Genomic DNA, 110,635 nt, shown 5'->3' on the forward strand with positions numbered 1-110,635 from the left:
GGTTTCTTCGTCGACTTCAAAAACGATCAGACGCAGCGTGACCTTGAGCGGGGCAGCGAAAGTGATATCGCGCGCACGGCACTCATCAATGTCATACTTTGGCTGCTCGAATTCGTAACGAACGAATTCAAGGCTTGCCGTATTGGCAAAATCGGTGATCGGGAAGACCGAACGAAAGACCGACTGAAGGCCTTCGTCTGGACGACCAGCCTTAGGCTCATCAACGAGAAGAAACTGATCATAAGAAGCCTTTTGGACTTCGATCAGGTTTGGCATCTCCGTGACTTCGCGGATCGAGCCGAAGGACTTGCGTACCTTACGGCGGCCGTTGAACGTGGTAGCCATGAACGCTCCTGTTTATGTTTTGGGGCACCAATCCGGATCGCAAAATTCCGGTAGGCGCCCTCGCTTGTCTCGGAGGCAGATATCCAAAGACCCGACTATCAGCCGTCGGCGCTCGGGATATATGCCTTGGTAGTCAAAAAATTTTGGGCCGCAGACATCTCAAAATCCACTTTCGACCCGAAAAGTAGATCAATTGCTCGTTACAAACGCCAATCCCCCGCTCGTGGAGAAATCCACGGCGAGGTCTTCAAAGGCTTAAAACGCGCCTGAGACATCCAAATTCGTCATATATTTCCGCAAATTAGCGCTGAAACCCATCCAATCGGCTCAGCGAATCGTCCCTATTAGAAACGACAAAGGCGAGATGGCACATATAGCGCCACCCCGCCAAATACAAGGGGTAAACTCAGATTACTTGAGTTCGACCTTTGCGCCAGCTTCTTCAAGCTTCTTCTTGATGTCTTCAGCTTCAGCCTTCGACACGCCTTCCTTGAGGGCCTTTGGAGCGCCTTCAACGAGTGCCTTAGCTTCGCCGAGACCGAGACCGGTGATCGCGCGAACTTCCTTGATCACGTTGATCTTGTTGTCGCCGAACGATGCCAGGATGACGTCGAATTCGGTCTTTTCTTCAGCAGCAGCAGCTGGAGCGCCGCCAGCGGCAGCAACAGCAACTGGAGCAGCAGCAGAAACGCCCCACTTTTCTTCGAGAAGCTTGGAAAGCTCGGAAGCTTCCAGAACGGTCAAAGCGGAAAGTTCGTCTACGATTTTGGCGAGATCAGCCATTTGAGAATCTCTCTTTATTAGGTGTTAGTTCAAACCAGTCCCATAAGGGACAATGGGGTTACGCTGCTTCGTTGCTCTTTTCCGCATGAGCGGCCAACACGCGCGCGATACCACCAGCCGGCGCCACGATAACCGACGCGATACGGGTTGCTGGCTGCTTGAGCATACCAGCGAGCGTTGCGCGCAGTTCGTTGAGCGAAGGCATAGTCGCCAGCGCCTTGACGTTATTCGCGTCAAGAGCGGTCGGGCCCATCACGCCACCAAGAACGACAAACTTTGCGTTCTTGTCAGCGAACTTCTGCGCCAGCTTTGGCGCAACCATGGGATCTTCCGCATAAGCGATGACGATCGGACCTGTGAACAGGGCCGAAATGTCCGCGTGATCGGTTTCTTTAAGAGCAAGCTTGGCAAGACGGTTCTTCGCGACCTTCACGTAGCCACCTGCAGTCTTCACCTCACGGCGAAGCGACTCCAGATTAGCTACGGTCAGACCGGTGTTCTGCGCGAGTACGATCGACCCAGCGCCCGAAAGGGCTGACTGAAGCGATGCGACAAGCTCACGCTTTTCCGTTCTGTCCACGGCTAGTCTCCACATAAAGCTCAGCAGATAAATGCTGAGCCATTGCCAATTGCTGCCCTCCCCCAAAAGGGAGGAGCAACGGTTAAACGCCTGTCAACCGCGCTGCCCGGCAGGGCAACTGGCCTGGTTCGAACACACCCTGCCCTTTCGGACCGAATATTGTTCTCACCCCATCTATGCTGGCATCTTTCGATATTAAGCGGACCCAAATTGGTCAGCACCGGCAGTCTCGGACAGGACTTAACGTCCCCAGGAGGGACGATACTGGGCGGCGTACCGCCCAGAATTCTTATTACTTGATGGCCGAAGCTGGCTCAACATGGACGCCAGGGCCCATGGTCGAGGAAACTGCAACCTTCTTGACGTAGGTGCCCTTAGCGCCAGCTGGCTTGGACTTCACAACTGCGTCGGTGAAAGCCTTGATGTTCTGGAGAAGTGCTTCTTCCGAGAACGAGACCTTACCAATACCTGCGTGGATGATACCGGCCTTTTCGACGCGGTACTCAACAGCACCGCCCTTGGCAGCGCCGACAGCACCCTTAACGTCCATGGTCACGGTGCCAACCTTAGGGTTTGGCATCAAGTTGCGTGGGCCGAGGATCTTACCAAGACGACCAACGAGTGGCATCATGTCTGGGGTAGCGATACAACGGTCGAAGTCGAGCTTACCGCCCTGGATAATTTCCAGGAGGTCTTCTGCGCCAACGATGTCTGCACCAGCAGCCTTAGCTTCGTCAGCCTTAGCGCCACGTGCGAAAACAGCAACGCGAACAGTCTTACCGGTGCCGTTTGGCAGGGTAACAACGCCACGAACCATCTGGTCAGCGTGACGTGGGTCAACACCGAGGTTCATTGCGATTTCGACGGTTTCGTCAAACTTAGCCGAAGCCTTGGACTTAACCAGAGTGATGGCTTCTTCGAGACCATACAGCTTGGTACGGTCGATACCTTCACGGCCAGCAGCGACCTTCTTAGCGATCTTTGCCATAGTGATTAGCCCTCGACCTGAATGCCCATGGAACGGGCAGAGCCAGCAATCATCGAAACAGCAGCTTCGATGTTGTCAGCGTTAAGATCCTTCATCTTCTTCTCAGCAATTTCACGAAGCTGAGCTTCAGTGATCTTGCCAGCCGATTCCTTGCCTGGAAGCTTGGAGCCGGCCTTGAGGCCAACGGCCTTCTTGATGAAGTAGGTTACTGGCGGCTGCTTCATCTCGAAAGTGAAGCTCTTGTCAGCATAGGCGGTGATCACGACTGGAATCGGGGAACCCTTTTCCATTTCCTGCGTAGCCGCGTTGAAGGCCTTGCAGAATTCCATGATGTTCAGACCGCGCTGGCCGAGTGCCGGGCCAATCGGTGGGGAAGGTGTTGCCGAACCGGCAGCAACCTGCAGCTTTACGTAGCCAACGATTTTCTTTGCCATGTATCGTCCTTTCAAAAGCTCACCGGAGTGAGCGATGACGCCGTGGTCGGAACCTTAATGAGTGGCTGGCAACCACTCGGCACTCCCACGGGTTTGGATCAGACCTTTTCGACCTGACCGTATTCGAGCTCTACCGGAGTAGGACGCCCAAAAATCGAAACTTCGACCTTGAGGCGCGAACGTTCTTCGTCCACTTCCTCAACGACGCCGCTAAAGCTGGCAAACGGACCATCCGTAACACGGACGTTCTGACCAACTTCGAAAATGATAGAAGACTTCGGATGTTCGACGCCTTCCTGCACCTGCTGCAGGATCGACATCGCTTCTTTTTCCGAAATCGGCGAAGGGCGATTATCAGAACCGAGGAAGCCTGTCACCTTCGGCGTGTTCTTAATCAGATGAAATGCCTCATCGGTCATATCCATCTTCACCAGAACATAGCCCGGGAAGAACTTGCGCTCGGTGTCAACCTTGCGACCACGGCGGATCTCAACGACCTTCTCAGTCGGCACGATCACGTCTTCAAACAGGTGCTCGAGCTTCTTCTGCGCAACCTTTTGACGGATATCCTCCGCCACTTTGCGCTCAAAATTCGAGTAAGCCTGAACGATGTACCAGCGCTTGGCCATAAAGCGTCACCGCTCCCAAATAGCTAATGAATGAACCGCTTAACGGATCGACAGCAACATAGAGACGAGCCAGGAGATGACCTGGTCGGCCAGCAGGAAGAACAAGCTAGCCAAGATAACCATGATCAGAACCATGATCGTAGAGATCACAACTTCGTTCCGACCAGGCCACGTGACCTTACTAACTTCCGAGCGAACCTGCTGGAAAAACTGGACTGGGTTCGTGCGGGCCATGGGCATACAACTCGTCAAACTTGGTGCAAAACCAAACGCCGCGCAGGAATCCCCCGCACGGCTAGAGATCGGTTGTCTAGAGCTTTTATCCAGCAAATGCAACAGGGGCATCATCAAGAATTGGCCAACACCATAAGCCGGGCCCTCAACCGCGCGTAAACCATAAGTGCAAAACCCTGCCAAAGCCCCTTGCGGCGGGCGATTGGTTGAAATTGAATTAATTTCTGTTGGTAGTCGGCATTTCGACACTCTGGGGGGAGAGACCGATGTCATTTGACGTAATCAGTTGCCAGTTGCTTCACGCATCACCGCACCGGGCCATTGCCGGGCGAGTCACCGGCAAGGTGCGCGTTCGTATCCGCGAGTCGTTTATGGGCAACGACACCGAATATGGGCTGGACCTACCCGTTAAAGCCGATTGCGCCAACGCTTCGTCGGAAATCGTCCGCACAGCCCTCTTGGGGCATGCCGCCCGACAACTGAACAAACTCAAATCCCGCCACCAAAGCAATCAGCGCATGGCGGCGGAATAGTTTTTACCGCCCCTGCCCGTCCGCGCCGGCAAAGGGAATCGCCTTCCGGAACAATCCGTTTTTTCGATTGGCGAAATGATCGCGCGCGTTGCGATAACCATCAACCAGGCCATCGCGGAATCGCATCCAGCGGAATTGGATGGGGTGTTTGAATTTAAACGCGTGCCGCTCTTCGACATGGGCAATGTCACTCTTGCCCACCGAACGCATAACCGGATGCTCCTGCCCCAGCTGGCACACCATACCCGGTAATGTCTGCAAACGAGACAATGACTTCGCCGGTGCCTCAAACGGATTGTAGAGAACCAAATCCGTCTGCAACACACGAAACGCCGGATGCCCGAGCAGAGCCCTTGCCGCACGTGCATTCACTATATAGCCCGCCGCACCCATTGGGGTGGATCGGAAGGGATGGAGATCGACACCACCAGCCGTGGTTTGCACCTTAGGCAGAAGCCGCAAACGACGCCCCGTCGCCTCAAGGCGCAGAATATCAATGTCGATTCCATCTAACTCGGCGAGCAGGCCCGGCAGCATGCTGGACAGCTCAGCATCATCTTCCAAGATCAGCGCGCGCTCATCGCCATTGGCAAGCATTGCCGCCCAAGCGCGCTCATGGCTCATCGTGCAAGCCAACTCACGCGGCCGCAGATATTTTGGCTTCTCACTATTACAATAGAGAGCCAGCTCCTCAACCGTCAGATCATCAGGCGTCGCCGCTTCAATGCGCGTTCCAACCAGACCAAGGCTGGCCAGTTGATGTTCCATGAACTCCCGACGATCCGGACGAGAGGCCAAATTGATATAGTAGATGGAAACCACGCTAAACTCCGCTGTCGCCCGTCGATAAGACAGCGATCAAAGCGAGGCAAGCGCAATGGCGCTTCAAATCATTGAACGATGTTGGTGAGATAAAAAGACTGGATCACTCGACAGTCAATTTAGTGCCTGGCAGGGGCTGGGGGACTCGAACCCACGACCCTCGGTTTTGGAGACCGATGCTCTACCAACTGAGCTAAACCCCTTCAGGCAAGGAGGTGTTTACTGAAAGGCTTCGCGGGATGCAAGGGGCTCAACGCGTCTTGCACAATCTGTTGAGGAAAACTCAATAGGATTGAGGCACATAATAGCCCAGAAACCCAAGCCTGCCGGGCGTTACAGCGTGTTGTGGAGAACTCTAATGCGTGCCATCGGATTGTCTTTGTTGATGTTTTCCCTCGCCACCCCAGTGCTGGCAGGCTCGCCTTCCTGGTCATTCTCTCGCTCCTACAGCGATCAAACCTGCATTGCAGAGCTAAAAACCGGCTCAATGCACGTCGGCATCATCGCCAACATCGATGGCAGCTATAGCGGCTTTATGCGCTCCCCCACGCTCCCCCATACGACAGCGGTCACTTGGCAAGTCAAAGGCCAGCCCAGGCAAAAGACCGAGGGCTATTTTGATCGCGCCAACCGCGCTGTCATTCTCCCAGGCCTCAATCCACGCCTTCTGACTGAACTCGCCCGCGGCAATCACTTCGATCTTTATGTGCATGGCACCGGCGCACGCCAGAACGCACTCGCCATCGGCACAACCAATCTGAGCCTCAAGGGCTCAGGCCGTGCTATTGCCCAACTGGCCTCCTGCGCCACTTGGAACACCTATGGCGTGCCAACCACAGTGCTTTATTCTGGTTCAGTTTCAAGACAATAAGCATACTTGCCGGAATGGTGCCAAAGAAGTATCGGGACCACGAAGAAGTTCCGAGGAATTGAATTTTGAGCACCACGACGCGTCGCACCCGATTTTTCTGGGAAGTCACAACCACCGAAGATCAAGATGCTGCACGCGCCGCGCTCACGACAATTATCAAGGCGAACACTGATCGCCTTGTTTCCATCTTCTACGACATCTTCCTAGAGGACGAGACCGCGTCAGCGTTCCTCTCGCACGGCGTTGTTCAGCAAAGGCTTAGCCCATCGCTGCGCGCGTGGATGCTCGATTTGATGTCGGCACAGCCGACAGGCGATTTGACTGCCTTCAATGCGCGCCAGATCAAGATCGGCGAGATCCATGCCCGCCTGAAAATTCCAGTACAACTGGTCCTCGCGGGCGGTAGCGTGCTTAAAACGGAAATCGGCTTCAAGTTGATCGAGGCGGGTTATCCCGAACGCACAGCCACCAACGCCATCATGATGGTCGATGATCTCATCGATTATGCGATGCGCCTCATGAGTGCGGCCTATTTCAAAGACACCAAGCGCCACGTTCGCAACGACGAGGCATTCCGCCTGTTCTCACTTGGTCAGGACATCAATCTGGAGCGCGAAACGCAGCGCGCCGCATTGATGGAATGGAGCCAGACCGTCCTCTTTGGCCTGTTCGGCAACCGTGGCAGCGAGGCAGCAGGCACCCTGAGTTCCTCCACATTCGGCCTATGGATTCGTCACCGTGCCGGCGTGCTGTTCCACGGCTCGCCCATCCTGCCAACAATTGAAGAATTGATGCTGGCCGTCGATAAAATCGCCCTGCCCCGCCTCAACACTGCCGATCCCAACACTGTGGCAGATCTTCAGCGGCGCGTGGACGAGATCAAATACCTCATCAATGACCTTTTCCAGTCCGCCTCTTCGGTTGAAAACGGCCGCGATCCGCTAACGCGCACGCTCAACCGACGCTTCTTGCCCTCGGTCCTGAGCCGAGAACTGTCGATGGCGCAGCAAGACCAAACACCGCTATCAGTGCTCATGGTCGACATCGACCATTTCAAGACGATCAACGACCAATACAGCCACTCTATCGGCGACTTGGTCCTCAGCCACACCGCCGAGACCCTATTGAGCTCCGTTCGCTCGAGCGATTTTGTGTTCCGCTACGGTGGCGAAGAATTCTTGATCGTGCTGGTGGAAACTGGCGCCGAGGAAGCCGCACTGATCGCCGAGCGCATTCGCAACGACATTCAGTCCCATGCGGTCAATGTGCCGGGTCATGGCCCCCTGCTCACCAGTGTCTCGATTGGCGTCGCGACCCACGGGGGGCATCCGGATTACGAATATCTTATCAACAGTGCCGACCGCGCGCTCTACACTGCCAAAAACTCCGGCCGTAACCGCATAAGTCTTGCGCCATCCGCGCCAAATCCATGAACAGGCGACAAGGCTGACCTTTCCTATTGCCTATAAAGACCTTACGAAGGACGTGTACTGACTAGATAACCGATTTTACAATGTCCGGCTCTTTATCCTTTGCGCTTTTAAATCCGCTCATTTGCATGGCCTTGGCCATTACGGTTTTTTGCGTCAGTCGCGCCTTTCCAAAGGCCACTCATCTTCATTACGTCACTGGCTCTCTCATCTTCACAGCCATTGCCTTTGCAGGCAACGATCTGTTTCCGAACTGGAAAGGTCCAACCCAGAAAATAGTGGTCAACTTGGCCTTCTATCTGGGCATCAATTCAGCAGCTATCGCCGCCTTGAAGCGCCTTAATCTCAAGCTCCCCATTGCCGAAATGGTCATTCTGGCAGGCGTGACCAGCGCCGCTTTTTTGTGGTTCCTCCTCGTCGCGCCTTCAACCGACGTCCGAATCTATGTCGTGAACTCGGCCTTTGCCATCATGGCAACCACGGTCATTTGGATGCTGCTCAAGGCCAAACCGAGTTCCCGCACCGACTGGGTATTCATCGGATTTGCGGCGCTCCTGCTCGTCGCCGCCATAGTCCGGCCACTCGCCAACGCCCTTGGGGCACTCAACGAGGGACCAAGCCACTCCGCCTATTGGATGTCGGTGATCGCCTTCACGCCGCTCATCTCGGTTTATTGCGCTCTGGTCTTCATGTGGGCGCTCGGCAAACAGGTTTATGAAGAACTGCGCGAAGAAGCTGGAAAAGATTATCTGACAGGCCTGCTCAATCGCCGCGGCTTTGATCAAAGCACAGCGCTGTTGCACTGCAAAAGCGACCGAGGCAGCGCTGCCCTAATCGTTGCTGACATTGATAATTTCAAATCCATCAACGACACCTTCGGCCACAGCAAAGGCGACCAGATTCTCCGCCTCGTCGCGGAAACTTTGTCCCAGCTCAGCCCTGGGGCAGCCGTTGCCCGCACGGGCGGGGAAGAATTCTCAATCTACTGGCACGAAGCGACCCGTCTGGACATCGAGCAAATGGCGTCGGCCGTAGCTGCAGCCCTCACCAAGGCGAAATCCCGCCTGCTGCCCCATGAGCGCGAGCTGTCTCTGAGCTTTGGCGCCAGCATTGCAGCGAACAAAACACTTGCTGAAATGACTTTGATTGCAGACGCCGCTTTGTATCAATCCAAAGCCACAGGCAAGAACTGCATCAGCTTCGGCTAGCCCCAAAAAGCCCAAGCCGCGCCCATCCAGCGGCCAACAAGTGCCAGCCAAAAGCCAATTTTCGGGGAGGATTGGAGCGGGTAACGGGAATCGAACCCGTGTATTCAGCTTGGAAGGCTGCTGCTCTACCATTGAGCTATACCCGCCCGAAGGCATGTGGCATTCGATTAGCGCGAAGGACCCAATCAGCGCAAGAGTTCTCAAACACAATGCCCAGAATTTCCTGCAATTAGAATTTCTTCCACAGCCTCTATTCCTAGCCTGTTGACACCAAAACCACTTTTGACGATAAGCCACACAACGAAGCGCGAAAGCGGTTCGCTTCCATCTCAGAAATGTGGAGGGATGGGAGAGTGGTTAAATCCATCAGACTGTAAATCTGACGCCTCAGGCTACACTGGTTCGAATCCAGTTCCCTCCACCACCCCCTCTCAGGGAACGCAAGTTCTCTTGTTAGGGCCTAAGTTCCAAAGACTTAGCTGATTAGGAAAAAGTTCGGAGCGAGATCCTCGCACGATGCCTACCCGTTATGTGGAGGGGTGGGAGAGTGGTTAAATCCATCAGACTGTAAATCTGACGCCTCAGGCTACACTGGTTCGAATCCAGTCCCCTCCACCATCGGGACGCGCGAAAGCGCACTGTTTCTCATCCATCTTCGCAAATGTGTTAGCGGAAACCACCCCGCCCACCAGTCTGCGCTTGCTCCTTGGCCTGCGAAGCGATACCGCTCAGCCATGAGCCGCAATAAATTTCCGCCTAAGCCAAAATACGATCCAGATACCGGCCCGGTATACCTTTATGGCCTGCACACCGTGCGCGCCGCATTGGAGAATCCCGGCCGCATTAAAAAGGCTTTGCTTGCAACGCCTAACGCCCTCAACCGACTCAAAGAGACGGGTGAGATCGGCAATGTGAAGGTCACTGAAACCACACCAAAGGACCTCGACCGCCTTCTCGGTGGCGAAGCCGTCCACCAGGGCGTGGCGCTTGAAGTTGACCCCGTCAGCCGCTTCGGCCTCAATGATATCAAGAACCTACGACTCGTCGTTGTGCTCGATCAGCTGACCGACCCACACAATGTCGGCGCGATTCTGCGTACAGCTTGCGCTTTTGGTGCGGACGCCGTCATCACCACGGCCCGCCACTCGCCACGCGAAACTGGCGTCATGGCGAAAGCTGCCTCAGGCGCACTCGACCTGGTGCCGATGATCGAAGTCCGCAATCTGGCCGACACGCTCGAAGCCCTCAAAGAACGCGGCCTAACCGTGCTTGGCTTTGATTCTGATGCAGAAACGCAGCTGAAGCCACGCACCGACGACACCCCGCTTGCGGTTGTCATGGGCGCCGAAGGCAAGGGTCTGCGCCAGCGCACACGCGAACTCTGCGATGAAATGGTCCGCCTCGATATGCCGGGCCCGATCAAGTCGCTGAACGTGTCGAACGCCGCAGCTATCGCTCTGTTCGCTGCTACTGCCGGTCGCGCTTAATGAGCACTTTTGAGCCCTTCGCAGCAGCCCTACGCCTTTCTGGCGTAGCGGTTTCGCAAAAAGATCTCGACGCCGCGCTGAAGCAATCGTCTACACGCTTTGAGCCTGAAGACGCTGACACCAGCCACTACGCGCAGATCGACTTGGATGTGACCAATCCGGTTCGCGCGATTCTCGATCTTGCAGAGACCTCCGGCGCGGCTATTGCCGCCATGCTGGATGATCGTCGTATCGGCAAGGCCGTGCTTGATATCGCTTTCGACTATCCGCCAGAAGGCGAAGCCATGTCGGCCCGCCTGCCTGCGCATGCAGCGGCAGCGATCGCAAGCCACGGAATTGACATCGAAATTTCTGTCTACCTCACAGACGTGGAAGACGACGAAGAGTAAATTCTAAATGGCAGGGGGAGAGCCATGCGGAACTGGGCAGGAAACATCACTTTCAACGCGGCCAAGATTGGACGGCCAACACGCGTGGAAGAGATCCAAGACATCGTGCGACGCGCAGACAAACTGCGCGTCGTCGGCTCTGGTCACTCGTTCAATACGATTGCCGACACAGATGGCACACTGATCACGCTGGCAGATATGCCCCGCGCCATCCGAGTTGACCCAACCACCAAAACCATCACGACCAGCGGCGGCACCACCTACGCGCAAATCCTGCCAGCGCTGGCAGAGAGCGGCCTTGGCCTCGCCACGGGGGCATCCCTGCCCCACATCACCATTGCGGGCGCTGCAGCCACGTCTACGCACGGCTCTGGCGACGCCAATCAAAACCTATCCGCAGCCGTCAGCGCCCTGACCTTTGTTCGCGCAGACGGCGAGATCGTAAAGCTCCAGCGAGGTGATGCGGATTTTGATGGCGCAGTTGTCAATCTTGGCGCACTCGGCGTGGTCGTCGATATCACCCTCGACACAGTTCCCGCCTACGACATTGCTCAGACCGTGTTCACCGGCCTACCCGTAAGCACCGCACTGGCCGAGTTCGATGCGATCACCAGCTCCGCCTATAGCGTAAGCATGTTCACGCGCTGGAACAGCACCAATGTCGACCAGCTCTGGCAGAAGGCGCTGAGCGCCACCTACACACCTGCGCAGCGCGCTTTCGGAGCTTCGCTAGCATCGCAAGCACTGCATCCTATTGCCGAATTTGACGGAACAACCTGCACCCAACAAGGCGGCATCGCCGGATCATGGGGCGAGCGGATCTTCCACTTCCCCGCCTCCGCCACCCCATCTGCAGGCAATGAGCTGCAGTCGGAGTTTTACGTCGACCGGAAAAACGCGGTCGCCGCCTTTGCCGCGCTTTACGCCATCCAAGAACAATTCAACCACACACTTTACGTGTCCGAAATCCGCACCATGGCGGCAGACACGCTCTGGATGAGCGGCGCCTACGGCCGCGACACTGTCGGTTTCCACTTCACATGGAAGCCGGACGCCGCAGCCGTCTCAACCGCCGTCGACATCATAGAAGCCACTCTCGCGCCGTTCGAGCCACGCCCGCACTGGGCGAAAGTGTTCAACATGGCCCCGACCGTGGTGCAATCGCGCTACCCGAAGCTTGCCGAGTTTAAGCAGCTCGCCAATCGCTTCGATCCAAACGGAAAGTTCCGTAATTCCTACCTGACTAAGCTCCTCTTCTAAGACAGCAAAAAGCCCGGCAAGAGCATCTCTTGCCGGGCAATTTCTTTGCGCCTTGGGCGATAGCGGCTAAATCTGATTGGCGTTCGTTTCGCGGTCGGCGGTGATCACCGGACGCCCAAATACGCCAGGCTTGCTCGGCTCAAGATGGACCACGGAATACCCGCGTGCGGCCAGCTCCGACAGGAACTCGGGCAGCATATCCACCGTGCGCTGGTGAATATCATGGAACAGGATCACACCACTCCCCCGCGCATCGAGGCGATCGAGCGTCCGCTGAGCCACGACCGCTGGCGTATCCTTGTAGTAGTCCTTGGAGTCGATATCGACGTCCAGAACGACCATATCGCCACCCATGAGATCTGTGCGCAGGAAACCGTCTTGCGCCAGATAAGGGAAGCGGAAGAATGGGGCTAGACCATTGCCCGCGCCACGCAGCGCATCAGACACCGCCTGCTCACCCCGCGTAATTTCCGCGTAGGCGGCCTGGCGGCTCAACGTCGTCAAATCGACATGCTCAAAGGTGTGGCTACCGACACTATGGCCGCGCTTTGCCACCATCCGCGCAATCTCCGGATGCGCCTGCGCTGAGGCACCAAGCATCAGGAATGTCGCCTTGACGCCGAACTGGTCTAGCGTGTCAAGAATGGCCGGTGTCTTGCCGGGGCGTGGACCATCATCAAAGGTGATGATCACTTCGCCGGGGTTAAGAATGATGTCGGTGGTCGCCGCAACGGTCAGCACACGCCCCGCGATATTGCTGGCGGCAAAAATACGCGGCGGCATCGCCTGCTCCAAACGAATATCAGCTGGAAGATAAGCACTCACACTGGCCGTGGTTTCCACAGTAGGGATCGGCTGTGAGATCAGGTCCGTCTGCTTGGGCGGCTTGGCGCAGCCAGCAAGCGCACTTGCCACAATTCCGGTAACACAAAGCGCACCCAACAACCGCACCACAACACCCGACGCAAAGCTTTCAACTAAGCCCTACACTTGGCGATTATGGTTAATATTGTTCTACTCAGCGCGCAGAATTACTGTATCGACCGCAACTTCGCTTTACGCGCTAAAGTATCGAGAGCACTCAAAAAAGCAGATCGATCGGCCGCACGGAAGCTGGCGTTAAAGCTCTGCATCTCCCCGGTTTCGCGCAAATGGGCCCGCAAATCGCGCATCGCCAATGCCATACCAATAGACGCTGGGGTGAACTCTTTGCCGGTGAAGCCCAGTACATGACAACCCTTGTCGATTGCGCGACTGGCGAGAGGTATATCGGCGGTCAAAACGATGTCATTCGAGGTGGCATTTTCGACAATCCAATCATCTGCCGCATCAGCGCCAGCGGGCACGATAACCACCTGCACCATCGGATCACGCGACGGGCGCACGCCGCCGTTCGAAACAAAGACCACGACCAATTCAAGGCGCTCAGCGACACGCTTCGCCTCTTCCTTGACTGGACACGCATCAGCATCAACGAAGATTTTTGGATTAGCCAAACCACATCACCCGAAACACATTCATTACGCATTTTCAGCGCAACGCACTGGATGCACTATTCTTTAAAGCAGGAAGGCCGGGAGGTTTAGCTCCCGGCCTTCCAATTGCATTACGCCGCCTCAGTAGACGACCACAGAGCGAATGCTTTCGCCCTTATGCATCAACTCAAAGCCCTTGTTGATGTCATCGAGACGCAGCGTGTGGGTAATCATCGGGTCGATCTCGATCTTGCCGTCGAGGTACCAATCAACAATCTTCGGCACATCCGTACGGCCCTTTGCGCCACCAAACGCAGTGCCCATCCATGTACGGCCTGTGACCAGCTGGAATGGACGGGTAGAGATTTCCTGACCTGCGCCAGCCACACCGATAACGACCGACTTACCCCAACCACGATGGCTGCACTCAAGCGCCTGACGCATAACCTTAGTGTTACCCGTGCAGTCAAAAGTGTAGTCAGCGCCACCGATGAGATCGCCACGGCGCTTGGTCAAATTGGTGATGTAGGGAACAACATCTTCGCCAATCTCAAGCGGATTAACGAAGTGGGTCATGCCGAAGCGCTCACCCCATTCCTTCTTGGAATTGTTGATATCAACGCCAATGATCATATCCGCACCAGCAAGGCGCAGACCCTGGATCACATTGAGGCCGATACCGCCGAGACCGAACACAACAGCCGTCGCGCCGATCTCAACCTTAGCGGTGTTGATCACCGCACCAATGCCTGTGGTCACACCGCAACCGACGTAGCAAACCTTATCGAAGGCCGCCGAGGAGTCGATCTTCGCCACCGCGATTTCTGGCATGACGGTGTAGTTCGAGAACGTCGAACACCCCATGTAGTGATAGATCGGCTTGCCTTCGAACGAGAAGCGCGATGTACCATCTGGCATCAAGCCCTGCCCCTGCGTCGAACGGATCGAAGTGCAGAGATTGGTCTTACCCGAACGGCAAGCGTAACACTCACGGCATTCTGGCGTGTACAGCGGGATGACGTGGTCGCCCTTCTTGAGCGAAGTCACACCCGGACCAACGTCAACAACAACGCCTGCGCCTTCATGGCCAAGGATCGACGGGAAAATGCCTTCTGGGTCAGCGCCGCTCAGCGTGAAATCGTCAGTATGGCAAAGGCCAGTCGCCTTAATTTCGATGAGAACTTCGCCAGCCTTGGGGCCTTCGAGATCAACCTCGACAATTTCCAAGGGTTTGCCAGCGGCAAAGGCAACGGCTGCACGCGTCTTCATGTGAAGGGCCTCCAAAGATCGTTCGGCACATATAAGAACCGCATAGCTAGCAGCGACCGCCCCCAGCAACAAGTTCAAGCAGAACAAAAGCGCTCCCAGACCAACAGGCAAATACCACAAACGTCCGCAACCAAAACGTTACGCACAGTCAGCACAAGGCAGGTGCTGCTTAGATTTTTCCGAGGGCGATGACGATATTGACGGTGGCGGCAAACAGCGTGGTGTTGAAGAAATAAGAAAAAACAGAATGACGCATCACCAACCGCCGCATCCGGTTTGACGTCACCTTAATGTCCGAGACCGCGAAGGCTGTCGCCAGCACATACGAGAAGTAGAGAAAGGTTGAAATGTCCGGCTCATCATCGCCGGGAACCTGCATGTGGCGCTCCCCCTCACCATTCGCATCACCTCGATAATACTCATAGGCATAGTGCAGCGCCGCCATAGTGTGGATGGTGAACCACCCCAAAACAACCGAGCTGACACTGGCAGCGACACCCCATATGTCTGGAGCGTCGCCGCCATGGAGCGCCAAGAAGATAGACGCAACAGACGCGGCAATGACAATAAGGGTAACCAGAAAGATACCGAACACTGGAGTGTCTTCATCCCCTGCATGCGAGCGGAGATAATGACCCGTGAGATTGGGAATACGCAGCAGTGTCAAAACCAAAAACACTGAGAACATAGCAATCGCCGCCAAGCTAAAAGCGAAGGACGGCAGAACGAAAAGCGTAACAACAAGCACACCAATACCAGCTGCAAGGCTGACACTGAACGCCACATGGCGTGGCATGAGCCGTTGTATGAAGGGCTTGGCAGCGAGAGGTGGCATTGGGAAATGCTGTCCACTGAACAGAGAGGCGCCGACTTATGTCGACGCCTTGATAACGCGCTTAGTCTTTTAAGGCTCCCGGCCCCGGCGTCGCGCCGGGCGGCACCTTACCCATGATGATCATGCCCAGGACTTCGTCCTTGGTTACATCTTGGGTCCGCGCTTCGCCAACCACCTGACCATTCTTCATCACCACCAAACGATCCGCGAGATCAAAGACATCGTGGATATCGTGACTGATGAGGAAAATGCCGATGCCGTCCGATTTGAGCTGTTTGATCAGCTCCCCAACCTGTGCCGTTTCTTGCGGCCCGAGTGCAGCGGTCGGCTCATCCATGATCAGAATGCGTGCGTTAAACAGAATAGCGCGAGCAATGGCCACCGATTGACGCTGACCACCGGACAGCGCCTTCACTGGCTCTTTAAAGCGACGGAAATTCGGATTGAGCCGACCCATCACTTCCCGCGCTTTGGATTCCATCGCCGCATCGTCAAGCGTACCGAGCGCAGTGGTAATCTCACGACCGAGGAAAAGATTGGCCGCAGCATCGACGTTATCTGCCACCGCTAGCTGCTGGTAGATGGTCTCGATGCCATAAGCTTTTGCATCGCGAGGATTGTTGATGCTGGCGCTTTGGCCTTTGATCTTAATCTCGCCGCTGTCGCGCTTGTAGGCGCCGGACAAGATCTTGATCAGTGTCGACTTCCCCGCTCCGTTGTGACCAAGCAGCCCAACAACTTCGCCTTCATGGAGCGTCACCGAGGCCTGATCAACAGCGCGGATGCCACCGAACGAGATAGAGATATCGGTCATTTCGACCAGTGGAGTTTTTGCATCCAACATGACCGCAACTCCTAAAGCTTGTTCCGGCGGTACAGCGTGTCGAGCCACACTGCGAACACCAAAACGATACCAACAACGATGGATTGCAGCGGGCTATCCATGCCCATAAGCACCATGCCGGACTGTAACGACTGCATTACCAATGCACCCAACAAAGCACCGGCAATCGTACCCACCCCACCTGCGAGCGACGTTCCGCCAATCACCGCAGCTGCAATGACATAGAGCTCATCGAGCGTGCCAAGAGCATTGGTTGCAGCGTTCAGTCGGGCCGAGGAAATCGCCGCTGCAATGGCGCAGAGGCCACCCATCAGCATGAAAATCTTCACCGTCACCCAACGGGTATTAATCCCGGCGAGTTCCGCCGCTTCCGGATTGCCACCCATGGCATAGACGTAGCGACCAAAGCGCGTGCGAGTGGCAAGAAATGTCATCACCACGCCCACACCCAAAGCGATCAGCACTGGAATGGCGATGCCATGGGAAATGAACAACCCACCTTCTGGTACAGTAATGCCATTCGCCTGCGCATAATTGGCAGCGATGCGTGTCGGCCACGGATAGCCATTGGCCACCAAAACTGCACCAATGGTGAGGCCGCAACCGATGACTGCCAAGGCAATTTCAGCCCAAATTGGCCGCTGTGGGAACTGGAACCGATGGCGCTGACGACGACCAAGATAAAGCCCACCGACAATCGCCGCACAGGCTGCAAGACCGATCACCCAGCTCCAAAACGCCCCGACAGACCCAGAAGGGCCGCCGCCGATGAGCTGGAAAGTGGAATCCATCGGAGCCACAGTGCGCCCCGCCGTGACCCACCATGCAGCGCCCCGCCAGACGAGGTAACCACCCAAGGTGACGATAAAGGCTGGCACACGCAGATAAGCGATAATGGCACCCTGAATGGCCCCAATGCCAACTCCACAAGCGAGGCCGATCACCAGCGAAAGCGACCAAATCATCGGATGGCCCAAGCCAAGACCGAGGTTGATCGGCAGGAACTGGGTCTGCGTCACGCCCATAATCATGCCGACCACACCAAGTATGGAGCCGACGGACAGATCAATATTGCGCGTCACGATCACCAGCACCATGCCAGTGACCATCACTGCCACAGAAGCAGTTTGGACTGAGAGATTCCAGAGATTACGCGGGGTCAGAAACAGACCACCTGAGAAAATATGAAAGCCGATCCAAATGATCGCCAAAGCGCCGACCATGCCCAGCAGACGCGTATCGATCTCCGTAGCCAGCAAGAACCGCTGAAGCGGGTTCTGCACATTGCTACTCGGATGTGAAATGTTCGATGTGGCTGGTAAAACGGCCATCAACTTCCCCCATTAAGATGCGCCCCGGCGGACCGGGGCGCAACACGACGGTGATTGAAGGCGACTGCACCTCGCCTTCAACTTCCAAATGTCAGCAGATCAGCACGCAGCTACCGAACCGGCAGTCACACCCTGACAAACGACGTCCTTAGAGACCCAGCCAGCGTCGATCACAACGTTGAGGTTGTCCTTGGTGATGGCGACCGGCGCGATGAAGAACGCGTTCATTTCGACGCCCTTCGGACCGCCGGAGAACGGCACAACGCCAGTCACTTCATTCAGGGCCTTGCCGCCAGCCAACTCGAGCGCCACTTCAGCGGCTTTTTTGCCCAGCTCACGTGCGTCTTTCCAAACTGAAACGGTCTGAGTGCCGAGCGCGATACGATTGAGCGCAGCATGATCGCCGTCCTGCCCGGACACAGGCACAGAACCAGCGAGACCCTGCGCAGCCAAAGCTGCAATAGCGCCACCGGCGGTACCGTCGTTCGAGGCGACAACAGCGTCGACTTCGTTGTTATTGGCGGTCAGGAACTGTTCCATGTTCGCCTGAGCGACTTCTGGATTCCAGTTGTCGGTATAGGCTTCGCCAACGTTCTTGATCTTGCCAGCGTCGATACCGGCCTTGAGCACTTCCATCTGGCCTTCGAACAGGAAGTCCGCGTTGGGGTCAGCCGAATTGCCCTTGATGAAGACAAAATTGCCTTCCGCAACAACAGCGGCAACACCTGAAGCCTGCAGGCGACCCACTTCCTTGTTATCGAAGGTGAGGTAGAAAGCGTCTGGATTTTCGACCAAACGGTCATAACCAACGACCGGAATACCTTCCGCCACAGCTGCAGCCACCGCAGGACCAACAGCCTCGCTGTCCTGAGCCAGAACGATGATCGCGTCGGCACCCTGGCTGATCAGGCTTTCGATGTCAGTGAGCTGCTTGGAAGCCGACGACTGCGCGTCAGCAGAGATGTACTTCGCACCAGCGGCATCCAAGATACCCTTGATAGCGGCTTCGTCGGTTTTCCAGCGTTCTTCTTGGAAGTTATTCCAAGACACGCCGACAGTGATCTGATCCTGCGCAATGGCCGGTCCGGCAAGCACAGTTGATGCAAGCAAAATTGCTGCAAACTTGTTCATATCTGTCCTCCCAATGGGCAGTTTTCTGCCCGTCTGCAGGCTGGCGGCATAACCCCAACCAGGCGCCGCTCCCTGCGCCATGAGCAATATTTTTACTGCTCGAAAAAACCTGTCGCATGCGACAACGTGACGTGTCAATCTGGAATCGGAGGACGACACCTTTCCCCGGTCAAACAACGAATCGGGGTATGTCAGAAAGAATAAACAGGGAGAACTGTGCGTGGCGCGGACCGTCAGCGATAGCGATAGCCTGCGTCGACAGAACCGCAGCCTGCTGCTTGGTGCATTGCGCGATCGTGGCCCTCAATCCCGCACGGTACTAGCGACCACCACTGGCCTCAGCCACGCCAGCGTCACCGCCATCATGCAGGATCTGCTCGCGCAGAAGATTGTCACCGAATTGGTTAGCCCGAGCAGCAATGACAGCCGCTCGCGTGGTCGCCCATCGACACTGGTCGGTTTTAAGCGCGATGCAGCCTATGGCGCGCTCTTTGAGATTGACGTAAATCGCTGCCGCCTGTCGCTCGTTGACTATAGTGGCGTACTCGTTGACCGGATCGAAACCGAACTTGTCCCCGCCAGCTTCAAGGACGCCCCGCCAGTACAGTTTATCGCAGAACGGTTGGCCGCACTCGAAAAACGCAATCCAAGCGCCTATGCCGCGCTGCGCAGGATAGCCATATCGGTCCAAGGTATTCTGGTCCGCGATGGGACTGGACTTAAATGGTCACCGATAAAGCACTTCACTGGAATTGATATCACCACTGAACTCACTGGCTTAACCGGCCTGCCAGTGTCGCTACACAAGCGCGGTAGCCTGCTGGCCGAAGGCACACGTTGGGTTGATGACCGTCTACAGGACGCAAGCATTGCAACGGTATTCGTCGGCTCCACTGTTGCCATGGGGCTCAGCCTTGATCCCCAAGGCGCAGGACAAAATATTAATGGCGCCACCGAGTTCGGTCATATGAACCACAGCCCCGGCGGTGCCCTTTGCCGCTGTGGTGCCCGTGGGTGTATTGAGGCCTACGCCGCCGACTATGGCGTACTACGCTCGGCTTTCTCGGTCCCCGACACAACGCCCCCGGCCCACTCTGTTCCTACGGCTCAATACGAGGCGCTGATCTCTCGGGCGCAACACGGTGATCGTGAAGCCACCCACGCATTTGCCGTCGCCGGTCGCGCCATTGGCTACGGGCTCGCACGCATGCTTTCCATGCACGACCCTAGCCACATCGTCATCGTCGGCCCGGGCGCACGCGCTTTGCCCTTGATGCAGCATGAGATAGAAAACGCCCTACAAAGCGCCCTCGTCTGCCGCATAAATGGCATTCCTGAGCTGATCGTCCACATGGACGAAAAAGAACCTATCTTCCGTGGCCTGCAAATGAAAACGCTCCGCGACATCGATCACCTCGACTTCGCCCCACTCTCGACTTCCGATAAAATAGTGGGCAAATAGTTCAGGTTTGCGAATAAAACGAACAAATCACTGCCATCGCGCAGAAAATACTGAGGCGAAACTGGTGAACCATCCCGTTATTCCTGTCATTCTCGCTGGCGGTCAGGGCACACGTCTATGGCCGATGTCCCGCGCGGCACGCCCAAAGCAGTTTCTGCCGCTCACCGGAGAGAAAAGCCTCTATCAACTCACGCTTGAGCGCGTTGCTCGCCCCGACGTCTACGCAGCGCCGATTGTCATCACCAATAGCGAGTATCGCTTCATCGTGGCCGAACAGGCCGCGGAGTGTGATCAATCTCTTGCCGCAATCTTGCTCGAACCAGTGGCCCGCAACACAGCTGTCGCTATCGCGAGCGCCGCGGTTTATGCACGACAGAACTTCGGTGAGGATGCGATCCTTCACATTCTGGCATCAGATCACGACATAGACGCATCGGCCGATTACTATTGCGCCGTGACGCGCGCGGCCGATGCTGCGCGGGCGGGCAAGCTCGTCACCTTTGGCATTGCCCCCACACATCCTGAAACGGGCTATGGCTATATCCAATCAGCAGCGAGTGTCGGTGCGGAAGCGCAGCCGGTTGACCGCTTTGTTGAAAAGCCCAACCTTGACCGTGCAACGGAAATGCTGGCAGCAGGCGGATATCTTTGGAACTCAGGAATGTTCATGCTGGCCGCCCAAGCAATCCTTGAGGAATGCGAAGCGCTAGCTCCTGAGACCTATAGAGCGGCCACAGACGCCGTGGCTTCTGCCAAGAGCGATCTCGATTTTGTTCGTCTCGATGAGCCTAGCTTTGCCCAAGCTCCGAACATTTCCATAGACTACGCTATCTTCGAGAAAACCAAAAAAGCTGCGGTCATAGCCGTAGATTTCGCATGGTCAGATCTGGGCAGCTGGGATGCAGTTTGGAAGACCAGCCCGCGCGACGCCTCCGGCAATCTCGTACAGGGCAATGCAACGCTCGAAAACGTATCGCAGTCCCTCGTTATTTCCGACCATGCCCACGTTGCTGTCAACGGCCTCGACAATGTCGCTGTGATCGCGACAAACGACGCCATTTATGTCGGCAAACTGTCTGAGGCGCAAAAGGTCGGCGACATCGTCAAACGCCTCCGCAAGGACGAGGCCACTGCTCCGCTCACTGAAATCCACCGCACCGCTTACCGGCCTTGGGGTGGATATTCGTCGATCCTCAGCGGCGACCGTTTCCAAGTGAAGCGCCTGTTCGTTAAGCCGGGTAAAAAGCTAAGCTTGCAGAAGCATCACCACCGCGCTGAACACTGGATTGTGGTGCGCGGAACCGCGCTCGTTACCATCGACGGCACAGTTAGTGAAATTTCGGAAAACCAGTCGATTTACTTGCCACTCGGTTGCGTCCATCGCCTCGCGAACCCCGGCAAGATTCTACTGGAGTTGATCGAAGTTCAAACGGGCTCGTATTTGGGCGAGGATGACATCATCCGCATCGAAGACGAATTCGGTCGCAGCTAAAAATAAGGGGCGCCCGCGAGGCGCCCCATCCTTTAGAGCTTGAGGAAGCTGTGAAGCTGATCCGCCAGCTCGACGGTTTCCCCTTGCGCCCCGTGCAAAACCAATTCTGGCTGCCTCGGCACTTCAAATGGCGAGTCTATGCCCGTAAAATTCTTGATCTCGCCGGCCCGTGCCTTTTTGTAGAGCCCCTTCGGGTCCCGAGCCTCACAGACCTCAATCGGCGTATCGACATAGACTTCCGTAAACTCGATATCGCCCGCAATCTCACGCGCCAATCTTCGCTCATTCTCGAAGGGTGAAATAAACGACACCAGCACAATCAGCCCAGCGTCCGCCATAAGCTTAGCCACTTCTGAGACACGTCGGATGTTTTCTACGCGCGCCGCCTCGGTGAACCCAAGATCCTTGTTGAGCCCGTGGCGCACATTGTCACCATCAAGAATATAGGCGTGCCGCCCTTCCGCCGTCAGACGTTTCTCCAGCAAATTGGCAATGGAAGACTTTCCAGAGCCGGACAGCCCGGTGAACCAGATGATCCGAGGCTCCTGGCCCTTCAGACGGGCCCGCACCTCCCGGTTAACGTCAAAACTTTGATACGTCAGGTTTTGGGCTCGGCGAAGGCCAAAGTCGATCGTCCCCGCAGCCAGCGTCGCATTGCTCAAACGATCAATTAGAATAAACCCGCCCGTCACCGCGTTGGTCCCATACGGATCAAACGCAATCGCCTTATCCGTCGCCAGCGTCACCGTCGCGACTTCGTTGAGATCAACCTTGGTCGCTGCGGCATGCTCCAGCGTATTGACGTTGGTGCGGTATTTGATGTCGGTAATCGTCGCTGGGACCAGCTGCCCACCGATTTTCAGCAAATAGGAACGCCCAGCAAAAGCGGGTTCTTCATGCATCCAGACCAGGCGCGCTTGAAATTGATTGGAAAACTCCGGTGTTTCCCCGGGCCGAGACAAGACTTCGCCACGCGACACCTCTACTTCACGATCCAGCACCAGCGTCACCGCCTGTCCGGCGCCTGCCTGGGATAGGTCGCCATCCATAGTGACAATCCGGTTGATCACTGCGGGCTTACGCGATGAGGCCACTAAAACCTCGTCCCCCACCGCGATACTGCCCGTCGCGATCGTGCCCGAGAACCCGCGAAAATCGAGATTAGGCCGGTTCACCCATTGAACGGGAAATCGAAACTGGTCCACGCTTCGATCCGACGAAACATTAATCGTCTCCAGATACGGCACCAGCGGCAGGCCCGTATACCAGGGCGTCTGCCCACTCGGGGTCACGATATTATCCCCTCGCAGTGCCGACACAGGAATGGCGGCTAGCGTCTTAAAGCCCAGAGTCTCAGCAAAGGCCCCGTATTCAGACACGATCCGATCAAACACCCCTTGGTCGTAATCCACCAAGTCGATCTTATTGACGACCAGCACCACGTGCTTCACGCCGATAAGCGAGAGAATAAAACTGTGGCGGCGCGTCTGAGTCAGCACGCCCTTGCGCGCATCGATCAGCACCAGCGCCAGATCAGCGCTCGACGCCCCCGTAGCCATATTTCGGGTATATTGCTCGTGCCCCGGCGTATCGGCGACAATGAACTTGCGCTTGTCGGTCGAGAAAAACCGATAGGCCACGTCAATAGTAATGCCTTGCTCCCGCTCGGCACTCAGCCCATCGACCAGCAGCGAAAAATCAATTCCCTCATCACCAACGCTGCGATTGCGCGACTCTTTCTTTAAGCTCGCCAACTGATCGTCCAAGATCTGCTGGCTGTCATAGAGCAACCGCCCAATCAGCGTCGATTTACCGTCATCCACGCTCCCACAGGTGAGGAAGCGCAGCAGCGACTTTTCCTTCTGCTGACCGAGCCAGATATCGAGATCATTCTCCGCAAGAGCCATAACCGCAGACATCAGAAGTACCCTTCCTGCTTTTTCTTCTCCATCGACCCGACAGAGTCGCTGTCGATCAGCCGACCTTCACGCTCCGAGGTCCGGCTTGCTTGCATTTCCATGATGATGCTGGGGAGGTCGGAAGCCGAAGATCGAATTGCGCCGGTGAGCGGATAGCAACCAAGGGTGCGGAACCGCACCACCTCTTCCGTCGGCGTCTCACCGGGCAATAACGGCAGGCGCTCATCATCGACCATGATCAGCGTGCCAGAGCGCTCGACCACGGGCCGGGCTTTAGCGAAGTACAGCGGCACGATCGGAATGTTCTCAGCGTAGATGTAGGTCCACACGTCCAATTCGGTCCAATTGGAGATTGGAAAGACCCGCATGCTCTCACCGGGATTGAGCCGCGTATTAAACGTCCGCCACAGCTCCGGCCGTTGGTTCTTCGGATCCCAAGCATGGGAAGCATTTCGATGCGAGAACACACGCTCCTTGGCACGCGATTTTTCTTCATCTCGCCGCGCCCCGCCAATCGCCGCATCATACTGCCCGGCAGTGAGCGCCTGACGCAGCGCCGCGGTTTTCATAATGTCAGTATAGCGCGATGAACCGTGATCGAAGGGGTTGATCCCATCCCGGACGCCATCCTGATTGGTGTGGCGGATCAGATCAAAGCCATAGTCCTCAGCCGTCTGATCTCGAAACGCGATCATTTCGCGGAATTTGAAAGTCGTATCGACGTGTAGGAGCGGGAAAGGAATCTTGCTTGGATAGAAAGCCTTGCGCGCCAAATGCAGCAGCACGCTAGAATCCTTGCCTATGGAATACATCATTACGGGACGCTCAAAGCTCGCCGCAACCTCCCGCAGGATCTCAATACTTTCGGCTTCCAAGGCCTGCAGATGGGTTAGTCGTGTCGTCGTCACGTCGCATCCACTCCAAACAAATTACTACCAACAGCAGGGCAGTAAACTTGGCCGGAAACTAGTGCCGAAACACCTCCATAGACAAGCCATCAACTCACCCAAACCCTTTCATTACAATGGGTTGGAGCAAATTTGTGCAACACTTACTCAAGCCACAACAATCCTGTGCGGACGGCGCCACAGTTAGATTACTCTTGATGCGCGATAGGCCCGGCGAACGAAAAAAAAGTTCTACCCAGCAAAAACGTGGACAGTGCGCACATGCTATTGCCCTCACCAAAGCGAGGTGCTAATTCGCTGCCTGTGTGCCGGTATAGCTCAGTTGGTAGAGCACCTGATTTGTAATCAGGGGGTCACGGGTTCGAACCCTGTTGCCGGCACCATGAAAATCAAGCACTTAGCGAAATCCCCACATTGCAGACCCTCCTCCCTGTCGCCACCATGTCGCCACCGGTGAAGAAACGTGCGGAAACGTCAGGCGCGTAAACTTGCGCCCTGAGACACGGCAGCGTGCCGCTCACAATATGAGCCCCTTACCACCAGATCCCCGCAGAACCGCTGCGCAGCCCCTGCCCCATCGCCGACCGGCCACCGACAGTGATGCGCCTCTAGGTCGACCAAAGCTACCGGTTCTCGGTGTGGCTCCCAAGTGATGGCAGGCAACGCAACCATCACAGGAAATGGAGAACGGCTCCGCTCAACACGCTTAGTCTTATAGACCCGCGAAGCAAGCTGAATGCGATTACGCCGAGCGTGACTGAGGATCACGTTCCGCGTGCAACCGTAATCCGTACCCATCTCGCCTGTGCTCAGCCCACGCTGCACCCCATCGCGGATGGCGGCAGACGTTTGGTCAGCTGAAAGTGAATACCAATGCAAACGGTAGCTCATGCCACCCACCCTTCCGGCATCTTCGGATAGTCGTGGTCCGCAGGCTCTGACCATGGGCGCATCTTTGCGCTTCCCTTGCGCACCCCCATATTCCGTAGCGCCTGCGGCCTATTGAGCCTTCGCCAAGCGGATAAAGGCGTCTCTGGCGCCGGCACTTTAATACAGGCTTCGAGGTCGCCCTCGCCGACGTGGTAGAGCGAGAGTGTCGCGTTAGCAGGAACCCGCTTCGCAATGGACTGCAGCCGTCTGATGCACTGCTTTAGCGGGATAGGCTCGGCCGGTATCTGAACGAACATCACGCCGCCTTCCGTTCCGCGAACATCGCCGCCAGCAATTCAGCCTGCGCGCGCTCGATGAGGCGGGCTTGCGGACCATCCCATTCAACCAGCGAAGTTGCCATCTCGATCTTCGCGAGTGCCTCATCGCGTGTGGCGGCGGGCGTATCGATTACGGCTTGCAGCGCCTTGCTTGCGCGCTCGACAGCCGCGTCCATCTCATCATCCGTCGCAGTGACAGGGATTGCAGCGTTGGCGGCGTAGAATGCGTTGATTGCAATGTGCAGCTTATTAAGCATGTCGGTGTCCCCTCGTTGTTCGCACAACCTATCTATGCGATACTCTGGGTATTAATTGATTCCTGTAGTATCGTCAATACCTGAGGTATTAAATGCTTTCAAGCGAACAGGTTCGCGCGGCCCGAGCGATCTTGAGAATGGAGCAATCCCAACTCGCGGAGCTTTCCGGCGTATCGCTGCCTTCAATAAAGCGACTAGAGACACAGCCTGGGCAGTTGGCCGCCCAAGAGCGCACCGTAACTGCCATACGGACAGCGTTGGAAAATGCTGGCGTGACTTTCCTGGCCGAAGGTGACGTCGCAACCGGACCAGGGGTGTCGCTGACATGACTGATTATCTGAAAACCCAGTCCGGCAAGCTTGCTGTTGCTTCCTACCGATACTTTGAAGCAGCCAAAACAATCTTCCTACATACGGACAATGGCCGCATCGCATTGGCACCTACACTGCATCTCGCTGCGCACGGCCTGGAGGTGCTTCTGAAGTCTGCGCTGACCTATCAGGGTTATTCTGCAGCAGAAGTGCAGGCAGATTTTGGGCATGACATCCGCAAAATGTGGGACCACCCAAAATGCTCGAAGATCAGAGAGGTCGCTTTGGATAACTGTGCTAACGCAGAGCTTGAGGCGCTGGCTACTAAGAGATTGGCTGGGCCGCCAAACAAGAGACCACGAGAGCTACTTGCCAAGGCGATTGTAGACCTCAGCATTGCTCACAGCAAGCAACCACTGCCCCTTCGCTACGCGTCGGACGACAGAAAGGTGCCCCCGCCACACATCTTTATCTACACGTTTTTGCCTCTTTCAGAGGAGGCCATTCACAACCCTCGGAACCTATTCGGGTAAATACGTGCCCTACAACGAACCAAGCAGGAGGTGGCGGCAGACAATAAGTGCAGACTGAAAGTTACCCGGCAACTTCAAGATTGAGTCGACCAAACCAAACTGTGAATCGAAAACCCCAAACTTTGAGTCACCGATCTTTCCGGCAGTAACAGAATTCCCGTTCAGGAAAACTGTTACCTCCACCATGGGAAGTGACTCACGGTCATGGAGTAACGTACCCGTTCGAGGGGGGAGTTGAGAGAGCGTTTTCAGCCCTCGTACATTTGCCACTTCCAAAGCCGGCGTACACCATTCGGGCGGCGCAATCTAAGCGTACCGATATCCCCACGCGTGGGAATGTAAAAACGCACCGTCATGCGCCCCGAGGCTTTGCAGAAACCGCACCGAGCCGGTGGCTCGTAAACCTTCATCTCTGGATTCCAGATTTCTATCATGTCCACCGCCAGAAGCGCTGTCTCGCGTTTACAGCGACCACAGCGATAGATAATCACACGCCCCTCTTCGGCTGCGTGTTTCAGGCGGTAGGCTTCAAGCTGCCGCCGGCTGGGAGTCATGGTCATTTCTTTTGTGGTCGCTTTACGTTGAGCGCGGTGCGCACCACCACTGGCGCATAGCCTGTCAGCTTGACGATATCCTCAGCGTCGAGCCCGGTATCGTACAGTCGCCGGATCTGTGCCGAAGGCGAAACCTTGATTGCAACACCCATGATGTTCTCCTTATGAGAACAAAATAGGAACATTGCAATTTGGGAGTCAACCTCGCCGAAGTCGCCGTACCCCGAGAACTCACAATTGCCGGTCGGGTACGACCATGGTGTACTCGCCTTTACAGCACGTTTGGTCGGCCAACACATGCATGATCTAGACCGAAAAATCCTGTGCGCTCTTGGCATCGCGGACGATGCAGTTCTCACTGTGCGCATCAAATTTTCTGATGACGAGAGGCGCTTCGCATCGGCGCTCGATCGAAAGATCGCCGAAATTGACCGCTGCCACCTGGCCAAAGAAGAAAGCAATGCGCTAATTGCCAAATCAGTGAATAGCGCTAAGAAGGAGACCGACTAGACTTTCGAGACTACCGATGCGTGCAAAAGCCCTTTCCGTCATGACCGCACTCTTATTTACACTGGTTATTCCTTCTACCGCGCTAGAACTCTATGTAGAGCCGGTAGAGGGCTACCGAAATACGTACTACGGTCAGCGAATTGTTACCGACGGCAGCCTCAGCAACGACATAGTCATCGTTGGCGAGGGTAAAACGACTGTCTTCAAGGGTATTGCGCACTTGAACTGCGAGAACGGAAAGTACTTTTGGTACCTCTGGGATAACTACTATTCCAACCACGCGTCCGGTAACGAGCCCAACATACCGACCCAAGTTATGACCGCAGCCTTCGTTAACTTCTGCTGAGACTTGCAATGAAAAAGGCAATTCCCTTCCTCATCTTGACGTGGCTGTCGTTGCCAACGAGCGCCTACGCTCAAACCATAGACGTGAAGCATTACGGCACCGTTGATCTAACAAGCTACGACTGCACTGCCACGGTCTCGAGCTTCGTGCACCAGGTTTGCTTCGACGAGCGTGACGGAACCGTAGTGGTGCAACTTCGAGACACCTTCTACGCATATTGTGACGTACCCGCGGCGGCTGTGTCGGCATGGCTCACCGCAAATTCAAAGGGGAGCTTCTACAATCAGAACATCAAGGGCAATTTTGGCTGCTAGGTGATCCGGTATGCCGCAGAAGAAGTTCCGCTGGTTTAGCTGGCCAGGCATCCTAATTCTTATGGTTGGCTGCGCAATCATCACTGGAGATGATGACGACGAGGTGCCCATACCTGCGCCTCGTTCCTACACTGGAACGCTGAAGTCGGAAGCGTCAGGTTATCAACGACCCAAGATCGAGATGCGCGTCACCGGAACCATGGTGAACGTCCGGGCCTCCCCTACTCTCGCTGGAAGCGTGATAGCACAAGCTCAACGCGGCACACCTTTCGTCGCCGTTCATCAAAAGGGTGATTGGGTGGCTGCGGAGATGGCAGACGGAACTCTAGGCTGGATGCACCGGGACTATGTCGAACCAGACAAACGTTGAAGGGTACCGCCGTCTAGCTCGCGGTTATTCAATTTAGATCGTCTATAACAACCCTGCTTTGGAATGGAATTGCGCAAAACCGCTGTTTGTACACTCGGGCATTTGTCGAGTTAACGACATTTTTGACGGGCAGCCACGGTGATTATCGCAATCCGTTGAGCGTACATCTAGGCCTAATAGGGTCACGTGGCCAACGCCTTATCCACCCCCTCCGTTAGGTTCTTTCCACCTAGCCCCGCCGGGTGCGGGTGAATGCGACTGCGAGGGTTCGGGCTACGCAATTTTTTTCTAAAGGGGCTTCCTTCCTTTTGGACGTCGAGCGACCGACACCCTGACGGCCAGAAACCTCGGCAATACTTAGGGTTAGCCGCCATTTCAGCTTGTTTTTGGAAAGTGGCAAAAAGGAAGTCCGACCCACTTTCTATCTCTAGTACGAAAGGGTTTGCGATTTCAGTCCCTTGCGCCGTTAGAGATAGAAAGCAAAGTGCGTTTTGAAAACTTCGTGCCTGGCGAACATGCGGGGCCGCGCCCCCGCACTGGGTCGGGGTGGCTCAAGGGGGAACCAACCGAGGGGGGGGGTGCAAAAAAGGACGGTGTTATAACTCAGTTGACCTTCGCTGCGTCGTCAACTTCGAAGACCACATCCATATGCGAGAGCAGACGGTGATCTAACAGTGCGGTCATAATTTGCGAACAAGTTTCCTGAGTCGCAACAATCTTCCCCGCATCGTCGAATAGGAATGTGTACTTCAACTTATTCATGTTGTTTGACAAGCTCAGCATGAACGCCGGGTCTTTGTAGTTCCCCTTCTGCCTTATCACTGCCGCACGCCGTAGATGCGTCTTGTTTACACCTACATATTCCGCAAGAAGATGCACGTCAGCGATCACGTCCAAGAATTCTTTCTCATTTTGGAGAGTAGTAAACTCGGCAACATGAGCCTCCTTGAAATTAAGGATCGTCTCAAAATTCTTCTTTTGTCCAATGAGAAGATTTCCGTCGAAAATGATGAAATCGACGATCATTGATATTTGGAAAGCTCGATCCTCCTCGATATCAAGCTTTTCGTCCGACCAAATCACATTCAAGAACCCGGCAGCCTTCTTGGCTTTCCAACTCATTTCTGTGCGACGTACTGCGTGCAGTACTTTTTCGCCACTGACGAATTTCATCACATAGAAATCTGCGTTGTTAATCTCCTGAACTTTACTGGCCTTCCTCCCGTCTATTTCTGCAGCACAACCTGAGACAACCAAATCGGCGAGCGTCTCGTTCGCATTTATAGTAAGCGCGCTGTTCTCATTGTTCTGAGCCAGCAAATTGTAGTCTTTAGTCTCTGTTACTCTAGCGCGCTCATTTATTGCAATCGCCCTTAAATGCGCTGTAAGTTTAGGCGTAAGATCCACCCAGCGACCTGAATATACAGGCGATTTGGTTTTAACATTTATCGACTTTTTAAAAACCCAAAAGCTAACGGCAGCATTCTCCAGATCGAACCCTTGAAAATTCTCTAGATCTACTGCCATTCCGGCTCACCTACTTCATGATCAAAACGTCCTGCAATGATCTTTGCTTGTAATCCTGGTTAGGTTCAATAGGGGTCTTTGATAGACCAACACCGTTATAAACAGTTGTATCACCTAAAAAATGATATGAGATCTCATACAACCTCCAACCGAACACCGTCAGAAGTGGGTTCATTATGATCTGTCCTGATTTATAGGTTATCCAGAACAGCCAGATCATGAACATGAAAAAGCCAGCCATTGTCTTCCCGTTGGAGTAGTCCAAATTCATAAACGAGACGACATACGGCAGGACATAGTTTAAGAGATCTGACGAACAGGGCTTAACTGAAACAACTTTAACGTCGCGATCTGCATCAAACGTTCGCAACAAGTAGGTTGTTACTAGCAAGCACACAAATGACACTGAAACAGCTAAGATTGAAATAAGCCAGGACGATAAAATCCTATCCATCCTTGGAGTAATCCAATGCTGCAGGACAAAGCTAATTTCTGACCATGCAGTAGTCTGCACATTCTGCGAGAGCAATATTATCGTTAAGGGAAAATAAGATCCAACGTATAGGGCTATCGCGACATAGAGCCTTGGTTTCATAATTCCCCTCTCACGCTCTCAGTGAGTTGTTCTGCATCCTATTCACTAATGCAAGGTATGAGTTGGACTGAAAACTAAGCGCCAGCAGCTACGAGCGCGGTGAAATAAGTCACCGCGCCCTGTAGGCACTTACATAAATCCATTCGAGTGTGACGCCCGCAACTCGTCCGCAATCTGCGCGCCAAGCATGTCAGCAATCGTGCGCGGGTCGGCGTTGGTGGGGTTGGACAAGTTCACGATAATGTCGCCTTGGATTGTCGGCACCATAGTTGCTGCTCCACCAGCACTGCCCCTTGAGCCAAAGCCTGGCGGAACAAACGATCCCGCTTTGTGAACATAGCTGTCCATGCCGGGGGTGATGAACTCATTCCCCCGCTCGTTGATTTCGTAAGTGTATCCCGCCTTGACTGGCCCGCCATTTGCTCGGCGGCCAGCGATCTCGGCACGAGACACAACTGGCGAAATCTGCGGCCCAATGGTGCGAACGGGGATGTCGATGCCTGATGCAGCAATCACCCGAATGCGCTCCATGAGCGACTGCACTTCAGCAGTCACGCCAACAGAGGCACCCGCCAATTCGGCCTGCATCTGTTGAAGTTTCAACGCCAACCCGGCTCGACGCTCTTCCAGAGCAGCGTCTGGCCACTCGGCAATCTGACCATCGAGCTTGGCGATTTGCTCTTTCATGGCGTCGATCTGGCCCTGAGTAGCGCCAGTGTATCCGCCGGCGAGGCCGCCTTGTGGGTTGTGGATTAGGTCTTGTGCAGCTTTGACCGCACCGAAAGGCTTAATCCCACCAACGCTGAAATCCAGAAGCATCTTTTCGAGAGCAGCGTCCTGTGCCACTTTCGCGTCGGCTGCGGCTTTCGTGCGGGCCGCCCAGTCTGCATCGCTTTCATTGGCGCCACGATGCACCATGGTCTCCGCTGCATGGGCGTAGTCCTGAACAATCTCAGCGGCGTTGAACGCCATGAAGCCCCACTTCATGAAGTCGAAGTTTCGACCGCTACTGTTGCCTACAGGGGTGTTTGTATTTGCGCCTGGCTTGCTAGGTATGCCGGGCTTTCCGCCTCCTCCGGGCTTTCCGCCCAGACCAAGAAGTGCCCCGGCCATACCGCCAGCCGAAGCAAGCAGTTTCAAGCCAATCAGCGCAGCGGTAATCTGCACAACAGCAGCCACAAGCTCGTCGTTTGCCTCAACGAATGACGCTACACCGTCGATCATTGGAGTGACGGATTCAACGAAGCGCGTCAGTGAAGGAAGCAAGCTATCGCCGACAACAAGGTTGAGGTTTTCAATCGACGCTTCGAATCGAGACATCACGCCTTGGGACGACTTCTCCCAATTCTCGAAATCCAGCTGAAGTTTACCGTCACCAGCCAGAGCCTTGGCGCGGATTTCACGATATTGCTCAAGGTTTTGGATCATTGGGCGGATGAATTTTTGCACCTCGGCATCTGCAAAATATTGCCCAATGAGATCCTGCTTACCGCCCTCCGTGAGCTTGGAGAGTATGCCGATCGTATGCTCTATCGGCGACATTGACGCCTTCTGAGCCCGCTCAACCTCGGCAACGATATCGACACCGGCCTCGCCAAACTTCTTGATGGCGTCTGGCGCCATGATCTTTGAGAGGTAATTAGAGAGATTGGTCACGGCAGCGCTACCACTACCTGCACCCTGCCGCGCCACCTGCAGCGCTGCAACTAGGTCAGCGAGCCCCTTATCGCCCGATATGCCAAGGCCTTGAGCTGCTGCGGTAATTTCAGAGAAGGATGCAGCCATATCGGCCAGTTCGAACTGTCCCGCGTCGCCACCCGTAGCCATAATGTCGAAGGCGCGCTGCATTTGGTCGGCAGTGAAATCAAGGTTTGTGAGCAGCGCGCCGGATAGTTGAACCATCTCGGTGGCGTCCGCTTGGTAGGCGCTCACGACCTTGCCGATCGGTGAAGCAACTTCCATTGCGGTGGCGGTGTCGAGGCCAATTGCGAGGAGACCGTCAACCGCCTCGACCATCTGCGCGCCACCTGTGGCGGTGTCCAATCCTACCTGCCGCACCTGTTTCCCAAGGGCCTCGAGCTCTTCACTGGTCAGCCGAACCTTTTGATTGATCCGCCCCAGTTGCGTCTCAAACGCTATGGCCTGTTGCACCGGTTCATTGAGTGCAAATGCCAGCGCCGCGGCCGCGCCTGCCGTCAGCATGAGTTCCGTTCTGTGCTGGTTGAAAGCCTCGGTGTGGCGGCGCTGATGCTCGCGCATGGATTCTAGGCGCCGCTCAATGTCCCGCGCAGGCCGGGAAACCCTATCGGTGAGAGAGAGGACTAGCTCAGAAGATAATCTTGCCAAATCTTACCCTCTAAAATCGATGGGGGGCATTGCCAAGATGCGCTGCACTTCCGCAATGAGCCGCAGTTGGTCCTCACTGGAGAGTAGCCCGACCACTGCGGCGGGAACCGAAGCGAGGCTTGCGGTAACTGCGTTCATTTTCTCGACGGTGTCCCCAATCGGCTCTGCGATGAACACGTCAACGGGTCCGACGCGGCGTCGGAATGTGAGGCGCGTGTATGTATTGCCTTCAAATTTGACGGGCTGTGTGAAGTCAAATTCGATAGGTTCTGGAAGTGGCACGTGGCGTGCCATTTGATCGAGCATCTCGATGCTCCTTTCCGACTCCGGGAGTCAGAACCCGCAAGTCATTGCATTCGCATTGGATTTGGACGTACCACCGCAGTACCGAAGTGCGTTTTGAAAATTTTTGCACCTAGCGAGGTTTCGCGGCCGCGCCCCCACGACGGTTGCAGGGGTGGCAGGGGAGAACCTACCCGAGGGGAGCCCTACCCTTCAGGCTTCCACCGCACCCCGTGCTCGATTTGCGCTTCGACTCGCGGCGATGGCAGCGCTATGCCATTGAGGGCATAGTTCCCGACATGTGTTGCCCAGTTGCCGGCGCTACCAAATCCGCCGAAATCCGCGGCTGGCGGAAGGCTGGGAGCATCATAGAACGCCGGTGCGTTAAGGAACTCGTCCGTCCAACCAAGCCGGCCGCCGACGAGCTCGATCACTTCGGCCTCATATGGGGCATCCAAGCGTTCTTCATTCCATTTGGAAGCCGCGACATCCGCAGACTTTGCCAATAGCGCGAGTTCGACAATGCGCCGAGCGTGGCCAGGGTATTCGGCCTCAATCTGCCACACTGCGCGGTCAACACCGTCCTGTGCCGCAGCGCGTCGACTTTCGAATTCTGCTTTACGCTCTATCTCTGCCAATTCGAGACGACGTCGTTCAATTTCCTCCGCAGCAATCTGGGCTCGCTCAAGGTTCACCCTTGCGATGTCGATTGCTCGCTCCGCAGCCAATACATCCTCGATCGTCCCGTCGAGCAACGCAGCGGCGCGCGTTTCTTTCGCACTATCCAGTGCTGCCTCAAGACCCCCAATATTGATGTCAGAGGCCAACTCGCCAATTTCGGTCGAACTGCGAGCCATGCCCAGCAGCCCAAAGAGTTCTTTAAGCACGTGCGTGCCCTCCAAATTTGACATACTCGTCAATGATAAGTCGTGCTTCTGCGCCGGTGAGAGATCGCGCTTCTACGAGCGCGGTAGCGAGATTTCCGATGGCGCGGCGAATGTCAGGCCTAGAGACAAGCTCATTCCCGAGTTTCTCACCCGCACGAAATATGGCGCGTCGGTCACCGTCATCCAGATAGGCAGAGACCGTTGCGATCAAAGCCGCGCGGCATTCATCACAGTTGCCGAACTGTACCTGATCAACCCGCGCGAAAAAGTCGTCCAGTTCGACGTCGAACAGTGTTGAATATTGGCGGACGTAAGCACGCTGCGCAGCAGGACCCGCAAGGAGCATTGCAATAGCCGCAACACCAGACATGGTGTCCATCCCCACAACGCGAGCCTGTCCATCAAGGTGCATGTCTTTGAACGCTGCACCAAAAGCATGAGCGACAACGGCATGCCCACACTCATGCCAAGCTACGTCTTCGGTTCCACGGGGGGGATCAGGCAGTTCAGCAAAAATAGGCGCCTCAGTTCCATCGATCAGCAGACTCCTCGGCTCCGACGCTGTAGAGACGAAAGCCCCCGCGGGCCTTTGGCAGCAGGCTCGGAGAGCACAGGTCATGAACTACCTCGCATTGCAACTCGCCGTGTGATCTCGGTAAAAAGTCGGCCGACAGGAATTGAGATTGTGGCACGCGACTGAGAAGGAACACGCCACACGGTTCGATCGGTTGCGATACCAGATCCGGGTGGCGCGTTAATCATCGCGATGTCAGCCGGGCTACCAACGAGGACCATGTCTGCTTCCGGGTCATCATGAACTACCGAAGCACCAATCCGCGCCGCCAACGGCGGTGGAAAGTTCAACGCAACCAAATCTCGCGCAACTGCGGTACCAGCCGCATCACGGGCCGAGTATCGGACGTTGTGGCCGTCCTTCGTCCCAAAGTGTCTGGAGAAACCGGTGTGATGCCATCTACGAAGTCGCTTCTCTGGTTCGTTGAGGAGCTCGGCCAGATCTGCAGAGGTAAGATAGGGCTCATCGGCGCTCATCTTGGTGGTCTCCTAGGTAAAATGGGTTTTCCGCATCCCACCTCGACAAGCGACCGTCTCTCAGCACCAAACGACCATCACGGTAAGCAATCTGCTCAAGCGCGAATTCGGCGGTGTCTTGGATCTCTTGGCGCGACGCGCTGAGACTGTCTGCGCAGCCGCCTATGGTGTCCGGCAAGACCTGGAGTAGTCTGGGCGCCAGTTCCTGAAGACGATTTAGCGAAGTGTTCAAATTCCGGGCGCGATTGATCATTCGATCTTGCACGTCGTGATGCATTAGTTTCCCTCCACCATCGGCCAAAATTCCATTGGAATTGCCCAAAAAATCCGGCCCATCGCGGACATTTCTTCCGCCGTCGCGCGCCTTAGTCCACTTTGAGACATCGTGTCGTCAGACCCACTGCGAATTTGAGAGCCAGCATCCGCCGGTACTGGAACAGCCGAAATTTCTAGTGGCTCCCAATCAATTGCAGTGCGAACCTCAGTATCTCCATCGTCGCCAACCGAGACGATGGATTGATGGATGCGGTAGCCAACAGAGATGTTGCGAATAATGCCGTCGCGGATCTTGGACACAATGTCAGCGTCACCTGGCGCTTCAGATAGACGAACACGGGCGATCCCCAACCCGTCTGCAACCTTGGCACTACCTGGGACAACGCTGCCCAGCACCGAAGCTAGGTTACTGTCGTCGTGAGTGTCGAGGAGCGGCGCACCCGCATTTAAGCGGTCAAGCCTAACGTGATTAGGCGCCAGGGAGAGCACCTCGTCAAAGATTGAGTCTGTCCGATAGTCTCTGCGCCGCACTGCAGCGCCAGTAGACCAGACCAGCTCAATTGAGTTGTCTACCGAGTCATAACTGCGCGGCCGCAGACTCCCGCTGCGTACTTGTTTGTTCATTTTTGCCTTCCGAAAAGAGAAATTGGTGCGCAACGAAGCTTGCCTTCTAGGCGCACCTAGAACGCCATTTCTGAGAGGGTACTGAGCCACAGCGCTTCTAAGGGCAGTGAGATCCCCCCGTTGATCGCGCGCAGGCAGCCGAGCTTACGCCCGACCACCGCGATCAAACCGGCAGGTGTCGGGATATCTTGAGGAGCGTAGGTTCGCCCTTCTCTCTATATAGTAGCGTCAGCCTGCGGATTACTCCGGGGTCATGCCACCCCGCGCTGTTCCCAGCTAATGGCGCTCATTGCTTCCTGCACCACTTGAAGCCCGAGCATCACGACAGCCTTCCCGACAGCGCCACCTGTCTTTGATGCCGCCCCCATAGATTCTCCGACTTCGGTAAGCGTGGCGGCGTGGAGCACGGCGTCTTCGAAGCTCTTGAGCAGCGGTCCCAATGCGGAGCGATATCTGGCCAAGTCGGTGCGAGCATCAATCACAGCAGCGACATTATCTTCGCCGTGCCACTCCCTTGCCTTGCTCACTGAGCGGCGTGGCGGATTCCTGGTACCCTCGTGAAGCCGTTTATCTGCAAGTTTGCTGGACTCCCGAACCACGTGACCACCAGATAAAGCGCCAGCGGTGTGAGCCGTTTGTAGAGCCCCTTTAGTTCGGTTCTCAGGGTCAGCCTTATTTGCGTACTTGGGCACCACATATAGGTCTTCATGCCACGTGGCAGCCAGTGGCTCCTGCATCGCTCGGTCATGAGTTGCGCGGTATCGCTCAGCTACTGGCACAAACGCATCGTTGCCGTCCTTCCGAAGCGCCTGCAGTAATGGCCAAGATTGGTTGTCATTAGCTGGGACCGGCTTATCAGTCCAATGAGCGGCACGCTTCATTACATGGCTGTACTTCAAGGTAGCCTGACGCTCTTCGCTCAGCGCGCGGTCGTGGTCTGCGCTGGCCTTCCAAAGGGAAGGTTGGGTTCCCAGTCCGTGTGGCTTCGCAAGACATCTTGGCGCTTCTGGTTTGGAAGTGCGAACCACGCAGACGATCCGTCCATCCTCGTCGTATCGGATGCGAGTGCGGTTGTTATCGTTCGCAGCAGTGACCGCGAACGCGCCAATGGTAGTCGGAGTTTGTTCAGTCATAGTCATCCCCTCTGGTGTCGTTGAGTCAATTCCAAGAAGTCCGGTGAACCGAACCGACGAACGCCCCCTTAAGAAAGAACGGTTCGTTCGACCATCATTGGGGGCCAAAGCCCCCCATGATTGAGGTGGTTTTGTGGACTTTGACCGAACGGCGGTTCTCTTTGATTTTGTTGAGATTTTCGCCGCCTCGCACACCTGCGGCACGGTCGGTTCGAACGCGTTCGGTTCGATGGGTTTTTAGCCATTCCCGGCCTCACCGTACCCACCGGTACGTTCGGTCTCGGTTCGCTTCGGCTTGCCCACCAAATTTGCCACGATCGCACTAGCAGCTTCTGATCTGGCATGGGTGGCGCGAGCTTCGGTTGCAGCCTCACGTCCACGTGCAGTCAGTGTCCAGCCGTCCCTTCCGAGTAACTCTACCAGTTTCTGAAGTCGCAACTTTGTAGTCGCACTTTGCGCGCGCCGCTTGTGTGGCTGACCATCCGGCGTCCGCCATCCCAGATACTCGGCGATGGCAGTGTTCGATGGCGACTTCATATTTTGGATCGCCATCAGGACCAGGTCTTCGTCCTTGCGGGCAGTCTCGCGTCGAGCCCTAGTCTCGCCTTCTGACACTAGGCTGGCCATCACTGTCGGAATTTCCCGCCCCTTGCTATCGACCAGCTTAGGCGCCGTGACGGTTGCTAGGTCAAAGTGCAACGGCTTGAAATCTGGGCCGCGAAACTTTCCCTGCCAATGCAGTTTGACGGTTCCCGTCTCGGTCTTCTGGCAGGTCAGATTACCATCGAGCTCTGCGATAAAGGCGCCGCCGCCACGAGGCAGTAGGTTGGACTGTTCCGCGTTCTTCGGTGGATGGCATGCCACCAACACCGCTGGCGAGCCCGGCAGCGTGGTGAGCGCGCGGAGGTTACGCGCGTGCCTGCCCATGGCGACATTGCCGTTCTCGTCATCACCCGTGAAATACGCTGCGGAGGTGTCAATTACGACCATCGCAGCACCACCAACGCGCTGCACCTCGGCGGAGACGTGGTCGAACATCTTGGTGATATCGAACACTCCAGGAACGAAATGCACGTCGATTGTATCGGTATCGAACCCAGTATGATGCGCTGCGCCGATCCAACGCATCGTGACATCGTCGGGGTTTTCGCCTGCAAAATATACCACCCGGCCCTGGGGAACATCGCGGTCGCCAAGCGGCAGGCCGCGAGCTTTTAGGGCGGCCAATGCAAGAAGGATGGCGGTCTTGCCTGTGCCAGTACTAGCGGTAAGGCCATAGAGAAAGCCTGCCTGTATGATCCCATCAAAAGCGTAATCTGGCGGCGTAAATCGGCGAACCATCTCTCCGGAGTGGATAAGGCCCGGCCAAGTTGGGCTAGGGGCCGTCGCTGGCACTGAAGATCTCGGGGCAGCCGGAACCGGCTTGCTGGCAACAGCCTCACGAATTGCCTCACGACGCTCCAACTCGCGCTCACGGCGGCGGCTGGTAACGCCGTCGAGATCGTTATCGTTCGCTGGCACCGGGGCATGATGGAGCCCAAGACGGGCGGCGGCCTCGTCAACAAGCGATTGCTCAAGCGCCCGACCGTCGGCATACAATTTTGCCAGGTTCATGCGTACGCCCCCAGTGCCGCAAATCGCTTTTCGAACTCCAAACCGCGAATGCGCCAGTACGCGCAGCGCTCGAAGTAGTAATCGATACACTCCTTCGGAGCGTCGATTTCGAAACGGGCAAGCTCCGCGTCGCGACCACTAAACCCGAAGTCCCATGCCTCCAAGGCGAGCTCGATGTCGGCGCACTCAATAACGCTGGAACCCTGGAGTGCAGCAAAGTGCGCGCGCGCGAATGGATGGATTTGAACGACACCAGCGCACCCGGCCTCAAGCCATTCAAGGGGGGAGAAGTGCAGGCGCACCACTTCTGCGCCCAGATTGTCAGCGCCGAGCCATTCTGGCCAACCGAGCAGTGTGCGGTAACGGCAATCTTCTAGGTCTATCGCCAAGAAGTCGATCGTCTCTCCGTCTTTGATGACGGGGAACACCAGCGAGTTGGGAGTCCCGGAAACAAAAGCGCCCGCTTCAACACACAGCAGCTTGGTGGGGATAGGTGGCGGCCCGATGTCGTTGTCTGCCAGCCATTCGAGGGCCTCAGCAGTTCCATCCGCCGCTTCAAAGGCCGCGAACAGGTCTTGTAGCGTCGGCTCGTATTTAGGCGTGTCGGTGATCATGTTGGGCAACGCCTTCCACTATCCCGGTGGCAGCGCACCGGATATTTGCTATGATTTCTGAAGACAGGGTAACGTTGCCGCGACCGTTATCATCCTTAGGTGGGAACACCCGCAGGCCGTTCGACGTGCGCCTCAACTGCCAGTCGCGGAGCGTGACGCCCGGTGCGACTGACACATCAAAGCGCGCAACAAGGTTACCCGCGCCGAAGTGGCGAAGGTTGAAAACTTCCATTAGCGGTCCTTTCTGTATGTAAGTTTACGCCGCAACGCGAACCGCAGCAGCGTCAGACATGAGCTCCAGAGCCGTGGTGGTCACTTCGGACCAGAGATGGCCGGAGAGCAGCGCCGCAACGTTAGCGGCCGCTTCGCGCAGCGCTTCGTCCGGCTCGACAGCTCATGCCGCTGCTACCGGTCGGCGGGCTCGGTGAATTGGAAAAGGAACGACGTTGGATGGCGGTGCCAGACGAATTTCCTTTTCACGCACCTTGCTCGTGATACGCGCCTTCACTTGTTCAATGTGGGATGGCTCTCCGGCCTTCGGGCTCCATTCATGGTCCTCGGGTCGGCCACCTATTTCGGCTGCCGTAATGTGGAGCAGACGGGCGACCAACTCCAGGTCTTCGTCGTTTATGGTCACCGGCCGACCAAGTTGCATGTCGCGAGCGGTATCGCGGAGCCAAGCAATGGCAAGACCATTGCTTTCGAAATCAAAGCTTTTGGCCCCGCTCATGCCGCCACCTGCGAAGCGTTGGCTCGATTATCATTCGCAGACCAAGTGCCGGTACGTGTGTTCTCTACAAGCCACGCATCGAGATCCGACACCGCGTAAACCACCGAACGACCAAGCTTGTAATATCGCGGCCCAGTACCGTAATGGCGATGCTTGTCCAAGGTTGACTTGGACAGTCCCACATATTCAGCCGCCGCGCGCACTCTGATGTTCAAGGTGTTTCCTCCCGTAGTAGGTTATTACACTTTCTATTATGGCGCTCCCTGACGCGGCAGATAGTTGCTTTAAATAGCGTCAATCGAAATCTAGAGACTGAATTTCCTCACGCGCTTTCTCATACATCGAGATTGCCGTACTGAGCTTTGACACGTCGTTGTACCGAAACTGGAGAGCCAAGCGCTCAAGTCGCTCAGCGTAAGATATACCTTGCGAACGCATGAGATCATTCTCAACGCCAATGTCCCACCAAAGATGTTTGGCGCCGAAAGGTTGTCGACCTCGCTTCTTGACGAGCTCGCGCAGTTCCCTAGCGCCTGGCCCATCACCTGCTTTGGCCAGCAGCTCCAAGGCCTTTTTCCGGTTCCCCCGATGAAGCTCATCCCATGCCCACGAGACTACAATCTCTAACTGCGGTAACTTAGCCATTTCCGTTCAACTCCCCCTTCAAAGCCCCATCGATCGTCGCGGCGATACTATCCGCGGCGCGCTTTGAGGCATCAACGGCGACGTGCGCGTATCGGGCAGTCGTCTTCGCACTCGAGTGGCCGAGCAGCTTCCCGATGACAGGGAGTCCCAACCCTGCCCCAGCGCCGACCGAAGCAAAAGTATGGCGAAGATCATGCAGCCGAAGCTCATTCAACCCCGCGCGCCTGCGAATAGCCGCCCAAGGGCGCTTCAAGTCGGCGCGTGGTTTCTCGTCCGGCTCACCAGCGGTGTCACTGGCGATGACATATTTTCCAATACGCGGTGTCGATCGAAGCACGTCCATGGCCGCTTCTGAGAGAACAACCGTTTTCTTACCCGTCTTGCTATCGGGGAGGAACAAAAGTCCGCGCTGCAGGTCGACCTCATTCCACTGTAACTCCAGGATCTCGCTGACTCGGCATCCGGTTAGCATGAGCAGTCGAACGGCGTTGGTTACATGCACGCCATAAATCGAGAACTTGTTTTCCGCCTTGCGCGAGTGTTTGGACACGGGCTTTGCGGGATCGACTTCGAATGGCAAACCGGTAGTTTCAGCCTCCCTCAGCGCTCGTCCCAGCGCAGCAATCTCCTCCTGTGTAAGGTAGCGCTCTCGCCCCTCCTCTGGGAACTTCTCGACGCCTTTCGCGGGGTTCCTGCCGTCGGGGTCTGCCCAATTGTACACGGCCGAAACAATTGCGAGCGCGCGATTGGCAATATAAGTCCCGGCATCCCTCCCAACTGCTGAGTGCATGGCAGCGACGGTCGGTCGATCGATTTCCGCCAGAGACTTGTTCCCCAGTCGCGACGCAATGTGCAAACGGATGACGTAGTCATAATAGTCAGCGGTGGCTGCTTTGCGTTTAGTCCGTACGTGCTCCTTTACGTATCGGGCAGCGACAACCTCGAACTTCTCAGCTGCACGAGCAGCAGCAACTGCCGCAGCCGGATCGGCGCCAAGCGTCACTTGGGCCAGCTTTTGATCGGCAAGCGTACGAGCTTGTTCTGGCGACAAGCGGTCGAGCTTTCCAATGGATTGCCGCTTCTTCGCGACATTGCGACCGCCAGCGCCTGGACGGTACTCAATGAACCAACTACCCCCAGCCGAACTGATACGTAGCCCGAAGCCCTTGAGAGCGGTGTCGTAATAGACACCCGGCGCTAGCCCTTCGATGTTCTTCCGCGTCAACTTGACAACCGGCATGAGCGCCCTCCTCTTGTCGCCACCCTGTCGCCACCAAGGTAGGAAACGAGCGGAAACAAACAAGGTGTGCCGTCAATGAAATCTTGATAAAACGCCGCATTTCCGGGACTTCTAATGCATTCAGAATACAACCTGAAACGTTCGGAAATGACATTTCCCTGATTTGTAATCAGGGGGTCACGGGTTCGAACCCTGTTGCCGGCACCATAACTTCCCCATGACATTGCCTCACCTTCGCCCCACTCAGTGGGATTGCCAGTTCACATCCAGACGCAACTGGAACAGTTCAGTCCAGAGTCTGACGACATGTGTGACGACTACTCGCCACCTTCCCCAAAAGCTTCAATGTTGAGCGGCGAAACAGGACTAACGCTGGAGCGAAAACAGCTTCCCCATCATTGTTCACAAAATGACACAACATGGGTCCGACAAGTCGCGTCGTTAGAGGCCACTATGAAGCCTCACTCATCAAAACCGCGTGCAAAAAAAGAAAAACCGGCACGAATGCCGGTTTTCGATAGGCTTTGACTTACGCTTAAATCAGAACCGGTAATTCAGTCCGAACTTCACCGTGTGGATATGGTTATTGAAGTTGAACGGCTCTGACATATCGCCGTCGGCATGGCCGTAGGTCTTTGTGCCGAAATCAGCAAACATATATTCGGTCTTGAACGTCCAATTATCGCTTAGAGCGTGCTCCATACCCGCCCCAACGGTCAGACCAGTACGCGTCTCGTCGCCGAATCCAGCTTCGTTACCGTCGAACCCCCACTTACCTCTGCTATCTTCGTTGCCGATACCGTCAAACTCACCGCCGGCATTTTTCATATTGGCAAAAATAACACCACCCTTGCCATAGAACAGTGTATTGTTGGCTACATAGCCGATGCGGCCAGTCAGAGCGCCATAGAAGCCGTACTGCGTATAGAGACCATCATCATCGTCTGTTGGATCGACGTAGACCTTGTCATTAGAGATCCAGCCCAACTCCAGCTCGGGACCAAAGACCCAGTTCCCGTTCTGGAAATTGTAACCTGCCGCCACGCCGCCGATTAGACCGACATCGGTCATGTCGAGGACTGTGCCAGGTGGCCCCCACTCCTCGCCGGTCACGTCGGTCCCAGTAGTCTTACTATTTGTCCAGCCGCCAACGGCGCCAATATAAGCGCCGTCCCAACTTGCGACTGGCGCGTCGATCAGCAATGGATCCGCACTGACCGGAATGGTCAAACCCAAAAGCAATGCTGCAGCAATCAAATTACTTTTCATAACAAAATCCCACCCACTAACCATTTGTTGCTAGCCGACTTCAGGTGGAATTTGGTTGGAATATCAAAATTCTATAACAAAAATCGTGTATGTTTTTCGCCACATACTAAGGCCAACATCGTGCAAGGGTAGCGCGCGGCAACTGTCTATACCAATGCTGCGACAGCCTGCCCTATAAAGGCTGCCAACCGCGGGCTCCCCATATCGCTGCAGCATTTCGCATGTAATCTTGACGCTGTTCCTTGAAAACGGCGGCATGCGGCCTGCAAGTATCGCTGCTCTGGTATCGTGGTTTTATCGATACAGTGCATAGCAGGACAGCGGGGCCTGCCGAGCAGGCGCTACGATGCTGCGTGTTAGTCTACGCGCCGGAGGTCGCACATGCTCCCCTTTTCTGAGTATGTTCATGCCTTAAGACAAACTACGGGCGTCGCAACAAGCACGCTATGCTGGCCGTGGTAGCGCGTTTAGCTGCGCCACGCCGCCCTCGCGTCCTTCGACCAGCGCAACGAAGTCAGCGAATTGCACAGGTCGACTGAAATAATAGCCCTGCGCCTCGATGAACCCGGCATTGGTGATAATCTCAAGCTGCGCCGCGGTTTCAACACCTTCGGCCGTGGTCCGCATGCCCAGATTTTTCCCCAAACTTGCGATGGACTGCAAGATTGGAAGACTGTCCGGCCAGCGATCGACGTCTCGCACAAAACTTTGGTCGATTTTGATCTTATCAAAGGGGAAGCGCTGCAGATAACTCAGCGACGAGTATCCGGTCCCAAAATCGTCAAGGGCAATCGTCAGACCCAGTTTCTTGAGTTGGCGCAGCGCCTCGAGATTGGCGTCATTCTTCTGCAGCAATACAGATTCAGTGATTTCAAGCTCGAGACGTGATGGATTGAGCCCGCTCTGGACAAGGGCAGCAGCAACGCTCTTAACGAGATTGCTGTCCCGGAACTGCATAGGCGAGAGATTCACGGACACGCTAATGTCGCCAGGCCATTGAAGCGCATCGCGGCACGCGCGCTGCAAGACCCACTCGCCAAGCTTGTTGATGAAGCCAGTCTCTTCGGCAATATGAATGAACTCGCCCGGCGGCACGAGGCCCCTCTCCGGGTGACGCCAGCGCAGCAATGCTTCACCAGCAACGATCTTACCCGTTTTTAGCAGAACAAGTGGCTGGTAATGGACTTCGAATTGTCCAAGCTCGATCCCCTGACGCATGTCGATGTCGAGGTTGCGCCTATGCTGCAGATCCTCAAGCATCCGCATCGAGAAGAAGCGATAGGCTGCACGCCCTTCTGCTTTGACATTATAGAGCGCCAAATCGGCGTTCTTCATAAGAGTATCTGGATGCAGGTCGGTGTCGAATGCGAGTGCAATGCCGATGCTGGTGCTCACAGACACTTCGTGCCCAAAAATGAGGTAAGGCTCACCAATGACGGTCAGCAGCCGCGCCGCCAGGCGCCGGCAACTCTCTTCGGCATCGCCCTTACTGACATGCAAAATGGCAAATTCGTCGCCACCTAGGCGCGCAACGATGTCGCGAGGATCGACCGTGGACATAATCCGAGCAGCGACATCGCGCAGCAGCTCGTCGCCAACCTGGTGCCCAAGCGTATCGTTAACCTCTTTGAAGCGATCGAGATCCAAGTACAGCACAGCCAAACCGCGGCCCGCGTCCTTGTTTTGCCGCAGAGCTTGCGCAGTGCGCTCCCAGAAATAGAGGCGATTGGCCATGCCTGTCAGCGCATCGTGCCGTGCCATCTGGACGACGCGATCCTGCGCGCGTTGGCGCTCCGTTATATCCTCAAATGTACAGACCCAGCCGCCCTCAATCGTCTTTTCGCGCGAGACCCGAAGCACAATACCATTCGGCATATGCTGAACCCGGCTACTGAGAATGGTGATGTCGTCGCTGCTTTCACCGTCTGCCGCCGTATCGGCAAATATGTCGCCGCCAGATAAATGACCCTCCAGAGCCTCGCTGATATGGGTCCCTTCCCAGTCGCGTGAAGCATCGAGCGAAAAGAGCTCGAGAAAACGAGCGTTATAGACAATCAGAGTGTCTTCATGATCGAGCAGACACAGCCCCACTGACATCGCTTGTAGCGCCGCATCAAAACGAGCGTTTTGGATAACAAGCGATTGCTCTTTCTGACGCAACACATCCTGCGCGCGACCCAAGAGCCGATTGTGGAACAGCAACATGCCAACGAGCAAGCAGCCGCCTCCAATCAAGCCGAATGCTACGCCTGTGAATGCCCATTGAAGATCGAATAGGGCGCGCCGATCACGATTGAGATTTGCAGAGTTCCACGTGTTTGCATCGACCGAAAGCCGCGCCAATTTTGGAAATATTGGCTCCAGTATACTCAGGATTTCAGCAGGTTTTCCCGGCTCCCCGAGGTCATCCAGCATTGGCTCAACCTGAACCAATGCCGCCCCGAGCTCCTGCAATGTCGCGACGCTCAGTGGTGACTGACCGAGAAATACGGAGGCTTCCCTTCCGTTGAGGGTACTTAAGCGACTGACAACAATGTCAAACCTTAGGCGGACTTCATTCTCGTCCACCCCAGGCAATCCAGCCGCATACCCGCTCACCCTATGCTCTAGGCGAGAAAACTCGCTTGGAGCTTGCGTGAACATCCATGTGACGTTCCAGAGACCAGCCTGGTCCAGCGCAGCATATCGATCATACAGAAGGAACGAAATGTAACTGGCGGCAGTCACAAAACCGACGACCAGAACCGCCAATATTATCCGCAATGGGTGCATTTTACGTCCCGTGCCCTTTCATGAGCGTCAGGCTACGGGATGGCAATGGCCTTCACCTGCCACACGGCCCGTCCGTGATAGGGTTGCTGGCGCAATTCCGGATTTTCATCAAAGGGATAGACGATAAAGAATGGTCCCTTGTCTGATACTGGCATATATTCGCCATCCCTTTTGATGGCTAGGATCGGACCGAACTCGGCAAAATCACTTGTGGGAATGTCCACGCTGTAATCGTTTAGAGCTGTCACAATAGCCATGGCGCCATCGGCCGCACTCACTTCGAGAAGATGGCTCAGCGCCACACCCTCGTAATGGACAACGCCTTCAGTCCAAGGGCTTGTCGTGTTGATCTCCGTCTGAGGCATAGCCTCTAGCGCATCGCGATCATACACGACTGTTGTGGAACCAGCAGACAGCGTGAGAGTTGGTAGATCAGCGGCTAACGCCGGCTGAAGGCTCAAGGCACCAGCTACAAGAATTTGTAAAATTACAGTTCTGCGTCGCATCGCGTTCATCCCGTATGGGCTGGAATTTATGACATCCAATTTTTTCACAGAAGTCTCTGAGCACTCTTACGTTTAAACACGTAATACGATCAATCCTCGGCTCTTGATAATATCAGCACACTGAAAAACCGCGGACCATTTCTAAGCGAGCAAGAACCGCAAACTTCTAAAAATTCTTGATGACGATCTTGCACCCTACGCGATCAACGCGCCACCCAGAAAAAGGTGGCAGTCAGGCGCAAATAATTGATGCGCTATAAATTATTCCCAACTCCGGCCACCGCAGCTGGAAATCCCATATCCAAAACAATTTCCACTTGATAATATAAAACACGACGGACAACAAAGAAGATCCAAATGGAACGAGCCGAAATTGATATTCGGCAAATATTATCATCCATACACAGAAGATCATTCCTAATCCTAGGAGTGGCAGTTCTTTTTATTACAATCGCTACAACCTACCTCTTTCTATCAACACCGACATACACTGCCACAGCGCTTATCCTATACGATCCAAGCGACAAAAATTTATTAGATCCAATCTCGATCTCAGACGCGGGTGGCGAAGCCAGTGCAAGGATCGATAGTGAAGTCGAATTCATCCGGTCAGACGCCGTTCTCCTCGAAACAATCCGACGGACACCAATAGGGGCAATGTTAGCGGATACTCCGGCCTCAGCAGGACTGGCGCAAAGGGCGCTCGCGACTCTGGGCCTGGTGAGCCACACCAAACCAAGCACCGCAGAAGCATTGCATAGCGCGCTCACAAAAATGCGCAGATCAACCACTGTGAAACGACGTGGCGAGACCTACATCATTGCCATTACGGCGCATTCTGCCAGTCCCGAGCGTGCTGCAAATGTCGCCAATAGCCTTGCCGAAACCTATATCGGCGCGCAGCTTCGCCACAAGATTTCTAACCTCGAAAATCATCGGGCGATCCTTGCTCGCCACATAGAAGATGCAAAAATCGATATCGCCGATGCAGCTGCTGAGCGAGATCGCAGCTTAGAGATAAGCGAACCCCTACCCGCCCACCATTCAAACCAAGCAGCATTTCATCGACCCATTTTCAGGCAAGACATCGTCGAGAGCCAACACGAGCTCTTACGCAATGCCGATGTCGCCACCGCACAATACCATTCACTTCTCGAGCGGTTGCGGGATCTAACCGCACAAACCGATCTCCAAGTAGCGGACAGCCAAATCATATCGGCAGCGATTGTGCCGCTCTACCCTTCCAGCCCAAATTACGGCCTTACACTCACTCTATCGGCGATAGCAGGCCTGATGGCCGGTATCGCACTGGCACTGCTATATGAGCACCTGATCGGTGGCTTTATGTCCGACGAGCAAATGGCCAGCGCGCTTAAACTGGACGAGGCCAGCGTGTTACCGCGTGCCCGCTCTCGAACAGACGCAGATTCTGTTGCAGAATTGATCGTCGATGACCCGAGTTCTGCCTACTCCGAAGCCGTACGCAGATTGCGGGCCTCAATCGGCTTCGCAGTCTCACCATCAAAGTCTGTAATCGATGATGGCTTGGTCATTATGGTGTGCTCGACAACCATTGGTGAGGGAAAGACCACGTTGGCCGTTGCGCTAGCGCGGTGTTTTGCTCGATCCGGCGCCAGTACGCTACTCATCGATGGGGATCTCCGTGATCCCGGCGTTCATCGCAACCTCAAAATCGGGCCGTCTCTGGCTCTTGTCGACCACCTTGTTAGGCCAATCACTGACACAAATTTCGACACCCTCGTCACAACGGATCCGTTGAGTCCGCTCAGGGTCGTTGTCGGGGCAGAACGGGAAGACATTTCACCAACTGACTTGCTTGGTGGAAGAGGCTTTGAACATTTGATCACAAAGGCGCGCAGCCACTTTGACATCGTCATTATCGACACCGCCGCCATGGGTGAGCTCGCTGATACCCTCTATGTAACGCCCTTAGTTCAAGTCGCGCTGCTCGTCTCCCATTGGGCAAGCACGCCTCAGCACACGGTCAAGAAGACACTGCGAGCTCTCCGCAGTGCAGGCAACCTATCGCTGCTCGTCATCCCTGTTCTCGCTCAACAAAAAGAACGCAGGCCAAAGCCGAAGCTTCACTTTCACCGCTACGGTTCTGAAATCTGATCGAACAGAACGCTCGCGGCCTGCTCTGCCAGCAAGTACTGAATTGGGGGAGGTCTACGCCTTGTGCAGGATGGTCCGCCGCACCCTAGCATGCTAGGCAAGAGCGACTTCAATGGAGCCGCACTTGTCCGACCTATCTTTGTCGCGGATATGTTTCGTATCGAACAACACCCCAGCTGCTGATGAAGCCGCTGCAAGGCTACGCCTCGCTTATGGCGCCCATGAACTGGCTGACGCCGACGTCGTTGTTGCTCTCGGCGGCGATGGCTTGATGTTGCAGACATTGCACCAGGTGATGGGCCAGAACATCCCAGTCTATGGCATGAACTTCGGCTCGGTTGGGTTCATGATGAACCCATACAATGAAGAGAACCTTCTCGAACGCCTCAACGACGCGCAGCGGACGCATATCTATCCACTGTCGATGACGGTCACGGATCAGTCCGGCGAGACGCGTTCGGCACTCGCCATCAATGAAGTGTCCCTGTTCCGCTCAACCTACCAAGCCGCGAAACTGCAGATTTTGGTCGATGGCGAAGTGCGTCTGGAAGAATTGATTTGCGATGGCGCCCTCCTCGCAACGCCGGCCGGGTCCACCGCATATAACCTCTCTGCGCATGGTCCGATCCTGCCCATTGAGGCTCCGCTGCTGGCCCTTACCCCAATCTCGCCGTTCCGCCCACGCCGTTGGCGCGGTGCCATTCTATCAAACCGCGCAGAAGTCACGTTCCTCACGCGTGAAAGCGACAAGCGACCTGTAAGCGCCGTGGCAGACAATGTGGAATTTCATAATGTTGCATCTGTGAGCGTACGCGAAGATCGAACACACGCTGTAGCGTTGATGTTTGATCCCGGCACCAGTCTGGAAGAGCGGGTCCTAACGGAACAGTTCCGCTTCTAGGCCGCCGGCAGCGCAATGCGCTCCTCGGCTGGCGCGGGGAGCGCGAACGCACCTATGCGGTGTTCTGCAAAAGCCGAAACCACACCTCGCGCGGCTTGTCGCGCTAAGGTGATATTTTGCTCACTCAAATACCCGAACGCTTCTTCAAGCTCGAATGGGATGTCGTTCGAATACTCCGCCAACAGCTCTTCAGTCAGCGCGGTAACCACATAGTGGCGCGCCGACACATCGTCAGAAAGATCTGTCATACGGGCGTGTTGAATGAACCGCACCATCAGCCCCACGACAGATGGTGCCAACCCAGCCCGCGCAAAAAGTGCCGCGACCGTTGCACGTCCACCGGAGTTGAGCACGGAGAACACCTTCTCAGTCCGCACGCCTGCCAAATGCCCTATGCAATCGGAGAAGAAGAGCACGCGGCCATTGACCAGCGCGTGCAGCAGAGTGCGCGTGTTGAGGTTTTCGCTAACGGCAAGGTCATCCACATAACGCGTGTCACCGTCACTCGCCTCGCCGATCACTGAAATAGCCGTATCAAGACTGTCGCGAAGTATTTTATTGAGACGCCCACTCGGCAACGAGCCCTTCACGACCCGACAAGACTTCAGCCCCTCAGCCACAGCGCGAATGAGAATTAGTCGCCCTTGTGCCGGCAAGTCATGTCTCGCCAACAATGCACCGCGGACCTGTGGGTCACCCGAATGGCGCATCGCCAAAGCCAGAAGCACCTCAGCAGGCGCAGCGACCTCTAACCGCCGCAACAGCAACAAAGAGACTTCGCGCTGTTCGGCCTCTAACATCATTCCCGCTAGCCGCGCGCTAATAGACCGACGCTGCGCAATCGCGACCAGGTCAGAAATTTCGCCTCGCCGGATCAACGGAGCAAGATCCGCATCGATTAGAACGGGCGAATATTGCAGCACTGCCCGCGAGATTACCGGGCTATCGCCCAACAACGACAAGATGACAGGACGCGGAGCAGTGTCAGCGTGCAGTAGCCCATAGGCCAATGCGGCTCGAACTTTAACCGATGGATCATCGAGAAAGCCAATCAGGGCCGCATAAAGCGCTGCGTGTTCTTCGGCATGCCCACGATGGTCGAGATAGGCCAAAGCGGCCAGATGAGCGGCATGACCACGCGCATCACTGTCTGCCGATTGACACAGCTCAGCAAAGGCTTGGTATCCGACCATACACTTCCTCCAGTACTAGGAAATGAAAGTACTGTCAGAAGTTTAAGGAAGCGTTCACCATAAACGACGGCAGCGCGGATACTATAAAATACTTATGCGCTTTGCCTGATCGCTAAAACTTACTGGCTATAGAGCTGCGTGAAGAATGCGGCGCTGCCGTTTCCCTCATCAGTCGCTGCTTCTGGCTCTGTTCGAAATAGACCAGTAAAAGACATATTCGCCGGAGAAAACCGCGAAGGAACAGCAGGCTCAATTGGTTTCGTTGGCGTGGACGAACTGATCTGCTGCGCTGCAAAACCAGCATTGGGCTCGGCATTATGTTTTGCTACAAGCACCTGATAAACTTCACGAATAGTACGTGGCTTACCTGAGCCGTCATAAAATATCGTTTGGTTGGCATTCGCCTGCTTAGGGAACAGGTTGACCGCAACTTGCTCGGGATTTTGCAATCCCGCCTGGAACATGCGCTCCGCGCCCTGTGCACCCAGAAAATGCGCGATATAGAGTTCGCCAGCGCTAGGCATACGCCCAAACGCGGTCTTCAGAAAATCGCCATTTGACCGCGTGAAGGCTGCGGCCAGATCAGCTGCAATCTGTGGGTTCTCGCGCAAAGCAAGAATCTCGGCTTTCTTCCGGGGATCTCGAACGGCGTAATCGCCATCAGACGTGCGTGTGATTTCGTCGGCGTACCGCTGATAGCCAAGCCGAGGGCCGTCGGTTTTCATCACCTGCAGCCAAGTCCCTTCCAGAAACTGGAATAGACCAACAGCTGACGATGTTCTGGCCTTGGCACTGGGATTGAGACTGCTCTCACGCACTGCAGTCTGCAGCAAGTAGCTGAAATCCACACCGCTTTTTTCCCCCGCAGCAGTGAGCGCGTTGACCAAATTCTGGGGAATTGAAACGGGTTTAATGCCCATTCGATCGAGCGTGTCCTGTGAATCAGCTTTCCCAAGCCTACCACAAAACACACAGCAATATTTCGTTAACTTAAGGACACGCCGCAAAACTGTGCGAGTTTTAGCCCTCGTAATACGAAACGACCGATGTCAAATCCGGACGCGGGCGCTCCTCAGGCGTAACACTCGGCGTGCCGATGTGAACGAAACCGACAAACTGCTCACCCTCTTTCGCGCCAAGCATGCTCGCGGCTTCCTGATCGAAGGCAAACCAGCGTGTGATCCACGACGCTGCATAGCCATGGGCATGCGCTGCGTGAATGAGATTGAACGCAACATTGCCCGCAGAGAGCACCTGTTCGAGTTCTGGCACCTTGGGGTGCTCTTGCGGACGCGAGATCACACCAATGGTGAGCGGCGCAGGCAGGAAACGCTTCCGCTCGACGTCCAATGAAGCGTCGTCATAGGTGGGAAAGCGCTTCCGAGCGATCTCAGCCAAACGCTCGCCGACAAGCGCACGAGCTTCCCCTGCGTAAACCATCAGCCTCCAAGGCGTGATCTTACCGTGATCAGGGACGCGCGTTGCGATGGTCAGAATAGTATCCAGTTCGGCCTGGCTCGGGCCAGGTTCATTCAGAAACCCAAGGCCGACCGAACGACGAGTGAGGAGATAATCGCGCAGCGCAGTGTTGACGGCCATGATGGTTCCTTTCCCAATGCTCGTGCAATAGTCCCCCACTGCCTGCGCGCCAAGTCTTTCCTGCGGCAATCTTGGGCAAAGCGCTGCGCCCTGTTCCAAAATGGCGTAGGGTATGACACAGCTTTTCCGCAATGATTGGTTAGAGACGACCTGAGAGTCGCCTGCCCTGCGTTCCTTGGGAGACCTTATGCGTTTTGCTCCACTCCTAGCGATATTGGCCGTCCTGCTGACTGCCGTTCCAACAGCTATGGCTCCCGTCGCCAGCTATGCCCAAGCTAGCGCCGAAATCCCGCCCCTACCGCGTCCCCGCCCGGATCGGAACGCGCAGCCGGAAGAAATGAGCCCCGAGCAGGAACGCGCTGCCGTTGAGGCACAGGCCGCAATTGAAGCTGCGGCCGACATCCCTCAGCCAGTGACGCTTAGCGCTCGGATAATCGAAGGCGGCACCCCGATCACCGAAGGCCTTATCTGGCGCGTTTTTGAGGGCAACCCCGATGAAAGCGGCGAGATGGCATTGGTTGCCAAGGCGGAAACCGCCAATGCTCGCATCGAACTCCGTCCCGGCGAATACATGCTTCATGTCGCCTATGGACGTGCTCAATACAGCGAATCCATAACAATCCTGCCCGGTGGTATGCAGAAGGACGTCATTCTGAATGTTGGCGGACTGCGTCTGCATTCTGCCGTTACCGGTGACATCCCCATATCGCCGCAGCTTTTGACATTTGAAATTTACACCACTGGAGACGGCGCCAATCGCGCGCTGATCGCTGACGGTATCCGCGCGAACGAGATCGTCACCCTCAATGCGGGGACCTATCAGATTGTCTCCCATTTCGGCACGATCAACGCCGAAGTGCGTGCAGACCTGCGCGTTGAGCCCGGTCAGATGACAGACGCTACGCTCTACCATCACGCAAGCGAGGTCGGCTTCAAGCTCGTTTCTGAAACAGGTGGCGAGGCTATTGCCGACGTCGAGTGGACCGTTAAAGACGCCACCGGCGCCACGCTCTTTACAGATCGCGGAGCCTTTCCGAGCACCGTTCTCGCTGAGGGAGATTACAGCGTCCTCGCCAAATTAGGCGATCGGGTGTTCAATCGAGATTTCCAGATCATCCCCGGAAACTCGAACGAGATCGAAGTCCTTACCTCGATTTAACTATGCTAAAGAATGCGGCCTCTCAGGCCGCATTTTTGTCTTTAGTGTCATATAGTCCAATCAGAGATAGGATCGAGCTGATCCACTGTGAGGAGATATGGCATGCCCAAGCTGAAAACGGCGCCCAAATATGTGGCCGTTTCCTTAGCAACACTTGCGCTTTGCGTTTCAGTGCAACCCACATTCGCGCAAGACCAGTCCACCGAGACAACGGCACCCACCGACACGTCCGCCGACACGACAATTGCCCTGACGTCTCTTGTGGCGGTCAACTCCTCCCTAGACGATGACGGCCTTCGTGCGGCCATTAGTGATGCCCTCATCGGTCACCAAAACGAGCTCCGTGAGTGGAACGCAGATTCTCTGACGATCCCCGAGATCCTTGTCACAATCGCGCCTAAGACCAAAAAGGCGAAGTCGACCACGATCACCTACAGCGATGTCGTCCTGACCAATGTACGCGCTGGTACCGCGGAGACGATGACCATTGGCGCGATTGCCACCTCGAACAAGCACGGCGCGATCCAGGTCGACAGCCTTACTTTCGATAACATTAGCCTCGCCAATATCGCCCGTACCACCACGCCAAGCGTAGCAGCGGAAGACACATTTTATCCGCTTTACGGCAACTTTAGTATCGCCGGAGCAAGCCTGAATGCCGACGATACCGAATGCGCGATAGGCTCCATATCGGGGGCAGACGTGCAGATGCGCCCAGTAGGAGAAGCGGTCGCCAATTTCATCAAGCTTGCCGATAGCGACATTTGGGACGGAAGCGACGATCTAGCGCTTCTGGCACCCCTGCTCACCAGCTACGCGCATCTGGTTACCTCTGTAAAATCCGGCCCGTCGGAAATCGAAGATTTCTACTGCCGCGAAGTGTCCGGTGACGACGAAAACAAGTTCAACGACCGCGTCGATATCGAGACGATTTCGATCGCCGCGATCGAGCCGGGCTTCTCCCCGGCCGTGACGGCAAAAAACATTCGCGGCACCTTCGAAGACGAGAACCACCTCTCGATCACTGAAATCTCCTCCAAGCCTTCTGACTTCTCCGACATCATAGCGGCGATCGAAGCGGCTCCGCAGCCGATCACCGAAGAATGGATGGACACCAACCAGCGCCTGCTGACGCCGAACTTTGCAGGCCTGTCGTTTACGGGCTTGGAACTCGATTTCGTCGACGACGAACCCTTTAAGCTCACCGTCGCAGATTTCGACCTCACGCTGGCCAATTACATCAACGGAATTCCGTCGAAGGCCGACATCTCTGCCAACAATATCATCGTCAACATTCCTGAGAACGAGAGCGATGAACTTCTATCGATGATGCTCTTGGCCGGTCTCACCGAAATCAACGGCAGCTTCCGTGTTGCCGGAGAATGGACCGAAGCGGACGAGGCGATCACCCTTGAAGAGATTTCCTTCGACCTCAAAGATATGGGCTCCGTGAAACTTGATGGCCTGCTCGTCAACGCCTCGCCAACGCTCTTTGACGTCGACTACATCAAGGCACTCGCCGCCAGCCGTGCTCTCGCCCTCAGCACCCTCAATCTCTCCACGGTCGACAACGGCATTGGCGAAGTGGTTCTCGCAGCCGTCAGCGGCGAAATGGGCGCCGACGCCAACGCCATGCGCCCGGTTTATGCGGATCTGGTGAAAGGTACGATCATCGCCTATCTCGCCGACCTCGCAGACGCGGCGGATCTCGGCGATGCTGTCAGCAAATTCGTTGCTGGCACAGCCAAGACGCTGAACATTGGCATTTCGGCCAAATCAGAAAACGGCATTTCGCTTGAGGAATTTGAAGCGGCGGAAGACGATCCAATGGCCATTCTGGCCAAGATCGACGTCACTGCCAACGCGCAATAAGACAAAAGGGGCCGATCAACCGGCCCTTTTTTTGTTACGCTACAGCTTGCGCAGCAATTTTCAGACCCCACGCAAGCAGCTCGTCTGCCCGCTCTCTCGTCGAGCCCTCAACATAAACACGCAGTTCCGGAGCATTCCCCGAGACGCGGAAATGCACCATGTCGGCAGAACTTGTGCGGAACTGTAGTCCGTCAATATGAGAAAACCCGGAGATACCATGCGGCGCGAACACCTGCTCCGCATAGGCGCGATCTTCGCCTAGGCGCTTCAAAAACGCGCCGCTCTTCTCGCTGTGCACGTCTTGTAACCGATCGGCAACAGCATGCTGCAACGGCAAATCAGCGACGACTTCTGCCATGGATTGCGTCGCAGCTGCGGCCAACCCAAGCACTGCAAGAATAGGCAGAACAGCATCACGTGTTTCAAGAGGCGCTAGGCGCTTACCGTTCACAAGCACACCCTGCCCCACAAATGTCCCGCCGTTGGCCTCAAAGCCGATAGCAGGCCCTTCGGCGCCCTCAAGTTCGGCCACCACATAAGGCGAGCCCACGCGCGTCCGAACAACGCTTTCAAACAAGCCTGTCCGCTCAATGGCAGAGTTCGAGGTCACAGGGGTCACAACAGTCTTGGCCGCGCAAAACTTGGCCGTCAGCAGGCCCAAGACGTCACCGCGTACGAACGCGCCGGTGTTGTCCATAAGAAGAGGACGATCCCCGTCTCCGTCTGCCGACACAATGGCATCGAGCTCATGTTCATCAAGCCACGCCTTAAGGGGCGCAAAAATGGCGTCGCCAAAGGCTTCCGTATCCACCGGGACAAAGTCGGTCCTGCGTCCAAGGCTCAGCGTTTCCGCCCCATGATGGCGCAAGACCCGGTGGAGAATATCGCGCGCGACTGTCGAGTGTTCATAGACACCCACACGCAGACCGTTGAGGGCGCCAATCGGCAGAATGGGCTCAAACCGAGCAATATAGCGCTCTGTCGCCGCGCCAAACTCATTTGCAGCACCATAGCCAGCGCCATCGATATCATCGTCCTGCAGCGCAGCGAGAATACCCGCTTCGTCTGCCTTCGAAATCTCGCCGGTCGGAACGTAGAATTTGAGCCCGTTTCGATCCGCCGGAATATGACTACCAGTCACCATGATCGCTGGCGAAGCATCGCTCATCGCATGCAGCGCCAGCGCTGGCGTTGGAACCGCTCCACAATCGACCGGCGTCATCCCCGCAGCGGTGACAGCAGCGGCGCAGTCCGCCAAAATGTCTGGGCTGGACGCGCGGAAGTCGCGGGCCAGATAGACTTTCCCACTCGTCGCAGTCCCCGCCTCTTTGAGGTAACGCAGGAAGGCGGCCGTATACCGCCTTGCAGCATTGCCCTGCAGATCCGTTACCAGCCCCCGTAGCCCACTGGTTCCGAACTTCAAGCTATTGGCTGGCGAGGTCATAGAGAGTTCCTGCTCAAATCGATTACGAATGCAAATACCGAGACTTATGGCAGACGGCTGGGTTTACCAAGGCCGAGATAGCCCAAGCCATGCTTGGCCACATCGGCTTCGCGGTAAACATTTCGCAGATCAACCAACAGACCGTCCGACATACGAGACTTCAACTGTGCAAGGTCTAGCGCACGAAATTCGTTCCACTCTGTGACCAAAACAACCGCGGACGCGCCGTCTGCAACCTCATATGCCGTATCGACCAGTGTGACATTTGGCAGGAGCGGTCTTGCCGCAGCCATCCCCTTGGGATCATAGGCCCGCACATGAGCACCAGCCGCTTCCAGACCCGCTATGATGTCGAGCGATGGCGCATCGCGCATGTCGTCTGTTTCAGGCTTAAAGGTGAGACCCAACACACCAATGGTGCGCCCGGCCACCGAACCACCACAGGCCGCAATAACGCGTTGCGCCATAGCGCCCTTGCGCGCCACATTGACGTCGACAGTCGCCTCAACCAACCGCATCGGGCTCGCATGCTCTCGGCCCATTTGCACCAGTGCCTGCGTATCCTTGGGGAAGCACGATCCGCCAAAGCCCGGTCCGGCATTGAGGAACTTCTCGCCAATCCGACGATCCAGCCCCATGCCCCGTGCAACTTCTTGCACATCCCCGCCAGCCGCTTCGCACAGCGAAGCCATTTCGTTGATAAAGGTGATCTTCATCGCCAAAAAGGCATTGGCCCCATACTTGATCAACTCAGCTGAACGACGGGACGTGAACAGGAGCGGCGACGAGTTGAGATTGAGCGGCCGATAAACCTCTGCCATCACAGAACGCGCGCGTTCATCTTCCAAGCCGACGACAACACGGTCGGGGTGTTTAAAATCGGCAATCGCCGCACCCTCTCGCAAGAATTCGGGATTGGAAACGACGGCAACATCGGCCTCGGGATTGACCGAGCGGATCAACCGCTCGACTTCGTCACCCGTACCCACGGGCACGGTGGACTTGGTGACAACCACCGTGAAGCGTGTGATCAACGGGGCAATTTCCCGGGCAACATCGTAGACATAGGTCAGGTCGGCATGTCCGTCACCGCGGCGCGCCGGAGTGCCAACCGCGATAAAAATCACGTCAGCTTCGGCTACAGCATTGGCCAGCGCAGTGGTGAATTGCAAGCGTCCTGCTTCCACATTGGCAAGGACAATCTGATCGAGACCGGGTTCGTAAATCGGGATGATGCCGCTTTGTAACGCGGCAATCTTGGCCGCGTCTTTATCGACGCAAGTTACCGAATGGCCGAAGTCTGCGAAGCACACGCCGGACACCAATCCCACATAGCCCGAACCGATGACCGTGATCTTCATTGACTAGTCCCTCAATCGTCAACATTTGGCCGTCCGCGCATCTGCTTAATGCCTGACCGCACAGCTTTACCTTCCACGCGTCGCTTCTTGGACGCAAGGGTTGGACGGGTGGCGATACGCGGTTTCGGCGGATAAGCGCCCTCGCGGATAAGCGCAACCAGCCGTGCCACCGCTTCGGCTCGGTTCAGCGGTTGATCGCGGTGGGAATTGGAGGTGATGACGATGACGCCATCTTTGGTCAGGCGACTGCCCGCCAGATCGGCGACCCTACGCTTGACCGGGTCAGGCAAGGACGGGGAATTGAGAAGATCAAAGCGCAGCTGTACGGCGCTCGCCACCTTATTGACGTTTTGCCCGCCCGGCCCCGAGCCGCGAACAAAAGTCTCGTCAATTTCCGAAGGATCAATCCGAAGGCTGCGGGTAATCTGAATAGGCTCAGCCATGATTACCCCCTCCTAGCCTCCCCCGCTTGCGGGGGAGGAACACATCCTGCCGATTGGCAAGACCACGCCATCAAACCGTTCTACGCCTCCCCCTACCAAGGGGAGGACGGGAGGGGGTTATAAGCCCCGGCGAAAACCTACCGCTTCCAACGACCTGAGAAATACACTTCCTCGTCGTGGATGATACGGCCCTTTTCGGTGGTCCGGAACTTGCCCGGCTCGACCTCTTCAATCCACTTCTTCTTGAGCATGACGGCGAATGTCTTTTCGCCGACATCCTTGAAGTCGTCGGGGCCCATCACATTGCTCTCCCCCATATGGTAGAGAGCTTTCATTTCGCGATTAGACGGACGAAGTGGCATTATTCAGCCTTCGCCGCAGCAGCAGCCTTCAAATCCGGCGCGGTAGCCTCAGCCATCAGATCGACCAGCGCGTCCATGAACGGACGGACCTGCTGACCTTCAGTACCAAGACGGCGCACCGAAACATTGCCTTCTTCCGCTTCACGACGGCCAACCACAAACATCAGCGGCACCTTGTTCACCGAGTGTTCGCGGACCTTGTAGTTGATCTTTTCGTTGCGAGCGTCGATTTCGGCACGAATGCCGGCATCGCGCAGCTGACGGACCAGCTTCTCAGCGTAGTCGTCCGCTTCCGACACAATGGTCGCGACCACAACCTGGGTCGGGGCCAGCCACATTGGCATCTTGCCAGCGTAGTTTTCGATCAGAATACCGATGAAGCGCTCTAGCGAACCAAGGATCGCGCGGTGCAGCATCACGGCATACTGACGCGAACCATCCTCTGCCACATAGGTAGCGTTGAGGCGTTCTGGCAGAACATAGTCAAGCTGCAGCGTACCAACCTGCCAAGAACGACCGATCGCATCCTTGAGGTGGAATTCAAGCTTTGGCGCATAGAAGGCGCCTTCGCCTTCAGCGATTTCAAAGTCATAGCCAGTGGCGCGCAGAGCATCGCCCAGCGCCTTTTCAGCCGCATCCCAACGTTCGATGGTGCCACCGAACTTTTCCGGACGCGTTGCGAGCTTGATCACCACATTGCTGAACTCCATGTCCTTGTAGACGGAGTACAGCAAGTGCACGAAGTGCTCGGTTTCGCTCTGGATCTGGTCTTCACGGCAGAAGATGTGCGCATCGTCCTGCGTCATCTGACGCACACGCATCAGTCCATGCAGCGCGCCATGCGCTTCGTTGCGGTGGCAGCAACCAAATTCGGCCATGCGCAGCGGCAGATCGCGGTAGGACTTAATGCCCTGATTGAAGATCTGAACGTGGGCTGGGCAGTTCATTGGCTTGAGCGCCAACAGGTCAGCACCGGATTCAAAAATCGGCTGATCATCTTCCGTGTTCGGCACCTGATCGGGCACAACGAACATGTTTTCGCGATACTTGCCCCAGTGGCCGGACTGCTCCCAGAACTTGGCGTGCATCAGCTGAGGTGTTTTCACCTCAACATAGCCGGATTTGTCCAGACGGCGGCGGATATAGGCTTCCATCTGGTTGTAGATGACAAAGCCACGTGGGTGCCAGAACACCGAACCCTGCGCTTCTTCTTGGAAATGGAACAGGTCAAGGTCGCGGCCGATCTTACGGTGGTCGCGCTTCTCGGCTTCTTCCATCATGGTGACGTAAGCTTCGAGGTCTTCCTTGGTCGCAAAAGCGGTGCCGTAGATACGGCTCAACACTTCGCGATTGCTGTCACCGCGCCAGTAAGCGCCCGCCACCTTGGTCAGCTTGAAGGCCGTACCAACGTCCTTGACCGAACGCATGTGCGGACCGCGGCAAAGGTCGATCCACTGACCCTGCTTATACATCTTCAGCGACTGATCAGCCGGAATAGCGTCAACCAGTTCAACCTTAAAATGCTCGCCCTTAGCGCGGAAGAAATCCTTGGCCTGATCGCGGGTCCAGATTTCCTTGGTGAATGCAGCGCCACGATCAACGATCTCAGCCATCTTCTTTTCGATGACGCGCAGATCGTCTTCAGTGAACGGACCTGCCGGACGATAGAAATCGTAGTAGAAGCCGTTCTCAATCACCGGACCAATGGTCACCTGCGTGTCAGGCCAAAGTTCCTGCACAGCTTCAGCCAGCACGTGAGCGGCGTCGTGGCGGATGAGTTCGAGCACGTCCGCCGAACCGGAATCGCGCGTCACAAACTCGATCTTGCCGTCAGCGTCGAGCGCGTCAGAGAGATCGGCCAGAGCGCCGTTCCACTTCATCGCGACAGTCTTCTTTGCCAGCGACTTGGAGATCCCTTCCACGATCTCGGTGCCGGTAGTGCCGCGCGGAAATTCGCGAGCTGCACCATCGGGGAATGTCACCTTGATCGACATTTGAAGTCTCCAGAAATTTTTGGTTTGAAGCAGCCTCCACTGGGCTGCAAGGCGGCCTGAATAGCACGGTTTTTCGTTTCTGCCAGCCCGCAGCGGTAGTTTAGCGCAAAGCTGTGCGCGGTTTCAGCAGAAAGCCGCTCAAATTTAAGCCCTACCCCTCCGCTCTTGGGGCAAAACCTATTTCCAGCGCCCATAGCGCCAGGGCGCATACCAAGCGCCAGCCGGCAACGCCTCCGGCACTGGATCATAACCATGTGAGCCGCCCGGGCGACAACGCCACAGCCGCGCCGCCCCCATCCAGCCCCCCGGCCAAAAGCCAAAGCGCCAAATACTATCTCGGGTAAACTCCGAACATGTTGGAAGGTGCCGGCACGTCCGCCCGGTGAATGCCGAAAGCGTATAACGATAGAGCGTAATGAGAAAAACCGCCGCAAACTTGAAAGGCAGATCGATTACGCGCCACGTAATATCGATGAATCGATGCATCAGCTTTGCGCGCCATGAGCTTGTTTTGACTCAGCATTCTCCACCGCAGCCAACACAGCTTCAAATACCAACATGGTGGAAGCGTGCCTGTGGGGGAATGCTCGTACCGGCTCAAGATATGCCAGATCGGCCCACTTCCCAGCTGGCACAGGCCCCTCAACGGTCAGCATAGCCAACATCGTATCGCGCAGCACTGAGAACTCCGCCACCGTCGTACCAACGATCTCTCTGGCAACAACCGATGCTGAAGTTTGCCCAAGAGCGCAGGCGGAGACTTTGTGGCCATAACCAGTGATCACGCCATTCTGTATGGATAGGTCCACTTCGATTAAAGACCCACAGACCTTCGCGACCTTCCGCGCTGTGCCATCGGGCGCTGCCAATCGCCCCGGATTTGGCGCGTTTGCCGCCAGATCAAGGATCTTTTCTGAATAAAGATCGTTCAATTCCATCAGCGAGACAGTTTCTTGTTCCAATAGCGTCTGCACCTTATATAGGTGGGATAAATGCGGTGTCAGTGCGGTAATTGATAAACTCACACACCGTAATGCGCCCTTGGGCGATTTACGAACGTATTGCTGGGGATGCCCAATTATGGACGCTCAAATTAACGCGCTCAAGGCGAATGATGAGACACGCTCGGCGACCACGCGCCCAACGCGCGAAGAAGCAGAGGCGGCAGTCCGCACTTTGATCGCATGGGCTGGCGATGACCCAACGCGTGAAGGCCTACTCGAAACTCCTGCTCGCGTCACCAAAGCCTATGGCGAGCTGTTTTCTGGCTATGCGCAGGACGAAAAGTCCGTTCTCTCTAAGACCTTCAAAGAGGTCGGCGGATACGACGATCTTGTTCTCGTGAAGGGAATCCCGTTCTACGCACACTGCGAACACCACATGGTCCCCTTCTACGGCAAGGCCCATATCGCATACCTGCCGCATGATGGCGTTGTAGGCCTCTCAAAGCTTGCTCGTCTGGTGGAAGTTTTCGCGCGCCGCCTACAGACGCAGGAAACGATGACCGCTCAGATCATCGACGCGATCAACGAAAACCTCAATCCACGCGGCGCAGCTGTTATGCTCGAAGCCGAGCACATGTGCATGACCATGCGCGGCGTAAAGGCCCACGATGTCTCGACCGTAACTCACCGCTTCACCGGCGTATTCGCTGAAGACCGCGTTGAGCAGGACCGCTTCTTTGCCATGGTCACCCGCTAAAAATTATGTGGGGGCCATCAGGCCCCCAGTTTCTTCACTCTCTCATTGCCGGGGGCACGCCGGCAATTCAGTACAATGCTGATACGGACAAGATCACCGGGCCAAGTCCGATGATGACAAGATTGGCTAAGCACTGCAGGTGCTCTTCAGAGCGCCCGCCCCATAGAACGTGACATCGTCTGCCGACCGCGCTAGAGCGTTTACCTCTTCCCTCACAGGGCGCAGACCATGACCTTTGCTTTCGTCAATCCCAAATCTCTCGATCACCACGCCCTTGAAGACGGCACAGAGTTTGCGCCGCGCTTTGACGCGCATGGCTTGCTCACCGTAGTGACGGTCGATGAAGAAACTAAAGACGTCCTCATGGTCGCCTATATGAATGCAGAGACGCTCAGCCTCACCATCGAAACCGGCATTGCGCATTATTACTCGCGCTCCCGCCAGTCGATCTGGAAGAAAGGCGAGACCTCTGGCGAACTTCAGCAGGTCGTTTCTCTTCGCACCGATTGCGATCAAGACTGCATTGTCATGAGCGTTCACCAAACCGGACGTGGTGCCGCCTGCCACACCGGTCGCAAGACCTGCTTCTATCGGCAGGTAACAGTCGAAAATGGCGAAGCCAAACTTGCCGACACCGGCATGCCGCGCCTCTTCGACCCTAAAGCCGTCTACGGGAAATAATACAGCTCTCCCCTTTGACGCCTCGGCTCCTAAAATCCCTCCATTTGGAAGATTTTAGGAGCGAGGGCCATCAGAGCTATGCTCGAATAGCGCAAAAGCGTTGGGTTAAAACTACGCCCGGCGCTCGAACAGCTGCACCATAAAGAAGCCTGCAAGGAACCCGCCCAGATGAGCCTGCCAGGCAATGGTCAGGTTCACGCCTAAAAACAATGGCAGGAGCGGCACAGCGGCGTTCAGGATCAACCAAAGCAAAGTGAAAAACCGCGCGCGCGGGTGCAACATCACTTCCTGGATTGAGGCCAGTCGCCGCGCCAGAATGACCCGCTCCCCTGTTTCGGGGTCGTTCGCCACAACGACTGGCTGGAACATAAATCGGATCGCCGCGCCGGTCAGGCCCGCAACGCCCCCGGACGCCCCAATCAAGAAGACCCCGTCATAGAGCGTCACCACGGTGAACAGCGCCGCCCCTGCGATCGCAGAGACGAGAAAAATCGCAATCATGCCCATGCCACCGTAACGGCGCGCCACAGGTGTTCCGAAAATCAAGAGCCAAGCAGTATTGAGCACAAGGTGATCCCAGCCCCCGTGCAAAAAGGCATGGGTGATCGGGGTCCACAACAGTGGCGCGGCATAGATCAAATCCTCGCCTGCAGCGATGAAACGCGCGGGCAAATAGGCGAACCAGTAGTAGAGTTGCAAAAGCCCCGACTGGTTAAGAACCAGGCTCGAGGCGATGTGGACAACGATCATCACGCCAGCAAGCACAGCGACCGTCGTGGGCAGCAAGAAAATGGGCTCACGCCCTTGTTTTTGTTCGCTTTGAGAGTGTTGATCGTGGCCCGTCATGGTCTGTCCCCTCGCCGCACAACAGCGATCGTTCTTATTAACTTTTCCACAATGCGTGCCCCGGCGTTAACCTTAATCAATCTTTAAGCAGGCAATTTGATCTACATTTTGCAATGTTCAGCGGGCTGAAGAGTAGCTGTTGGAGCTACCCGGACGCCAACGATGCGGAACGCTGAACCATGAAGATGCCGAGCACCAAGACGCTCTATACCTATTGGAACACGATTCGGGGTTCGCGCAGCGCTCCCGACCGTCGAGATATTGATCCGACCCGCATCCGTGAGGCACTTGCCAACACGTTTATCCTTGAGGTCGACGACAACGAAGAGTTCTCCTTCCGCCTTGCCGGATCTCACCTTTGCACTAGCTATTGCCGCGAGCTCAAAGGGCGCTCCTTCAACGCTCTTTGGCATGACCGCGACCACGACGCGATTGAAACCCTCATTCGCGCTGTCACCGAAGATCACGCCGTCGCGCTTGTCACCTTCCAAGGGACCACGGCCCTCCAGACCAAGGTCACCTTTGAGGCCATTTTGATGCCATTGCGTCATAACGGCTCGACCCACGCCCGTATTCTGGGCGCTATGACAGCTTTTGATGAGCCCTACTGGCTCGGCGTGCAGCCTGTCATCGAACAGCGCATCACTGGCCTCCGCCTCTTGTGGCCCGACGACATGCCAGCGGACGAACCTATGGCGCAGGAAGTATCGAGCGTCGTCAACGACGTCCCTTACGCCCATACAGCGGCATCAACCGCACTGCCCACAACAGTTTACGGCATAACTGCTCGTCGCTATGCACATTTGGCAGTGATTGACGGCGGTCGAAACTAAAGACCGCCTTTAAAGCGCCTTGGGATCTAACAATCCATACTAAGTTAACCAAGCTCCTCTAAGTTTTCATAGAGAATACTTTGACCTAGGAGCAGGTTGTCGATGCTTGATGATGGCAACATCTCCGCTCGAGACAGTTTTGCAGCGCCCCCACCAAGAAGTGAGCAACGCTTTCAACGCGTTAACGTCTCTATTCTCGGGCGCTACATGCTTGCCGACCGCCGTGAGTTCCCGTGTCAGGTTCTCGCCATGTCTCCCGGCGATGCAGTCGTCATCGCTCCCGTCGCTGGCATTATCGGCGAACGCATCATTGCCTATCTCGATCATTTGGGCCGAATAGAGGGCACGCTGGAAGCACAGGTCGATGGCGGGTTCTGCATGAGCATCGACGCCTCCCCGCGCAAGCGCGATAAAATGGCTGCGCAGCTGACATGGCTGGCGAGCAAGGATCTGCTCAACCTGCCCGAAGACCGACGCCACGAACGTGTCGTACCCGACATTCGCCATTCAACCGTGGTCCTGGACGACGGTCGCCGTTACAATTGCAAGATTATAGACATCTCGCTCTCGGGCGCCGCCATCGAATTGGACGTTCGTCCTGCAATGGGCACACCCATCGCCCTCGGACGCATGCGCGCACGGGTTGTTCGTCACCTCCAAAACGGGGTTGCGGTCGAGTTCGTCGCCTCCCAAGAGATGCTCAATGTCGTCCAGCAAAACCTGCGCATGAGCTAGTCCACTGATAATCATGGTTAATGAAGTGTGAATACAGTGGATAAAACTCATATAAAAACTACGTGGTAGTTTTCTTATCGAGCTAATGGCCGTTACCTAGAATGATCTCCAACTGGGAGATCGGGAACATGGCCACCACAGCAAAGACGCTTATCGCTGGAGTTCTGAGCGCCATCGCTTTGATGTCCGCACCCGTGTCTGCGTTGGACCTTACCCACGTTGCCTTTATCCAGACTGCTGAAAAGAACAGCTCCATCCCGGTTGGACATTTGGAGTTCTGCAAGTCGCGCCCTGCTGAATGCCGCACCAACCCAAGCCCAATCGCCGCCATGCCGCTTGACGCGCAGCGCTGGGAAGAGCTGGTCGCAGTAAACTCCCACTATAATCAAACTGTCGTACCGGTTGAAGATCGCGAACTCTATCAGGTTGATGAATTCTGGACGTATCCGAACGGCTACGGCGATTGCGAAGACTTCGCGCTGGCCAAGCGTCGGGACCTCATTGAAGCTGGTTGGAACCCATCGACGCTGATGATTGCTGTTGTGCGTGAGCCTAACGGCAATGGTCACGCCGTACTGATGGCACGCACCGATCGCGGCGACATGGTGCTGGACAACCAAGAAGGCTCCATCAAGCTTTGGAGCGACACCCCGTACACCTTCCTCAAGCGCCAGTCACAAACCCACTCCGGACATTGGGTAGATATGATTGACGCCCGCACCATTGTGGTTGCCTCCAACGACTAATTCGCCTGACAAGGCATACAAAAAGGGCCCCGCAATCGGGGCCCTTTTTCGTTCAAACAGCGAAGCGCTTAGTACAGCACCAAGACGTAAACGCTCATGATCAGGAGGCCGGTCACGAAAGACCAGCCAAAAGCCACGAGTGAGGAAATCAACATCGAGGGCATCGAGAGCGTACCGTCGTCTTCCTGCTTCCAGCCATACTGGAGCATGATGTAGGGCCCGCAAACAACGCTAACAACAAACCGAAGAAACGACTGGCCCAAGGTATTACCATCCACCCGCAGCGCCGCTTCTTCCCGCGTCAGCCACTGATAAAGATACGTCCCTGCCCCCGCCACGCTCAGTCCAACGCCCATAATAAAGGCGGCGAGTAGTAGTTCCCTGCTCATCTTCTTCGCCCATACCTGGCTGTATTAATGATTTGTTAAGCATATAATCTACTCTATGGACTGTCACCTCCAGCTGGATAATTTGGTTAACACCGCTCATGCACACAGCATCGACTAGGTCTGGACCATCCCATGCGGGGGTCGCTTACAATCTTGCAGCGATAGCACTGATCATCTTGGTCGCCGCTATAGGCTTGGCTTATGCCCTTGATCAAATGGGCAGAAATGACGCAGCACAGACACCAGATCCCGCGGACAGCTCCCGAATTATCCAGACAGTTGGAGGTCGCGAGCTCGCTATTCCCCAGACATGGTTCCGCACAGGTCAGGACACTCACGAGGGATTCGTTCAGCAGGTCGATTTGAAGTTTGCGCTAAATTTCGAACGCACCAAGAGCGCTACACTCATTGATGTCACGCTACTCCCACTCACCCGCGCGCGGGCGAGCAGCGCACTATTGGACACAGTTTACGTGCATCAATTTCAGGGCGCACTGCTGCAGACCGTTCCCGGCCTTGTCGGCAAAACGCTGAAACCAGCAGACGGATATGCGGGGGAAGTGGTTTGGTACGACGCCTTAGCGTCTAGGCCATTTGTGGCCAAATGCTCAACAGCGCCAACGCCGGCGCGGCCTAGTCGATGTGTACGCACCGTGCATCTATCCAGCGGGTTGGCCGCCATCGTTAGCTTTAACGAGGCAGCACTGACCCACTGGCGAGAGTTTGATAGCCAAATGGCTCCTTGGTTGGAGCAAATCGGCGCACTCTAAAACTTAGTCTTCTAGATCGATATCGAGGATCGACATGGAGAACATGTAGGACTTATCGCCGTCTTCGTCATCGACGTGGATCAGGCCGATGGATTCATCGCCGATGAACACTTCGACAGAGTCGTTCAGCTTGTGGCGTGGACGAACGTCGATGTTCTTGTTGCCAAAGGTGCGCTGCAGGAAGCCCTGCAGTTTGATGATTTCTGGCTGGTTCACAGCAAATGTCCTGTACTTGGGTTAAGCGCGCAATCTAGACCCTAGCCGCTCGCTGGCAACCCCTATGCCAACCATTTTAGCGGGAACAAGCCGTGTGAAGCTCTTGCACGCGCCCTACGAGGTCTTGTCGTAAACCAGCACAACCTGGTCCATTACCAGCGCTGGCTGGGCACAACCCGCCTCGCCAATCACCTTTGCGGGAACACCTGCGACGGTCACGCGCGGCGGCACTTCCTTGAGCACAACGGACCCTGCCCCCACGCGCGAGCAATCCCCCACGCGGATATTGCCAAGCACCTTGGCACCAGCGCCGATCAACACACCATTGCCGATTTTTGGGTGACGATCCTGATCAGACTTACCGGTCCCACCCAGCGTAACATTCTGAAGCATGGAGACATTGTCGCCGACGACAGCCGTCTCACCAATCACCAAGCCAGTGCCATGGTCGAGCATAATGCCCTTACCCATCTTCACGGCCGGGTTGATATCAACCTGAAACACTTGGCTGGATCGGCTCTGCAAATAGAGCGCAAAATCGCGCCGTCCGGCGTTGAGCATTGCATGGGCGAAACGGTGCGTTTGGATCGCTTGATAGCCCTTAAAATAGAGCAGCGGCTCAACGGCACGATCACAGGCAGGATCACGTTCCATTGTCGCGACGAGGTCAGTGCGTGCGGCTTCACCAATATGTGGCGCATCCCGCAAAGTTTCTTCGAAGGCCTGGCGGATCATGTCGGCCGACACATCCTCGTCCCCCAAGCGCAGTGCAAGACGATGAGCCAACGCGTCCTCGAACCGCGCATGGTTGAGAATATTGCTAAGCGCCATATTCGCCAATGCGGGTTCAGAATCAACGATCTGCTGCGCGCTCGCACGCACCGCTTCCCATACGGGATCGACTGATTTGATCTGGATCGACTGTTGAGCATTGCCGGTCATGGCGCCGCACTCCGTTTCATCGCTTCCCGACGATATAAGCCAGATTGTTCTCTATTCAAAGTCAAAGCAGCGAGATTGGTTCATCAAACAGCACCGCCCGAGTATGTTCTACTGAGAAACTCAAGAGCTACAGACTTAAACACCTTATCGCCCGTGGCCCGCATGTGATCCCGCTTGGGGATCACCACCGACTCACCCTGTGGCAGCAATTCTGCGAGGGGTTGTGGGCTCCCGGCCATTTCGTCGGCCTCACCAACGGCGACCAGCACCGGCACGTCAATACGACGAACATCAGCGCGTGCCATAGCCTCGCGCGATGTTTCCATGCAGGCGGCAAGCGCTTCTCGGTCCGACCCCGTATGATCGGCGAAAATCCGAAACTGCCGTGCCGTCGGATGGGTCAGACTCGCCAGGCTCGGCGCGCGCAGTCCGGCAATAATGTCATTGCCATCACTCAACCCGTTGATGAGGTTGAGCCCCATGCCACCGAAGACGACCGATGCCACCGTTTCTGGGGCTTGATAGGCCATGAACGCGGCGATGCGAGCGCCCATGGAATAACCCAACACCGCAACTCGGCTGATCCCAAGATGGTCTAAGAGCGCCAGTGCGTCCTCTGCCATCAAGCTCGGATAATAGAGGTCTGGATCGTGCGGTTTGTCGGATCCTCCGTGCCCCCGATTGTCGAGCGTTATGGCTTGGTACCCGGCCTCCACTAAAGTCTCGACCCACCCTGTATCGAGCCAATTGACCTTGCCACTCGAGGCAAACCCATGCACGCAGAGCACAGGCGCGCCCTCTCCATAAACGTCATAAGCAAGGGTCAAACCCGAATGGGTGAAAGTTGGCATCAACATTCCTCAAAAGAACTTAAGTGGGTTTTGCGGCTCACAGCGGCAAATGCAAGGCAAAAAGCAAAACACGCTTTCTCCTTTTCTTGGCATTGCTGTTTGGCTATGGTCGCGCCAATTCATCAAACCATTCAGGTTGGTATTATGGCGCACGGCGTAACCCCGCATTTCCACAACACCTCCGGCCTTGCCCGCATCGAGATTGGCTCGAAGGAATTCCAGTGTGTTGGCGCGCTGCCACCTTTCGATCATCCACACGTATACCTAGACATGGGTAAGGATGAAGAGATCGTCTGCCCATATTGCTCGACGCTCTATGTGTTCAAAGATGAGCTCGGTGCAGGCCAGGCCAATCCGGCCTCGTCTATCTTCTTGGTCAACGCCGCCTGAGTAATGCCATGGCCGCCACGGGCCGTCATTTTATCATCATAGGTGCCGGCATCGCCGGCATGACGCTCGCCCTTGGCCTCGCTAAATTCGGCGCCAAAGTGAGCATCATCGAACGCCAAACCGACATTGAAGAGTTTGGTGCAGGAATTCAGCTCAGCCCGAATGCTCGTCTTATCTTGGATCGCCTTGGCCTAGCCGAGGCGCTATCCGAAGTCAGTTTTGAGCCTGAGGCCCTCGATTCCTACACCCTCTCCAGCAAGGGCCCCATCGCAACGATGGAGCTTGGCCCGTTGATGCGCGAAAAATTTGGGTCGTCTTACGCCATTCTGCATCGTGCCGACCTAGCCGGAGTTCTGCACGCTGCCTGCCGCCGCTTTGCCAACATCGAAATCCACTTCGGCGTTACCGATTGGCAGATGCAGGACGACGTCGGCGGCGTCACCGTGCACTTCACCGCAGGACGCGAAAAGCGCGCCCTCCGCGGCGAAGCTCTGATCGGTGCCGATGGCGTCCATTCCCAAACGCGCCTGAGCGCCATTCGCGGTCCGCAGGCCGTATTTGGCAAGCGCATCGCGTGGCGTGCACTTATTCCCATGGAAAAGCTCGACGGCATCATATCGCCAAACCGGGTTTCCGTATTTTTCGCGCGAGGCTTCCACCTCGTGTGTTACCCACTGCCGCATCGCAAACAGTTCAACCTAGCGCTCTTTACGCCCGGCGAAGACATCAAGGCCTTGGGTCAACCAACCCTCAAAAAGCCTGGTGCTAAAGTGAGCGCGATCCTTAGCGCTGCGCGCGATCAATGGACCCCTTGGGCCCTAAACACCGTCTCCACCAATGTGTGGAGCCGAGGTCGTATTGGCCTCATTGGTGACGCCGCCCACGCCCTAGTGCCCTTCCAGGCACAAGGCGCAGCGATGGGAATTGAAGACGCCGCCGTGCTTGCGCCACTTTTAATGGGAACAGAACAGCCTGAAGCGGCTTTCTCTCATTATGCAAAACGGCGCCAGAAGCGACTTCACGCTGTTGCAGCGCTCTCCGCGCAAAACGGACGCATTTTTCACATGGCCTGGCCATTCAGCTGGGCGCGTAATGTGGTGATGGCCAAACAAGGCACTCGCGCTCATCTCAAGCGCTTGGGCTGGATATACAGCTATGATGCTGAGGCGCCGCCACACTAACAGGCGCCTCTTGCTTTCCCGCTGGCGTGCGTGTCATTTGCGACATGCCCTAGCGGGTGACTACAGGAAGGTTTCAAGTACCGCATGCAAGCAGCGACACGCTCAAAACTGACCCTCTCCTGTATCCTCATAACCATCCTGATCGACATGATCGGTGTGGGCATTATCACCCCGGTATTACCCGAATTATTAGAGGAATTGACAGGCGGCAGCGTTGCAAACGCGGCAGTTATTGGCGGCTATCTGGTCTTCGCCTACGCCTTCATGCAGTTCGTCTTTTCTCCGGTTCTGGGCAATCTATCGGACAGATTCGGTCGTCGCCCGGTTCTGCTCTTCTCCCTATTGGGCCTCACCTTCGACTATCTCATGATGTCGATTGCCCCCTTCGTTTGGTATCTTTTCATCGGCCGAATTATTGCTGGCATTGCTGGCGCAGCCCTAGCGACGGCCACTGCCTACATGGCCGATATCACCCCGCCAGAGAAACGCACGCAAAGCTTCGGCCTGATTGGTGCGGCTTTCGGCCTAGGCTTCATCATTGGCCCCGTTATTGGCGGTGAATTGGGCGAACTCGGCCCGCGCGTACCGTTCTACGCCGCAGCCGCCCTCGCGTTTGCAAACTTCCTCTTCGGCCTCTTCGTGCTGCCAGAAAGCTTGCCCAAGACCCGCCGCCGCCGCTTCGACATTCGTCGCGCCAACCCGCTCGGTGCCGTCCTCGCGCTTAAGAAGTACCCGTCAGTGCTCTGGCTTTTGGCCGTGCTGTTCTTCTTCCAGCTCTCGGCGCAATCCCTGCCCACAGTATTCTCCTACTTCACCGTGGAGATGTTCAACTTTAGCTCGTCCAACATTGGCCGCACGCTTGGCGCTTTCGGCCTTGGCTTCGCGATTGCCCAAGCTGTGCTGGCGGGCCCCATGTCGCGCGGCATGGGCGAGCCAGCTGTCGCCATGATCGGCCTTATCGCTGCCATTGCGGCCTTCGCTGCGGTCGGTATGAGCACCGATGTATACATGCTCTATATCGCCATCGGCGTTGGTTGCGTCTCGGGCCTCGCCCCACCAGCCATCAACGGCGTGTTGTCGCGTCAGGTGCCGGACAACTCGCAAGGTGAACTGCAAGGTGCGGTCAATGCCGCGAGCTCGCTCGCGACCATTATCGGCCCTCTCGCCGCCACGCAGATCTTTTCCTATTACACCACCACCCCAGGCTCGGCGGGTTACTTCCCCGGCGCACCATTTATCGCTGCCAGCGTGGCCGTCGCTATCGCCCTGATCATTTTCGCCGTGGCCGCATGGCGCTTTGAGCTGGGACGTCGCCCATCTATTGCAAACCACCCTCACGCACCCGAAATCGCCCCACCCGGCCAGGTTCGCGTGCCACCATTAGACGAAAACGATTGATATGCAGATCCGCCCCGCAACCCTAGAGGACCGCGAGGCGGTTCTCTCCATCGTCAAGCCAGTCCTCGCTTCAGGCGAGACCTATACCATCGACACCGACCTCGATGATGAGGGCACGCTCGCCTACTGGTTCTTGCCCAGCCACAGCGTCTACGTCGCTGAAGAGAACGGTAAGGTGCTCGGCACCTACTACATAATGGCCAATCAGCGCGGTAACGGCGCCCACGTCGCCAATTGCGGCTACATGGTCTCGCCGGAGGCACAGGGGCGAGGCATCGCCAAGGCAATGTGCCTCCACAGCCTAGAGCTGGCAAAGGAGCGCGGTTTTAGGGCAATGCAGTTCAACCACGTCGTGTCGACCAACACCCGCGCTGTCGCCCTCTGGCAGGCGCTCGGCTTCGCCATCGTCGGCACGCTCCCACAAGCCTTCAACCACCCCACCCACGGCTACGTCGACAGTTTTGTCATGTTCCGCGAACTTCACGACGAATAGAGCGCACGGCCAGCGCCCTACGCCGCTCTCCCCCTTGCATCCAGAGATTTAAGGCGTACCCCAAAAACAAAAAAGCCGGGGTCACCCCCGGCCTTTCAATCTCAAGTCTGAGCCAAGTCTTACTTGCCCAGAGTGCTCGGCCAAGTGCCGTGCAGGTCCGAACCGCGACCTTCGATGACGAAGCCGTGGGCGCCGAAGAAGTCGCGCTGGCCCTGAATGAGGTTCGCAGTGCCCTGCGCCTGGCGGTAGCTGTCGAAATACGACAGAGCAGCCGAGAGGCAGATCATTGGGAATTCGCCAACAGCGGCAGCAGCAACAACCTTGCGCAGGCTTGGGTGACTGTCCTTCATGATGTCTACGAAATCTGGAACAACGAGCAGATTGGTCGCTTCACCCTTGGCATAAGCCGAGGACATCTGGTCGAGGAAGCGCGAACGGATGATGCAGCCAGCGCGCCAGATCTTGGCGATGGTCGCGAGCGGCAGTGCCCAACCGTTTTCTTCCGAAGCCTTAGCGATAACCGCAAAGCCCTGCGCATAAGAAACGATCTTACCAGCCAGCAGCGCCTTTTCGAGGTCTGCAAGGGTCACGTCGGTCTTGCTGCGTACTGGCTTGCCATAGATGGCTTCAGCCGCAACGCGTTCTTCCTTGCGCGACGAGATCGAGCGAGCTGCAACAGCGCCTTCAATGGCGGTTGCTGGAACACCCATCTGCTGAGCAACGATAGCCGACCAAACGCCGGTTCCCTTCTGGCCAGCCTTGTCGAGGATCAGATCGACGAGGGCCTTGCCAGATTCTGCATCCACCGCGTCCAGCACGTGGCCGGTGATTTCGATGAGGTAGGAGTTGAGCGCGCCCTTGTTCCATTCCTTGAACACGGCAGCGCATTCCTTGGCGGACATGCCCAGGCCATCACGCATCACGCCATAGACTTCGGCGATCATCTGCATGTCGCCGTATTCAATGCCGTTGTGGATGGTCTTTACGAAGTGGCCAGCGCCGCCTTCACCGAGATATGCGCAGCAGCTTTCGCCGTTGAACTGGGCCGCAATAGCCGTAAGAACAGCTTCAGCATTGTGCCACTGGTCCTTGGAACCACCGACCATAATCGATGGGCCATGACGCGCGCCTTCTTCGCCACCGGAAACACCGACGCCGAGATAGCCAATGTTCTTTGGCTTGAGGTAGTCAAAACGACGCTGCGTATCGGTGAACAGCGAGTTGCCGCATTCGATAATCGCATCGCCAGCCTCAAGGTGTGGCAACAGCTGCTCGATCATATCGTCAACGGGTTGACCAGCCTTGACCATGATGATGATGGAGCGCGGCGCCTTCACCGAGGCTACGAATTCTGCAAGATCGTACTTAGGAAGTGTCTTTTCAGACAGGCCTTGGGCCTTTGCCTCTGCTACAAACTCGTCAATGCGGACAGCAGACCGGTTGTGCACGGCAACAGTGTAGCCCTTCTCTGCGATGTTGAGAGCTAGGTTCGAGCCCATAACCGCAAGGCCGATTAGGCCGATATCCGCTGTCGACATCCAAATATCCTTCCGAAGGTCATCGTGGTCATTCTGAAGCACGCCTAATAGGCGGCGGCGATACTGACCACATCATAGCGAAAGAAGATAGGTCAGAAAGTGCAATTTCCGACCATTCCGATCATCTTGTATGGCAGACTGCAGTCAATCTTGCACAGCTTAGTCCCCTGATCTAACAAGAACAGATAGAATTCCGGCGGAGCTGCCATGACCAAACCCACTTCGCCCTTTGATTTATCCGGAAAACTCGCACTGGTGACCGGTTCAAGCCGCGGCTTGGGATTCGCGATTGCCAAGGCAATGGCGGAGGCCGGAGCACGTATTGTGATCAACGGGCGTGATAGTCACGCTCTTGGCGATGCTGCTGCCACACTCAACGAAGCGGGTCATGACGTGAAAGCCGTGGCCTTTGACGTCACCAGCGAAGACAGCGTCGGCGACGGCATCGACTATGTTGAGCATGTCCTCGGCCCGATCGATATTCTGGTCAACAATGCAGGAATGCAGTTCCGCTCTCCGCTTGAGGATTTCCCAGCCGACCGCTTTGATCAGGTACTGACAACTAACCTCACCTCGGTCTTCACCGTTGGTCAGGCCGTGGCCCGTCACATGATCCCGCGTCGCTCCGGCAAGATCATCAACATTTGCTCCATGCTCTCCAACGTCTCACGACCCTCGGTTGCGCCCTATGCGGCGAGCAAAGCAGCTGTGGCAAATCTCACCCGCGGCATGGCCGTGGATTGGGCAAAGCACGGTCTCAATATAAATGGCATTGCGCCGGGCTATTTCCTCACCGAGATGAATGAGGCCCTGAGCCAAGACGAAACTTTTAACCGCTGGATCGAACAGCGCACGCCCATGGGGCGTTGGGGCCAGCCCGACGAATTGGGCGGGGCCGCTGTCTTCCTCGCTTCTGACGCTTCTCGCTTTGTGAACGGACACATTCTCTATGTCGACGGTGCCTTCTCAGCCACAGTTTGAACCCACCCGCATCATCATCGTGATGGGCGTCAGCTCCTCGGGCAAGTCTACCGTTGGTGCAGCCCTCGGCCGCGCCCTGCACGCCCCCTTCCTAGATGGTGATCGCTACCATCCCGAAGCGAATGTCGAGAAAATGCGCGCAGGCACCCCCCTAACCGATGAGGACCGTTGGCCGTGGCTGACCGCCCTCACCTCTGCCCTCAAAGACGCAGCCTCCAAAAAGAGCGTCGCAGTCGGCGCGTGCTCGGCATTGAAAAAAGCCTATCGCGATTTCATCACGGCCGAAGCCGGTGAGCCTGTGCTGTTTGTCTATCTCGATGGCAGCAAAGAGGTCATTGCCAAGCGCATGGCCAAGCGCAATCACGAGTACATGCCCACGTCGCTTCTCGACAGCCAGTTCGCGACGCTCGAAGTGCCCGATGACACCACCGAGCACGTCCTAAAAGTTCCGGTCACCGACAGTGTCGACAAAATCGTTCGTACCGTCGTCGCCGACCAAAAACACCTCCGTGCCTTCAAGCGCTGGCAGTAGTTCAGCGTTCGTCCGGGACGCCCGGATTTCGCGATAGGCTGGCGTTGGCATAGCGGTCGTCATTCGACACATCCTTGCCAACCCAGTCGGGGATCTCCACCGCCTCGTCGAGCGCACCCATCTCCACTTCTGCCGTCACCAGCCCTTCGTGCGGCCCCTCAAACACATCCACTTCCCAAGTATGATTGCCGTGCGGCACAAGATAACGGCGCTTCTCGATGACATTGGGCCGCGCCAGCTCCATCAGCTGCAACCCGTCCTCAACCGGGATTTCATATTCAAATTCCGCCCGTGCCAAACCCACGGGCTTGCCCTTGAGCGTTAAAAACGCTTGGGCATCATCAACCACACGCACGCGCACTGTCGGATTGGCATTGGTCGATAGATAACCCTGACGGAAAGCCGCGCTCGACGTCACTCCGGAACGCCAACCATCGCTCGAAACAAGAAATTTGCGTTCAATTTCAATACCCATAGGGCTCTTTCCGGAATCAATCAGACAATGACTTGAATCATAATGCGAAGCGCAGGCTTTGGGTCCATGAAATGATTGAGCCACCCGTAGGTGGCTCATCCTAAACTCAAGCTTGCGGTGTAAAACTCGATGGCGGTTGTGCTGGCGCGCCCCCGAACCGCCGCCCGACATAGGCCGCCGCCTTATCCTTGAGCTCAACGAATTTCTTCGTCATACCACTCAAGCGATTATCCCAAGCTGGATCAGGCGCTTGCCCCGCGATGGTTTTGAAATAGACCTCCATCATGCAGGCAATGGCGAAAGGCTCAATCAGCGCCACCTTCACCGCCCAAGCGAAGATCAGCGCGAACACGAAGCCCCCAGCCGACCAGCCACCCGGCATAAACCACACCAGCGCCGCCGCGGGCGCCAGCATCACTAGGAACACCACAAAGGCCAGCCCATAGGTGATCACAGTCAGCCATGCCGCGTTCTTGAACATCACCTTGTAGTTCTGCCCATAGAGCACCAGCGCCGTCTTGGCACTGTCCCATGGATTGGTCGATTTGGTGCGAATGGCATAGGCCATGATCACTTCATCAAGCAGCCCCACCGACAGATTGAGGAATGCCCTCAGCACGCCCGTCAGCGATTGTATGGCCGGGATTGGGATTAGCGCGGCAATGCCATTGACGAGACCCGTAATGGCCCGCAGCACACCCTTCACCAGCTGATCGGCACCAAACAACACGCTCGCCTCAGCAAAACGCTCTTTGACGATAGCACTTGCGTGATCAATCTGCGCCCGCCCGGCGGGGATTTCGCGCCCCTCCATCAGTTCAGACAGCACTGCGATATGGCCAGCCTTGACCACATAGAGAATATATTCGCGCAGGAAATAGATCACCCCGGCAGTCAGTGCGAAGCCTGCAACTCCGCCCCAAATCGATGATGTGGCTTGGAAATCAGCATCTCCGAAAGCGCCAATGCCCCAACCAATTCCGGCCCCAGTTCCTGTCACCAACACATAGGCGGCAGCTATGCCGAAGTAGACAACCATCCGAAACACGATGAACGGCCAAGTCTTGGCCATCAGGCCCAAAGCCCGCCCTATAGAAAAGTCCCACATGTCGCTTGTCCCTCAAGCTGTTGTTCAAGGGGGGCACTCTCTGGTAGAGGGCACATATGCCCGGACCTATGCCCACACTGCTGAACTACTTCCCTCCCACTGAACCCTACCTGAACGTCATCCACGTCGATGACGACATTCTGGTAGTGGACAAGCAATCTGGCTTGCTCAGCGTGCCGGGTAAAGACCCCAGCCTCTGGGACTGCATTCAGCATCGCGCCCACCAAACCTGGCCCACGGCTGGCATGTGCCACCGCTTGGACAAAGACACGTCTGGCGTTCTCGTCATGGCGCTGAACAAGCCCGCGCACGGCTTCATCGGCAGCCAGTTCGAGTTCCGCAAAACCACCAAGAGCTATATCGCTCGCGTGTCCGGAATTATCGAAGAGGATTCAGGCCTCATCGACCTGCCTATGTGTACCGATTGGGAAAACAAGCCGCGCCAGAAAATCGACCACGAAAACGGTCGCCCGGCGCAAACCGAGTGGCAGGTACTGGAGCGCGAAGAGAACGCGACGCGCGTAAAACTCACCCCCCTCACCGGCCGCACCCATCAGCTGCGCGTTCACATGAAGGCCCTTGGCCATGTGATTCTGGGCGATGCCTTTTATGCCTCTGGCGATGATCTCTCCGCTGCCGATCGCCTCCAACTGCACGCCGCCGAATTGGGATTTACTCACCCAACGACGAAAGAGTTCATGACCTTCACGGCCCCCGTGCCATTCTGATTGGACTTTAGCAGGAGTGAAGCGCTCGCAGAGGCGCTCACTCTTGCCCGATCTCTCGCGCGGGCCTATAGCAGCGAGCATATCCCCGCGCCCGAGAGAGGCCTTTATGCCCACCCGTCCGCTTCGTATCGCTCCCTCCATTCTATCCGCCGATTTTGCGCGGCTTGGCGCGGAGGTGGAAGCCATCGACGCCGCTGGCGCGGATTACATCCATATCGACGTGATGGACGGCCATTTCGTGCCCAACATCTCCTTTGGCGCGCCGATCATGAAATCGGTGCGTGGGGTCACGAAGAAGACCTTTGATTGTCACCTGATGATCGCCCCCACCGATGCCTATCTGGCTGACTTCGCCAATGGCGGCGCAGACATCATCACCGTCCACGCCGAGGCTGGCCCCCACCTGCACCGCTCTCTGCAGGCCATTCGCGCCCTCGGCAAAAAAGCCGGCGTGGCGCTGAACCCAGCGACACCTGTCTCCGCCATCCAGCACGTCATTGATGACGTCGATCTCGTCCTCATCATGAGCGTCAATCCCGGTTTCGGCGGCCAGAGCTTTATTCGCGAAAGCCTCACCAAGATCGCACAAGCCCATGCGCTGATCGGTGGTCGTGACATCGATCTGGAAGTCGATGGTGGCGTCACCGCTGCCAACGCAAAAGACATCGTCGCGGCGGGAGCCAATGTGCTCGTCGCTGGTTCTGCCATTTACGGCGGTAATGATCCGGCCACTTACGCAGGTCGCATTCAGGCCATCCGAGACGCGGTAAACACGCATAATGCCTGAGCCACGCATCGAGGGACTGAGCCACATGACCTTTATCGTCGAGAACCTCGACGGCATGGAGGAAATCTTGGTGACAGTCCTCGGCGCGCGCAAAATCTATGACAGCGAGGACAAAACCTTCTCGCTCTCACAGGAGCGGTTCTTCCATGTCGGCGCCACCGACCTCTGGATCGCCATTATGCAAGGCCAGTCTCTTCCCTCGCGCAGCTACAATCACATCGCCTTCAAATTCACTGCTGCTGATTTGGAAACCTATCGCCAGCGCATCGAGGCTCTGGGGTTGGACATGCGCGAAACGCGGCCAAGGGTTGCGGGCGAAGGCCGTTCGCTCTATTTCCACGACCGCGACAACCACCTCTTCGAACTGCACACTGGCACGCTGCCCGAGCGCCTAGAGCGCTACAAGCAACCGCCAGTTGAATCACATTCCTAAGCTACAAGGCTAAGCCCATGATCCCGCGCTATTCCCGCCCCGAAATGGTCGCCAACTGGTCCGCCGAAACTCGGTTCGCCATTTGGTTCGAAATCGAGGCGCACGCGACCTCCAAGCTCGCAGAGCTGGGCGTCGTGCCCAAGGAAAGCGCTGATAAAATCTGGGAAGTGATGAATGCTCGCAAGGCCGAGCTCGGTGACTATGGCTTTGACGTCGAGCGCATCGACGAAATCGAACGCACCACCAAGCACGACGTTATCGCCTTCCTGACCCACCTTTCCGAAATCGTTGGTCCAGACGCTCGCTTCGTCCATCAGGGTATGACCTCCTCGGACATTCTCGACACCACGCTCTCGGTGCAGATGAAGCGCGCTGCCGACATTCTGATCGCAGACGTGGATGCTCTGCTCGAAGCCCTCAAGCGTCGCGCCTACGAGCACAAGAACACCATCACCATTGGTCGCTCGCACGGCATTCACGCCGAGCCGACCACCTTTGGCGTCAAGCTTGCCGAAGCCTATGCCGAGTTCACCCGCAACCGCGCACGCCTCGTTGCAGCGCGCGATGAAATCGCCACCGCGGCCATCTCCGGCGCCATCGGTACCTTCGCCAATATCGACCCGTCGGTCGAAGAATACGTCGCTGAAAAGCTTGGCCTTTCCATCGAGCCAGTCTCGACCCAGGTCATCCCGCGTGACCGCCACGCCATGTTCTTCGCCACGCTCGGCGTTGTAGCGTCCTCCATCGAACGCGTCGCCGTGGAAATCCGTCACCTGCAGCGCACCGAAGTTCTCGAAGCTGAGGAATACTTCTCCCCGGGCCAGAAGGGCTCGTCGGCAATGCCGCACAAGCGCAACCCAGTCCTCACCGAAAACCTCACCGGTCTTGCCCGCCTCGTGCGCGGCATGGTCACCCCAGCGCTCGAAAACGTCGCACTCTGGCACGAACGCGATATTTCGCACTCGTCCGTTGAACGCATGATCGGCCCAGACGCGACCGTCACCCTCGACTTCGCTCTGGCCCGCCTTACCGGCGTGATCGACAAGCTCGTCGTCTACCCAGAAAACATGCGCAAGAACCTCGACCTGCTCGGCGGCCTGCACAATTCCCAGCGCATGTTGCTCGCCCTCACCCAGGCAGGCTACAGCCGCGAAGACAGCTACGCTGCCGTTCAGCGCAACGCCATGAAGGTCTGGCAGCACAATGGCGATCGCGCCGGTCTCTTCGCAGCCAACCTCAAGGCTGACCCGGAAGTGACTCTGTCCGATGAACAAATCGACGCCATGTTTGATGACGCCTATCACCTCAAGCATGTCGACACGATCTTCAACCGTGTGTTTGGCGCATGAAGCTCTCTGAAGTCGACATCCTGATCTTGCCGGGCCTCTATGGCTCCAAAGACGGTCATTGGCAGGTGCGCTGGGCGGATAAAATCCGCTCGGCTGCCCTTGTTGAGCAGGCCGACTGGTCAGATCCAGATCCAGAAGACTGGATCGACACCATTGTCAAAGCGGTCGAGTTGGCCGAGCGCCCCGTTGTGCTTGTCGCTCATTCGCTCGGTTGCATTGCTCTGGCCAAGGCCGCCGCGCAGCTCACCGATGGCAAGGTAAAGGGCGCCTTCCTCGTCGCCCCACCAGACGTCTATCGCGACAGTGCGCCGGAAGCCGTCAAGGATTTCGCGCCCGTCCCGCGCGATCCCCTGCCCTTCCCGTCGCTGCTCGTTGCGTCATCCACCGATGGCTATTGCGCGCTCGAAACCGCCGCTGATCTGGCTGGCGCATGGGGCTCAGAATTCCATGATGCGGGCGAAGCCGGGCACATCAACATCGAGAGCGGCCACGGCCCTTGGCCCGAAGGCCTGCTGATGTTCACCCGCCTCATGCAGCGCATCTAGCAAACACCAAAGCCGCCTCCGGGCGGCTTTTCTTATGGCTTCCAGAACGGTGATCGGCTGGCCCCACTCACTGTGTCAAAAGTGCCGCTCCTCAAACCCTATGCTCGAATAGCAAAAGGCACTCTTCGCATCACATTGCACTCCCGCACGAACAGTGGCAGTCCAATAGGCATATTGCCCTGGATCTAAATTACCATGCGTACTCAATTTTACGCCACAATGGCGGCGCTTGCATTGCTCTCCACCAACGCCACGGCCCAAGAGATTGGCTTAACAGGCGTCATTTCCACCGACTTGGGACTTCAGTCGATACATTACAACCGCGAAGGCAGCAGTTGGTATGTAAGCGACAGCCAAACAAAGCTGTTTACCCTTGATGCAAAGCTCGGGATCGCCGTCTCACCCGAATTCAGCATTCAGATTGACGCGTGGGCGCAAAGCGCCTCAGGCACCGTCATCGGTCAAGGCCCTGTCCGCTCGTACGAATACGACTGGGAAACGATGCTCGCCGGAGCAGCGATCCACGGCACTTACCACATTGACGACTTCTATGTCGGCGGCGCCATCTCTGGCGGGGGCTTAAGTTACAAGGAAGTCGGCTATACGGCAGATCGGCACGGCTTTGCGACCGTTGCACTTGAAGCTGGCTATAACGCAGAACAATTCCGCGTCGCCGGGCAACTCAGCTATACCGGTGCCGTCACCGACGACGCCAAAAACAACAAAAGCAATGCTTGGGTCGCTGGCCTCGAAGGTACGTACTACCTCACTCCAGACATGTCCGTCACTGCCCGGTCGATTTACGAGCACGAAACCTATGATGCGGGTTTCCGCGATCTGAGCTGGGGCGTGGAAGGGCGTTACAAGCTCGAGGACAAGCCTTTGATCCTGAGTCTCAGTTACTCCAACCGAATTGACTCCTTTCAAAACGCAGGCGCGTACCGTGCGACGATGCACTCGGTCTTCGCCGGGATTAAAATACCGTTTGGTGCCAGCAGCACCAATCTGCGCGATCTCGATCGTGCCGTCGGCTTGGATCTGAACCCCTATTATTACGGCAGAAATTCAATCCGCTAAAACACAACACCCCGTAGGATCCTTCCTGCGGGGTTCTGTTCAAGTCTCGTTTGCGGGAGCCCAATCCTGCAGTCGTCACCCGTCAACACGTGGAACAACGGCGGACGAACTAGGCACCCGGTCCATAGCGCCCACTGCTTAAAGTTTAACGTTACCTGCATGGCCTCATGCAGCGCTTTACCATCCCCTATGGATCCAACTGCCTGTCGCATGTTGTGAAGAGGTCACCGCAGGTATTGCGAAACCATGCCTGCTTGCGAGTTTGCTTTTCCTCAGCCACAGGAACCAGCGCACCCTGCGCGTCACGGGTAAGCGTCTGACGGTAATCCACCAAAACCCAATTTGCCTGACAAGCGTGAACCTGCTCGATCTCTCCGACCTCGGTGGCCCATTCGCCCTTCATATCGATCAGGACTGCGCTGGCAGTGTCCGGCGCCGCGTAGCCGTTCCCAGACTGGATATTGAAGCGAATGGAATTGGCCGCAATCCACCCTGGCGTGGGTGGGACAGCGCGTTCCGCTTCGGCATTTTCCAGGTCCCTCAATGCAGAAACCTTTAGCCAGCCCCCGTCGTACTGCACGATGGTGATTTCCGCAGGATAGAGCATATTGCCATGTGACGCGGTTTTGGACGGATCATCAACGGGCACGATGCCGAGCGCCTTGCTGTCCTTGTCAGGGGATTGACGCAAAACGACTTCCACAAGCCCATTGGAATAAGCCCATCCTTGCAGCTCGCAAGTCTGAACACCCTGCGGCAAGGGAAGAGGAATACCCAGACGCTCTGCCTGAGCTTGAGGCGCAATTGCGAGTAACGCTAAAAATCCCAAAAGCGGATTTCGAATGACCATAATACCGACTGGGTTCAGCTTGATGCGATCAGCGATATAGTGAGCCATCTGAGAACCCGACGAAGGACCAGCATGGATTTTTTTCAAAGTACCACACGAAATCGACCTCCCGCAGGTCAGTGGCGCGCGCGTACAGTTCAGCTTTCAACGGGCTATCTTGAAAGATCTGGACACTGAGATCCTGCTGCTTCAGCGCGGCGAGGCTGGGCAAAATCGGCCAATCCAATTCCTCTTTACTTTGCACGACCGTGAAGCGCGCCGGCATGGCGCTGCCCATTTCCTGAAACGTCGTCATCTCAATCTGATCGGCGCTCATATTTTCTTGTTCAGACGGATTGTTCTGAAACTCTGTCAGAAATGAATCAAAGTCATCCTCGGCACAGGCGGCTTCACTTCGCGCCGGTGCCGATAAAGCTAGAGTTGCCGCCAAAGCGATAAATACTGCAGAAATTCTAGCCAATGCCGTCATATGTCTCCTCCGCTTTCGCGGCTCAATAAATGCGTGCCTCGCGATCTTATGGCGACCTATCTGCACACTGCGTCCCGCTGTCCCGATAGGTCTACCTGATAAAACCTTACTGACTAACATTGCCTTGGATGTAATCGACGCGAGAGCACTCATCGCATTCGACACGACCTTTGCTCTGACGGACCGCCTGATGGAGCGCATCTACCCAAAAAACAAAAGCCGCCCTAGGCCGCTATTCCACTGGCGCGGCACGTGCGGCGATGTCCCAACAAAACCGGCAAGACAATGTCAAGAGTTCGACAGGGGAACGCAATTTAACCCCAGTCGTGCACGCACTGTCTCAAATCGCTCAAAATGCCGACCAACTCATTGAAATTAAGACGCTTCTGACAAGATCGGAATTAAATATCTTTAACTGGAAGAGCTGTTTTTCGGGGCCTACAACTTGGTCATCGACTTAGATTTGCCGGCGCATAAATGAGTAGATGCGTGACACGACAGGATCTGCAAGCCGACATCACCGGGTCTACCGACCCGTTATGCATGGAGCAAAATCATGCGTAAGTTTATTGCCCCTCTCCTCATTGCCGTCACTCTTGCAGCACCCGGAGCGGCCTTTGCCGCCTCGACAGTGGCACCGGCGGCCAAGCCCGCAGCCACCACACCAGCCGAGCAAACGGCAAGTGGCGTTGTGAAGAGCTTTGACCTCAAGGCACACACGCTGACCTTGGCAGATGGCAAAATCTACCAATTGCCCGCCAACTACTCGACCCCAACTCTCAAGGCTGGCGAGAAAGTCACCGTGCATTGGAAGATGAACGGCACAGCCATGGAGGCAACAACCGTCACCCTCGGATAGCGCCGTCAACACACTCCCAACAAAAAAGGGGAGCCTCGCTGAGGCTCCCCTTTCAATTGCCAATATCGAAAGCTCTTAGCCTTCGTTAGCGATCTGTTCGTTAGCGGTCACCTTAAGAGCAACCATCTTCTGACGAATCACGTCTTCACCAACCGACACGCCCTTCGCTGCCAGGTCGCCAGCGACCTTGCGAAACACGTCTTCATCGCCAGCTTCCTGGAAGTCAGCTGCAACGACTTCGGTGGCGTAAGCCTTAGCGGCATCGCCTTCCAGACCCATCAGTTCTGCAGCCCAAATGCCGAGCAGCTTGTTACGGCGGGCATCCGCCTTGAACTGCTTTTCCGCATCGAATGCGAACTTAGCTTCCTGACCCTTCTGGCGGTCTTCGAACGCGCTCATGGTAGCTCCCGTGTTGCATCTCAGCCGCATGGCTGGAGTTTCTTTCCCGACATAGGAGGTTCAGCGCCGCAAAGCAACGGTGTGCCTACGGTTCAGGCGGGAAATGCCATTCCGAATGGGCCTACAAAAGCGCTTGTTTTAGGCGCAGTAATGGCGCATATCCGGCTCAACTCCACCCTACCTATCCTTAGACAACGGATTCGATCATGAACCGTCGACGCAAAATCTATGAGGGCAAGGCAAAGATCCTTTTTGAGGGTCCAGAACCAGGCACTCTCATCCAGTATTTCAAGGACGACACAACGGCAGGCAACGGTGCCCGTCACGAGGTCCTCGACGGTAAGGGTGTACTGAACAATCGCATCTCTGAGTTCATCTTCACCAAGCTGAACTCCATGGGTATCCCGACCCACTTCCTGCGTCGCCTCAACATGCGCGAGCAGTTGATCAAGGAAGTCGAGATCATCCCGCTTGAGGTGGTTGTTCGCAACTATGCTGCAGGCTCGCTGTGCAAGCGCCTCGGCCTCGAACCCGGCACTCAGCTGCCGCGCTCGATCATCGAATTCTACTACAAAGACGATGCGCTGAACGACCCAGCCGTATCCGAAGAGCATATCACCGCATTCGGTTGGGCCACCCCAGCTGAGCTCGATGACATCATGAGCCTAGCGATCCGCATCAACGACTTCCTGACCGGCCTGTTCATGGGCGTCGGCATTCAGCTCGTTGACTTCAAGATCGAAGTTGGCCGCCTCTATGAAGGCGATCTGATGCGCATTGTGCTTGCTGACGAAATCAGCCCAGACAATTGCCGCCTGTGGGATATCAAGACCCGCAACAAGCTCGACAAGGACCGCTTCCGCGAAAACCTTGGCGATCTTGTCGAAAGCTACCGCGAAGTCGCTCAGCGTCTTGGCATTCTCGTCGAAAGCGACAACGCGCTGACCACTGGTCCGCGTCTGGTTCAATAATAGTAGGTCGAGGCAGTTCAGATGAAAGCGCGCGTCACAGTCACTCTCAAGAACGGCGTTCTCGACCCACAGGGTCAGGCCATCGAAGGTTCGCTCGCGAGCCTTGGCTTCTCCGGTGTTAACTCTGTCCGTCAGGGCAAGGTGTTTGATCTAGAAGTTGCTGGAACCGATGAGGAAACTGCACGTTCTCAGATCAAAGCGATGTGCGAGAAACTTCTCGCTAACACCGTTATTGAAAACTACGCCATCGAAATCCTCAATTAACGCCTTCGGGCTAATGTTCCTGTCGCACCCCTATTGGGTGCAGGACGGTAATCTCATGCGCAAAACTATCGCTCTCTCTGTCATGTTCCTCGCATCTCTTGGCCTGCTATTCGCGGCCTATGCGTCGGTTCCAGTCTAAACCATCCTGCCAGACCCCGCGCGACGCTCGAGTTCGCCTCTAGCGCCTGCAGCCAAACTGGCAGCAATGGTTCAAACGAAAAAGCCAGCTCACGCTGGCTTTTTTTGTGCCCTAAGTCTTAGCGTTACGCGACCGCACGAAGCCGCTTGCTGCTCTGGTCTGTCGTGAAAATATCAACGATCTGATCGAGCTCTCGCGCTTGCGCCTCCGATTGCTCGATCGCCGCGTTCATCTGCTCGACCAGCGCCGCATTATGCTGGGTCATCTCGTCCATGGTCTTCACTGCCGAGGTGACGTCTTTAATCGAGATCGCCTGCCCGCTCGCGTGCTGAGCAATCGCCTCCATAACCCGCATATTCGCATGCGCGGTCTCAACCATAGTCATCAGCGTCCGGGCCGCATCGGCAACAAGCTTGGTGCCGCCCATAATGTCATTGCTACTCTTTTCGATCAGCGTCTTGATCTCGCCCGACGCCTTACCCGCGCTTTGCGCCAAGCGTCGCACTTCAGACGCAACAACCGCGAAACTCTTGCCCGCCTCGCCTGCCCGCGCTGCTTCCACCGAAGCGTTCAGGGCCAAGAGATTGGTCTGGAAGGCAATGTCATCGATGAACTTGACGATGTCACCGACCTTCTGGCTGGATTCCGTCATGCGCAGCATGGCCTGATTGGCCTCCTGCATGATCTTACCGCCTTCGTCGGCTAACTGGCTAACTGCGAGTGCGTTGGAGCTAGCGTCATTGGCCTGCTGTTCGTTGATCTCAACGGTCTGAGCCAATTGCGCCATGATGCTGGTGGTACCGACAATCGTCGACGCCTGCCGACTGGTCCGATCCGAGAGGTCATTAGCACCAGAGAGAATTTCACCCGTAGCATCCTTCAATGCATTCGAAGATTGCTTGAGCTGCATCACAATCTCACCGAGCTTTTCCGCAACAGCGTTGGTGTTGTCCTGCAGGTCTGAGAACACTCCCTTGAACTCGCCTTCAACACGCAATGTCACATCAGCACGAGCGAGCGACTGAAGCACGATCTGTGTCGCTCCAACACCACGCCCAATTTGATCGACAAGGCTGTTGGTCGCCTCAACAAGCTCATTGAGAGCATGATCGTCATAGTGCCCGATCATGCGTTTCGAGAAGTCCCCGGCAAGGCCCGCCTCAACCACCGCGGCGAACTCAGCCTGCATTTGTTGCATCTGCTCAGCATGATGAGCCGTTGTTTCGGCTGCGTACTGCGCCTCTTTGGCACTCGCATGGGCTTCATCCGTACGCATCGCGGCGTCCTTTGTCCGCTCCTCTGCGAGATGCAGCGCCGCATTGGTATTGATCGTCATCCAGATGAGCGCCGCTGCCTCCAGAACCAGGATCACAGCGTGCAAGGCAATCCGATCCAACCCACCCGTGCCATAGAAAACCAGATCGCTAAAGAACAGGCCTAGCGCCAAATGGTGCACCGCCACCAATGCCGTGCCCACCAGAATGGCGCGAATGTCGTAGAGGAGCGAGCACATCGCCAACGCCGCGAAAAACGCCATATGCATGTCGATTTGCATCGGACTGCCACGCATAGCGATCAGCGATGCAGACACCAGTCCCATGAGCACAGCGACGATGAGATGCCGCCCAGTTGGACGCAGGCGAAACAGCATAAACCCTAGTGCCATCATCCCAGACAGGGCGACGGCGAGATATGTGGCCATGCCAAATTCGCCGAAGCGGACATATTCAACAGCGATAGAGCTGATGGCAAGAATAGCGCACAGAGTGCTCAGTGCGAGCAGCACCCGACTTCGAAATAGCTCAAGGCTCATGCTTCAAGTCCTTCTATTGGGGCACAAAGACCGCGTGCAGAGGTGATGAGCAGCGCCCCATATTTGATGACCCTGGTTGCGAAGTCCGGGTCGGGTGCGACTGCGACGAGGATATTTGAGAAGCGCGTACCACCAGCCAGTGTCCCCCCTGCACTGATGATCGCTGAGACCGCTGCTGGTTCATCGAACCAGGGCGGAAATATAACCCCTACCTCGCCGGTTTCCGGGGGCAGATGGTAGCCAATAACGAGTGTGACCAAGGTCAATAGCGCCGTGGCAAATGCCAGAACGCCCGCAAATCTATTTTCGGCTACGGTTCCTAGGCGCATACATACCCCTCCGCGGAATAGTGTCGGCCCTGACGAAATGCCTTGGACGGCATAAGGATGCCCCCTAAGGATTTGCGCTTTATGAATTTTGACACCGTGTAGCTGCGTAACTCGTAAAAAAATACGAGGGATTTTACAGGTTCGGGCCCAGAACTTATTTTTGAGCACCGTCAATGCTCAAACCTTCGTCATTGCGGCATGTAGGCTCATTGCCTTCTGGCTCAACTGCGCTACAGAGAAGCAACGCAAGGAGAGTGATTTGGAATTTTCCCTCACTTTGGTCATTGGCGCCGGGGTCTTGAGCTTTTTGAGCCCCTGCGTACTGCCGCTGGTTCCGCCCTATCTGACCTATATGAGTGGCGCGAGCTATGATCAGCTCAGAGCTGAAGCCAATGCCCCTGGTAAGCTGACGCTGCGCGTCGCTATCACTTCGCTCTTCTTCATTCTCGGCTTTTCGATCATCTTCGTTGCGCTCGGCGCCACGGCGACCGCATTTGGCCAAGCTTTCCGCCAGATCCTGCCGATCCTCACACCCGTCGCTGGTGTGGTGATCATCGCAATGGGCCTGCACTTCCTCGGCGTGTTCCGCATCGGGATTTTGGATCGTCAGGTCCGCCACCACGGCCCCGGCATGGCGTCAGGCCCGCTCGGCGGTTTCCTTCTCGGCCTTGCCTTCGCTATTGGCTGGACGCCATGTATTGGCCCCGTCCTCGCGGCCATTTTGTCCGTTGCCGCAAGCCGCGATAGCGCCACAGAAGGCGCCATGCTCCTCGGTCTCTATTCCCTTGGCCTGGGCATCCCATTCTTCTTGGCGGGCATCGCGATCGGCCCCTTCCTGACCTTCTTCCAGAATTTCAAAAAGCATCTGGGCGTGGTCGAGAAGATCATGGGCGTGATCCTCATCATCACCGGGCTCTTGTTCATCACCGGCAATTTCACCCGTATCTCGTTCTGGTTCCTCGAAACTTTCCCGGTATTGGCAACCTTCGGCTAAAGCCTAGAACAAATTTTGTGATCGCAGCGAAACATGGCCTTTGCGGCCGATGATGATGTGGTCATGCAGAACTATGCCCAAAGGGCGCGCCACATCGTTGATTTCTTTGGTCATGCGTATATCCGCCGCCGACGGCGTCGGATCGCCCGATGGATGGTTATGAACCAAGATGATCGCGGTCGCTGACAGCTCCAGCGATCGCCGTATCACCTCACGCGTATAGACGGGCGTGTGATCCACCGTCCCCGTCTGCTGCACCTCGTCGGCGATGAGCTTGTTCTTCTTATCGAGGAACAAAATCCGGAACTGTTCGATATCCTCATAGGCCATTTGACCTTTGAAATAATCGAGCAGCTGCGTCCACGACGAGAGAATTGGCTGATCCCGCACAATCTGGTCACGCCCATAGCGCTGAGCGACAGCCTGCACCACCTTAATATGGGCAATGGAGGTCTCTCCCAGCCCCTTCATCTCCTTGAGACGCAGTGGCGATGCTGAAAGCACGTCTGAAAATGAACCAAAGCGCGCGATAAGGTCTTTGGCGAGCTGCTTGGTGTCCCGCTGCGGAATGATCATATGCAGCATGAGCTCTAAAAGCTCATAGTCGGCGAGTGCTTCCCCGCCGACTGTTCGAAAACGCTCCCGCGCCCGTTCCCGATGTCCCAGATAATGCGGCTGAACCGCTTCACCTGTTCCATCGCCGGGCTTGGGAGGTTTGCTCATTTGCCCTGTCGCACCGCCAAAGGATTGAACAGGCCACCGGGCGAGAGCGTGAAGACCTCACAGCCCGTTTCGGTAACGCCAATACAGTGCTCGGCTTGCGCCGTCAGCGTCCGGTCCCGCGTCACCGCCGTCCAACCGTCAGCCAAAACCTTCACATGCGGTTTGCCGAGGTTGATCATAGGTTCGATGGTGAAAATCATCCCCGCCTTGAGCGGAATGCCCGTGCCCGCCGTACCATAGTGCAAGATGTTTGGCTCATCGTGGAACACGCGCCCCAGCCCATGACCAACGAAATCGCGCACCACACTCATGCGTTCGCTTTCCGCCACCGACTGAATAGCCGCGCCAATATCACCAGTCGTATTACCCGGTTTCACCGCAGCAATACCGGCCTCAAGGCTGGCATAGGTGGTTTCAATCAGGCGCTCCGCTTTGCGTCCGATTTCGCCGACAGGATACATACGGCTCGAGTCGCCGTGCCACCCGTCCACCACCAGCGTCAGATCGATATTGACGATATCGCCCTCGCGCAGCGGACGTTCATCGGGAATACCGTGACACACGACATGGTTGATCGATGTGCACAGCGAATGCCGGAAGCCGCGGTAAAACAACGTCGCCGGAACAGCGCCATGATCGCGCGCGAACTCATAAGCCACCCGATCAATGGTCGAGGTTGGAACGCCCGCCTCAACATATTGGGTGAGAATATCCAGCGCCTGCGCGGTCAGCTGGCCAGCCTTACGCATGCCCTCAAAGCCCTCTGCGCCATGCAGGGGAATCACATTGGGTTGGCGGCGAGCCTTCGTGCCAGCGTCGACATAGGTAATCATATTGGTCTCCTGAGCCCCCAAAATAGGCCGCTCTGACGCCAATGAAAAGAGCGCAGGGCGTCACGGCTGATTGTGCGGTGTAAAGCTTGACGACAGCGCAGGCTTGGCCCATCCAATTGCGTGCAAGGAAGGTCCCAAATGACACAGCAGAATGAGCGCGTTACCGCCGGGATGATTGTTATCGGCGATGAGATTTTGTCCGGTCGCACCAAAGATGTGAACATCGGCGCTGTTGCCGATTTCTGCACAGATCTCGGGATCGACCTCACTGAGGTCCGCGTGGTCAGCGATGAGATGGATCACATTGTTGACGCCATCAACGCCCTGCGCGCGCGCTACACCTATGTCTTCACCTCCGGCGGCATCGGCCCAACACACGATGACATCACAGCTGATGCTGTGGCCGCAGCCTTTGGCGTAGACCTCCCGATCAACGCGCAAGCCCGCGCTATGCTTGAGGCGCGTTGGAAGGAAAGCGGCACCGCGCCAAATGAAGCGCGCTTGCGCATGGCCCGCATTCCGGTCGGCGCAGATCTGATCGTCAACTCCGTTTCTGCCGCCCCCGGCTTCCGCATCGGCAATGTTCACGTCATGGCCGGCGTGCCCGTCATCATGCGCGCCATGCTCGAAGCCATTGGCCCCACCCTCAAGGGTGGCCGCAAATACCTTTCGCGCACCATCAAAGCCGGTGTCGGCGAAGGCACCATCGGTGCGCCTTTCGCAGCCCTGCAAGCCGAATACCCAGACGTCAAAATGGGCTCCTACCCGCAAATGGGCACTGGCCGCGCCACCACCGATCTTGTGCTGCGCTGCCCCGATGAGGCCCGTCTCGACGAAGCCGCCCAGAAAGTCTTGGCCATGGTTGCCCAAGCCCATATCAACGCAGGCATTGCCGCACCACAGATTGGATGATTGGCGGAACGCTCTAGCTTTGCTAAAGAGCGTTCCTCTCTTTTTCAGTTCCTAGGCCTGCGCCCTCCAGGAGAACAGCTTTGAGCACCAATAATCAGAAGAATTTTCCTGTCACCTGGGATCAGTTCCACCGCGACAGCCGCGCTCTCGCATGGCGCCTCGCCGGCATGGGCACGTTCGACGCCGTCGTCGCCATTGCCCGTGGCGGTCTCGTTCCAGCCGCCATCGTTGCGCGTGAATTGAACATCCGCACCGTCGAAACCGTCGCCTGCAAGAGCTACGATCACCAGAACCAGTCTGGCATCAAGGTTCTCAAGGAAATCTCCCAGCCGATCCTCGATCTCGCCCGCAATGGCGGCAAGATCCTGATTGTTGACGATCTCGTGGACACCGGCAACACCGCTCGCGTCGTTCGCGAAATGCTCCCCGGCGCCCACTTCGCCACCGTCTACGCCAAGCCTAAGGGCCGCGAACTGGTCGACACCTTCATCACTGAAGTCTCGCAGGACACTTGGATCTTCTTCCCATGGGACCTCGACGTCGCATACGCCGCCCCAATCTCCGGCGGCACCGACTGATTTTTCGGTTCTGAGAACCAAACAAAAAAGGCGCTCCGCAAGGTGCGCCTTTTTTGTTCGTACGGGGGCGTTGATCGGCCGAAATTCAAGCCCGTCCTACACCGCCATTGCTCGACTTGATCGGGCAATCCAGTGCTGCGCAGAAAAGCACTTGGACCACCCAGTTAGACTGAGTGATCAGGCGTGTGCCTTGCCCGGCCTATGCGCAAGGACACTCAGGGCAACGCTGATGAGCATCAAGATTATGGCAGCCATCTCCAGCGTGTTCGGGAAGCGCTGTTCCCAAAGGAAGCCGTAGAGCAGCGCAAAGAGGGTTTCGAACAGAACCATAGGCCCAATCAGCGTCAACGGCAGGAGGCGCGTGACATGGTTCCAGAGTGCGTTAGCGATCAGTGAGGCAAAAAGTGCAAGCGCGGCGCAAACGAGCAGCAGATTGATCCAAACCTCAGCTTCGCTTGGCAGGACGCCCGCATGAAGCGCAAAGGGCAAGATCATCAGACCCTGAACCCCAGTGACGACCCCGAGAATGAGATTCCAATCCTGCGCAGACATGTCGGTGCGGCTGTTGAGGTAAAAGCTGTTACCGACGGCAAATATGGTCCAACTGATGAGTGCGGCGATGGCAAGAATTAGCCCAGTCACCGGCGCATAGGCGACGGCGGTCTCGCCTTTGAGCAGGGCGTCGATCGTGATGCAGGCAATGGCGACGCATCCGAGCGCAAGCGCTGGCCACAGCTGCCGCAGCGACACCGCGCCTTCCCGGAAAGACCCTACCAGGGCCACGGTGACGGGAATAAAACCAATAATCAGCGTGGAAAGCGGCACCCCTGCCATCAGGATGGCATTGGCCAGCAGCAGAAAATAGAGCGTGTTGCCAGCAATTGAGAGGCCGAATGCGATGGCAAGGTTCCGCAAGGTGAGGTGCGGAAGAATGTTCTTGAACCGGAAGAGCAGCAGGGGCGCGGCGAGTAGGCCGTAGGCAATGTAGCGCCCGGCGACCAAAATACTTGGCGGGAAAGCGCTGGCCAAAGCCGGGGCCAGAAAGACGAGGCCCCACAGGGCGCCCGTAATCACGGCCAGGGCGATGCCAAGAGTAGTAGTTTTGGTCAAGGTCATAAGGGGAATTGAGAAGCGGCAGGAACGCTACGTTCCTATCTGAGAATTGCGCGATAAGCGCTATAGTTTCAGCGCCTCGGTGCAATCTTCACCCGGATTGGCCGAGAGTTTGGCACGGACCATGCGCGTAGTGGGTGCGGCCCCGGTCTCTCACTTATAAGCGGAAGATCGGATCGAGTTTCTTCTCGGTGTGCGCCAAAAGCCTGGCTTCGATGCGAAAATTGGCTCTGCGGACATAAGCCCGCAAATTGATTAACCGCATTGATTTGAATGAGAAAACCGTTGGTGCGGGCGGCGGGACTTGAACCCGCACAGCTATCGCCGAGGGATTTTAAGTCCCTTGTGTCTACCGATTCCACCACGCCCGCATTTGGCTGGTTGGGCAGTGTTTGTCATAAGGCAGGGCAGAAAACAACCTGTCACCCTTGATTCTTAAGAGGCCAGAATGATCGAACGCATCGATACCGGGATTGCTCCCTCTTCCGCTCCTATCAACGATGCCGTTCGCGCTGGAAAGCATGTTTGGTTGGTTGCCATCGCTGAAGATCCGACTACGGGCGAAATCGTCCAAGGCTCCATCGAAGACCAGACCCGCCGCTGCATTCAGAACCTTGAAATCGCGGTGAAAGCCGCAGGCGGCACCCTGCGCAATATCGTCATGAACCAGATCTTCCTCACCGACAGCGCCTATGCGGCCGGGATGAACACGGTCTATCGCGAATTCTTTACCCAGCAGCCCTACCCGGTTCGTGCCACTGTCGTCGTCAAGGAATTGCTCGCTGCGGGCCTCAAAATCGAAATCACCGCGACCGCCGTACTGGATTAAATCATGCTCCTCAAACTCGCGCTTTTGGAAGACATCAAAACTGGCAAAGTCGACGTCGTCTTCCGCCGCTGGAACCGCCAGACCGTCAAAGAAGGCGGGACGTTGAAAACGAAAGTCGGCTACCTCGCGATCAAGTCCATCACCAACATGAGCCCGGACGATGTCACCGAAGTCGATGCCAAGCGAGCCGGTTTTGCTGACGTCGCCGATTTCCAGAAGTGGCTCACCACGATGAAGGAAGGCGCTCTCTTCCAGCGCATTGAAGTCGGCTATTTGGGCGAGCAGATCTAAGTCCAGGGCCCACTGACATGTATGGGCGACAGCGAAACACTGCTCCGCCCATCATTCGCCCTAAAGTGCGCCCACCGTCCCCTAACCACATCGGGGACATTCCATGCGCTACCTTACAATTGTCGGAGTATTGGTGATGTCGATGACCTCCGCGCATGCTTCTGTGCTGCAAGCGGTAGAACAAGGCGACATCGCCAAACTGACAACGGCCATAACTGCCGGCAACGATATCGAAGAGCGCAATAGCGAGGGCCAAACAGCCCTCCTCGTCGCGACGTGGCAGAACGACATCGCAGCTGCCGAAAAGCTCATCGCCGCCGGAGCCGACGTCAACGCCAAGGACAATATCTCGGATAGCCCCTACCTCGTCGCTGGCGCCCAAGGCCGCGTTGAGATTCTAAAACTCGCCTTAGCCAATGGCGCTGACCTTAAAAGCGTCAACCGCTTCGGCGGCACCGCCCTCATCCCTGCGGCAGAAAAAGGCCACCCGGAAGCTGTGCGCGCTCTACTCGACGCTGGCGTTGCCCCCGACCATGTCAATCGCCTCGGCTGGACAGCCCTCATGGAAGCTGTCGTTCTCACCAATGGCGGCCCCATCTTTGTTGAGATCGTCAAAACACTGCTCGAGGCTGGGGCCGATCCAAACATCCCCGACAACGACGGCGTAACCGCCCTCGTCCACGCCAAGGCCCGTGGCTTTAACGACATGGTCGCCCTTCTCGAAGCCCACGGCGGCAAGTAATCCCCCTAACACCTCCACTCGGTCTTACCTCGCCCCCACGGGGAGAGGTCGGCCCTCTTTGGCCGGGTGAGGGGGCCTTCCCGCTTCTATAAGCCCCCCTCAACGGCTCCTTCCCCGCCCCGTTACCAGCGGGAGGCTCGGCGGGGTGATCCGCAAACACCACACAGCCCCACCACCCTTCATCCATTCGCCTCAAACTGACCTTTTGGCTTGCCTTTTTGCCCAAGACTCACCACAAGGACCTCGCGTCCCCCAATGCATAAAGGATTGACCGATGAAGGCAGCTGTCATCGTGTTTCCAGGCCTTAACCGCGACCGCGATATGATCGCGGCGCTCACTAAGATCGGGGGCGTAAAGCCCGATGTCGTATGGCATCAGGATACCGATCTTCCAGAAACTGACCTGATCGTTATTCCCGGCGGTTTCTCCTATGGCGACTACCTCCGCTGCGGCGCTATCGCAGCCCGCTCGCCGATCATGGACAAGGTCCGCGAACGTGCCGCCAAGGGAACAAAAGTTCTCGGCGTCTGCAATGGCTTCCAGATCCTGATCGAAGCCGGCCTCCTGCCCGGCGCGCTGATGCGCAACACCTCGCTCAAATTTGCGTGCCGTGAAGTGAAGCTCGAAGTCGTCAACACCGACAGCGCCTTCACCAAGGGTTATACCCAAGGTCAGATCATCCGCTGCCCGATTGCCCACCACGACGGCAATTACTTCGCCGATGCCGAAACGCTCGCTCGCGTTGAAGGCAATGGCCAAGTGGCGTTCCGCTACGCCGAAGGCACCAATCCAAACGGCTCGATCAACAACATCGCTGGCGTCTTCAATGACACCAAGAATGTTCTCGGCCTGATGCCTCATCCAGAAAACCTGATCGAAGCCGCTCATGGCGGTGATGATGGGCGCGCGCTCTTTGCTGCTGCCCTCTCTCAGGTCGCCTGAACTCTAGCTGCCGGACCCTTGCAATGACCTTCGCACAAGACCCCGCTGTCACCGCTGAACTCGTCGCTTCCCACGGCCTCAAGCCGGACGAGTACCAGAAGATTCTCGATCTCATCGGCCGCGAGCCGACCTATACCGAGCTCGGCATTTTCTCGGCTATGTGGAACGAGCACTGCTCCTATAAGAGCTCCAAGAAATGGCTCCGCACCCTGCCGACCTCTGGTCCACGGGTTATTCAGGGCCCGGGCGAAAACGCTGGCGTCGTCGACATTGGCGATGGTCAGGCTGTCGTCTTCAAGATGGAATCCCACAACCACCCAAGCTTCATCGAGCCCTATCAGGGCGCAGCGACCGGCGTTGGCGGCATTCTGCGTGACGTCTTCACCATGGGCGCTCGTCCAGTCGCTGCCATGAACGCTCTGCGTTTTGGCGCTCCAGAGCACGAAAAGACCCGTCACCTCGTCAATGGTGTGGTGGCTGGCGTTGGCGGCTATGGCAATGCCTTCGGCGTGCCAACCGTTGGCGGCGAAGTCGAATTCGACGCCCGCTACAATGGCAACAACCTCGTCAACGCGTTCGCGGCTGGCTTGGCTGACACCGACAAGATCTTCTATTCCAAGGCCGAAGGCGTTGGTCTGCCCGTGGTTTACCTCGGCGCCAAGACCGGCCGCGACGGCGTTGGTGGCGCGACCATGGCATCTGCCGAATTTGGCGATGACATCGAAGAGAAGCGCCCAACCGTTCAGGTTGGCGACCCCTTCACCGAAAAGCGTCTGCTCGAAGCTTGCCTTGAACTCATGGCCACCGGTGCCGTGATTGCTATTCAGGACATGGGCGCCGCTGGCCTCACCTGCTCCGCTGTCGAAATGGGCGCCAAGGGCGACCTCGGCATTGAGCTTAATCTCGACAAGGTCCCTGTGCGTGAAAACCACATGACCGCCTATGAGATGATGCTCTCGGAATCCCAGGAGCGCATGCTCATGGTTCTCCACCCAGAAAAAGAGCCAGAAGCCCGCAAGGTCTTCGAAAAGTGGGAACTCGACTTCGCCACCGTTGGCGTCACCACTGATGATCTGCGTTTCCGCGTGCTCTGGCAGGGCAGAGAAGTCGCAAACCTTCCGATCAAGGACCTCGGCGACGAAGCTCCAGAATATGATCGTCCATGGACCGAGCCTGTCATTCCCGCAGCCCTTGCTGCCGATGACGTGCCACAAATGGATATTGCTGACGCGCTCCTCAAGCTCGTTGGCGGCCATCAGTGCTCGTCCCGCCGTTGGGTCTACGAACAGTATGACACCTATATTCAGGGCAACACCATGCAGCGCCCGGGCGGCGATGCTGGCGTCATTCGTGTAGACGGCGCAGAGCACAAGGGCCTTGCCTTCACCTCAGACGTGAACCCGCGCTATTGCGAAGCCAACCCGTTTGAAGGTGGCAAGCAGGCTGTTGCCGAAGCTTGGCGCAACCTCACGGCAACCGGCGCAGAACCACTCGCCGCCACCGACAACCTCAACTTCGGCAATCCTGAACGCCCAGAAATCATGGGCCAGTTCGTCAAGGCCGTTGAAGGCATTGGCGCGGCGTGCCGTGCGCTCGATTTCCCAATCGTCTCGGGCAACGTCTCGCTCTACAACGAAACCAACGGTCGCGGCATTCTGCCGACCCCGACCATCGGTGGCGTTGGCCTTCTGCCTGAATGGGAAAAGTCGGTCCGCATCGGTTTTGTCGCTGAGAACCAGCCAATCCTGCTCATCGGTGGCCCTGCTGAACGCGGCACCCATCTCGGCCAGTCGATCTATCTGCGCGATCTCTTCGATCGTCGCGATGGTGATGCGCCACACGTTGACCTTGCCGCTGAACGCAAGACCGGCGACTTCGTCCGCAAGCTGATCCGCTCCGGCGTCGTCACCGCTTGCCACGATCTGTCCGATGGCGGCCTTGGCGTTGCTCTCGCGGAAATGGCCATTGCTGGCAATATCGGCGCGACTGTCACCGACGTCGACGGCAACGCACCAGCCAAGACTTTCTTCGGCGAAGATCAGGGCCGTTACCTCGTCACCCTCAATCTCGATCCGCAGGGCGATGAAATTGCCAAGCTTTGGGACGAAGCCAAGGCTCTGGGCATCCAGGCGCCATGGATCGGCTCCACTGGTGGCGACAGCCTCGCCCTTGGCGGCGCACGCGCTGTCAAGGTGGCTGATCTCAAGTCGGCACACGAAAGCTGGTTCCCGAACTACATGAACAGCTAATCGCGGCGCATCGCCCCGGTTGAAGACCTCATGGGCACATGCCATATCTTGGCATGTGCCCATTTTGCACAAACACTATTCCAGCAGGGAGACTACCCATGGCCATGGACGCCACTGAAATCGAGCGCCGCATCAAAGCCGCCCTGCCCGATGCCGTCATTGAAATCCGTGATCTGGCTGGCGACGGCGATCACTACGCCGCTCACGTCATTTCTGAAGCCTTCCGCGGCAAGACCCGCGTGGCCCAGCACCAGCTCGTCTACGCAGCTCTCAACGGCGACATGGGCGGTGCCCTTCACGCTCTCGCGCTCCAGACCAACGTTCCGGAATAAGCCTTGAGCGATCTGCGCACGTCTCTCGATATCATTCGCATGGTCCGACCAGAGGTCGGCACCGCGACCATCGAACATGAGATCATGGCAGAGAAGGCGAACTCCCTCGGAGCCGCCGAAAAGCGCGTTATCAATGCCATTGCCGCATTGGAAACAGGCGAGGACCGCAAAGCGGCCCTTGCCGAAGCCCGCGACGCGGTCTGGGGCTATTTCGTCCAGCGCGAACTGCTTGGCTTTGAAGACCACGACGAAGTCATAGCCGACCTCAAAATCCCCCGCCAGGTATTGCTAACACTCGGAGCCATCGAGGAATGACCCGAGCGGTAGTGTTCGACGTCGATGGCGTCTTGGTTCATGGCTATCATTCGCGCCCGGATGAACACGAACGTTGGGATGCCGAACTCGCAAAACTCGGCATCAACGCAGACCGTTTCCAGCGCGAATTCATCTTCGACATTTTCGTCAAACGCGTCCTCATTGGCGAAGTCCCAATGATCGAAGCGCTTGATCGTCGCCTCAAAGCCTTCGGCTACAAAGGCTCGAGCATGGCCGTGCACGATCTCTGGCTGAGCTTCGACTGCAACCCGAACACGGTGCTCCTCGACACCATCCGCCAGCTGCGCCAACACCCAGACGTGCGCCTCTATCTCGGCACCAATCAAGATCACACGCGCGCGCAATACCTCTGGCACGTCATTGGCTTAAAGACCATTTTTGAAGACATGTTCTATTCCGCCCGCTTTGGCCGGACCAAATACGACAAGAAATTCTTCGCTATGGCTGAAGAGCGCATGGCCGGCACGGACGAGCCACCGCTCTTTTTCGATGACACCCAAAAGGTTCTCGACGTCGCCGCAAAAGCCGGGTGGGACACTGTCCATGTCACGCAGGACACAGACGTCACCACTCACCCTTGGATCGCCGCCCGCCTCTAACGCCCATCGTCAAATACCGATGCGCCCACCTCGACAGACGGCCACGCCTATCTTATTTAAGAGCCAACTTGACCCGGCCCTTGAACCCGGATTTCTCGAAAGGTTTTTCCCATGACCGATATCAACGCCTTCATCGACAACAGCATCAAGTCCAACGACGTGTTCTTGTTCATGAAGGGTACACCCGATTTCCCGCAGTGCGGTTTCTCGGGTCAGGTCGTCCAGATTCTCAATTATCTCGGCCTCGAATTCGGCTCGGCCAACGTGCTGGAAAGCGGCGAACTGCGTGAAGGCATCAAGGCCTACACCAACTGGCCAACCATTCCACAGCTCTACATCAAGGGCGAGTTCATCGGCGGCGCAGACATCGTGCGCGAGATGTTCCAGTCCGGCGAACTGAAGACGCACCTCGAAGAGGCTGGTGTTGCGGTTAAGGCTGCTTAATTAGCGCCACCTAATGCAAAAGCCCCGCTTCGGCGGGGCTTTTTACTATTCTGAAACAACCACATCAGCTGCGAAGCGAACGTCCCGTATCGGCCGAACCCGCGCCACGGACTCAGCGTAAGTCGGATGCTGTTTATAGGCATCTAGCGCCGCCTGATCGGCAAACTCGCCATAAACCACCACGTCAACCTCATTGCCGTAGAGATCAACCTTAGTGTTCCGCGTCACCTCAAACTTGAGGCTATGTGGAATGGTTTTGAGGATCGACAGGCCAGCCACGACCTCATCAACGAGGTCCGGCGATTTTGCAGTAAAAAGAACGATATGGCGGATCATGGTATCCTCATGCAGTCCCCTGCCATGTCGTGCCAAATCCTCAAAACGTCAAGTCATCACAGTTCGTGATGCAACTCATGATTTATTATTGCTTTTCGTGATCTCGCCTTAGGCGTAGCGTCGCCGCGCACAAATAGGTGAGTCATGTCCGCGTCCGCATCTGCTCCACGTCTCAATTTCCCTCTGCCCATCATTATTCTGGCGGGCTGTATTATTGCCGCTATTGGTTTCGGCACGCGTGGCGCCTTCGGACTGTTCACCCTGCCCATTACGGAAGATCTCGGCCTCACCCGTCAGGAGTGGGGCATGGCCATGGCAATACAGAACTTGGCTTGGGGTCTCACCCAGCCCTTCGCCGGAGCAATGGCCGATAAATATGGTTCTGCTCGCGTACTTGCCTTTGGCGGGCTGATCTACGCCGCTGGCGTTCTGGGCATGGCCTTCTCTCCAGACATTCTCAGCCTCACCCTCACCACCGGCATCATCACCGGCGTCGGCATCGCCGTGGCCTCATTTGGTGTTGTCATGGCCGCCTTCGGCCGTGTGGTCCCCGCCGAAAAGCGCAGCTTTGTTTTTGGTATTGCCACCGCCGCAAGCTCGGCAGGCCAGTTCATTTTCGCCCCGCTCGGTCAGGGCTTCATCTCTGCCTTCGGCTGGCAGATGGCTCTTGTCTGGATCGCACTGATCCTCTTGCTCATCATCCCGCTCTCCAGCGCACTGCGTGGTCGCGCTGAGTCCGTTCCGGGCGAAGCCGATATGAAGTTCATGCAGGCCCTGTCGCGCGCTTGGGGCTATGGCTCCTATCGCCTTCTGGTCATTGGCTTCTTTGTTTGCGGCTTCCACCTCGCTTTTATCGGCGTTCACATGCCGGCCTATCTGGTCGAATGTGGCCTTTCGCCAGAAGTGGGCAGCTGGGCAATCGCCGTTATCGGCCTCTTCAACGTCGCGGGCTCGCTCCTCTCAGGCTGGCTCGGTTCACGCCTGCCCAAGCAACTCCTCCTTGCGCTCATCTACTTTCTCCGCGCGCTCGCCATTGCGGGCTTCGTTTTCCTGCCCGTCACGGAAATCAGCGCCTACATCTTCGGCGCAGTCATGGGCCTACTCTGGCTTTCGACTGTTCCGCTCACGGCTGGGCTCGTGACCCTCTTCTTCGGCCCGCGTTACATGGGCATGCTCTATGGCATTGCCTTCCTCAGCCACCAGATCGGTTCCTTCTTCGGCGTCTGGCTGGGCGGTCTGGTTTATGATCTGACCGGAGCCTATGACCTGATGTGGTATCTCGGCATTCTCTTGGGCCTAGCCTCCGCTGCGGTCCACATCCCGATCAACGAAATCAAAGACAAAAATTTCGCGGTCAAAACCGCGATGCAACATTAATCACACCATTTCGCCCGTTGCCTTGCCAAAAGCTGGCAACGGGTTCATGGTCCGCGCGTTTCTAATCGTCGGCTACTCCTCGCCGACCTCTAGGTATTGATAATGACAGATCGGATATCGCGCGCGATTTCGCGCCCGCACTTCATTGCCCTCATAGCGGCACTGATGACGATGAACGCTATTGCTGTCGACGTCATGTTGCCCGCCCTGCCCTACATGGGCGAAGCCCTAGGGGTTGTCAGCGAGAACGAACGGCAGTTCGTCGTCACCTCCTACACCCTCGGAATGGGCATCGCCGTTCTGGCATTCGGCCCGCTGACCGACCGCTTTGGCCGCCGCATTCCGCTGTTTGCTGGCATCACCGTCTATATCATCGCCGCCATTGCTGCCGCCTTTGCGCAGGATTTCACGACTCTCTTGGTGCTGCGCTTCGTTCAGGGCATGGGCGCCGCCAGCGCGCGCGTAATCTGCACTGCCATCGTTCGTGACAAGTATTCTGGCCGCGAAATGGCCGAGGTCATGTCTCTGACCTTCATGGTCTTCATGGCGATCCCCATCATTGCCCCAAGCATTGGTCAGGTCCTTCTCCTCACCGGCCCATGGCAGAACATCTTTATCTTCATGGGCGTACTGGCCTTGGCAATCATGATCTGGGGCTATTTCAAGCTCGATGAGACGCTCAGCGAAGACAAGCGCCGTCCGCTCAGCATCAAGAGCATCGCCTCTGGCTTCCGCATCGTCTGCACAAACCGCACGGCGTTCTTCTATGGCCTCGCTGGCATGTTCCTCTTCGGCGCGCTCATGGGCTTCATCTCCTCGGCCCAACAGGTTTACGTCGAAGTCTATGGGCTTGGCCTGTGGTTCACCGCTGCCTTCGCTGGCATCGGCGCCCTCATGGCTGTCTCGTCCTTCACCAACTCTCGCGTCGTCCGGCGCATGGGCATGCGTCGCCTCGCCCATGGCGCCATCTTGGTCTACACCACCTTCGGTGCCGTCATGACCATTCTGGCCCTGACCAACAACCTGCCCTTTGTCGTCTTCTATCCGCTTCTGGCGATCATCATGTTCTCGTTCGGCTGGACCAGCTCGAACATGAACTCGCTTTCGATGGAACCATTGGGCGCAGTCGCAGGCACGGCCGCCGCCACCTTCGCCTTCATCCAAACCGTTGGTGGGGCTTTGATGGGCATGGTGATCGGCCAGATGTTCAACCACTCTGCGCTCAACGTTGCAGCGGGCTACTTCACCATGGGCGTCATGGCACTGGTCTGCGTGCTCATCGCCGAAAAGGGCAAGCTTTTTGGCGTGGGCGAGCAATATGCCAATGCCGAGCCGATCATCTCGGAACACTAAGAACCAAAAAGGCCGGGCGCACTACAGCGCCCGGCCTTTTCCTTATTCTCGGATCATCTTGCGCTTTAGAAGGTAAAGACCTCACGGCGCAGCGCCTGCCAGCTCTCCTTGTCAGGCGCGATAAGCAGCCCACCATCAAGGTCTGCAGCGCGATAGGGCGAACCATCCAGCTTGGCCACATGCGCGCCCGCTTCCTCGACAATCAACGAACCCGCCACGTGATCCCAAGGCATGGTCTTGTTGTACATTTGGAAGTGCACGTGCCCATCGGCAGCAAGGCGATACTCATGGCCCGCGCAGCGATAATTGGCGGTCACCTTCACAAGGCTCAAATTCCCCAAAACCTCGCGACGGTGTGGTTCTGGAATGTAGGTGGTTGACGTCAGCCCGCCCATTTCTGAAACCGGCACTGGATCGGCATATTTCAGACGCTTGCGACGACCATCGGGAAACACCTGCCAGGCGCCACACCCACGCTCCGCCATAACGAAATCATCGCCCATCGGATCATAGATCACGCCCGCGACGGTTTCCCCGTTCTGCACCACGCCAGCCATGACCGCAAACAGCGGCAGCCCACCGACGAAATTAGCCGTTCCATCAACAGGATCGACGTAAATCACGACTCGATCCTCGAAGTTGGTATTGAGCAGTGCCGCATTGGCCGACACCGCTTCTTCGCCAATCACAGTATGGCGCGGCGAATGCTCATTGATCGCCGCCGTAATCACGCGCTCGGCGTTGACGTCCGCCTCGGTCACCAGATCAAAAGCGCTGGTTTTGGTCTGCACCGCGCCCTCATCGAGTTTGCGGAACCGCGGCAGGATTTCCTGCTGTGCGGCTTGTTTCAAAATCGCGGCGAGACGGTCGATGTTCATTCGGCAACTTTCTGCTGAGCAGCAAGGGACGCAAAATCAAACAGGCGCGTATCCAGCATATGGCTGGCATTGATATTGCCCATGGCCCGGATCATCGTATCCTTGCGGCCCGGCATACGCTTTTCAATATCGGTGAGCATGGCCTTCATCGCATTGCGCTCCAGCCCATCCTGCGAACCGCACAGGTCGCATGGAATAATCGGGAACTGCATGTGGTCGGAGAATTTTTGCAAATCCTCTTCCGCGCAGAAAATCAGCGGACGCAGAACTTCGAGATCGCCCTCGTCATTGACCAGTTTCGCCGGCATTGCCGCCAGCTTGCCGCCATGGAACATGTTCATAAAAAAGGTTTCGAGGCTGTCGTCGCGATGGTGTCCCAGCACCAGCGCCGTACAGCCCTCTTCACGTGCAATGCGATAAAGATTGCCGCGCCGTAAGCGCGAGCACAGCGAACAATAGGTTGCTCCCTGCGGCAGCTTATCGGTCACAATCGAATAGGTGTCCTTGTATTCGATACGGTGCTCGATGCCCAATTCGCTCAAAAACGCAGGCAGGATGTGCTTCGGGAAATTCGGCTGCCCTTGGTCGAGATTGCACGCCAACAGCTCAACCGGCAGCATGCCGCGCGCCTTGAGGTCGAGCAGCAGCGCCAAAAGCCCATAGCTATCCTTGCCGCCCGACAGCGCAATCAGCCACTTCTCGCCCGGACGGACCATGGCGAACTTCTCAAGCGCTTCGCGAGTATTGCGAATGAGGCGCTTACGCAGCTTATTAAATTCCACCGAACGCGGCGCTTTAGCGAAGATGGGATGGATGCCGGTATCAGCATCCTCATCCAGCGTAGCTTGGGCTTCCATCACCGCGGACATTGGCAAAACTCTCTTCATCAGACGTAAGCTTGCTGATACCGCCGATAGCCCGGAATTGAAAGGGAAAGGCAAACTCGTGAACGCACTTACTTACCGCAGTGTAACTTGTGTGAATCTGCGGTTCGCCTCTAGATAAGGCAATATTGAACACCTCGGGAGATTTCGGTGTTTCGGTCTTTTTTCCCCGTACCCAAACTGTTTTTCGGCTCTGCCGCGCTATGGCTTCTCGCCGCCGTCGTGATCTGGTTCACCGTTGGCGATGCGATCCGACCCTATATCAGCATTGATCGCTTCACCCATCCGGTCGCAATCGAGGCTACGACTGCCCCAACCACTGCTCAAACGGCTACGACAGAAACCGCGGCACCCGACGCTGTCGCCACGACGACTGCCGACGCCGGAGACACCACCGAACCCGCCCCGAACCCAACCGCCGCTGCGGAAGCTGGGGCCAAGCTCGATTTCCTGAACGGTGATCGCGTCTGGCTCTATCAGTTCGTGTTGATCACAGCCCTGATCTTCTGCGTCTTCTGGTATTTCTACCAGCGCAATGATTGGTATTGGTGGTCAGTGGTGTCCACCACGGTCATCCTGCTGATCATCTATTTCCAAGTGCAGGTATCGGCCTTCGTCAACGAATGGTCCGGCTCGTTCTTCAACACCATCCAGCTTGCGCTCACGCAACCCGGATCGGTCTCGGCCGACCAGCTCTACGGCCTCGTTGGCACCATTTTGTTGGTTGCGCTCCCCAGCGTGCTGGTCTCGGTTCTGCTCGCCTTCTACACCTCGCACTACGTCTTCCGTTGGCGTAAGGCGATGAACTTCTACTACATGGCCCATTGGCCAAAGATCCGCCAAACCGAAGGCGCGGCGCAGCGTGTTCAAGAAGACACCATGCGCTTTGCCCAGATCATGGAAGATCTCGGCACCGCATTCTTCGACAGCTTGATTACGCTCGTCGTCTTCCTCCCCCTGCTTTGGACGCTCTCCGCAAACATCAGCGAATTGCCACTCTTCGGCGACGTTCCCGGTGGTCTGGTATGGGTCGCCTTGGTCGGCGCAGCAGCTGGCACAGCTTTGCTTGCTGTCGTGGGGATCAAGCTGCCAGGCCTCAACTTCGCCAACCAGCGCGTTGAAGCGGCCTATCGTAAGGAACTCGTTCTCGGCGAAGATCAAGCCGATCGCGCCCAACCCGCGACCATCCGTGAGCTCTTTGCGGGCGTGCAGAAGAACTACTTCCGCCTCTATTTCCACTACACCTACTTCAATCTGACCCGCTACGGTTACAACCAAGTCATCGGCTATGTGCCGCTCTTGGTGATGGCCCCGTCCATTCTGGCCGGCACGCTCACCATGGGCCTCTACCAGCAGATCCAGATCGCCTTCGGGCAGGTGTTCAGCTCCTTCCAGTTCTTCGCCCGCGCTTGGACGGTCATCGTGGAGCTGCAATCGGTCATCATGCGCTTGCGTCAGTTCGAGAGCCACATCCCGAACGACCAGGAGCCAATCAAGGTAAGCGTCTCCGGCGCAACGACCTAAGCAATCAAAGCCGCCCCCTGGGGCGGCTTTTTTGTCCCCGAGCGGGCCGCTACCTGCCACGTCCCCAGATCGTGCCCTCGCGCAAATCTGTCGGGGTCGTCACATCCTTCCCCTCCTAAGCAACCCTCTTTGCAGAGCCCGAACGCTGTGGACACAGGCCTGCAAGGGGATACTGCGCGGGGCATAGTTCTTTGCCCTGCGGACCAGTCGGGACAGTCACGGAATAAATATTACAAGGAACTGGGAACTTATCTGCAGCAAACAACTTACCTCAGGAGATAGCCGGGAATGACACATCAAGTCTCTCCCATCCAAAGTTTTTTTGCCTGCTGAGTTCATGTATGTTTGTATTGACTAGTCGCCGCGCACTGGCGCTGGCAATAGGCCTCACAGCCTTAACTCTTCCAGCAATTGCCCCAGCAAAAGCGGCAGATCTTCCCCTCAACTGGGTTCATCCCCCAGTTGCAGCGCCAGCCCCCCAAGCTGTCGAAGAAGACTGTGAAATCTTAGTGGATCTGCCGGCAGCAGACTTGGCCGCATTTTATGCGCGCAATCCTCACTGCCCAGAGACGGCGGTTACGCCGTCAGTTGAAACTCCCCCTGCGGCAGGAACGACGCCAGCACCATCCCCGGGTGGCACGACCGCCAATGGCCCGCAGATTTCCATCGATCGTCCTCCACCACCAGACGAAGACGACTGGGGCCCACACAGCACGCCCCCTCCGTCCTCCAGTGGCCCTCAAATATCCATCGACCGGCCACCGCCACCAGACGAAGACGATTGGGGCCCACACAGCACGCCGTCTCCTTCGCCCAGTGGTCCTCAGATATCCATCGACCGACCACCACCGCCAGACGAAGACGATTGGGGCCCACACAGCACACCGTCCTCCGACTCCAGTGGTCCTCAGATATCCATCGACAGGCCACCACCGCCAGACGACGACGACTGGGGCCCACACAGCACACCGTCCTCCGACTCCAGTGGTCCTCAGATCTCCATCGACCGGCCACCGCCGCCAGACGAAGACGACTGGGGCCCACATAACCTGTAGGCGATCACCGCCGCAGTCCCTCCATCGAACTTGCCTCCTCTCCCCCTCCAATGTGCCAGTCCAGGCGAACCTCCCTCCCCTATGCGGGGCGGGATCGAGGGCGAGATAGCCAACCCCAAAACAAAAAAGGGCCGCTCCGAAGAGCGACCCTTTCCGTATCGAAAAATTCGAAACGCGGATTAACGCGAGTAGAATTCGACGACCAGGTTTGGTTCCATCTGAACTGGGTACGGAACGTCCGACAGAGCCGGAACGCGCACGTAGGTCGCAGTCATCTTGTGGTGGTCAACATCGACGTAATCTGGAACGTCGCGTTCAGCAAGCTGAACAGCTTCGAGCAGAACGGTGAGCTGCTTGGAGCGCTCACGAACTTCGATCTTGTCACCAACCTTGACCTGGTAGGAAGGAATGTTGACGCGCTTACCGTTGACCAGAATGTGGCCGTGGTTCACGAACTGACGAGCTGCGAATGGAGTAGCAACGAACTTCGCGCGATACACGATCGCGTCCAGACGGCTTTCCAGCAGACCGATTAGGTTTTCACCGGTATCGCCCTTGCGACGAGCTGCTTCGTCATAAAGACGACGGAAGCCCTTTTCGGTGATGGAAGCGTAGTAGCCCTTGAGTTTCTGCTTAGCGCGGAGCTGTAGGCCGTAGTCGGAGAGCTTGCCCTTGCGACGCTGACCATGCTGGCCTGGGCCATATGCACGGGTGTTCAGCGGGGACTTTGGGCGGCCCCAGATGTTTTCGCCAAGACGACGATCGATCTTGTACTTAACGGAATGACGCTTCGACATCGCGTATCCTTCTCGTAGAGAGTTGAAGGTTTCGCGCCCTCCTTTGCCTTGCTTGCACAAGGCCGACAGACTCCCTTGCGAGAATCCCGGGTGCGCCTATAGCCCCGAAGGGCGGGATAGGTGAGCCGGTGTTTATTGACCGACTCCCCAAGAGTCAACCCAAAGTACCGGAAAACGCGGCAATCTTCCGCCCACGTCGTCGCTTTTTGCGCTCTCGCTACACCATGCGCTTGTTGATCTGCCGCTGCTCACGCAATTGCGGAAAGACCCGGCTCCAGATCACAGCAATTGCCATGGCCCCAAACCCGCCGATCACCACCGCTGGCACAGCGCCAATGAAATGCGCCACAGTCCCGGCCCGGAACTCGCCTAGCTCATTGGACGCACCGATAAACACCGAATTCACCGCATTGACGCGACCACGCACCTCTTCGGGTGTCCACAGCTGCATGATGGTTTCGCGAATGGTCACGCTGACCATGTCCGAGGCTCCGACCAATATGAGAGCCGGGATCGAAAGCCACACGGTCGAAGACAGTCCAAAAATCACCGTAAACAGGCCGAACAGCCCAACAAACAAAAACAGCAACTTCCCGGCATGATCACGGATCGGGAACCGCGTGAGGTAGAGCGCCATGGCAATGGCCCCGATCCCCGGCGACGCGCGCAGCAGCCCCAGTTCCACTGGGCCCGCATGCAAAATATCCTTGGTATAGATCGGCAGCAGCGCATAGGCCCCGCCCATCAACACCGCGAACATATCGAGCGAGATCGCGCCCAACACGACCTTGTTCGAAAATATGTAGCGAAAGCCGCCGAAAATGGTCTCAAGGCTCGTCGCTTGGCCTGCCTTATGCTGCGCAGGCTTGGGGATCAGCATCACGGTGATCATACCACCGGCCAAAAGCAGGGCCGCTGTCCCGAACGCGAAGGCCGGACCAATCCCATAGAGCAAGCCACCCAAGGCTGGTCCGGTGATGGAGGCGAATTGCCAGGCCGAAGCGTTGACCGTGATCGCGTTTGAGAGCGCCTCTGATGGTACAAGGTTCGGAGCCAGAG

Annotated in this window: 125 protein-coding genes and 6 tRNA genes (2 of these 131 only partly in view); 58 read left to right on the forward strand and 73 right to left on the reverse strand. The window is 56.5% G+C overall.

The annotated features are described in order from the left end of the window. From rpoB to secE, 7 genes are all read right to left on the reverse strand, one after another. A protein-coding gene (gene rpoB / locus JHL21_RS03190; RefSeq protein ID WP_169194909.1) for a DNA-directed RNA polymerase subunit beta crosses the window boundary here: on the reverse strand, window positions 1-345 show its start. 3,795 nt of this gene lie to the left of the window's left edge; 345 of the gene's 4,140 nt are visible here — the first part of the coding sequence; the start codon lies at window positions 343-345; the stop codon falls past the left edge of the window. Between the two features lie 411 nt (window positions 346-756). Next, window positions 757-1,128, reverse strand: a complete 372-nt coding sequence (gene rplL, locus JHL21_RS03195; RefSeq protein WP_169194910.1) for a 50S ribosomal protein L7/L12 — start codon at window positions 1,126-1,128, stop codon at window positions 757-759. 58 nt (window positions 1,129-1,186) lie between these two features. Next, entirely contained in the window at window positions 1,187-1,708 is a 522-nt protein-coding gene (rplJ, locus tag JHL21_RS03200; RefSeq protein ID WP_169194911.1) for a 50S ribosomal protein L10, read from the reverse strand. A 292-nt stretch (window positions 1,709-2,000) separates the two neighbouring features. After that, complete coding sequence (gene rplA, locus JHL21_RS03205) at window positions 2,001-2,696, reverse strand: 50S ribosomal protein L1 (protein ID WP_169194912.1); 696 nt, start codon at window positions 2,694-2,696, stop codon at window positions 2,001-2,003. Between the two features lie 5 nt (window positions 2,697-2,701). Beyond that, the gene (rplK, locus tag JHL21_RS03210; RefSeq protein ID WP_169194913.1) at window positions 2,702-3,130 is read right to left on the reverse strand and encodes a 50S ribosomal protein L11; all 429 of its coding nucleotides are present in this window, start codon (window positions 3,128-3,130) and stop codon (window positions 2,702-2,704) included. A gap of 98 nt (window positions 3,131-3,228) precedes the next feature. Next, entirely contained in the window at window positions 3,229-3,759 is a 531-nt protein-coding gene (gene nusG, locus JHL21_RS03215; protein ID WP_169194914.1) for a transcription termination/antitermination protein NusG, read from the reverse strand. Between the two features lie 39 nt (window positions 3,760-3,798). Beyond that, window positions 3,799-3,993 carry a preprotein translocase subunit SecE gene (gene secE, locus JHL21_RS03220; protein WP_169194915.1) on the reverse strand — a complete coding sequence of 65 codons (195 nt, stop codon included), beginning with the start codon at window positions 3,991-3,993 and terminating at the stop codon, window positions 3,799-3,801. Between the two features lie 266 nt (window positions 3,994-4,259). On the opposite strand from secE, the gene JHL21_RS03225 reads away from it, so the two are divergent. Beyond that, window positions 4,260-4,526, forward strand: a complete 267-nt coding sequence (locus JHL21_RS03225) for a hypothetical protein (protein ID WP_200211846.1) — start codon at window positions 4,260-4,262, stop codon at window positions 4,524-4,526. 3 nt (window positions 4,527-4,529) lie between these two features. Here JHL21_RS03225 and JHL21_RS03230 read toward each other — a convergent pair whose 3' ends face one another. Further along, a complete protein-coding gene (locus JHL21_RS03230; protein ID WP_200211848.1) occupies window positions 4,530-5,348 on the reverse strand; it encodes a glycosyltransferase family 25 protein in 819 nt (272 codons plus the stop codon). A 127-nt stretch (window positions 5,349-5,475) separates the two neighbouring features. Beyond that, window positions 5,476-5,551 (reverse strand) — tRNA-Trp (locus tag JHL21_RS03235). Between the two features lie 155 nt (window positions 5,552-5,706). Here JHL21_RS03235 and JHL21_RS03240 point away from each other — a divergent pair. From JHL21_RS03240 to JHL21_RS03250, 3 genes are all read left to right on the forward strand, one after another. After that, window positions 5,707-6,219 (forward strand): hypothetical protein, encoded by a 513-nt coding sequence (locus tag JHL21_RS03240; RefSeq protein WP_200211849.1) that lies wholly within the window; start codon window positions 5,707-5,709, stop codon window positions 6,217-6,219. A gap of 65 nt (window positions 6,220-6,284) precedes the next feature. Further along, complete coding sequence (locus JHL21_RS03245) at window positions 6,285-7,652, forward strand: diguanylate cyclase (protein ID WP_182393921.1); 1,368 nt, start codon at window positions 6,285-6,287, stop codon at window positions 7,650-7,652. An 80-nt stretch (window positions 7,653-7,732) separates the two neighbouring features. Then, window positions 7,733-8,857 carry a GGDEF domain-containing protein gene (locus tag JHL21_RS03250; protein ID WP_200211850.1) on the forward strand — a complete coding sequence of 375 codons (1,125 nt, stop codon included), beginning with the start codon at window positions 7,733-7,735 and terminating at the stop codon, window positions 8,855-8,857. A 72-nt stretch (window positions 8,858-8,929) separates the two neighbouring features. Here JHL21_RS03250 and JHL21_RS03255 read toward each other — a convergent pair. Then, a tRNA-Gly gene (locus tag JHL21_RS03255) sits at window positions 8,930-9,003 on the reverse strand. A 193-nt stretch (window positions 9,004-9,196) separates the two neighbouring features. Here JHL21_RS03255 and JHL21_RS03260 point away from each other — a divergent pair. From JHL21_RS03260 to JHL21_RS03280, 5 genes are all read left to right on the forward strand, one after another. After that, window positions 9,197-9,281, forward strand: a tRNA-Tyr gene (locus tag JHL21_RS03260). A gap of 109 nt (window positions 9,282-9,390) precedes the next feature. Then, window positions 9,391-9,475: transfer RNA gene (locus tag JHL21_RS03265), tRNA-Tyr, on the forward strand. Window positions 9,476-9,591: 116 nt separating this feature from the next. Then, window positions 9,592-10,344 (forward strand): 23S rRNA (guanosine(2251)-2'-O)-methyltransferase RlmB, encoded by a 753-nt coding sequence (rlmB, locus tag JHL21_RS03270; RefSeq protein ID WP_169194982.1) that lies wholly within the window; start codon window positions 9,592-9,594, stop codon window positions 10,342-10,344. After that, the gene (locus JHL21_RS03275) at window positions 10,344-10,733 is read left to right on the forward strand and encodes a hypothetical protein (RefSeq protein ID WP_182393922.1); all 390 of its coding nucleotides are present in this window, start codon (window positions 10,344-10,346) and stop codon (window positions 10,731-10,733) included. The genes rlmB and JHL21_RS03275 overlap by 1 nt, the downstream gene beginning before the upstream one ends. A gap of 24 nt (window positions 10,734-10,757) precedes the next feature. Further along, window positions 10,758-11,993 carry an FAD-binding protein gene (locus JHL21_RS03280; protein WP_200211851.1) on the forward strand — a complete coding sequence of 412 codons (1,236 nt, stop codon included), beginning with the start codon at window positions 10,758-10,760 and terminating at the stop codon, window positions 11,991-11,993. Between the two features lie 66 nt (window positions 11,994-12,059). On the opposite strand, the gene JHL21_RS03285 is transcribed toward JHL21_RS03280, so the two are convergent. The 7 genes from JHL21_RS03285 to xylF all read right to left on the reverse strand — a co-directional run bounded on the left by JHL21_RS03285 (window position 12,060) and on the right by xylF (window position 18,878). Then, window positions 12,060-12,935 carry a polysaccharide deacetylase family protein gene (locus JHL21_RS03285; RefSeq protein ID WP_254081903.1) on the reverse strand — a complete coding sequence of 292 codons (876 nt, stop codon included), beginning with the start codon at window positions 12,933-12,935 and terminating at the stop codon, window positions 12,060-12,062. 89 nt (window positions 12,936-13,024) lie between these two features. Beyond that, window positions 13,025-13,489 (reverse strand): YaiI/YqxD family protein, encoded by a 465-nt coding sequence (locus JHL21_RS03290; RefSeq protein ID WP_200211852.1) that lies wholly within the window; start codon window positions 13,487-13,489, stop codon window positions 13,025-13,027. Window positions 13,490-13,609: 120 nt separating this feature from the next. Continuing rightward, the gene (locus tag JHL21_RS03295; RefSeq protein WP_200211853.1) at window positions 13,610-14,737 is read right to left on the reverse strand and encodes an S-(hydroxymethyl)glutathione dehydrogenase/class III alcohol dehydrogenase; all 1,128 of its coding nucleotides are present in this window, start codon (window positions 14,735-14,737) and stop codon (window positions 13,610-13,612) included. A 169-nt stretch (window positions 14,738-14,906) separates the two neighbouring features. Beyond that, window positions 14,907-15,572: a DUF1345 domain-containing protein gene (locus JHL21_RS03300; RefSeq protein ID WP_200211854.1), complete on the reverse strand. Its 666-nt coding sequence runs from the start codon at window positions 15,570-15,572 to the stop codon at window positions 14,907-14,909. A gap of 61 nt (window positions 15,573-15,633) precedes the next feature. Continuing rightward, window positions 15,634-16,416 (reverse strand): ATP-binding cassette domain-containing protein, encoded by a 783-nt coding sequence (locus JHL21_RS03305; RefSeq protein ID WP_200211856.1) that lies wholly within the window; start codon window positions 16,414-16,416, stop codon window positions 15,634-15,636. Window positions 16,417-16,427: 11 nt separating this feature from the next. Continuing rightward, window positions 16,428-17,747, reverse strand: coding sequence for a sugar ABC transporter permease (locus tag JHL21_RS03310; protein ID WP_200211857.1), 1,320 nt, complete (start codon window positions 17,745-17,747; stop codon window positions 16,428-16,430). Window positions 17,748-17,846: 99 nt separating this feature from the next. Beyond that, entirely contained in the window at window positions 17,847-18,878 is a 1,032-nt protein-coding gene (xylF, locus tag JHL21_RS03315; RefSeq protein WP_199532402.1) for a D-xylose ABC transporter substrate-binding protein, read from the reverse strand. Window positions 18,879-19,098: 220 nt separating this feature from the next. Here xylF and JHL21_RS03320 point away from each other — a divergent pair, with 220 nt between their 5' ends. Together JHL21_RS03320 and JHL21_RS03325 are read left to right on the forward strand one after the other, a co-directional pair. Further along, the gene (locus JHL21_RS03320; protein ID WP_200211858.1) at window positions 19,099-20,340 is read left to right on the forward strand and encodes an ROK family protein; all 1,242 of its coding nucleotides are present in this window, start codon (window positions 19,099-19,101) and stop codon (window positions 20,338-20,340) included. Between the two features lie 64 nt (window positions 20,341-20,404). Then, complete coding sequence (locus JHL21_RS03325; RefSeq protein WP_200211859.1) at window positions 20,405-21,832, forward strand: mannose-1-phosphate guanylyltransferase/mannose-6-phosphate isomerase; 1,428 nt, start codon at window positions 20,405-20,407, stop codon at window positions 21,830-21,832. 32 nt (window positions 21,833-21,864) lie between these two features. On the opposite strand, the gene cysN is transcribed toward JHL21_RS03325, so the two are convergent. Both cysN and cysD read right to left on the reverse strand, forming a co-directional pair. Then, window positions 21,865-23,751: a sulfate adenylyltransferase subunit CysN gene (cysN, locus tag JHL21_RS03330; protein ID WP_200211860.1), complete on the reverse strand. Its 1,887-nt coding sequence runs from the start codon at window positions 23,749-23,751 to the stop codon at window positions 21,865-21,867. Continuing rightward, a complete protein-coding gene (cysD, locus tag JHL21_RS03335; RefSeq protein WP_200211861.1) occupies window positions 23,751-24,659 on the reverse strand; it encodes a sulfate adenylyltransferase subunit CysD in 909 nt (302 codons plus the stop codon). Before cysD ends, cysN begins: the two co-directional genes overlap by 1 nt. Window positions 24,660-24,966: 307 nt before the next feature. Between cysD and JHL21_RS03340 the strand changes: the two genes are divergently transcribed. Further along, window positions 24,967-25,042 (forward strand) — tRNA-Thr (locus JHL21_RS03340). A 91-nt stretch (window positions 25,043-25,133) separates the two neighbouring features. On the opposite strand, the gene JHL21_RS17960 is transcribed toward JHL21_RS03340, so the two are convergent. Together JHL21_RS17960 and JHL21_RS03350 are read right to left on the reverse strand one after the other, a co-directional pair. Next, on the reverse strand, window positions 25,134-25,604 hold the full coding sequence (locus JHL21_RS17960; RefSeq protein WP_367948149.1) for a GcrA family cell cycle regulator: 471 nt from the start codon (window positions 25,602-25,604) through the stop codon (window positions 25,134-25,136). A 241-nt stretch (window positions 25,605-25,845) separates the two neighbouring features. Then, complete coding sequence (locus tag JHL21_RS03350) at window positions 25,846-26,124, reverse strand: hypothetical protein (RefSeq protein WP_200211864.1); 279 nt, start codon at window positions 26,122-26,124, stop codon at window positions 25,846-25,848. A 325-nt stretch (window positions 26,125-26,449) separates the two neighbouring features. Here JHL21_RS03350 and JHL21_RS03355 point away from each other — a divergent pair, with 325 nt between their 5' ends. Continuing rightward, a complete protein-coding gene (locus JHL21_RS03355) occupies window positions 26,450-26,968 on the forward strand; it encodes a hypothetical protein (protein WP_200211865.1) in 519 nt (172 codons plus the stop codon). A gap of 248 nt (window positions 26,969-27,216) precedes the next feature. Here JHL21_RS03355 and JHL21_RS03360 read toward each other — a convergent pair whose 3' ends face one another. Beyond that, window positions 27,217-27,522 (reverse strand): hypothetical protein, encoded by a 306-nt coding sequence (locus tag JHL21_RS03360; protein WP_200211866.1) that lies wholly within the window; start codon window positions 27,520-27,522, stop codon window positions 27,217-27,219. A 2-nt stretch (window positions 27,523-27,524) separates the two neighbouring features. After that, window positions 27,525-27,674 (reverse strand): hypothetical protein, encoded by a 150-nt coding sequence (locus JHL21_RS03365; RefSeq protein ID WP_200211867.1) that lies wholly within the window; start codon window positions 27,672-27,674, stop codon window positions 27,525-27,527. An 85-nt stretch (window positions 27,675-27,759) separates the two neighbouring features. Between JHL21_RS03365 and JHL21_RS03370 the strand changes: the two genes are divergently transcribed. After that, window positions 27,760-28,032, forward strand: coding sequence for a hypothetical protein (locus JHL21_RS03370; protein ID WP_200211868.1), 273 nt, complete (start codon window positions 27,760-27,762; stop codon window positions 28,030-28,032). Between the two features lie 82 nt (window positions 28,033-28,114). On the opposite strand, the gene JHL21_RS03375 is transcribed toward JHL21_RS03370, so the two are convergent. Then, window positions 28,115-28,252: a hypothetical protein gene (locus JHL21_RS03375; RefSeq protein WP_200211869.1), complete on the reverse strand. Its 138-nt coding sequence runs from the start codon at window positions 28,250-28,252 to the stop codon at window positions 28,115-28,117. 134 nt (window positions 28,253-28,386) lie between these two features. Here JHL21_RS03375 and JHL21_RS03380 point away from each other — a divergent pair, with 134 nt between their 5' ends. Both JHL21_RS03380 and JHL21_RS03385 read left to right on the forward strand, forming a co-directional pair. Next, window positions 28,387-28,692, forward strand: a complete 306-nt coding sequence (locus JHL21_RS03380; protein WP_200211870.1) for a KTSC domain-containing protein — start codon at window positions 28,387-28,389, stop codon at window positions 28,690-28,692. A 10-nt stretch (window positions 28,693-28,702) separates the two neighbouring features. After that, a complete protein-coding gene (locus tag JHL21_RS03385; RefSeq protein WP_200211871.1) occupies window positions 28,703-29,062 on the forward strand; it encodes an SH3 domain-containing protein in 360 nt (119 codons plus the stop codon). A 603-nt stretch (window positions 29,063-29,665) separates the two neighbouring features. Here the strand turns inward: JHL21_RS03385 and JHL21_RS03390 are convergent. From JHL21_RS03390 to JHL21_RS03470, 17 genes are all read right to left on the reverse strand, one after another. After that, window positions 29,666-30,589 (reverse strand): Kiwa anti-phage protein KwaB-like domain-containing protein, encoded by a 924-nt coding sequence (locus JHL21_RS03390; protein ID WP_200211872.1) that lies wholly within the window; start codon window positions 30,587-30,589, stop codon window positions 29,666-29,668. 724 nt (window positions 30,590-31,313) lie between these two features. Further along, window positions 31,314-33,530: a phage tail tape measure protein gene (locus tag JHL21_RS03395; protein ID WP_210338828.1), complete on the reverse strand. Its 2,217-nt coding sequence runs from the start codon at window positions 33,528-33,530 to the stop codon at window positions 31,314-31,316. Window positions 33,531-33,533: 3 nt separating this feature from the next. Further along, window positions 33,534-33,836 (reverse strand): phage tail assembly protein, encoded by a 303-nt coding sequence (locus tag JHL21_RS03400; protein ID WP_200211874.1) that lies wholly within the window; start codon window positions 33,834-33,836, stop codon window positions 33,534-33,536. A gap of 182 nt (window positions 33,837-34,018) precedes the next feature. Continuing rightward, complete coding sequence (locus tag JHL21_RS03405; protein ID WP_200211875.1) at window positions 34,019-34,699, reverse strand: hypothetical protein; 681 nt, start codon at window positions 34,697-34,699, stop codon at window positions 34,019-34,021. Beyond that, window positions 34,692-35,111, reverse strand: a complete 420-nt coding sequence (locus tag JHL21_RS03410) for a hypothetical protein (RefSeq protein ID WP_200211877.1) — start codon at window positions 35,109-35,111, stop codon at window positions 34,692-34,694. Before JHL21_RS03410 ends, JHL21_RS03405 begins: the two co-directional genes overlap by 8 nt. 914 nt (window positions 35,112-36,025) lie before the next feature. After that, window positions 36,026-36,649 carry an HK97 family phage prohead protease gene (locus tag JHL21_RS03415; RefSeq protein ID WP_200211878.1) on the reverse strand — a complete coding sequence of 208 codons (624 nt, stop codon included), beginning with the start codon at window positions 36,647-36,649 and terminating at the stop codon, window positions 36,026-36,028. Between the two features lie 251 nt (window positions 36,650-36,900). Continuing rightward, window positions 36,901-37,782: a hypothetical protein gene (locus JHL21_RS03420; protein WP_200211879.1), complete on the reverse strand. Its 882-nt coding sequence runs from the start codon at window positions 37,780-37,782 to the stop codon at window positions 36,901-36,903. A gap of 237 nt (window positions 37,783-38,019) precedes the next feature. After that, on the reverse strand, window positions 38,020-39,396 hold the full coding sequence (locus JHL21_RS03425) for an AAA family ATPase (RefSeq protein ID WP_200211880.1): 1,377 nt from the start codon (window positions 39,394-39,396) through the stop codon (window positions 38,020-38,022). Then, window positions 39,393-40,010 (reverse strand): hypothetical protein, encoded by a 618-nt coding sequence (locus tag JHL21_RS03430; RefSeq protein ID WP_200211881.1) that lies wholly within the window; start codon window positions 40,008-40,010, stop codon window positions 39,393-39,395. The genes JHL21_RS03425 and JHL21_RS03430 overlap by 4 nt, the downstream gene beginning before the upstream one ends. Next, window positions 39,991-40,242: a hypothetical protein gene (locus JHL21_RS03435; protein WP_200211882.1), complete on the reverse strand. Its 252-nt coding sequence runs from the start codon at window positions 40,240-40,242 to the stop codon at window positions 39,991-39,993. The genes JHL21_RS03430 and JHL21_RS03435 overlap by 20 nt, the downstream gene beginning before the upstream one ends. A gap of 162 nt (window positions 40,243-40,404) precedes the next feature. Further along, the gene (locus JHL21_RS03440) at window positions 40,405-40,740 is read right to left on the reverse strand and encodes a hypothetical protein (protein WP_200211883.1); all 336 of its coding nucleotides are present in this window, start codon (window positions 40,738-40,740) and stop codon (window positions 40,405-40,407) included. Then, window positions 40,737-40,955 carry an AlpA family transcriptional regulator gene (locus JHL21_RS03445; RefSeq protein WP_200211884.1) on the reverse strand — a complete coding sequence of 73 codons (219 nt, stop codon included), beginning with the start codon at window positions 40,953-40,955 and terminating at the stop codon, window positions 40,737-40,739. Before JHL21_RS03445 ends, JHL21_RS03440 begins: the two co-directional genes overlap by 4 nt. A 79-nt stretch (window positions 40,956-41,034) precedes the next feature. Next, window positions 41,035-41,385 (reverse strand): hypothetical protein, encoded by a 351-nt coding sequence (locus JHL21_RS03450; RefSeq protein ID WP_200211885.1) that lies wholly within the window; start codon window positions 41,383-41,385, stop codon window positions 41,035-41,037. Then, window positions 41,378-42,625: a site-specific integrase gene (locus tag JHL21_RS03455; RefSeq protein WP_200211886.1), complete on the reverse strand. Its 1,248-nt coding sequence runs from the start codon at window positions 42,623-42,625 to the stop codon at window positions 41,378-41,380. The genes JHL21_RS03450 and JHL21_RS03455 overlap by 8 nt, the downstream gene beginning before the upstream one ends. A 540-nt stretch (window positions 42,626-43,165) precedes the next feature. After that, window positions 43,166-43,894, reverse strand: a complete 729-nt coding sequence (locus tag JHL21_RS03460) for an outer membrane protein (RefSeq protein ID WP_200211888.1) — start codon at window positions 43,892-43,894, stop codon at window positions 43,166-43,168. Between the two features lie 444 nt (window positions 43,895-44,338). Continuing rightward, window positions 44,339-46,666, reverse strand: a complete 2,328-nt coding sequence (locus JHL21_RS03465) for a bifunctional diguanylate cyclase/phosphodiesterase (protein ID WP_200211890.1) — start codon at window positions 46,664-46,666, stop codon at window positions 44,339-44,341. A 32-nt stretch (window positions 46,667-46,698) separates the two neighbouring features. Beyond that, window positions 46,699-47,127: an oxidoreductase gene (locus JHL21_RS03470; protein WP_210338829.1), complete on the reverse strand. Its 429-nt coding sequence runs from the start codon at window positions 47,125-47,127 to the stop codon at window positions 46,699-46,701. A gap of 402 nt (window positions 47,128-47,529) precedes the next feature. On the opposite strand from JHL21_RS03470, the gene JHL21_RS03475 reads away from it, so the two are divergent. Both JHL21_RS03475 and JHL21_RS03480 read left to right on the forward strand, forming a co-directional pair. Beyond that, window positions 47,530-49,308, forward strand: a complete 1,779-nt coding sequence (locus JHL21_RS03475; protein WP_200211893.1) for a Wzz/FepE/Etk N-terminal domain-containing protein — start codon at window positions 47,530-47,532, stop codon at window positions 49,306-49,308. Between the two features lie 124 nt (window positions 49,309-49,432). Then, window positions 49,433-50,209 (forward strand): NAD kinase, encoded by a 777-nt coding sequence (locus JHL21_RS03480; RefSeq protein WP_254081904.1) that lies wholly within the window; start codon window positions 49,433-49,435, stop codon window positions 50,207-50,209. Here JHL21_RS03480 and JHL21_RS03485 read toward each other — a convergent pair. The 3 genes from JHL21_RS03485 to JHL21_RS03495 form a co-directional block, all read right to left on the reverse strand. Next, the gene (locus JHL21_RS03485) at window positions 50,206-51,402 is read right to left on the reverse strand and encodes a DUF2336 domain-containing protein (RefSeq protein ID WP_200211897.1); all 1,197 of its coding nucleotides are present in this window, start codon (window positions 51,400-51,402) and stop codon (window positions 50,206-50,208) included. The genes JHL21_RS03480 and JHL21_RS03485 overlap by 4 nt on opposite strands. Window positions 51,403-51,521: 119 nt before the next feature. Next, a complete protein-coding gene (locus JHL21_RS03490; RefSeq protein ID WP_200211898.1) occupies window positions 51,522-52,322 on the reverse strand; it encodes a transglycosylase SLT domain-containing protein in 801 nt (266 codons plus the stop codon). A 100-nt stretch (window positions 52,323-52,422) separates the two neighbouring features. Beyond that, on the reverse strand, window positions 52,423-53,001 hold the full coding sequence (locus JHL21_RS03495) for a nitroreductase (protein WP_169195004.1): 579 nt from the start codon (window positions 52,999-53,001) through the stop codon (window positions 52,423-52,425). A gap of 187 nt (window positions 53,002-53,188) precedes the next feature. On the opposite strand from JHL21_RS03495, the gene JHL21_RS03500 reads away from it, so the two are divergent. Together JHL21_RS03500 and JHL21_RS03505 are read left to right on the forward strand one after the other, a co-directional pair. Further along, window positions 53,189-54,160: a hypothetical protein gene (locus tag JHL21_RS03500; protein ID WP_200211900.1), complete on the forward strand. Its 972-nt coding sequence runs from the start codon at window positions 53,189-53,191 to the stop codon at window positions 54,158-54,160. A gap of 102 nt (window positions 54,161-54,262) precedes the next feature. Further along, entirely contained in the window at window positions 54,263-56,032 is a 1,770-nt protein-coding gene (locus tag JHL21_RS03505) for a hypothetical protein (RefSeq protein ID WP_200211901.1), read from the forward strand. Window positions 56,033-56,066: 34 nt separating this feature from the next. Here JHL21_RS03505 and JHL21_RS03510 read toward each other — a convergent pair whose 3' ends face one another. The 7 genes from JHL21_RS03510 to JHL21_RS03540 all read right to left on the reverse strand — a co-directional run bounded on the left by JHL21_RS03510 (window position 56,067) and on the right by JHL21_RS03540 (window position 62,598). Then, window positions 56,067-57,476: a phosphomannomutase gene (locus JHL21_RS03510; RefSeq protein ID WP_200211902.1), complete on the reverse strand. Its 1,410-nt coding sequence runs from the start codon at window positions 57,474-57,476 to the stop codon at window positions 56,067-56,069. A gap of 44 nt (window positions 57,477-57,520) precedes the next feature. After that, window positions 57,521-58,837, reverse strand: a complete 1,317-nt coding sequence (locus JHL21_RS03515) for a UDP-glucose/GDP-mannose dehydrogenase family protein (RefSeq protein ID WP_169195008.1) — start codon at window positions 58,835-58,837, stop codon at window positions 57,521-57,523. 11 nt (window positions 58,838-58,848) lie between these two features. Beyond that, entirely contained in the window at window positions 58,849-59,280 is a 432-nt protein-coding gene (gene arfB / locus JHL21_RS03520; protein ID WP_182393991.1) for an alternative ribosome rescue aminoacyl-tRNA hydrolase ArfB, read from the reverse strand. Window positions 59,281-59,417: 137 nt separating this feature from the next. Next, window positions 59,418-59,642: a hypothetical protein gene (locus JHL21_RS03525; RefSeq protein WP_169195010.1), complete on the reverse strand. Its 225-nt coding sequence runs from the start codon at window positions 59,640-59,642 to the stop codon at window positions 59,418-59,420. Further along, window positions 59,642-61,636: a threonine--tRNA ligase gene (thrS, locus tag JHL21_RS03530; protein ID WP_200211903.1), complete on the reverse strand. Its 1,995-nt coding sequence runs from the start codon at window positions 61,634-61,636 to the stop codon at window positions 59,642-59,644. Before thrS ends, JHL21_RS03525 begins: the two co-directional genes overlap by 1 nt. Before the next feature lie 177 nt (window positions 61,637-61,813). After that, the gene (gene yidD / locus JHL21_RS03535; protein WP_200211904.1) at window positions 61,814-62,122 is read right to left on the reverse strand and encodes a membrane protein insertion efficiency factor YidD; all 309 of its coding nucleotides are present in this window, start codon (window positions 62,120-62,122) and stop codon (window positions 61,814-61,816) included. After that, window positions 62,122-62,598, reverse strand: coding sequence for an iron-sulfur cluster assembly scaffold protein (locus JHL21_RS03540; RefSeq protein WP_367948150.1), 477 nt, complete (start codon window positions 62,596-62,598; stop codon window positions 62,122-62,124). The genes yidD and JHL21_RS03540 overlap by 1 nt, the downstream gene beginning before the upstream one ends. 118 nt (window positions 62,599-62,716) lie before the next feature. On the opposite strand from JHL21_RS03540, the gene folE reads away from it, so the two are divergent. Next, window positions 62,717-63,337, forward strand: a complete 621-nt coding sequence (gene folE / locus JHL21_RS03545) for a GTP cyclohydrolase I FolE (RefSeq protein ID WP_200211905.1) — start codon at window positions 62,717-62,719, stop codon at window positions 63,335-63,337. A gap of 228 nt (window positions 63,338-63,565) precedes the next feature. Further along, a complete protein-coding gene (hisI, locus tag JHL21_RS03550; protein ID WP_200211907.1) occupies window positions 63,566-64,018 on the forward strand; it encodes a phosphoribosyl-AMP cyclohydrolase in 453 nt (150 codons plus the stop codon). Window positions 64,019-64,129: 111 nt separating this feature from the next. Here hisI and JHL21_RS03555 read toward each other — a convergent pair whose 3' ends face one another. Continuing rightward, window positions 64,130-64,864 carry a rhomboid family intramembrane serine protease gene (locus JHL21_RS03555; RefSeq protein ID WP_200211908.1) on the reverse strand — a complete coding sequence of 245 codons (735 nt, stop codon included), beginning with the start codon at window positions 64,862-64,864 and terminating at the stop codon, window positions 64,130-64,132. Window positions 64,865-65,043: 179 nt separating this feature from the next. On the opposite strand from JHL21_RS03555, the gene JHL21_RS03560 reads away from it, so the two are divergent. The 3 genes from JHL21_RS03560 (at window position 65,044) to JHL21_RS03570 (ending at window position 67,178) form a co-directional block, all read left to right on the forward strand. Next, window positions 65,044-65,697 carry a PAS domain-containing protein gene (locus JHL21_RS03560; RefSeq protein WP_200211909.1) on the forward strand — a complete coding sequence of 218 codons (654 nt, stop codon included), beginning with the start codon at window positions 65,044-65,046 and terminating at the stop codon, window positions 65,695-65,697. Between the two features lie 102 nt (window positions 65,698-65,799). Further along, window positions 65,800-66,432 carry a PilZ domain-containing protein gene (locus tag JHL21_RS03565; RefSeq protein WP_200211910.1) on the forward strand — a complete coding sequence of 211 codons (633 nt, stop codon included), beginning with the start codon at window positions 65,800-65,802 and terminating at the stop codon, window positions 66,430-66,432. Window positions 66,433-66,560: 128 nt separating this feature from the next. Beyond that, window positions 66,561-67,178, forward strand: coding sequence for a transglutaminase-like cysteine peptidase (locus JHL21_RS03570; RefSeq protein WP_200211911.1), 618 nt, complete (start codon window positions 66,561-66,563; stop codon window positions 67,176-67,178). A gap of 68 nt (window positions 67,179-67,246) precedes the next feature. Here JHL21_RS03570 and JHL21_RS03575 read toward each other — a convergent pair whose 3' ends face one another. Further along, window positions 67,247-67,567, reverse strand: a complete 321-nt coding sequence (locus JHL21_RS03575; protein ID WP_169195019.1) for a hypothetical protein — start codon at window positions 67,565-67,567, stop codon at window positions 67,247-67,249. 98 nt (window positions 67,568-67,665) lie between these two features. Here JHL21_RS03575 and JHL21_RS03580 point away from each other — a divergent pair, with 98 nt between their 5' ends. Next, on the forward strand, window positions 67,666-68,337 hold the full coding sequence (locus tag JHL21_RS03580; RefSeq protein WP_200211913.1) for a hypothetical protein: 672 nt from the start codon (window positions 67,666-67,668) through the stop codon (window positions 68,335-68,337). Window positions 68,338-68,340: 3 nt separating this feature from the next. Here JHL21_RS03580 and JHL21_RS03585 read toward each other — a convergent pair whose 3' ends face one another. The 3 genes from JHL21_RS03585 to JHL21_RS03595 all read right to left on the reverse strand — a co-directional run bounded on the left by JHL21_RS03585 (window position 68,341) and on the right by JHL21_RS03595 (window position 70,346). After that, the gene (locus JHL21_RS03585; RefSeq protein ID WP_200211915.1) at window positions 68,341-68,553 is read right to left on the reverse strand and encodes a DUF3126 family protein; all 213 of its coding nucleotides are present in this window, start codon (window positions 68,551-68,553) and stop codon (window positions 68,341-68,343) included. A gap of 114 nt (window positions 68,554-68,667) precedes the next feature. Continuing rightward, window positions 68,668-69,495, reverse strand: coding sequence for a serine O-acetyltransferase (gene cysE, locus JHL21_RS03590; protein ID WP_200211917.1), 828 nt, complete (start codon window positions 69,493-69,495; stop codon window positions 68,668-68,670). An 83-nt stretch (window positions 69,496-69,578) separates the two neighbouring features. After that, complete coding sequence (locus JHL21_RS03595; protein ID WP_200211920.1) at window positions 69,579-70,346, reverse strand: alpha/beta fold hydrolase; 768 nt, start codon at window positions 70,344-70,346, stop codon at window positions 69,579-69,581. A 144-nt stretch (window positions 70,347-70,490) separates the two neighbouring features. Here JHL21_RS03595 and JHL21_RS03600 point away from each other — a divergent pair, with 144 nt between their 5' ends. The 4 genes from JHL21_RS03600 to JHL21_RS03615 all read left to right on the forward strand — a co-directional run bounded on the left by JHL21_RS03600 (window position 70,491) and on the right by JHL21_RS03615 (window position 73,808). After that, a complete protein-coding gene (locus JHL21_RS03600) occupies window positions 70,491-70,736 on the forward strand; it encodes a zinc-finger domain-containing protein (protein ID WP_200212265.1) in 246 nt (81 codons plus the stop codon). Window positions 70,737-70,744: 8 nt separating this feature from the next. Beyond that, window positions 70,745-71,917 carry an FAD-dependent monooxygenase gene (locus tag JHL21_RS03605; RefSeq protein WP_199532344.1) on the forward strand — a complete coding sequence of 391 codons (1,173 nt, stop codon included), beginning with the start codon at window positions 70,745-70,747 and terminating at the stop codon, window positions 71,915-71,917. Between the two features lie 84 nt (window positions 71,918-72,001). Next, window positions 72,002-73,315, forward strand: coding sequence for an MFS transporter (locus tag JHL21_RS03610; protein ID WP_200211922.1), 1,314 nt, complete (start codon window positions 72,002-72,004; stop codon window positions 73,313-73,315). A gap of 1 nt (window position 73,316) precedes the next feature. Then, window positions 73,317-73,808, forward strand: coding sequence for a GNAT family N-acetyltransferase (locus JHL21_RS03615; protein WP_200211924.1), 492 nt, complete (start codon window positions 73,317-73,319; stop codon window positions 73,806-73,808). Between the two features lie 119 nt (window positions 73,809-73,927). On the opposite strand, the gene gndA is transcribed toward JHL21_RS03615, so the two are convergent. Beyond that, complete coding sequence (gene gndA, locus JHL21_RS03620; RefSeq protein WP_200211926.1) at window positions 73,928-75,346, reverse strand: NADP-dependent phosphogluconate dehydrogenase; 1,419 nt, start codon at window positions 75,344-75,346, stop codon at window positions 73,928-73,930. A gap of 207 nt (window positions 75,347-75,553) precedes the next feature. On the opposite strand from gndA, the gene JHL21_RS03625 reads away from it, so the two are divergent. Beyond that, on the forward strand, window positions 75,554-76,327 hold the full coding sequence (locus tag JHL21_RS03625; RefSeq protein ID WP_200211928.1) for an SDR family oxidoreductase: 774 nt from the start codon (window positions 75,554-75,556) through the stop codon (window positions 76,325-76,327). Then, entirely contained in the window at window positions 76,296-76,859 is a 564-nt protein-coding gene (locus JHL21_RS03630) for a gluconokinase (protein ID WP_200211930.1), read from the forward strand. The genes JHL21_RS03625 and JHL21_RS03630 overlap by 32 nt, the downstream gene beginning before the upstream one ends. Window position 76,860: 1 nt before the next feature. On the opposite strand, the gene JHL21_RS03635 is transcribed toward JHL21_RS03630, so the two are convergent. Both JHL21_RS03635 and JHL21_RS03640 read right to left on the reverse strand, forming a co-directional pair. After that, window positions 76,861-77,334 (reverse strand): CYTH domain-containing protein, encoded by a 474-nt coding sequence (locus JHL21_RS03635; RefSeq protein ID WP_199532844.1) that lies wholly within the window; start codon window positions 77,332-77,334, stop codon window positions 76,861-76,863. 106 nt (window positions 77,335-77,440) lie between these two features. After that, window positions 77,441-78,442, reverse strand: a complete 1,002-nt coding sequence (locus tag JHL21_RS03640) for a hypothetical protein (protein ID WP_200211931.1) — start codon at window positions 78,440-78,442, stop codon at window positions 77,441-77,443. Window positions 78,443-78,498: 56 nt separating this feature from the next. Here JHL21_RS03640 and JHL21_RS03645 point away from each other — a divergent pair, with 56 nt between their 5' ends. From JHL21_RS03645 to JHL21_RS03670, 6 genes are all read left to right on the forward strand, one after another. Then, complete coding sequence (locus JHL21_RS03645; RefSeq protein ID WP_254081905.1) at window positions 78,499-79,170, forward strand: RluA family pseudouridine synthase; 672 nt, start codon at window positions 78,499-78,501, stop codon at window positions 79,168-79,170. A gap of 106 nt (window positions 79,171-79,276) precedes the next feature. Further along, on the forward strand, window positions 79,277-79,957 hold the full coding sequence (gene rpe, locus JHL21_RS03650; RefSeq protein WP_200211934.1) for a ribulose-phosphate 3-epimerase: 681 nt from the start codon (window positions 79,277-79,279) through the stop codon (window positions 79,955-79,957). Further along, window positions 79,950-80,390 (forward strand): FosX/FosE/FosI family fosfomycin resistance hydrolase, encoded by a 441-nt coding sequence (fosX, locus tag JHL21_RS03655; protein ID WP_210338830.1) that lies wholly within the window; start codon window positions 79,950-79,952, stop codon window positions 80,388-80,390. Before rpe ends, fosX begins: the two co-directional genes overlap by 8 nt. A gap of 17 nt (window positions 80,391-80,407) precedes the next feature. Next, window positions 80,408-81,739, forward strand: a complete 1,332-nt coding sequence (purB, locus tag JHL21_RS03660) for an adenylosuccinate lyase (protein ID WP_199532847.1) — start codon at window positions 80,408-80,410, stop codon at window positions 81,737-81,739. Next, entirely contained in the window at window positions 81,736-82,284 is a 549-nt protein-coding gene (locus JHL21_RS03665; RefSeq protein ID WP_200211935.1) for an alpha/beta hydrolase, read from the forward strand. Before purB ends, JHL21_RS03665 begins: the two co-directional genes overlap by 4 nt. A 195-nt stretch (window positions 82,285-82,479) precedes the next feature. Continuing rightward, window positions 82,480-83,361: a hypothetical protein gene (locus JHL21_RS03670; protein ID WP_200211937.1), complete on the forward strand. Its 882-nt coding sequence runs from the start codon at window positions 82,480-82,482 to the stop codon at window positions 83,359-83,361. Window positions 83,362-83,548: 187 nt separating this feature from the next. Here the strand turns inward: JHL21_RS03670 and JHL21_RS03675 are convergent, their stop codons facing one another. Then, window positions 83,549-84,259, reverse strand: coding sequence for a hypothetical protein (locus tag JHL21_RS03675; protein WP_200211939.1), 711 nt, complete (start codon window positions 84,257-84,259; stop codon window positions 83,549-83,551). Further along, a complete protein-coding gene (locus JHL21_RS03680; RefSeq protein WP_200211941.1) occupies window positions 84,240-84,680 on the reverse strand; it encodes a hypothetical protein in 441 nt (146 codons plus the stop codon). Before JHL21_RS03680 ends, JHL21_RS03675 begins: the two co-directional genes overlap by 20 nt. A 556-nt stretch (window positions 84,681-85,236) precedes the next feature. Here JHL21_RS03680 and JHL21_RS03685 point away from each other — a divergent pair. Beyond that, window positions 85,237-85,539 (forward strand): DUF1344 domain-containing protein, encoded by a 303-nt coding sequence (locus JHL21_RS03685; RefSeq protein ID WP_169195042.1) that lies wholly within the window; start codon window positions 85,237-85,239, stop codon window positions 85,537-85,539. 75 nt (window positions 85,540-85,614) lie between these two features. Here JHL21_RS03685 and JHL21_RS03690 read toward each other — a convergent pair whose 3' ends face one another. Beyond that, window positions 85,615-85,938, reverse strand: a complete 324-nt coding sequence (locus JHL21_RS03690; protein WP_200211943.1) for a DUF1476 domain-containing protein — start codon at window positions 85,936-85,938, stop codon at window positions 85,615-85,617. 206 nt (window positions 85,939-86,144) lie between these two features. On the opposite strand from JHL21_RS03690, the gene purC reads away from it, so the two are divergent. The 3 genes from purC to JHL21_RS17860 are packed head-to-tail and all read left to right on the forward strand — an operon-like array spanning window position 86,145 to window position 87,312. Continuing rightward, complete coding sequence (gene purC, locus JHL21_RS03695; protein WP_169195044.1) at window positions 86,145-86,909, forward strand: phosphoribosylaminoimidazolesuccinocarboxamide synthase; 765 nt, start codon at window positions 86,145-86,147, stop codon at window positions 86,907-86,909. Window positions 86,910-86,930: 21 nt separating this feature from the next. Continuing rightward, window positions 86,931-87,173 carry a phosphoribosylformylglycinamidine synthase subunit PurS gene (gene purS / locus JHL21_RS03700; protein ID WP_169195045.1) on the forward strand — a complete coding sequence of 81 codons (243 nt, stop codon included), beginning with the start codon at window positions 86,931-86,933 and terminating at the stop codon, window positions 87,171-87,173. A 13-nt stretch (window positions 87,174-87,186) separates the two neighbouring features. Beyond that, a complete protein-coding gene (locus tag JHL21_RS17860) occupies window positions 87,187-87,312 on the forward strand; it encodes a hypothetical protein (RefSeq protein ID WP_282567595.1) in 126 nt (41 codons plus the stop codon). A 124-nt stretch (window positions 87,313-87,436) separates the two neighbouring features. Here the strand turns inward: JHL21_RS17860 and JHL21_RS03705 are convergent, their stop codons facing one another. Next, complete coding sequence (locus JHL21_RS03705) at window positions 87,437-89,125, reverse strand: methyl-accepting chemotaxis protein (protein ID WP_200211945.1); 1,689 nt, start codon at window positions 89,123-89,125, stop codon at window positions 87,437-87,439. Then, window positions 89,122-89,454 (reverse strand): hypothetical protein, encoded by a 333-nt coding sequence (locus JHL21_RS03710; RefSeq protein ID WP_199532852.1) that lies wholly within the window; start codon window positions 89,452-89,454, stop codon window positions 89,122-89,124. The genes JHL21_RS03705 and JHL21_RS03710 overlap by 4 nt, the downstream gene beginning before the upstream one ends. A gap of 259 nt (window positions 89,455-89,713) precedes the next feature. Between JHL21_RS03710 and JHL21_RS03715 the strand changes: the two genes are divergently transcribed. Continuing rightward, entirely contained in the window at window positions 89,714-90,448 is a 735-nt protein-coding gene (locus JHL21_RS03715) for a cytochrome c biogenesis CcdA family protein (RefSeq protein WP_200211947.1), read from the forward strand. A 3-nt stretch (window positions 90,449-90,451) separates the two neighbouring features. Here JHL21_RS03715 and radC read toward each other — a convergent pair whose 3' ends face one another. Both radC and map read right to left on the reverse strand, forming a co-directional pair. Beyond that, window positions 90,452-91,171, reverse strand: a complete 720-nt coding sequence (radC, locus tag JHL21_RS03720) for a DNA repair protein RadC (RefSeq protein WP_200211949.1) — start codon at window positions 91,169-91,171, stop codon at window positions 90,452-90,454. Further along, entirely contained in the window at window positions 91,168-92,004 is an 837-nt protein-coding gene (gene map / locus JHL21_RS03725; RefSeq protein ID WP_169195050.1) for a type I methionyl aminopeptidase, read from the reverse strand. The genes radC and map overlap by 4 nt, the downstream gene beginning before the upstream one ends. A 138-nt stretch (window positions 92,005-92,142) precedes the next feature. On the opposite strand from map, the gene JHL21_RS03730 reads away from it, so the two are divergent. Both JHL21_RS03730 and gpt read left to right on the forward strand, forming a co-directional pair. After that, window positions 92,143-92,916 (forward strand): competence/damage-inducible protein A, encoded by a 774-nt coding sequence (locus JHL21_RS03730; RefSeq protein ID WP_200211951.1) that lies wholly within the window; start codon window positions 92,143-92,145, stop codon window positions 92,914-92,916. 80 nt (window positions 92,917-92,996) lie between these two features. After that, window positions 92,997-93,494 (forward strand): xanthine phosphoribosyltransferase, encoded by a 498-nt coding sequence (gene gpt, locus JHL21_RS03735; protein WP_200211953.1) that lies wholly within the window; start codon window positions 92,997-92,999, stop codon window positions 93,492-93,494. Between the two features lie 177 nt (window positions 93,495-93,671). On the opposite strand, the gene JHL21_RS03740 is transcribed toward gpt, so the two are convergent. Next, window positions 93,672-94,610 (reverse strand): DMT family transporter, encoded by a 939-nt coding sequence (locus JHL21_RS03740; RefSeq protein ID WP_200211955.1) that lies wholly within the window; start codon window positions 94,608-94,610, stop codon window positions 93,672-93,674. Window positions 94,611-94,893: 283 nt separating this feature from the next. Next, window positions 94,894-94,978, reverse strand: a tRNA-Leu gene (locus tag JHL21_RS03745). A 77-nt stretch (window positions 94,979-95,055) separates the two neighbouring features. Here JHL21_RS03745 and JHL21_RS03750 point away from each other — a divergent pair. The 9 genes from JHL21_RS03750 (at window position 95,056) to grxD (ending at window position 101,372) form a co-directional block, all read left to right on the forward strand. After that, entirely contained in the window at window positions 95,056-95,436 is a 381-nt protein-coding gene (locus JHL21_RS03750; protein ID WP_199532858.1) for a RidA family protein, read from the forward strand. A 3-nt stretch (window positions 95,437-95,439) separates the two neighbouring features. Continuing rightward, on the forward strand, window positions 95,440-95,727 hold the full coding sequence (locus tag JHL21_RS03755) for a hypothetical protein (protein WP_200211957.1): 288 nt from the start codon (window positions 95,440-95,442) through the stop codon (window positions 95,725-95,727). Window positions 95,728-95,869: 142 nt separating this feature from the next. Then, complete coding sequence (locus tag JHL21_RS03760) at window positions 95,870-96,469, forward strand: ankyrin repeat domain-containing protein (protein ID WP_254081946.1); 600 nt, start codon at window positions 95,870-95,872, stop codon at window positions 96,467-96,469. A 274-nt stretch (window positions 96,470-96,743) separates the two neighbouring features. Further along, the gene (gene purQ / locus JHL21_RS03765; RefSeq protein WP_200211962.1) at window positions 96,744-97,412 is read left to right on the forward strand and encodes a phosphoribosylformylglycinamidine synthase subunit PurQ; all 669 of its coding nucleotides are present in this window, start codon (window positions 96,744-96,746) and stop codon (window positions 97,410-97,412) included. Between the two features lie 23 nt (window positions 97,413-97,435). After that, window positions 97,436-99,661, forward strand: a complete 2,226-nt coding sequence (purL, locus tag JHL21_RS03770) for a phosphoribosylformylglycinamidine synthase subunit PurL (protein WP_200211963.1) — start codon at window positions 97,436-97,438, stop codon at window positions 99,659-99,661. Window positions 99,662-99,759: 98 nt separating this feature from the next. After that, window positions 99,760-99,993, forward strand: a complete 234-nt coding sequence (locus tag JHL21_RS03775; RefSeq protein ID WP_169195058.1) for a BolA family protein — start codon at window positions 99,760-99,762, stop codon at window positions 99,991-99,993. 3 nt (window positions 99,994-99,996) lie between these two features. Next, window positions 99,997-100,308 carry a DUF6665 family protein gene (locus tag JHL21_RS03780; RefSeq protein WP_248305948.1) on the forward strand — a complete coding sequence of 104 codons (312 nt, stop codon included), beginning with the start codon at window positions 99,997-99,999 and terminating at the stop codon, window positions 100,306-100,308. After that, complete coding sequence (locus JHL21_RS03785; RefSeq protein WP_200211965.1) at window positions 100,305-100,928, forward strand: HAD family hydrolase; 624 nt, start codon at window positions 100,305-100,307, stop codon at window positions 100,926-100,928. Before JHL21_RS03780 ends, JHL21_RS03785 begins: the two co-directional genes overlap by 4 nt. Window positions 100,929-101,039: 111 nt before the next feature. Next, on the forward strand, window positions 101,040-101,372 hold the full coding sequence (gene grxD / locus JHL21_RS03790; protein WP_169195061.1) for a Grx4 family monothiol glutaredoxin: 333 nt from the start codon (window positions 101,040-101,042) through the stop codon (window positions 101,370-101,372). Between the two features lie 45 nt (window positions 101,373-101,417). Here grxD and JHL21_RS03795 read toward each other — a convergent pair whose 3' ends face one another. Continuing rightward, window positions 101,418-101,708: a Dabb family protein gene (locus JHL21_RS03795; RefSeq protein ID WP_169195062.1), complete on the reverse strand. Its 291-nt coding sequence runs from the start codon at window positions 101,706-101,708 to the stop codon at window positions 101,418-101,420. Window positions 101,709-101,852: 144 nt separating this feature from the next. Here JHL21_RS03795 and JHL21_RS03800 point away from each other — a divergent pair, with 144 nt between their 5' ends. After that, complete coding sequence (locus tag JHL21_RS03800) at window positions 101,853-103,085, forward strand: MFS transporter (protein ID WP_199532863.1); 1,233 nt, start codon at window positions 101,853-101,855, stop codon at window positions 103,083-103,085. 102 nt (window positions 103,086-103,187) lie between these two features. Further along, entirely contained in the window at window positions 103,188-104,438 is a 1,251-nt protein-coding gene (locus JHL21_RS03805; protein ID WP_210338187.1) for a multidrug effflux MFS transporter, read from the forward strand. A 65-nt stretch (window positions 104,439-104,503) separates the two neighbouring features. Here JHL21_RS03805 and JHL21_RS03810 read toward each other — a convergent pair whose 3' ends face one another. Next, window positions 104,504-105,316 carry an inositol monophosphatase family protein gene (locus JHL21_RS03810; protein WP_200211967.1) on the reverse strand — a complete coding sequence of 271 codons (813 nt, stop codon included), beginning with the start codon at window positions 105,314-105,316 and terminating at the stop codon, window positions 104,504-104,506. Then, complete coding sequence (gene ttcA, locus JHL21_RS03815) at window positions 105,313-106,173, reverse strand: tRNA 2-thiocytidine(32) synthetase TtcA (RefSeq protein WP_169195088.1); 861 nt, start codon at window positions 106,171-106,173, stop codon at window positions 105,313-105,315. Before ttcA ends, JHL21_RS03810 begins: the two co-directional genes overlap by 4 nt. 177 nt (window positions 106,174-106,350) lie before the next feature. On the opposite strand from ttcA, the gene JHL21_RS03820 reads away from it, so the two are divergent. Beyond that, window positions 106,351-107,724, forward strand: a complete 1,374-nt coding sequence (locus tag JHL21_RS03820; protein ID WP_200211971.1) for an SbmA/BacA-like family transporter — start codon at window positions 106,351-106,353, stop codon at window positions 107,722-107,724. Between the two features lie 341 nt (window positions 107,725-108,065). After that, window positions 108,066-108,779, forward strand: a complete 714-nt coding sequence (locus JHL21_RS03825; RefSeq protein WP_200211972.1) for a hypothetical protein — start codon at window positions 108,066-108,068, stop codon at window positions 108,777-108,779. Between the two features lie 179 nt (window positions 108,780-108,958). On the opposite strand, the gene rpsD is transcribed toward JHL21_RS03825, so the two are convergent. Together rpsD and JHL21_RS03835 are read right to left on the reverse strand one after the other, a co-directional pair. Next, complete coding sequence (gene rpsD, locus JHL21_RS03830; RefSeq protein ID WP_169195066.1) at window positions 108,959-109,576, reverse strand: 30S ribosomal protein S4; 618 nt, start codon at window positions 109,574-109,576, stop codon at window positions 108,959-108,961. A 217-nt stretch (window positions 109,577-109,793) separates the two neighbouring features. After that, window positions 109,794-110,635 carry the 3' portion of an MFS transporter gene (locus JHL21_RS03835; RefSeq protein WP_200211974.1) on the reverse strand. Its footprint extends 397 nt past the window's final position, so only the last 842 of its 1,239 coding nucleotides appear in the window; its start codon lies off the right edge, out of view; it ends in the stop codon at window positions 109,794-109,796.

It is taken from the genome of Devosia sp. WQ 349K1 (assembly GCF_016595685.1).
Classification (GTDB): Bacteria; Pseudomonadota; Alphaproteobacteria; order Rhizobiales; family Devosiaceae; genus Devosia.

Bases quoted from the DNA above. Each gene is read 5' to 3' on its own strand.
- JHL21_RS03625 (WP_200211928.1), top strand. From the start codon at position 75,554: ATGACCAAACCCACTTCGCCCTTTGATTTATCCGGAAAACTCGCACTG.
- JHL21_RS03565 (WP_200211910.1), top strand. From the start codon at position 65,800: ATGCTTGATGATGGCAACATCTCCGCTCGAGACAGTTTTGCAGCGCCC.
- rpe (WP_200211934.1), top strand. From the start codon at position 79,277: ATGCCCACCCGTCCGCTTCGTATCGCTCCCTCCATTCTATCCGCCGAT.
- purQ (WP_200211962.1), top strand. From the start codon at position 96,744: ATGAAGGCAGCTGTCATCGTGTTTCCAGGCCTTAACCGCGACCGCGAT.
- JHL21_RS03465 (WP_200211890.1), bottom strand. From the start codon at position 46,666: ATGCACCCATTGCGGATAATATTGGCGGTTCTGGTCGTCGGTTTTGTG.
- yidD (WP_200211904.1), bottom strand. From the start codon at position 62,122: ATGCATCGATTCATCGATATTACGTGGCGCGTAATCGATCTGCCTTTC.
- JHL21_RS03425 (WP_200211880.1), bottom strand. From the start codon at position 39,396: ATGAACCTGGCAAAATTGTATGCCGACGGTCGGGCGCTTGAGCAATCG.
- JHL21_RS03560 (WP_200211909.1), top strand. From the start codon at position 65,044: ATGAAGATGCCGAGCACCAAGACGCTCTATACCTATTGGAACACGATT.
- JHL21_RS03610 (WP_200211922.1), top strand. From the start codon at position 72,002: ATGCAAGCAGCGACACGCTCAAAACTGACCCTCTCCTGTATCCTCATA.
- JHL21_RS03525 (WP_169195010.1), bottom strand. From the start codon at position 59,642: ATGCCACTTCGTCCGTCTAATCGCGAAATGAAAGCTCTCTACCATATG.
- JHL21_RS03515 (WP_169195008.1), bottom strand. From the start codon at position 58,837: ATGAAGATCACGGTCATCGGTTCGGGCTATGTGGGATTGGTGTCCGGC.
- JHL21_RS03800 (WP_199532863.1), top strand. From the start codon at position 101,853: ATGTCCGCGTCCGCATCTGCTCCACGTCTCAATTTCCCTCTGCCCATC.
- fosX (WP_210338830.1), top strand. From the start codon at position 79,950: ATGCCTGAGCCACGCATCGAGGGACTGAGCCACATGACCTTTATCGTC.
- JHL21_RS03775 (WP_169195058.1), top strand. From the start codon at position 99,760: ATGGCCATGGACGCCACTGAAATCGAGCGCCGCATCAAAGCCGCCCTG.
- map (WP_169195050.1), bottom strand. From the start codon at position 92,004: ATGATTACCTATGTCGACGCTGGCACGAAGGCTCGCCGCCAACCCAAT.
- JHL21_RS03475 (WP_200211893.1), top strand. From the start codon at position 47,530: ATGGAACGAGCCGAAATTGATATTCGGCAAATATTATCATCCATACAC.
- JHL21_RS03785 (WP_200211965.1), top strand. From the start codon at position 100,305: ATGACCCGAGCGGTAGTGTTCGACGTCGATGGCGTCTTGGTTCATGGC.
- radC (WP_200211949.1), bottom strand. From the start codon at position 91,171: ATGAGCAAACCTCCCAAGCCCGGCGATGGAACAGGTGAAGCGGTTCAG.
- JHL21_RS03485 (WP_200211897.1), bottom strand. From the start codon at position 51,402: ATGGTCGGATACCAAGCCTTTGCTGAGCTGTGTCAATCGGCAGACAGT.
- purB (WP_199532847.1), top strand. From the start codon at position 80,408: ATGATCCCGCGCTATTCCCGCCCCGAAATGGTCGCCAACTGGTCCGCC.
- JHL21_RS03500 (WP_200211900.1), top strand. From the start codon at position 53,189: ATGCGTTTTGCTCCACTCCTAGCGATATTGGCCGTCCTGCTGACTGCC.
- JHL21_RS03275 (WP_182393922.1), top strand. From the start codon at position 10,344: ATGAGCACTTTTGAGCCCTTCGCAGCAGCCCTACGCCTTTCTGGCGTA.
- JHL21_RS03755 (WP_200211957.1), top strand. From the start codon at position 95,440: ATGCTCCTCAAACTCGCGCTTTTGGAAGACATCAAAACTGGCAAAGTC.
- JHL21_RS03420 (WP_200211879.1), bottom strand. From the start codon at position 37,782: ATGACTGAACAAACTCCGACTACCATTGGCGCGTTCGCGGTCACTGCT.
- ttcA (WP_169195088.1), bottom strand. From the start codon at position 106,173: ATGGAAGCCCAAGCTACGCTGGATGAGGATGCTGATACCGGCATCCAT.
- JHL21_RS03580 (WP_200211913.1), top strand. From the start codon at position 67,666: ATGCACACAGCATCGACTAGGTCTGGACCATCCCATGCGGGGGTCGCT.
- JHL21_RS03595 (WP_200211920.1), bottom strand. From the start codon at position 70,346: ATGCCAACTTTCACCCATTCGGGTTTGACCCTTGCTTATGACGTTTAT.
- JHL21_RS03645 (WP_254081905.1), top strand. From the start codon at position 78,499: ATGCCCGGACCTATGCCCACACTGCTGAACTACTTCCCTCCCACTGAA.
- grxD (WP_169195061.1), top strand. From the start codon at position 101,040: ATGACCGATATCAACGCCTTCATCGACAACAGCATCAAGTCCAACGAC.
- JHL21_RS03490 (WP_200211898.1), bottom strand. From the start codon at position 52,322: ATGGGCATTAAACCCGTTTCAATTCCCCAGAATTTGGTCAACGCGCTC.
- JHL21_RS03575 (WP_169195019.1), bottom strand. From the start codon at position 67,567: ATGAGCAGGGAACTACTACTCGCCGCCTTTATTATGGGCGTTGGACTG.
- xylF (WP_199532402.1), bottom strand. From the start codon at position 18,878: ATGAACAAGTTTGCAGCAATTTTGCTTGCATCAACTGTGCTTGCCGGA.
- purL (WP_200211963.1), top strand. From the start codon at position 97,436: ATGACCTTCGCACAAGACCCCGCTGTCACCGCTGAACTCGTCGCTTCC.
- folE (WP_200211905.1), top strand. From the start codon at position 62,717: ATGGACGCTCAAATTAACGCGCTCAAGGCGAATGATGAGACACGCTCG.
- JHL21_RS03760 (WP_254081946.1), top strand. From the start codon at position 95,870: ATGACCTCCGCGCATGCTTCTGTGCTGCAAGCGGTAGAACAAGGCGAC.
- JHL21_RS03680 (WP_200211941.1), bottom strand. From the start codon at position 84,680: ATGACGGCATTGGCTAGAATTTCTGCAGTATTTATCGCTTTGGCGGCA.
- JHL21_RS03640 (WP_200211931.1), bottom strand. From the start codon at position 78,442: ATGTGGGACTTTTCTATAGGGCGGGCTTTGGGCCTGATGGCCAAGACT.
- JHL21_RS03455 (WP_200211886.1), bottom strand. From the start codon at position 42,625: ATGCCGGTTGTCAAGTTGACGCGGAAGAACATCGAAGGGCTAGCGCCG.
- JHL21_RS03430 (WP_200211881.1), bottom strand. From the start codon at position 40,010: ATGATCACCGACACGCCTAAATACGAGCCGACGCTACAAGACCTGTTC.
- JHL21_RS03350 (WP_200211864.1), bottom strand. From the start codon at position 26,124: ATGCTTAATAAGCTGCACATTGCAATCAACGCATTCTACGCCGCCAAC.
- gndA (WP_200211926.1), bottom strand. From the start codon at position 75,346: ATGTCGACAGCGGATATCGGCCTAATCGGCCTTGCGGTTATGGGCTCG.
- JHL21_RS03225 (WP_200211846.1), top strand. From the start codon at position 4,260: ATGTCATTTGACGTAATCAGTTGCCAGTTGCTTCACGCATCACCGCAC.
- JHL21_RS03250 (WP_200211850.1), top strand. From the start codon at position 7,733: ATGTCCGGCTCTTTATCCTTTGCGCTTTTAAATCCGCTCATTTGCATG.
- JHL21_RS03730 (WP_200211951.1), top strand. From the start codon at position 92,143: ATGACACAGCAGAATGAGCGCGTTACCGCCGGGATGATTGTTATCGGC.
- JHL21_RS03505 (WP_200211901.1), top strand. From the start codon at position 54,263: ATGCCCAAGCTGAAAACGGCGCCCAAATATGTGGCCGTTTCCTTAGCA.
- JHL21_RS03440 (WP_200211883.1), bottom strand. From the start codon at position 40,740: ATGAGCGGGGCCAAAAGCTTTGATTTCGAAAGCAATGGTCTTGCCATT.
- JHL21_RS03810 (WP_200211967.1), bottom strand. From the start codon at position 105,316: ATGAACATCGACCGTCTCGCCGCGATTTTGAAACAAGCCGCACAGCAG.
- cysE (WP_200211917.1), bottom strand. From the start codon at position 69,495: ATGACCGGCAATGCTCAACAGTCGATCCAGATCAAATCAGTCGATCCC.
- JHL21_RS03665 (WP_200211935.1), top strand. From the start codon at position 81,736: ATGAAGCTCTCTGAAGTCGACATCCTGATCTTGCCGGGCCTCTATGGC.
- JHL21_RS03710 (WP_199532852.1), bottom strand. From the start codon at position 89,454: ATGCGCCTAGGAACCGTAGCCGAAAATAGATTTGCGGGCGTTCTGGCA.
- JHL21_RS03385 (WP_200211871.1), top strand. From the start codon at position 28,703: ATGCCGCAGAAGAAGTTCCGCTGGTTTAGCTGGCCAGGCATCCTAATT.
- JHL21_RS03510 (WP_200211902.1), bottom strand. From the start codon at position 57,476: ATGACCTCGCCAGCCAATAGCTTGAAGTTCGGAACCAGTGGGCTACGG.
- JHL21_RS03295 (WP_200211853.1), bottom strand. From the start codon at position 14,737: ATGAAGACGCGTGCAGCCGTTGCCTTTGCCGCTGGCAAACCCTTGGAA.
- JHL21_RS03750 (WP_199532858.1), top strand. From the start codon at position 95,056: ATGATCGAACGCATCGATACCGGGATTGCTCCCTCTTCCGCTCCTATC.
- JHL21_RS03555 (WP_200211908.1), bottom strand. From the start codon at position 64,864: ATGACGGGCCACGATCAACACTCTCAAAGCGAACAAAAACAAGGGCGT.
- JHL21_RS03630 (WP_200211930.1), top strand. From the start codon at position 76,296: ATGTCGACGGTGCCTTCTCAGCCACAGTTTGAACCCACCCGCATCATC.
- JHL21_RS03670 (WP_200211937.1), top strand. From the start codon at position 82,480: ATGCGTACTCAATTTTACGCCACAATGGCGGCGCTTGCATTGCTCTCC.
- secE (WP_169194915.1), bottom strand. From the start codon at position 3,993: ATGGCCCGCACGAACCCAGTCCAGTTTTTCCAGCAGGTTCGCTCGGAA.
- JHL21_RS03825 (WP_200211972.1), top strand. From the start codon at position 108,066: ATGTTTGTATTGACTAGTCGCCGCGCACTGGCGCTGGCAATAGGCCTC.
- JHL21_RS03355 (WP_200211865.1), top strand. From the start codon at position 26,450: ATGACTGATTATCTGAAAACCCAGTCCGGCAAGCTTGCTGTTGCTTCC.
- JHL21_RS03675 (WP_200211939.1), bottom strand. From the start codon at position 84,259: ATGGCTCACTATATCGCTGATCGCATCAAGCTGAACCCAGTCGGTATT.
- rplK (WP_169194913.1), bottom strand. From the start codon at position 3,130: ATGGCAAAGAAAATCGTTGGCTACGTAAAGCTGCAGGTTGCTGCCGGT.
- JHL21_RS03280 (WP_200211851.1), top strand. From the start codon at position 10,758: ATGCGGAACTGGGCAGGAAACATCACTTTCAACGCGGCCAAGATTGGA.
- JHL21_RS03635 (WP_199532844.1), bottom strand. From the start codon at position 77,334: ATGGGTATTGAAATTGAACGCAAATTTCTTGTTTCGAGCGATGGTTGG.
- JHL21_RS03740 (WP_200211955.1), bottom strand. From the start codon at position 94,610: ATGACCTTGACCAAAACTACTACTCTTGGCATCGCCCTGGCCGTGATT.
- JHL21_RS03365 (WP_200211867.1), bottom strand. From the start codon at position 27,674: ATGGGTGTTGCAATCAAGGTTTCGCCTTCGGCACAGATCCGGCGACTG.
- rplA (WP_169194912.1), bottom strand. From the start codon at position 2,696: ATGGCAAAGATCGCTAAGAAGGTCGCTGCTGGCCGTGAAGGTATCGAC.
- JHL21_RS03415 (WP_200211878.1), bottom strand. From the start codon at position 36,649: ATGAACAAACAAGTACGCAGCGGGAGTCTGCGGCCGCGCAGTTATGAC.
- hisI (WP_200211907.1), top strand. From the start codon at position 63,566: ATGACCTTTGCTTTCGTCAATCCCAAATCTCTCGATCACCACGCCCTT.
- purC (WP_169195044.1), top strand. From the start codon at position 86,145: ATGAACCGTCGACGCAAAATCTATGAGGGCAAGGCAAAGATCCTTTTT.
- rplL (WP_169194910.1), bottom strand. From the start codon at position 1,128: ATGGCTGATCTCGCCAAAATCGTAGACGAACTTTCCGCTTTGACCGTT.
- JHL21_RS17860 (WP_282567595.1), top strand. From the start codon at position 87,187: ATGTTCCTGTCGCACCCCTATTGGGTGCAGGACGGTAATCTCATGCGC.
- rlmB (WP_169194982.1), top strand. From the start codon at position 9,592: ATGAGCCGCAATAAATTTCCGCCTAAGCCAAAATACGATCCAGATACC.
- JHL21_RS03690 (WP_200211943.1), bottom strand. From the start codon at position 85,938: ATGAGCGCGTTCGAAGACCGCCAGAAGGGTCAGGAAGCTAAGTTCGCA.
- cysN (WP_200211860.1), bottom strand. From the start codon at position 23,751: ATGTCTGCGGTTATGGCTCTTGCGGAGAATGATCTCGATATCTGGCTC.
- JHL21_RS03410 (WP_200211877.1), bottom strand. From the start codon at position 35,111: ATGCACCTTGATGGACAGGCTCGCGTTGTGGGGATGGACACCATGTCT.
- JHL21_RS03380 (WP_200211870.1), top strand. From the start codon at position 28,387: ATGAAAAAGGCAATTCCCTTCCTCATCTTGACGTGGCTGTCGTTGCCA.
- JHL21_RS03435 (WP_200211882.1), bottom strand. From the start codon at position 40,242: ATGGAAGTTTTCAACCTTCGCCACTTCGGCGCGGGTAACCTTGTTGCG.
- JHL21_RS03615 (WP_200211924.1), top strand. From the start codon at position 73,317: ATGCAGATCCGCCCCGCAACCCTAGAGGACCGCGAGGCGGTTCTCTCC.
- JHL21_RS03390 (WP_200211872.1), bottom strand. From the start codon at position 30,589: ATGGCAGTAGATCTAGAGAATTTTCAAGGGTTCGATCTGGAGAATGCT.
- purS (WP_169195045.1), top strand. From the start codon at position 86,931: ATGAAAGCGCGCGTCACAGTCACTCTCAAGAACGGCGTTCTCGACCCA.
- JHL21_RS03460 (WP_200211888.1), bottom strand. From the start codon at position 43,894: ATGAAAAGTAATTTGATTGCTGCAGCATTGCTTTTGGGTTTGACCATT.
- JHL21_RS03705 (WP_200211945.1), bottom strand. From the start codon at position 89,125: ATGAGCCTTGAGCTATTTCGAAGTCGGGTGCTGCTCGCACTGAGCACT.
- arfB (WP_182393991.1), bottom strand. From the start codon at position 59,280: ATGGCTGAGCCTATTCAGATTACCCGCAGCCTTCGGATTGATCCTTCG.
- JHL21_RS03300 (WP_200211854.1), bottom strand. From the start codon at position 15,572: ATGCCACCTCTCGCTGCCAAGCCCTTCATACAACGGCTCATGCCACGC.
- JHL21_RS03450 (WP_200211885.1), bottom strand. From the start codon at position 41,385: ATGGCTAAGTTACCGCAGTTAGAGATTGTAGTCTCGTGGGCATGGGAT.
- JHL21_RS03600 (WP_200212265.1), top strand. From the start codon at position 70,491: ATGGCGCACGGCGTAACCCCGCATTTCCACAACACCTCCGGCCTTGCC.
- JHL21_RS03305 (WP_200211856.1), bottom strand. From the start codon at position 16,416: ATGTTGGATGCAAAAACTCCACTGGTCGAAATGACCGATATCTCTATC.
- JHL21_RS17960 (WP_367948149.1), bottom strand. From the start codon at position 25,604: ATGGTCAGAGCCTGCGGACCACGACTATCCGAAGATGCCGGAAGGGTG.
- rpsD (WP_169195066.1), bottom strand. From the start codon at position 109,576: ATGTCGAAGCGTCATTCCGTTAAGTACAAGATCGATCGTCGTCTTGGC.
- JHL21_RS03605 (WP_199532344.1), top strand. From the start codon at position 70,745: ATGGCCGCCACGGGCCGTCATTTTATCATCATAGGTGCCGGCATCGCC.
- JHL21_RS03495 (WP_169195004.1), bottom strand. From the start codon at position 53,001: ATGGCCGTCAACACTGCGCTGCGCGATTATCTCCTCACTCGTCGTTCG.
- JHL21_RS03310 (WP_200211857.1), bottom strand. From the start codon at position 17,747: ATGGCCGTTTTACCAGCCACATCGAACATTTCACATCCGAGTAGCAAT.
- JHL21_RS03795 (WP_169195062.1), bottom strand. From the start codon at position 101,708: ATGATCCGCCATATCGTTCTTTTTACTGCAAAATCGCCGGACCTCGTT.
- JHL21_RS03400 (WP_200211874.1), bottom strand. From the start codon at position 33,836: ATGCTCGATCAAATGGCACGCCACGTGCCACTTCCAGAACCTATCGAA.
- JHL21_RS03805 (WP_210338187.1), top strand. From the start codon at position 103,188: ATGACAGATCGGATATCGCGCGCGATTTCGCGCCCGCACTTCATTGCC.
- JHL21_RS03685 (WP_169195042.1), top strand. From the start codon at position 85,237: ATGCGTAAGTTTATTGCCCCTCTCCTCATTGCCGTCACTCTTGCAGCA.
- JHL21_RS03360 (WP_200211866.1), bottom strand. From the start codon at position 27,522: ATGACTCCCAGCCGGCGGCAGCTTGAAGCCTACCGCCTGAAACACGCA.
- nusG (WP_169194914.1), bottom strand. From the start codon at position 3,759: ATGGCCAAGCGCTGGTACATCGTTCAGGCTTACTCGAATTTTGAGCGC.
- thrS (WP_200211903.1), bottom strand. From the start codon at position 61,636: ATGTCGATCAAGGTGACATTCCCCGATGGTGCAGCTCGCGAATTTCCG.
- JHL21_RS03570 (WP_200211911.1), top strand. From the start codon at position 66,561: ATGGCCACCACAGCAAAGACGCTTATCGCTGGAGTTCTGAGCGCCATC.
- JHL21_RS03240 (WP_200211849.1), top strand. From the start codon at position 5,707: ATGCGTGCCATCGGATTGTCTTTGTTGATGTTTTCCCTCGCCACCCCA.